Here is a 115,343-nt window from a genome sequence, read left to right as displayed (position 1 = left end):
GCGATGATCATGACAATATTTGGTCGATTATCCTGGGCCCAGATCAAATTATTAGCGGCAAGGAAAACAAACATCAAAAACAACAAACTACCTGTCTTTATCATTTTTCGTTAAAGTCTACTTCAAAATCACTTTCATTGACCCAGCGTGTATTAAAAGTTTCACCTGTCATAAATCGATTGTAAAAATTTCTCAGAATGTCTTGAGAATATTCGTAATTATCGAAAATAGCTCCGTTCCCAAACATTCTTGGGTCTTCCTGTGCTTTCAATTGTTTGAATAATTCATCCTTTAAGGCTTCTTTTACATTTTTATATTCTGGATGCAAAGCCAGGTTATTCAAGCCATAGGGGTCTTTTTTTCTATCGTAAAGCTCCTCTTGGGGTCTTTTACCGAAAGAAAGATTCCAATACTTTAATTCACCTGAAACCCTTCTTTGATTGAGGATCACTGTTTTTGTTGGGCTTCCATCAGTATTGAGGTAACCTGTTTCTGGATTGCCGGCGGGCCATCGATCCGTTTCAAAATTATGGATATAGGTATACTCTTCATTAACTATTCCCTGAATAGGGTATCCCTGATCATCCGGCCTGCCTATATCATGCCTTTCCTTCCCAATCAACACCGCATTTCTGGAAGGGTCGGTTATTCCTCCTTCTTCTGCTTCAAAAATTGGTTGAAGACTTTTCCCAGCAAAAGTAGCCATTCCTGAACTGTCAAAACTTACCTTTCCTACCTCCAGGAAAGTTGGCGAAAAATCTACAAAACTTACAAAATCATCAATTACTCTGCCGGGGTTCTTTATTCCTTCCCCCCATCTTATGGCCAACGGAAGGTGATTTGAATATTCATATCCTTGCCCTTTAACTCTTGGGAAAGGCATGCCATTGTCTGCTGTAACTACAATCAAAGTATTCTCCAGCATCCCTCTCTTTTCCAGAGAAGCCAACATCTTTACCAAATGCTGGTCAAAGTATTCTGTTTCATAGGCATAATCCAATAGGTCGTTTCGAACAGAATCATTGTCCGGCCAAAATGGAGGCACCTTGTCAATCATGTCTGTGGTTTTCCCTCCCAGCACTGCTCCAGACCCGTAAGAATAAGCACGATGCGGCTCAAAAGCGCCATACCAAAAATAGAAAGGTTCCTCTTCTGGTTTCTGATCCAAAAACACTTCAAAATTGGAAGCATAATCAATTGGACTAATATAGGGCGTTGGGGCATCCATTTTCAAATCACTGAATTGCTTACCCGTCAGTTCTCTATCACCTGCATCCCCCGGCGCCCATCCTTTGCCTGTAAACCCAGTGAAATAGCCATTGTCACCCAAAACTTCTACATGTGATAGAAACTTCTCAGGAAAAAAAGGCACATGATTGGCCGCTTCTTCCAATTGCCATGAATTCCTTCCTGTGATGATAATTGACCTGGAAGGAGAGCATTTGGCATTTGGGGTATAGGCTCTGGTAAATAAAAGTCCCTCTTTTGCTACTCTATCGAATCCCGGAGTCTTGATCCAGTCTGTTCCATAAGCACCTGTATGTGGAAAAGACAAATCATCTGCAATTACAAATAATATATTGGGAACTGCTGGAACCTCTTCCTTTTGCTTACAGGAAAACAGACAAACAAAAAAGCAAACCAACAACCCTCCCCAAACACTGTATCTTGCAGACATAAAATTCAAGTTAAATTAATTGGAAGAAACACAACGAAATCCAGTATGCTCCAATCCTGTATCGGCAGAGGATTTCATCTTACCACTTACCCTATAACCTTCACAATAGGATACATTGCACAAGAAAGACCCACCTTTTACTACTCTTTTAGGAACAGTAGGTTCCTGAGGATCATAACTGTCTTTTGGACCCTGAGGATTCACGGAAACTTCATCTGTTATCTTGCTGTAATAATCTTCGCGATACCAGTCATTGGTCCACTCCCAAACATTTCCTGCCATGTCATACAAACCATAAGGATTGGGGTCATAGGATTTTGCTGGTGCCAATCCGGTAAATCCGTCCACACCTTTGTCTGTCACTGGAAAGTCTCCCTGCCAAATATTGGCCATAAAGCCACTTTTTTCTACAGGATCATCTCCCCAAGGGAAAGATTTTTCTTCAAGCCCTCCTCTGGCGGCATATTCCCATTCAGCTTCTGTGGGTAATCTTTTTCCTGCCCATTTTGCATAGGCCATGGCATCGTCCCAAGCCACTTGTACTACTGGGTAATTTTCTTTTCCTTCTATGCTACTTCCTGGTCCTTGAGGCATTCTCCAACTAGCTCCAGGTGTCCATTCCCACCACTGTGCAGCATTGTTAAGTGGAATGGGTTGATTAGGAGAATGAAAGGTAAGAGAGGCAGCAACCAGGACATCGTCCGGTGGTTTGGGTGTTCCGGGAGGCAATTGTTTTTTAATTTCTTCCCAATCTGGTTTTTTCTCTGCTATGGTTACATATCCGGTAGCTTCTACAAAGGCAGCAAACTGTGCATTGGTAACTTCTGTTTCATCTATCCAAAAACCATCTACCCTGGCTTTGTGAGCGGGTAGCTCATCTGCTCTACCACGGTCGTCAGTCGATCCTCTGGTAAATTCACCACCTTCGATCCAAACCATCCCATCATGTGAAATGGGGGCGTCTCGCTCTTCTATAGCTCCTGAACCAGCATTAGCAGATGGGTTAAACCTATCTGGAATAGTACCATGGCAATTTTCTATTTCTCCATCTTCTACTTCTTCTTCATTTTTGGAAGAAGAACAAGAAAATAGCGTAAAGGCCGAAAGGCCAATAAGAGTCAAAAATTTTAATCGATTGATCATTTTTAGGTAATTAAATTAAATCAACTTACAATTTAAAGAAGATACGTGCAAACACCTATAGTTCTACCTATTTTTTGATGAACGCACAAATTATCATCTTGGATACACTTACCATGTCCCGTCCAGGTAGGCTAATCTACGCTTGACTTCCTCATTTACTACTTTTAACTCCAAAGAATTAGAAGAAAACCCTTCGCCATATGGGCTGTGGTCTTTAAAGTAAACCAATGTATTCAAGCCTATCAAACTCGCTACAGGGTCGGTGGATTCATTGAGCCATTGGATTAGTGCTGGTATCGGGTTTCTTATTCCTATCCTCCCAGAAAGTTCAATGGCCTTTAATTGTACAATAGATGAGGCTTCATTTTTCAAGTCTGGAAGCCGGGTATAATCCACGCCCATTTTTTTACCAAAGGTACAAGCGACAGTATAGCCCCAGTACCTTTCCAGCTCATCTCCACTTTTGATGCTTTCAATAACTTTATCATTGACTTCATCCCAGTCCCTGGTGGCCCAATCAGCAATAGCTATTAAATCCTTTATTTTATCGTGATGCTTTTCCCCATATTCCACCGGATTTTCCAAGGCCTTATTAACCAAAATATTTTCGGGAAGAAATCCCAGGTCATTCTTTTCAAGCATCCACTCATTGAGTCGTTTTCGCAGGTCTTTTAAAACCATCTTTTGATTTGCTGCCAGGTTTTTTATTTCGAAGGGATCTTCCTCTAAATTATACAGCCTTTCTACAGGCTTTTCTCTAAAAAACGCTGCTTCTTGTGGATTCAATTCCCCTTCATTGTAAAGCGTTCTCCATGAGGCAAAAGCCAGCATCTTATAACGGTAATTGTTTTGCATGCCATCTGGATAATAGGGTTGGTAGCTACGGATATACTTCCATTTTCCTTTCCTGACAGCTCTCACCATTTCATACTTTTCATCAAATCGATCCGCATGTCCATACGTTTCATCTCTTTTTTCAAGCGTTGCTTTCTTCAGCCCTAAGCCCAGGAATGGACGACCATCCATTTGCTCAGGTACTTCCAATCCTGCGAGATGCAAAACCGTAGGAGCAAAGTCAATAAAGCTCACAAATGCCTGTGGTTTTTCTTGATTATCATAGGGAACAAGTTCTTTGAAATTTTCCGGGATTCGGACTACCAAAGGAACATTAAGACCTGTCTCGTTCAAATAGCCTTTACTACCCGGCAACACGCCACCGTGATCTCCAAAATAGAAGATAAAAGTATTTTCAAGTTCCCCAGCTTCCGCTAATTCTTCCACCTTCTTTCCTACCCATTCATCTATCTCTCTTATTTTATCTCTGTGATAAGCGACAGTATACCTAAACAAAGGGGTGTCTGGAAATTGGGGGAATAAAAATACTTGTGCAGGATCATCCTGGACCTTGTGCTCCATCATCACATCGTTTGTAAAGTGCAACCTGCTTTCATGCGTTTCATGGAAAGTTTCCTGATGGAAAAATGGTTGATTTTTATCTGGTCTTTTTTGCCAGGTAGCCTTTAATGAAGAGTTGTCCCAAACATTGTCATTCTCAACCGCATTGTAGTCCTTCTTCGCATTGTTTGTGGTATAATAACCTGCCTTCCTTAGGTAGGCAGGAAACATCTCAAGCCCCTCAGGCATCGGAGCAATCTTGATTTTCCGGTGCAGGTACATACCTGTTCTGGTAGTAAGTGTACCTGTGATAAGCGTACTTCTGGCCACTGAACATACCGGTGCATTGGAAAAGGCATTGGGATAAAGCAGGCCGGAAAGCAGCATTTTCTCAATATTTGGTGTTTCTACCCCATTGGGGTCAAAAAGCTTCATAAAGTGCTTTGAGTTGTCCTCAGAAATAAGAAAGACAATGTTTGGAGTGGGCCGTTTCGGTTCCTCTATTTCATTGGCTTTCACGCTTTCGCTATCCATAAATGCCATGGACAATACCAAACCTAGGAATAACCGAAATCTGTTTATTGACAAAAATTTTATTACAACCATTTTGAATTATTAAGAGATTCTTATACTGTGGTGAAAAGGTGTGAAACCTGTAAGAAACGCAGTAGGTGATTCCATTTTAGGCAATGCTCCTCTAATGGCTACCCATTTGTGCTTGTACAAACCTGGCCCAAAATTTATGGAGGAACCATTCCCTGTATACTTACCCATACCCTCTTTTAAGAACACAGCATCCTCCATGCCTTCGTGGGGAACCGTTCCGGAAAATGTACCTCCTTGTCTGAATATCAATTCCAGGGCAACCGGAACATTGTCTGTCCCAGTAATAGCAATGTCAATTAAAAATCCATCCCCTTCCTCCTGGATGGTGACCGTATTAGTCAATTCCTGAATTTCAGATTGTTCACGTTGATTTCTGGGCATATTTGACCAAACCCCATCGCCAGGAATATTCTCTTTTGGGAAAGGCTGATAGTAAGGGCCAGTCAATTTACTAGTAAGAATATATTTACCATTCTCCACTTTATAAGAGTCGGCAGAGAACTGTCCCTTCCCAAAAAAGGCACTTGCAAACCTCATGCCTTGAAGCATTAGCTCCTTCTTGTGAAAAGTAAAGAAAACAGAGCTACCTGAAAGAATTGAGGCATCATAAGCACCTCTCCTCACCCTCATTAAATTGGAGTTGCTAAATTCTTTTGCATAATTTATAGGCAATGCTTTTGTTGGTGGCAATTCCTTCCAAAGAGAGGGGTCTTCCAGGAAATAGTATAGAAAACCTGTGGCCTTTTTAAAAGAAGTTTCCTCAATCAACCGACAGGCTGCTGCAAACTGACCGTCCCCGGTTTTCAAAGCCATATAACGATAAGGATAATAATAATTCTGCAAGAAGCCAATGATAGAATTATCCTGTCTTCCTGAAGCTTCTGTTACAATCTCTCCATTGGGATGAATGTAAAACAGGTTCATTTTCAGGTTTTTATACACATAATCTAAAAGCTCTGGTTTATCAAATCCTCTGGCAATGCTTATCAATACCCTATCACTTAAAGAGGAATAAATATAGCTGCTTTTCTCCTGAAATTGTCCATCTTGGTCCAGGTCTATCTGCTCAGCAAGCCATTCTTCAGCCCTTAAACGGTACCCTGGATCTGGGTTGATTTTATATAATTCTGTCAGTCCCGAGCTAACTACCCAACGGTGATTGGGCGTATGAATGCCTCCAACTTTTAAGGCCTCCCCAGCATTTATTAGAAATTGCTTAAGTGGTATCAATACACTTTGCTTTTCTACAACTTCAGCCTTGTCCAGAAGTCGCCATACAGGTGCTAGCCACTTCACTATAAAACCTGTATCAGGCGTGGAGTGAAAATTGGTAGACACCAAGTCAATTGTTCCATCCTCATGCTGCAATGTCAAAAAATAATCGCAGGATAAAGCCAATTTTTTTCGCAATTCCTGATCATTGTAAAAGGCTGATTCCGGGCTAACCAAGGCAGTAATTCCCGCCCTAAGAAAGGATGTGATAGAATGGGCAGTAGCCATCTCATGGCCATCTAGGATGGCGCCATAGTAAGGAGCGCTTTGGTCATCAACATATCTTTTCAAGATACTTCGGACTCCCGCATCATTGTTTGAAATCATCTGAAGTAACCAATCAGGTTTGCTGATTTCGGAATTTTGAGAAGGGGATTTAAATGGATTTATAGACAAAGAGGCAAATGGAGCCAAAAGTGTTAATGTTCCATTTTTTCTAATGAAAGCTCTACGCTTCATAAATATTCGTGGATTTTGGTTGATTTCGGGAAACAATAAAGCCTAAATATACAATTTTTTTAACACAGGAAAAGGGCTGGAAACTTTCTTTTTAGCGTTTGAGCGAATACTATAAATAGGCATTAACCAACTTATTGAACAATGTAATCTAGCCAAAAATTGTCTTTTGCTGCATTTCTCCTAATGTGGAACATGTCGGTTCATTCCAATCTCGGAACCCAGCTCTATTGGAATAATTTAGAAAACTTAAGCATCCTATCCTTAATCCTTATTAGAGAATTAACAATCCACAGGCTCTGAGTTCATCTCTCATTGTGCTAGTAAAAAACGGATCAAAATTCCCGCAATCCTCCTCAAAGCTTTTCCTAAAGTGCCCATAAGTTATTGGACTCCCTGAATTTGCCATTTTATCAATAGTCCCAAGTAGCCAATCAGCCACCTTTTGCGCTAGTGTAAAGTCAATAATGGCTGATGTTGTGTGAAAAGTAAGTAAAACCCTGGTGAAGGACTTCTTTTTTTTACGGATGAGTTTTTCTGAAACGATTGGCTTATTGCCTAACCAAACCATTTTTGCCCCATCCTTTACAAGGCTACTGTCCACCTTGTCCAGGCAAGCCACTATGTATTCAGGGCCAATGGTTGGCCCGGGAATATTAAAGTCAAACCAATCCTGCAAAGGAAAATCGAAACCTATCCCATGCATATAATTAAACAAGGACTTCTTCAATCCATAGCTAAATTTGGAATGGTCTATTCCAGTCTTGTCCTTGAATGCAATGTCATTATTGGCAAAAGAGACTGGGTTTTGTTTTGGAATAATATGGTACTTCTCTGGTTCCAAACCAATAGGACTGTGGGCCGTCAAGGCAAATTGATGCCAAAAACCAGACCTCAATACACCTTCTTCAAAAAGTTGCCTCACCATTTCCAGGCTGTCGATAGTCTCCTGAACGGTCTGGGTGGGATAGCCATACATTAAATAAGCATGCACCATGATACCCGCTTCGGTGAAATTTCTTGTTACCTGAGCCACCTGCTCCACTGTTACCCCTTTATCAATCAATTTTAACAGCCGGTCTGAGGCCACTTCCAAACCTCCTGAGATGGCAATACACCCCGATGCACTTAATAGCAGGCATAAATCAAGCGAAAAACTCTTTTCGAACCGAATATTTGTCCACCAGGTTAGGGTCAGTTTTCGTTTAATAATCTCCAATGCCACCGCCCGCATCAGCGCTGGTGGTGCAGCTTCATCCACAAAATGAAACCCGCTTTCACCGGTTTCTTCCACCAACTGCTCCATGCGGTCAACCAGTATCTTTGCTGTCAGTGGTTCGTATAATTTAATATAGTCAAGAGATATATCGCAAAAAGTACACTTGCCCCAATAGCAACCATGTGCCATGGTGAGCTTATTCCACCTGCCATCGCTCCACAAGCTATGCATGGGATTGGCAATCTCTATAACAGAGATATAATGGTCTAATGGTAAATCACTGTAATCAGGAGTACCCAATTCACTTTGCTTGTAATCACTTTCGGCTGATTTATTGTTGTAGATTACTTCATTGCCATCATAATAAAAAGTACGCTTTAACTTAATATCTGCCAGTAAAGGGTATTCCTTATTTTCTATCAGCCTCAAAAGTATTTCTATTGGTTTTTCACCGTCATCCAAACAAATGAAATCAATAAAGTCAAATACCCTGGAATCAGTAATGGTTCTTAATTCGGTATTTGGAAAACCTCCTCCCATTACAATTTTCACCGATGGGTAGTGCTGTTTTATAAATTGTCCACAGCGAAAAGCACTGTATAGATTGCCAGGGAAAGGAACAGAGATGCCAACCAATTTGGGCTGTACCTCTTTCATTTTGTCTTCCAGAATCTTGATACTAACTTGATCGATATAAGTAAGCTCCGTATTTAATTTTTCATGGAGACCATCAAAATTATTTGCACTTTGACCCAAAGACTCTGCATAGCGGCTAAATCCAAATTTTTGATCAACACACTCTACGATAAAGTCTGACAAATCCTCTAAATATAGGGTAGCGAGGTGCTTGGCTCTATCTTGCATCCCCATATTGCCAAAGGCATAATCAAGGTCATCCAACTGCTCAAACCTGGATGCTTTTGGAAGAAAGTTGTCGGTACAAATTTTCCTTGCTAATGTGGCGTTATTTCCCTGAAGGAAAAGAATCACTGCATCTATGGATTGAATGTAGGTTTCTTTAAGGGCAAAGATCCTATGGGCATTTTCAGAGTCTATTTTGTTATTTTGATTGGCAAGTGTAAAGATTTCATCCAATCCTTTTTTACAAAAAACAGCCTTAATCACATCTATTCCCAGGTCCATCTGGTAACTGCTAATCCCTTTGGTATTCAAAAATCCTTTAAGATAAGCGGTACCCGGATAAGGTGTATTTAATTGTGTAAATGGAGGGGTAATTAAAAGCAAATCTTTCAATGGGTCTGTTTTTTAGCAAATACAAAAGTAAGTGAAAACAATTTACTCCTCTATATTTATAGAAATAAAGGTAGCAATTCCAAACCGAAAGCCCCCTGAGCTGTATTTTCTATTCTCGAAACCTGCTCCCATTTCTAGCCTAAAAACGCGAAATAAATTATCCAGTGAGTAACCCAATTCCCAATAATGAGGAGAACTGTCCGTTTTTAGGTAATTAAAAAAGATATTCTCCCTAATTCCTGAAAACCTCAAGCCTGGCAATTGGGTAAACAGAAACTTTCTAAACTGGTAATGAAACAATCCTCCAATATACATATCAGAAGTACTATAGATATAATAATCTAAAAACCTATAATTACTGGCTGCTCCCATATTGCTAAAGATCGTTCGGTTTCCGCCAAAGTGCTTGAAATCCATAAAATAGGCTTTGTCATTGGCTAAAAAAGTACCCGCATTTAAGTTAAAGGCTAATTTCCCACTCACTCCAAAGGGAATAGCATGCTTTAAGCCCAATTCAACTTGCTGAAAATCGGCCACCTCTGCACCTTTATAAATGATAGGAAAAGCTTGCTTGTAGTTCAGGAAAATTAATGGGCTTGAATCCATTATTGGGGTTTTACGCCCATTTCTTATCTGGTACTTTAGGCCCGGTCGCCAATCAATGTTCAAATCAAATAACACCCCATTATTAGCGAGAAAACTGGCCTCTTCATCACCATTTAGATTTGGCCGATTGGCGGTGTATTCTTTTTTCTTGGTATAGAAAAAACTGTAATCACTGTGATTGGTCAACGGACTTCTCTCCTCAATACTGAAACTTGTCCTATAAGTAAACTTGTCTCCCATCCTATGTGCCCAGTAGAATTTTGCAAAAGTTTTCTCATACAATTTCATGTAATTCTCCCTTAAGAAAAGAGAATAAAAAGCATTTACTTGTTCACTAATAGGTTCTTCAGCGTTGTACTGGTAAATGTATTTGCCTCCATCTACCCCCCAGCTATAGCCTTCTCTACCTTTGGTTACAGACCTACGAAAACCCAATGTCATGAAGGCTTTTTCACTGGCAAAACCATACCTAAAGGCTGGCCTGATATTCCAGGATTTCACATGATTGGTGACACTATCTGCTAGTTTGGTTACTTTCTCTTTGCGGTAAAACCCTGAAAAACCGACTTTAAAGCCCTCCACAGTATTAAAGGACATCTTTGTCCAATTGGTATGAAATCCTGCTGACCTCCCCTTACCAAAATTATACCTCCCTCCAGTTAGAAAATCAAAAGCCTTAAATTTCCTTTTGGCTTTTTGGGCAATGCTATCTACTTCACTGTTTTTTGCTGCTTCCACCAGTGCCAAACTATCATCTCTCACATAACCCAGGATTTCCTTAGTGGTCAAAGGTGCTGGTCGTATACTGTCCCAATAAGCACTGTTTCTTTTGGTAGCCAGAGAATCTATGATGTGTGACCTGACGGAAATTATATCCTTGTCTTCTCGTTCTTTTGCAGCTTCTTTTTCATAGGCCGCTAGCAGTTTTCGATACTGTTTTCTACTGAGTTGATCCGCCTCCTCCAATTGCTCGATTGGTGATTCCTTGGTAGATATATTTCTAATTTGCTCAGGGATCTCAGTGATTTTCTCGTCCAGGATTTCGGTTTCGAATACAAGGTCTGGATTGAGTTTTAAGTCATAGTCTCTGGTGGATGCCAGGTATTGAAATTCACCAGCAAAACCAAAAAATTTTCCACCAAAATCATAGGTATGGGTAATAGGCATCCAAACGTTTTCCATTACCGGCGCATATTGCTGCTTGACGCGTATGTCAAAACCCAATAGGGAAGTTTTAAGATCCAGACTATGGATGGCCCACAAATCCTCTATGATATAGATATAACCATCAAAAACCCTTTCCCCTTTTGAACGGGGAATAACCCTGATTTTATTGACAAGCACTTCATTCTCAAGAAATGTACCTTCTAAGCGAAACTTGTAATAGGCAAAGGCTGATCTAGCCAAGGGCGAGATAATTTCATTTACTTTGTCATCATAGAAACTGGCTCCAATATAGGGAGCTGGCGAAGTTTGGTTATTGTCTCCACTGGAACGAATGCTAATTACGGTCTCTTTGATTTCATTTGGTTGTTCGAATTCGATTTTGGAAACCGATTCCGAGGTGTAGGCCTCATTTAAGCCGATGCCTTCCTCAGCCAGCTTCTTTTTAAGAAAAAATGGGGCATCTGTAAGTTCGCCCGTACCTTTGATATACACCATCATGCTATAGGCTTCTACCTGAAGCTTGTGGTACTTGGCTTTTGCAATGGCTTTCCGGATAACTGTTAGGGCAGGGTCCTCGGCACCTTCCGTCACTTCTACTTCACTAAGCCCATAAGTTTGCATTTCCAAACTTATATTGACTTCTACCCAGTCATCCTTAACTTCAATGGCTTGTAGTTGAGCGGTATAACCTAAATACTGAAAAAGAATATCATAATTCCCATTTGGTAGCTTCCATTCAAAATATCCATTTTGATTGGTGGGTATGCCATCATTTAAATTCCTGGCAAATACCGTAGCAAAAGCCAAGGGCTGTCCATCCTCACTAGAGACGAATCCTTTTATCCCTTGTGCATTTGAAGGCACTCCTGCAATGGCTAAACCCAGTATCACCAAAGCTACTCTAAAAACATATATTGACCCCTTTATCATTCCATCATTGCTTTCCGAAACAACCCAAATTAGGCAGAAACCATTCAAAACCTGCAGCAATTACAAGTATACCAGATTAAATAAAATTATAATCTAAGCAAGTTTTAGCCCAGCTTAATAGGGCATCAATAAACTTAGCATTTATTCATCAATTTAACCCACGCTATCATAAATAGATGAATTGGTTAACAACAATTAATGGGTTAGGGCATCAACTATTGCGCTTCATAGGCCCATTTAACCTGGTCCCATACTTCAGGTCCCTCATTCTTTAGTTTTGGTCCGGGTGTACTTCGCCCATTTTTGATTAGACTGATCATTTCATTTTTCAATAAGGAGGCCACCTCAGGAAAATCATTTATCAAGTTGATCTGTTCGCCAGGATCTTTAGAAAGATCAAAAAGTTGCATAGTAGGTAAACCGGCAAGTTCTTTGGCAGATCGAGGAGCCGTCCAACCTCCTGAACCAGGCCATGCAATTAGTTTCCAGTTGTTTTTTCTAATGGCAAATCTACCTTCAATGGAATGGTGAATTACCGAAGGTCTTACCTCTGCCTCAATGGCACCATTGAGCACCTTCAAAAAACTAAAGCTATCCTCTCCTGCATTTTCAGGCATTTCCTGATCCAAAATAGCTGCGACGGTGGCCATAAAATCGGTTGTACAGATAATTTGGTCCGTGGTTTTCCCTCCTGTAATTTTAGCTGGCCATTGAACAATAAAAGGAACACGGTGTCCACCTTCATAAATGTCCGCTTTATGCCCTCTAAAACCATCACTAGGATCATGCCCAACCTTGGCCAATTCAGCAAAATTAGCTTTGGGAGAACAGCCATTGTCTGAAGTAAAAATCAAAAGGGTATTGTCCAAAATTCCTTTTCTTTCTAGTTCAGCAACAATCTTACCCACCACATCGTCTACCTGCAATACAAAATCACCATACATATTGGTATTGCTTTTACCCATAAACTCGGTTGTAGGTAATATTGGGGTATGTGGTGCTGGAAGGGGGAAATATAGAAAAAAAGGTTTCTCTTTATTCGCGTTTTCATCAATAAAATTAACGGCCTTTTGCGTCAGATTAGATAAAACCTGAACATGTTCAAAATCGGCTCCTGTAGGGCCTTTTCTCCAGAAGCCCTTGTCATCTACATTCACTGTCATTTTTTCAGGTAAGGCAGTAACCTTGTCATTTTCAATATAGACATAAGGAGGAATATCCAGAGAACTGCTAAATCCATAAGCATAGGTAAAACCTACTTGATTTGGGCCATTCTTGATTGGTTGGGAGTAATCAACCTCCAGAATGGTATTCAGGTTGTCAATGTTTTCATATTCTTGCGTAAAAGCCCAATCCCAGCCCAAATGCCACTTTCCTATAAAGCCTGTATGGTATCCAGCACCTTGTAGCAGCTTGCCTACAGTAAAACGTTCTGTATCTATCAAAGGCGCCGAAAACCCTCCCAACACACTGCTTTTAAGTGTAGACCTCCAATTGTACCTACCCGTTAGTATCCCGTAGCGTGTAGGGGTACAAACAGCTGAACTGGTATGCGCGTCTGTAAACTTTATTCCGTTGTTTGCCATCCTATCGATATGAATGGTTTCAAGTTTGCCCTCAGGATTATAACAAGAAGCATCCCCTATCCCCATATCATCGGCCAGAATATAAACAATATTTGGGGCTGGATTTCCCTGTGCAAGGCCAATCCCAACGTTAAATAACAAGTAAAATGCTGAAAGAAAATAGGTTCTCATATTGGGTTCTTTGTTAATTTTTTTAGCTAAGTGAAACAAGGTTTTGGTCGAATTAAATTGCTTTAGGTCCTTCACCTTTTCAACCTTTTCTTGAGGCAAATGGGAATTTAATCCAAAACAGCCAATACACAATGCGTCAGGACTGGCAATTTATCCAAAATTGTTCGAGATATTGAAAATTCATTTAGAAATTACAACGGTAAAGCGATAGGTTGTGGAGTAATTTAGTGATCGGTGATAAGTGATGGGGTGAGTGAGTACTGAATCGCATTTATGTTAGGATTTTCATAGATCACAGATCACAACATCACTAAATCACAAAACACGATCATTGTTGTGAATTGCCTTAATGTTGGTATTTTCATAGGATCATCGCAGATGAGGGGTGATCGGGTGATAGGTGATGGGTTGTGGAGTAATTTAGTGATCCGTGATAGGTGATGGGGTGAGCGAGTTCTGAATCGCATTTATGTTAGGATTTTCATAAATCACAGATCACAACATCACTAAATCACAAAACACAGATCATTGTTGTGAATTGCCTTAATGTTGGTATTTTCATAGGATCATCGCAGATGAGGGGTGATTTGGTGATAGGTGATGGGTTGTGGAGTAATTTAGTGATCGGTGATAAGTGATGGGGTGAGCGAGTTCTGAATCGCATTTATGTTAGGATTTTCATAAATCACAGATCACAACATCACTAAATCACAATACACAGATCATTGTTGTGAATTGCCTTAATGTTGGTATTTTCATAGGATCATCGCAGATGAGGGGTGATTTGGTGATAGGTGATGGGGTGTGGAGTAATTTAGTGATCGGTGATAAGTGATGGGGTGAGCGAGTTCTGAATCGCATTTATGTTAGGATTTTCATAGATCACAGATCGCAACATCACTAAATCATATATCACAACATCACTAAATCACAGATCACTTCATCACTAAATCCCAGATAATAGTTGTGAATTGCTTTCAAATTGGTATCTTCATATGATAATCACAGCAGTGAGGGTTTCGCCACGCTTCCAGAAGTAGTTGTGAATTGCTTTCAAATTGGTATCTTCATATGATAATCACAGCGTTGACTGAGAAGTTAAACCCACCATCTGTGTTGTGAATTGCTTTCAAATTGGTATCTTCATATGATAATCACAGCTAATTTGTCCCTTACTGTAATCAAATACCAGTTGTGAATTGCTTTCAAATTGGTATCTTCATATGATAATCACAGCCCCCGCTACAATGTGGTGCCTCAGACAGGTGTTGTGAATTGCTTTCAAATTGGTATCTTCATATGATAATCACAGCCTTTTGGTGCGATTATAAAATCATCAAACCGTTGTGAATTGCTTTCAAATTGGTATCTTCATATGATAATCACAGCACTTTGTAGGTGAGGAAGATGTCTTTGATGGTTGTGAATTGCTTTCAAATTGGTATCTTCATATGATAATCACAGCTAAATGGAAAGCCCCCCAAACGAACAATAGTTGTGAATTGCTTTCAAATTGGTATCTTCATATGATAATCACAGCTAAAATCCATGTCTAATTGGTTTTGGTGGAGTTGTGAATTGCTTTCAAATTGGTATCTTCATATGATAATCACAGCAACTTCCGTGATCTCCTGGGTTTGCTCATAGTTGTGAATTGCTTTCAAATTGGTATCTTCATATGATAATCACAGCGAGTGGACAGAAGCCGACCAGTCTTTCCTAGTTGTGAATTGCTTTCAAATTGGTATCTTCATATGATAATCACAGCTTGGGGGATTTGGTAGCATCTTTGTTCTGAGTTGTGAATTGCTTTCAAATTGGTATCTTCATATGATAATCACAGCCTATGCCTGTGTCGTCTGCCAGTGCTTGTAGTTGTGAATTGCTTTCAAATTGGTATCTTCATATGATAATCACAGCAGCATCATGGGTAAGGCTGGGAGTTACCTAGTTGTGAATTGCTTTCAAATTGGTATCTTCATATGATAATCACAGCTTGCCATTGAAGTTTCTCCACTGCACGGAGGTTGTGAATTGCTTTCAAATTGGTATCTTCATATGATAATCACAGCCAGTGCTATGGCTTGGTAATACTCCTCATAGTTGTGAATTGCTTTCAAATTGGTATCTTCATATGATAATCACAGCTAAAGTGGGTAAATTGTGCCACGGTTAATTGTTGTGAATTGCTTTCAAATTGGTATCTTCATATGATAATCACAGCATTCTGCAATAAAACAACTTCCATGTCAGGGTTGTGAATTGCTTTCAAATTGGTATCTTCATATGATAATCACAGCTCTATACTCCGGGTCCTTTGGCTACATTCAGTTGTGAATTGCTTTCAAATTGGTATCTTCATATGATAATCACAGCATACCCCACGATAAATGGCTGGTATGCTGTCTTTTATATGGATATTTAGAATTAAAAAATCAACAGGTTTATACCAACCAAAACCAAAAGTATTACAGCTTTTAACAACCTGTAAGATTTCTTCAAAACAACTCCAACTGTTGAGGTGGAGCCTCCTTTTCCTGTTGCTTGGCAGCATAAAAAACTTCCATCATCCCAAACTGCTTGTCGGTAATGGACATGATACCTACTTTGCCCCTTGGAGGAAGGTTTTTTTTCGTTCGTTTGGTATGCACTTCTGCATTCTCCCGACTTGCGCAAAAGCGCATGTAAATGGAAAACTGAAACATGGAAAACCCATCGTCCAGAAGTTGCTTTCTGAATTTGGTGGCTACTTTCCTGTCCTTTCGCGTCTCCGTGGGTAGGTCAAAAAACACTAAGACCCACAAACTTCGGTACTGATTAAGGCGTGAATAAAATTTTTCATCCATATTCCGGATAAATGATTTTTCGACTGGTCCCGGCAAAGCAATCAAACAAAGAAGAGGTAGTACGGGAAGCAGCCACCATCAAGGGACTTTTTTGTCCATCAATCATAACATCCAAGGCTGGAATGTTAAGTAATTCGTTTTTTAATTCGGTAGTCAATACGTCATATTCATCATAAGTTTCCACTATATGGGAAACCACCAAATCCACAAAGGGGCGGTACGGTTCCATGATATCGTCAGCCAGACAATAGGCATTGTATTTGTTCCGGTGCCATATACCAAGTCCGGGTAACATACCGGAGGACACCAATGCCCTCGCAATAACTGCTCTAAGAATGGCATAGCCATAATTCAATAAGTTATTGGGAGGAATACCCACCTGACCCCTATTAAAATCAGAGATATCAAATAGTTTTTGCCAGTAAATGGCAGCTGCCTGGGCCTCATAATTCCCCGAATCTCCAGAGGTAACATTTTTATACAGGTATTCCATACGTTTGGATTCCTTTCTTTTCTCCTTCAGTAAATTATATTGATTTTTAATTTTAGCTGTAATTGTCTGCTGCCAAAGATTTTTTTTTAGAGGTAAGGAAGCTCCTAGTTGATACCTGACTCGTTCTGTTTGTTCTGAATGTCCCTGAAGTGGTAATAGCAATCCTTCGGGTAGATGCTGAGCATTGCAGGACACCACTCCAACCTTCCGATCGGTAAGTTTCGCCAAAAGACCATTGGTAATCGTTATTTGTTGGTTTTCCAGCACAACCATTCCGATATCTTCTATGGGTACCATCCGGTCAACTTTATCTGACTCCGGGAAGCTTATTTTCAGTTGTTCATTTTGGGTACTGAGGTAAGCCGGATTTCCAAAAAAGAGTGTGCGTTTTATCATCTATTCTTTGTTTTGGTTAGAAAAAAATTTACTGACAGCCATTAAAAATATTCAAGTTATGATCTCATCCTAAATCCTTATTTATCAACCATTCCTTATCATCTCCATTAAATTCGAAACATGGTTCCAACTGTCAAAAAAAATCAGATAGTAATCCCTACCGAATAAAGATAATTTATCAGAGTACTCATAGGTATTACTGCTAGACCATTTCCAATCCGAAGGTTCTACAAAGCCATACTTTAAAGGGTTGAGATGTATATAGATGAATATTTCCTGCCACTGTCGCTCAGTTTGAATTGGCGTTCTTTTGAACTTATTCACAAAAAGACTACCTCGTCTTTCAATTCGTTTGTTAAAAGCCTTGGAGTATGAATTGAAAATATCACTAAAGGCTTTGGTAACAGGGTTCTTGGAGGCATGGCCAATTTTGTTTTGAAAATGACCTTTCAGACCTAGCAGGTCTTCACGAATACCAACCAGAAAATGAAAATGATTCGGCATAAGGCAGTATGCATAGGTATTTACTACCTCTCTAAGATATCTGGCATATTGATTAAAAAAAATCCAGTAGTTTTCCCCCTCCCGAAAATTATTTTTGGTTCCATTGGCATGGTAGTAGATATGGTATGATTGGCCGATTTCCATTTTTAATATTCTCCAACTTGAATAATTTTTCCTAAATGATTTAAACGTACTTTAATAATTCCCTGAAAATGTTTAAGGCTCTTTAACTGTTTAAATGCTTTATCTTTGAGCTCCTTTGAATCATTGAGAGTTGTCTCTAAGTGATGGCGGAATACATAATCCCTTACTGCAGAATTTCCATAAACTACTTTTGAAAACTTTTGTACCCTAAACAGATTCGGACTGACCAAATGATAGGTTTTTTCATCAAAGAGATCGACATCCGAAGGTGAAAAATCTATCGAAGGAAATACAAAAAATTCATTCTGCTTTAATGTGTACAAAAACTTCCAACCTTCAGGATGATTCTTATTCACAATCGGGAAACCTTGATTTTTCCGTACAACAGCTTCAAAAAATGACGTAACCTCTTCCTGGAGATTTCCATCTTGATCTTCATAAAAGGCTACATGATGATTATTTCCGTTACTCACAAAGTCTACTGGAATATCTTTCCCCTCCTTATCTAAAATAAGATGACCTAAATGATCTTTCTTGCTGTGAAGTGACTCCACATTACTAACACCAGAAATTTTCACCCTTTTTATGGGGATCCCTTTTTCTTTATTAAGCCAAATGGGGTTTTCATCAATATTTGAAAATGCCAATTTTGAATTACCATCAAATTCCTTCAAACGATTTTCTAAAATTCTTTTTATTTTCGAATCAATTATTTTTTCCACCTTTAGATCTGGCCCGATAACTTTCCTTATGGTATAATTATTATTCAAGGTTACCGTTTTAATCTTATCTGGAAGCTTAATATTTTTTTCTAAATTCAAATAAATTGGTGTTTTATTTAGAGAATTTTTTCCTGTGAATGCCTTTTTGGAATCATTATTATTTTCAGCCAGTCTTTTTAACAGGGCATCTCTCTCCTTTTTCTTAGCAACAGTTCTTATTTTCTGTTCGTCAAAACCTCCTCCGACTTTTTCAACTTTGGTGGCATAGAAATTCGACATTCCATATACGGTCTCTTTATGAAGTTGTCCTCTTGGAGTAGAAACAATTTGTTCATTGAATCCCTTCCGTTTTTTGGTTTTATTTTTATTAATCGTAACCACTTTATTCTTGGCTTTATAGGAAACCAAAATCCTGGAAAGATGCTTTTTAGCTTCAAATCTTATATTTTCAATTGGAGAAATGAAACGAATTTTGCCATTTTCTCTCCTTAAGTATTTATGTTCAATAGCATAGATTTCGGAACCTTTTTTATCTTCTTTAGCTCTAGCATTGAGGTTATTCAGATATTGAATATACACCGGCTTGGTTAGGGCTACTGTTAGTGCATCCATGGCATGATGACGATGGTCATTTCGCTTGCTCCAATCTTTGATTTTCTTCAATCTTTCGCCATTCTTTCCTTCAATGGTATAGGTCAATCCAAGTTTATCGTACTTTTCCCAGTTTAACTCTTTTAAAATATCAACAAGGCCCCAATCCTCCCTAAGCTTATCAGTAATTATTCCAGTAGTGACCGTAACTTTCCTGGCAACATCGAATAAAATTTCTTTGGCTTTTTTACTGATATACCTTGTTTCCTGGAGTTGTCTAGCAATGAAATCTTCCGGGATTTTATCATTAGCCATCAATAGTTTTTGGATTTTGGCTTTGCTTATTTTTCCATTAAATCCATTCACCCTTTCCTGGTATTGCTCAAATTCCTTAGGTGAAATTGTATCCTGCAAAAAACTAAAAGCTGTGACATTAGCTTTATCAATATTTAGCTGTCTTTCACAAATGGTTTTGTTCGAGAATGAATCATCAAAAAGCCTGGCTTTCGGAATTATATGTTCAATATCATATTCTTTGGAAAAAAGTTTACTCGCCTCAATAACCTTTCCTGTATAGATAGAAATTCCACCCGTCTCCAACCACAATTTATATCGAATCAAATCATTTTTGGTAACTCTTGGCAAACCAAACTCTTTCTTTAATATATTACGAAATTTATCATGATCTCTAGTAGCTGAAGCAATACGTGAGGTCATTGTCTTTCGTTGTTCTGCATTCGCTTTTAATTCGCGAGCCATTTCTATTCTGATTTCATCTGGCCGACCTAGACTAGGATCTTCCATTATAGCATTGACCACATTAACCATTTGATTTAGAATTTTTTCCACAACCGGGTTCCGAAGAGAATTCTTTTTAAGTAATTCAAGTCCAGATTTTAATTTCCTATTATCGTTATCCTCTTTTGTCAATGAAGAGGAATGGTTATAACCTGCATAGGTACACGCTTTATCAAAAATTAAACCCGATTGAAGATGGGGTAAAATTTTCTTAATTGCTTTGCTACTTAAAGAGGCATGTTCATCTTGCAAGCTAATTCCTAATAGAAACTTGGTGTGCTCTTCTTTGAATCCAAATTTTTTGATCAGACATTTTTTTAGCTTTTCGTCATTTTCAGAGCTATACAATAAATGCCATAATTGAATATATGGTTGCTTTTCATATTCGCTTCCTTCTATTTCATGATTTAACCGAAGTAGTTGGGTGTCTATTCCAACTCTCAAGAAAGCCTCAGAGAATTGATCGAGTACATCATCTGCTTTCATTTCTGCAAAATCAATTGACTCTCCATCCTCTAACTCTATTATCTTAGCAAATGCTTCAAAAGTAGCGTGATTGGTTCGATTCCCCTCAAGCTTTTGAAAGTTAAGTTCCCACTCCTTCGGTTTCAAGTTCATCAACTTTAAAGCTTCCGCAACGGACATTTCCCTCTTAAACTCCAGTTCCTCAAATAATAAAATTTTATTTTCAAGGGCTATGTCAAGTTTTTCATTCGGGTTATCTTTTTTGATTAAAACAAGGTTATTCAAATTTTGCCAAATTCTAAATTCCTGAAAAACAGGATGTGACTTAGGAACAACTTTATGATTTTCCTCAAATTCACAATAACTAATTAAATGTTTTTGAGACTTTAACCTCCTTTGGTAAAAAATTGAAATATCTCTGATGGTTTTCTTCAGATCATCCGTAAGCTGGGAATGAAACCGTGACTGAAAACCCCATATTTTTTCAAATTCATCAAGATAATCCTGACGGTAAAATACTTGCCCTTTTAACCTTGTATGTGGATTATTTTGAATTTGTTGATAAAGAAATTGGCCAATAGTCAGATTTTTAAAATACAATTCTTTGCTTCTATCGCTTATAGCACCTAAATACCCGCTGGAATTGCTCATTTGAGCATTAATTTGGGCAAGAACTAACGCTACCTCAGGAAGGTCAATTTGAGAAGTAACCGCTGTTGATCGCAATTGGTATACTTTTAATTTTCTTTCAACTCTTTTACCAGGGCTCTCAACCAATTCAATCCCATTCTTATTGAAAAATTGTTTAGTTGGGGTAGCAGGTTTTCCCATCCATTGTTCAATAAAGGATGCATTTAAAATATCCGGGTAGAACCTCCCCTGACTTTCCACTATTATTTTAAATTCTTTCTGTAAGTCTGAGAGGTAAAAGTCTGGAATGTTATTTCTTCCTCCTTTTAAAGCTTTATAAACCCATTGCCCTGGAGTTAATTCATTTTCATAAAGCTCTTTAGCAATGCCCATACTGTCTATGGAGCTACCTTCATCTTCCTCTCCTTTTGCTTTTCGGTTGCTTTTGTATCCCCGTTTCTTATTGATTTGTAAAAGCACTTTTAAAAATTCATCTAACTCAATTCTTTCTTGTACTGCTTTTGCCCGAAGTTTCAAGGTAGAAAACGTGCAAGATGGACCATCCTCGGCATGCAAAAAGTTTAAAGATACCAATCCCTCTTTTTTAAAAACCTCAAGCAATGCATTTCTTCTTTGCTTAAATCGCTGAAGGTTTCTTCTTGCGCCTCTTTTTTGAGTTCTTCCTGCATTTGGACTTATTGATTGGCCAGCTTTGAAATCACTTTCTGGATTTTTTGATTCTGAAACTTTTCCTGTTGCTCTATCTCTTTTTTCAAAATTATCATAAGAAATAATCCTAACACCCATATCACTAATATGACTCCCAGTAATCTCTTTGTCCGGCTCCTGGATAAATGCCCATCCAATAGAGGTAGTCCCTAAATCCAATCCTAAAATTTTTTTCATGTTTTTTAAAAACTTAACTTTTAACAGTTATATTGCATTACCAAATTGAAGCAATTCACAATAAGGATTATTCCGTTGTGAAAACATTTATAAGGGCCCCAGTAGATTTTTCTGCTGGGGTCGTTATTTTAGTTTTTAGTTCACCGTTGAAAGTACTTTATTTTTCTAATGATTAAAAATTTAGTATTAAATTTTACATAAAATATTAGTTGTAAATTTATTAATAGGCTAATCCCTTATTTTATTGGTACATATTCTTCCAATTTCAAGATTATAAACTGTAGCTTTTGTCTGGGCCTGGCTTAAAATACCATTAAAGCTTCCACCCTCATCTACAAGCCTTTACCCCTCATGGCCATTCCGTCGGGCATTTTTTTTATCGTTTCTAAAATTCGTACATTAACTGTGTAATTCCTGACTTCTAAACCCAATATACCATGCTTCGAATAGCTTCCTTCTTTTTTAGCTTGGCCATCCTGTTATGTGCGGACCTACAGACCCTGGCTCAATCCGATCCATTGGACCAAGCCATTTCGCAGCACCGAAAAGGTAAACTCATCATCAAGGCCAAGCCAGGGGATAAAGTCATTGTAAAGCAGCTTTCCCATGAATTCTGGTTTGGAGCAGCCATTGCCAATGGCCTGGGTTCCGGGAACATGTCCCCTGAAGACCTCAGCCAATACAAGACCTATTTCTTGAAAAACTTTAACAGTGCTGTTACAGAAAATGCGCTGAAATGGGCCAGTATGGAAAGAGAAAAAGGAAAAGTCAACCACCAAACCGTGGAAGGAATTCTGCAGTGGACGGATGATAACCATATTCCTCTCCGGGGACATAATTTATTCTGGGGCATAGAAAAATTTGTACAGCCCTGGATAATGGAATTGAGCGATACCGAATTGGAGGCCACGATTCGGGACCGAGCCATTTCTATTGCCAAACGCTATAAAGGCCGTTTTGTAGAATACGACCTAAACAACGAAATGATCCATGGCAATTATTATGCAGATCGTTTGGGTCCGGACATAACCGCTAAAATGGCCAAATGGGTATTGGAAGGTGATCCTGATGCAAAACTTTATCTCAATGATTATGATATCCTAACCGGAAATCGACTGGCAGACTATCTTGCCCAAATCAGAGAATTGCTGGCACAAGATGTGCCTATTGCTGGTATTGGCGTGCAGGGTCATTTGCACGCCAGCACCTTTGATAGAAAGGAACTGAAACGCAGCCTGGACTCGCTGGCCCAGTTTGGTCTTCCCATTCGTATCACCGAATTCAACATGCCGGGCCAACGTTCAAAATTTCTCAAAGACACTCAATTGAAAATGAGCCAGGAAGAGGAACAACAAAATACCATAGAATTGGTGGATTACTATAGCATCTGTTTTGCCCATCCAGCTGTGGAAGGAATATTGATGTGGGGATTTTGGGAAGGAGCCAATTGGATACCGGCCTCCTCCCTGTACACCCGCGACTGGCAACCCAAACCTGCTGCTAATGCTTACCAAAAGTTAATTTATAGCACATGGTGGACGGAATTAGAAGGAATTGTTGATAGTGAAGGCCAATTTTCTACAGCTGCATTTTATGGGAACTACCAGATAATCGTTGATGGGAAAACAATAGCTATTTCACATAGCAAAGCAAATGGAGAAACCACAGTTGATTTCTCCAAGCCCTAATTCATTTAAGGATAGTCATTCCCTATCAAACTCTCCAAGACGGATTGTTGCCAATTTTTGAGCGTGTTTTCCAGGTCTCCGGCAATTTCTGGTTGATCGGATAGTATGTTATTTTCCTCTGCAGGATCTAAATTAATATCAAACAATTCCTTTCTTGTTTCCCCATTTTTCCCATCGTGAATAACCAATTTATATTGGTTGCCCAGCAATGCCCTGGCACCGGAAAAATCCTGTTCCTGGATGTCTGGATGATGAAAGTTTTTGAAATTTCTGGTGGGAATACCATTCGCCAATTTCACCAGTGGCGTTGTTCCTTTTTGCAATTCGGGATCTATATAATCCACCAAACCTTCACCGTTATTTCTTGGCCTTCCATTCCAAAAAGCTATGGGTTCTGGTCTGCTGTCCATATTTCCTTCCAACATAGGCAAAAGACTAATGCCATCAATTGGTCGATTGGGCAGTGGTTGACCTGTGATTTCGCAAAGAGTAGGAAACACATCACTGGAAACGCCATGCATCTCCGTTATAAAAGAGGTTTTGATCTTATCCGGCCATTCTAAAACGGAAGGAACCCGAACGCCACCTTCATATACCAAAGCTTTCTGCCCTCTGAAGGGAACAGTAGCATTTCCTTCTTGAGGCGTACCGTTGTCACCAAAATACCATAACAAGGTATTGTCCCGAACGCCTTCCTCTTCAAGATAGTCTCTCAATTGACCAATGGACCTGTCCATGGCCGTGATTTCAGCAAACCTTTCTCTCAACACATCTCTTTGTAGGCGTTGTACCTGCTTACCTGTCTCATTGGAAGTCAACCTTACCATGCGGTTGCCAAAATCTTCAGGCAAACTATCATATAAGGCCAGGTCTTCTGGTTTTGCACTGTAAGGCTCATGGGGGGAACCATACCAAATAACGATGAAAAATGGCTGGTCTTTTTCCTTTGATCTTTCAATGAAATCAATGGCCTCAGCAATCAATATTTCAGAGCTTTCTCCCTTAAAGATCACGGGTTCAGCACCATTTCTGGAAAGATGCGGATTCATTTCAAAAAAATTGTCGTGAGACAAGTACTCATCAAATCCGAAATTTCGTGGATTTGTGGGGGAAGCTTCTTTAACTGGACCTAGGTGCCATTTGCCTAAATGGGAGGTAACATAACCCGCATCTTTCATGATCTCAGCGATACTAATTTCCTCAGGTCTAATGGAAAAACCAGGTGTAAAGGTACCGTATCTATTGGGATGCCTTCCGGTGATAATACTCCCTCGGGTAGGAGAACAAACTGGAGAAGCTGAATAAAAGCGGTCCATGCGTACTCCATTCTCTGCCATTTCATCTAAAACAGGCGTATGAAGAAATGGATGACCATTGTAGCCTGTTTCATCCCAGCCATGGTCGTCTCCTAAGAGAAGGACGACATTGGGAAGAGATTCTTCTACCAACCTTATATTCTTTGGGTTACATGATACCAAAAACCCAAAAGTAAGCATCATTATACCGTAACTTTTAACACTGAAATTCTTTAGTTTATCCATAGTTACACTTGATTTTATTGTACTTCCTTTTCCGGCAAATCATTGTTTCTGATGGCCACTAACTTCTTTTCGACCTCCCCCTTGAGTTGGGCAACAATATCCTGGTAAGCAGGGAAATCGGCGAGATTATTGTATTGTTTGGGATCATGTTCCATATCGAATAACTCAATGCCATCGCTTCCATCTTCATTGTAAAGTGTAAAGGCCCATTTGTCATTTCTCAAAAGAAAGGCATGCTTTCCTCTCCATCTATTGACTGAAAAAGCCATGTCTCTGGTTTTTATGGTTGGGTCCTCCAAAGTAGGTACAAAACTAATCCCTTGAATGGCATCTTCTACCTTCACTCCTGCCAATTCGGCAATTGTTGGATACAGGTCAATTAATTCCACAAAACTATCAGAAACCTGGGCTTTCTTACCCGGTATTTTCACGATCAAAGGAACCCTCACGGACTCTTCTTTTAAACTCACTTTCATCCAAAAATCATGTTCACCCAAATGGAATCCATGATCGGAAGTGAAGATTACGATGGTATTGTCTTCAAGCCCTTCTTCCTTTAAAGTCTCCAAAATCTTGCCCACCTGGGCATCCATATAGCTGACAGAAGCATAATAAGCCGCTATGGCTTTTTTCTGCTGTTCTTCCGTCATTTTTGCATTGAGCGTGGTGACATAATTAATACCACGGGCAGGAATATCATCCCAATCACCTTTTACTTTTGGTGGAAGGACGACTTGCTCATAAGGAAACCTGTCGAAATAAGGTTTTGGAGCAACAAATGGCACATGAGGTCTAACCAAGCCAACGGCCAAGAAGAATGGCTTGTCTTTGTGGGCTCGAATCATGGCAGAAGCTTTTTCTGCTGTTTTACCATCGGAATGTACCAAATCATCCCCGTCTGCCTTCACGATAGTCATCACATTCCCTCCTTTTCTTGGTAATAAACCAAAGGGATTGTTTTGCACCAATTCCGCTTCCCCATCTGCTGTCCATTCCGGGCCCTGACTGTTATACCTTTCGTTCCAGGAATCTTCATCATCAGTACCATTGGAACCTTTCTCGATGTCTATAGGAACTCCCATATGGAAAATCTTACTTACCCTTGCAGTAAACCATCCATTCTCCTTGAACAACTGAGGCCACATCTTCTTATCAGGCCCAATATTCTCCCTCCCACTGATATAGCCAAAGGTGCCGGTAGCATGGGGATAATACCCTGACATCATCGACGCCCTGGACGGACCACAAACTGGATACTGACAATAAGCGCGAGTAAATCTGGTCCCTTCATTGGCCAATTGGTCAATATTAGGCGTATAACCAGCTGCATTTTCATAAGATGAAACTGCTGTGGTCGTAAGGTCATCAGAAATAATAAAAAGAATATTGGGTTTCTTTGATTGCTGAGCGAAAGTTGACATTGGAACCAAAACACCAATAAAACAGCTGCCAACTACTAGGATAAGTTTATTTAGGGTATTCATAATTTCAATTTATTTTTTTAGTGGGCCATCAAGAGGTTGGCTTTTTCCCGTTCTAAGTCACTTTTTATCTCTTCTTCAGTTAATTTAAAAGGTTCCTCCAACTTTTTAACCAGATCCGGTCTCTTTTCGGCCAGGTCATTGGATTCTGAAATGTCTTCACTTAGGTTGAACAACTTCCAGGGTTCTTGGTTAGTCTCTCTAAAAATTTTATAATCCCCCCAGATCAAAGCCTCTTGTCCCTTGTATTTAAAAAACATTGAGGCATGGGGAGAATGAGTCGTCTCACCTTTAAAAACAGGTAAGGGGTTTTTTCCATCATAATACCTGTCTTGTGGCAACTCAGCCTCTGCGAGGTCTGCAGCCGCAAGCAACAGGTCCAAAGACCATAGCCGGGTGTTGATGGTAGAATTGGCTTTGACTTTTCCTGGCCATCTAACCAATGCAGGTACTCGGATTCCACCTTCCCATAGGGTCACTCCTGCTCCATTCAAAGGTGCGTTGGATTGTATGTCTAAGTAAGGGTAAAAAGCACCATTATCCGAATAGAAAAACACAAAGGTATTGTCCGCTATTCCAAGTTCTTCCAGTGAATTCATCACTCTACCTACGGCCATGTCTATGGCAGTGACAATGGCATTGAATCTTTTTTTAGGGTCTTTCTCATCGGGTTTTAGGCCATAAGGTTTAAAAGCATAATCAGGCGCTTTCCATATGTTCTCTTCCCCGGGTTCAATATTTCTATCTCCAGGATGATGCGGCGCATCAAATGGAAGGTAAACCATCCATGGTTTCTTTTCGTCCGTTTTCTCATTAATAAAATCAATGGCAGCATTGGCAAATAGATCCGTACTGTATTCACCATGTCTGTTGATGGAGGTAGTGTTGTGGTAAAGGTCATGTCTTCCCGCATATACATGAGAAAAATGATCTACATTTCCGGACGCAATTCCCAAAAATTCATCAAAACCTCTTTCAGTTGGCCTTGAGCCTGGAGCAAAGCCAATGTTCCATTTCCCAAAGGCCCCAGTTGCATAACCATGAGGACTGCTTTTTAATACTCTTGGAATAATGATTTCTGTTTGAGGAAGCCCTATTCCATAATTTCCAGCCAAACCACCAAGTTGGTAATCCAATTTGTTTCTTTGAGGTATTCTTCCAGTAAGCAAACTAGCTCTAGAGGCTGTACATGTAGGAGAACCGGTATAGAAATCAGTCAAAATAGCCCCTTGCTTGGCCAATTTATTCAAGTTAGGTGTCAATATTGGTGACGCCTCATTCATGAAACTAAAATCCCCATAGCCTACATTGTCAACGGTAATGATCAAAATATTAGGAGGTGCCTGGGTGTTGTTTTTTTGCCTTCCAAAGGAGGGAATAACAATGAGGTTAGCACAAATAATAAGGAGCGCAATTCCTTTGAAGGATTTCAAGAATTTTGTCATGGGATTGTTCGATGATTAAAATAAGGCTTGGTCTTGATGATACAATTAGAATGAGTGATGAAAACAAAACTGGTCTGATCTCAAATTGGTTGAAACCTCAATATTTCATTAAAGATTCTAGCTGATTGATTATAACTTTCTGTCGTACTGATAGCTTCTATCATTTCGATATTAATCAAATTTCATTTATTCCACAAGCCTATTTTATTTAAGGCCATTGATTGATTCCATGGCAGGGAATAATGTGTATCCATATTGTAAATGACCAACCCAGTTATTATCAATAGCCAAACTTTTAACAGTTTGCTTTACTCAGTATTTTTTTAAAACCCCCTTTATCCAACAAAAAATTCTTCATGCATTTCCTTTCCAAAAACATCTCTATGTTTGAAACTGATTTTTGGTTCACCTGATTCCCTGTCTACGTGAATAGACAAAAAGCCTCCTATCAAATTAAGGTATTGGTGCTCTGGGCGAACGTCTCCTTTATCCCAACCCTGCACATGGTAATCACTCACCGGGCCTGATCCGAACTCCATCAGTCCCGTTTCAGCATCTTTAGAAACGTATTGCCAGTGCCTGTCTCCATTTACTACAAACATGTTTTTCTGGCTGGAAAGATAACCTCTCAACCAATCTCCTTCATTGCTAAAGTTACTGTTGGAATGGTTGTCTTTCTTTTTCTCTCTATCCGGACCGACTATAGGGGTAGCCGTAAAAAGAAGTTTGAAGGTGGCATCTGATTGATCCACAGATTTGGTAAACCAATCTATTTGCTCCTTGCCCCAAATACTTTTTTCACTGCCATCCTCCATGTCATTTGGTGACCTGTATTCTCTGCCTTCCACCATCCAAAATTGCAGGTCTTTTCCCCATCGAACTGTTCTATAGGGTTTATCTTCGATTGGAACATTTTCATACCAAAGCTTAACACCATCCTGAAAAGTTAAATCTCCATAGGGTCCTTTCCCGAGATAGGCATCGTCCTTCAACACATCGTGATCGTCCTTGATCATGTAAATAGGGACTTTCTTGAAAAAATCTCTCAAGGATGGCCAGCCGTTCATCGCATGCCATTTATGACGTGCCTTTTCAAAGTTTTTCGCCAAAGGTCCTGGTTTGTCATAATAGATATAATCACCTGTATGTACAAAAAAGTCAGGATTAAGCTTGGCCATACTGTCATAAGTATGAAAACCCCTTTTTTTGTCATCAAAACTCCAGAAATACTGACAGGTAGAAGTGGTTAATAGCACTGGAACTTTGTCATTCTTCCCTGGGGCAGTGGAAAAAGTACCATTCTCATATTTTACTTCACTTGATGCTGAATTTTTTGCTTCCAATTCAATTTGATAAGCATGACCAGGTTTGAGGCCCTTAATCGGGATTTGAGCTATAAAATCATTCTCTGCGGTGGCATTCTTCCAGTCAGAAGTGAAAACAATACGCCCTCTTTTATCTTTCACTATTGCCCTTACCATTCCCTCAGCTCCAGCGACAGCCCCATCCATTTTATTTACCTCCTGATTTTCATCAAAATCAATAGGATGCCTGAACACTTTTTCAATTCGTTCATGCCTAACAGGGTTTGGTTCTGCCTGAGCGCAAAGTCTTGTCCAAAGCATCGATGTCTTGGTATCCACTTCAGCAATCTTAAATCCATTGGTAAAATAGGGCCCTTCGGAATCCATTTTAATGGTAAAAGAATTGGCTTTTAAGGAAATCTTGGGAACTATTGAAAAAGACACCAGCCCTGCAATGACCTTTTTAAAAAACTTTCTCCTGTTATTTAAGTTCATCTTATTTTTTATTTGATTAATGGGTTTGGATGTCCTTAGACTGCATACTACAAATCCAATGGCACAACCTGAACTAAATTTAGCTTAAATTCTTAAAAAGGAAAATAGCCCCCGAAGTAAATCGGTAGGCTATTTAATTTTTTAATTTTTAATAACCAGGGTTTTGTTTGAACTCTGCAGGATTACTCGCTCTATCTATCTGGGTCTGAGGTATGGGTCTTACCAGGTGCATTTCCTTAATGTTGGGACTTGCATCCAGGTTGTATTCTTTAACCCTTTCCAATAAGGTACCAGTTCTTTTTAAATCGTACCAGCGATGCTTCTCTCCTACCAATTCTCTGGCCCTTTCTTCCAAAATAAAATCCAGGTCAATATCAGCTGCATCCACCTGCATCTGGGCTTCCTTTCCAGGGATTGCAGCACGTGACCTCAATACATTCATATAAGTAGCTGCTGCATTCGCATCTCCTTGGCGCCAAGCCGCCTCACTGGCGATCAAGTACATTTCAGCAAGCCTCACAACTGGAAAATCCCGACGTCCTGCTGTTTCATTCGTACTCGGACGTAAGGGGTCCAGAAATTTTAACAAGGATGGATAATTTCTGCGCTGATTGGTGCCAATTTCCTGATAAGCATTTACATCACCGATCCAATTCCCTTTGTAATCAATAATCCAGTAAGGAGCAGCTTGTTTCACTTCATCTGCAACAGGTTCCATTACAATATGTATCGCTGTATCACCAGGATTTACCTGATGTCCATTTATCTCACCGGGAATGTTTGCATACCAAACGGTTTTAAAAGAACCATTCCAACGTGCATCTACATCCCTATCATAAAGGCTAAACAAATAATTTGTCGGTAAAAACCGCTGAAAAGGCCGGCCATTTTCTGTATCTCTCACCATTGCGGGGTTGAAAGTATAGTCAAATATAAAATACAAGTGACCTGAATTCCCTGGGCCATTTAAGATAGGGTCATCGGTAAACTGTACTGTCCAAATAAATTCCTTATTGGTGTCATTGTTGATGTCCCAAAGGTCAGCATAGGGTGTAATCAACTCAAAATCATAGTTATTAATTACATTAGCGGCCAGATCTTCTGCCGCTTCCCAATTGCCCAATGTCAATTGGACCCTGGCAAGTATTGCCTCTGCAGCCCCTTTAAATGCCCGCCCAGCATCTGGTGAACTTGTAGGTAAATTGGCTACTGCAAATTCAAGGTCAGGGAGAATCCCATTATTATAAATAGTAGTCGCTGGTGTTTTGTTTACTTCTGTCTCCACTCCTTTGGTTTCATCAAGTGAAAAGTGAACATCGCCCCACTGCTGCACCAAATGAAAATAATAGAGTGCACGAAGAAATCTTGCTTCAGCCTCAACTTCTTTTCTACGGGTTTCCGAAATACCGATAACATCAGGGATTTTACTGACCACAGTATTGCATTGGTTTACGCCTACGTACAAAGCATTCCATATATTGGTTACCGTAGAATTGGTCCCAAGAAAGTTAGAAGAATAATTGTTAATATCAGGATTATTGGCAATTCCACCAAAACCATTGGTAAAGATATCGGTTCCTGTTACGGTCAGGAAAAAGCCATTTTGTTGGCCGTAAAAATCCCTGAGCGTGGTATAAGATGCCTTGAGGCCATCCTCAATTCCTCTTTCAGTCACATAATAGCCATCAGACGTGGCCAAACTCACAGGGTCTTCCGTTAAAATTTCGCTACATGCACTTAATAAAAGGCCCAGTACGAAACAAATAATTATATTATAGCATTTCATGTTTTCGACAGGTTAAAATTTCAAATTAATTCCAAAAATATAAGAAGCCGTAGTAAGAGGGCTTCCTCCACCTACACTTCCATTGGAAGTTTCCGGATCCACTGTAGAATATGGAGAGAAGATAAATGCATTGTTAACAGTAGAGTAGATTCTGGCAGAGGTTAAACCTAACTTCTGAATCAGGCCTGCGTTAATATTATAACCCAAAGCTATGTTTCTGATTTTCACATAGGATCCATCAAAATAGCGTACCGCATCTGAATACAAAGGAGCCTCTCCTGCATTGGGTTTTGGAATTGAGTTGGAAGGATTGTCTTCCGTCCAGTAATCCATGGTGATGGCATTGTACCTGCCTTGCCAATTGTTTCCTCCAAGGTTATGGTAACCACTGTTGAGCATTTGCCCCATACGCGCATGAACCAATACCGATAAGTCAAAACCTTTAAAGCTAATTCTATTGGTCAATCCTCCTGACCAACTTGGGACGGTTGATCCCAAAACTTTTCTGTCATCCGAATTGATATTTCCATCAGGCTGCTTGTTAAGTTCGCCATCAGCTCCTCTACCATTCACATCATTGATACGGATATCACCTGGCTGCTGCCCCTTGTCTGCTGCAAGGTCAGCCTCATTTGTTTGCCAAATCCCACCTTGTTCAAAGCTGTAGAAAACATTTATGGGTTCACCTATAAACCAGCTGTTACCCACATCATCGCTTTCTCCATCAAACAGCTCTGTGATTTGCTCTTTATTGGAAAATACATTCATGTTAACATCCCACTTTAAACCTGCTGGTCGGTTGATAATATTGGCATTTACAGACAGCTCCCAACCAGAATTTCTAGTACTGCCTATGTTTTGAAGTACAGAATTGTAACCTGAAGTTATGGGCAATAACCTGTTCAGCAGTAAATTGCTGGTATTGGTAATATAGTATTCTAAGCTACCGTTGATTCGGTCCTGGAAAAGGCCATAATCAACCCCCAAATTGAGGGTTTTAGAAATCTCCCACTTTAAATCGGGGTTGGGAATAAGGTTATTTGCATAACCAAAAGCAGCAGTAGATCCAAACAGATAAGTTGTCCTTTCCAATCCTCCTAGTGTCTGGTAAGCAGAAATGGCGGTATTGCCCACTTCACCATATCCCCCTCTAACCTTTAAAAAGGAAATTTTAGAGTCCTGCATTACTTCTTCCTCAGACAAAATGTATCCAGCTGAAAAGGCTGGGAAAAATGCCCATTTATTGCCTTCTGCTAATCTTGAGGAACCATCTGCCCTACCCGTAAGTGTAAAAAGAAATTTATCATCGAATCGATAATTGGCCCTTCCCATATAGGAGGTAAGTCCCCATTCACCTAAAGAACTACCTATACCTGTGATAGTAGAAGAGCTACCTAAGTCATAAAACAATGACTTTTCAATAGGTATGTCCTGCCCCGAAAGGGAGGAAGTTTCAAACCTACTAGATTGCACTGAAAACAGCCCCACAAGGTTAAGGGCATGTTTCCCAAAGATTTTATCATAAGAAAGGATGTTTTCCTGCGTATAGGCAAAATCCATTTGGTTGTTGATGGACCCTTGGTTAATATTTCCATCCAACATCCCACCATATGTGCCTCTTCTTGATAAGTTAAAGTCAGGTCCATAATTTACCCTGAGTTTCAAATTTTCATTGAATTGGTATTCGGCATAAAGATTGGCAAAAATTCTGTGTCCTCTTGTCTCATCAATGTACTGATAAGGTTGATAGTTTAGCAAAGGGTTGGCAAGCAAGCCTTCACGTGGATTGGGAAAGGCCAGAAAATTACCATCACTGTCATTAGGCCCCACCAAAGGTGAGTAACCGATAGCATTGGAAAATGGGGCGCTTGCCATTTGATTTCTTTCACTTAAACTAACAGTAGCACTTACTCCCAATTTAAGTTTGTCAGTAAGCTTAGACTCAAGGTTTACCCGAATAGCTGTTCTTTCAAAATCAGTTCCAGGGATGTATCCGTCTTCTTTAAAAAAAGAACCAGAAACATAATAATTGATCTTATCGGTTCCTCCACTGACAGAAACCTGGTGGTCTTGCTGGCTACCAGTCTGCAATGCCAAATCGAGCCAATTTGTAAATCTACCGGCTTGAAGGTTTTCTATTTCCAGAGGCGCAAGAAAATTACTGTCGAAGGAGGAGTCCTCTCCATCGTGCCCTCTGGAAATCCTGGAATAAGCAGCAAAAGCATTTCCATCCATAAGGTTAAGGTTTTCAATAGGCTGCTTCACCCCATAATAGCCATCATAGCTAATTACCGCTTTACCTGTTTTACCCCTTTTGGTTGTAATTAAAACAACACCATTGGCCCCTCTGGAACCATAAATGGCTACCGAACTGGCATCTTTTAAAACCTCCATTGATTCTATATCATTGGGGTTAAAATCATTGATGTTTGCATTGGTAGGGATTCCATCAATGACATAAAGTGGCTCATTGCTGGCGTTGATGGAACGGTTTCCACGGATCCTGATTTGAACAGGCGATCCGGGAGAGCCATTTGCTCTAACGATATCAACACCTGCTAATCTGCCCTGTGACTGCTCCAGGAAATTGCCTGCTGGGGTTTCCTTAAGGTCTTTGCTTGTAACAGAAGATATGGCTCCTGTCAGGTCACTTTTACGCTGGGTACCATAGCCCACAACAACAACCTCTTCCAGAGAAGAGGTGTCTTCCTGCAAAGTAATATTTAAAACGGTTTGGTTGCCTACTGTAACTTCAGCAGACTGAAAGCCAATGAAGGAGACCCTAATGACTTGTTCTGGAATAGCATCAATATTGAATTTCCCATCAATATCCGTCACCGTACCGATAGTGGTCCCCACAACAATAACTGTGGCGCCGGGGATGGGTAAATTATTCTGATCTACAACGATTCCATTAATTGGAACAGGAAGCGAATTTTCGAAATTGATGGTCTCAATTTCAAAAGGAGGATTGACAGCAGCTTTTACTGTATGTGCATTTACCTGCATTTGATTGCTTAGTGCCAACACAGAAAATACCAGCAGCCAAACCAGCTGATAGTTAGTAAACTTTTTTCTCATGGGTTTATTGATTAAGGTTATTGTATTTACGCTTTGGTTGCTATAAACTAAATAATGTGCATTTTCTGAAAAGGAAAATACTGTAGACCTGAATGTGAGATTTCACTTCAGGATGCAATATTTAGTTGGACATCCAAATTTTTTAGCTCTACAATATATAAAAATTAGGATAATTGTTTTTTCTATAAGAATACAAACGGTAAAAAAAATTGTTAAACCCGGATTGGAAGGTATCGGAAAAAATATGAGGTAATGATGCTAACCTAAGAGATTTTGGCGGTATTGTTGCAGAAAAAAAGCAACAATACCGCCAAAACCATTTATAAAATATTTCTCAAATTCATGGATTAAAGCCCATGGCTATTGATTCTATATATGTTCCTAAAAAGAGTTAGATGGAATTATGCAATACTATTTCCTGACATTTCTTGGCCTATCCTCAATTTTTAAATGGAAAAAAACAATCCCCACCTAGAAACTTGTAATTGGCCCCTCGTGAATCTGGGTCAAATATTTAAGGATTAAAAGGGAGAAATCATCCGATTTAAGCTCATTTAAACCGGATGATTGCATTTATGGGAGGATTTTCTATGGGGTTAATTCACTCTTCTTAATCGTTTTTTCAAAAATTGAATGCCCCTCTTCACTTACTAGTCGGAACACTACAGCCGGATCTTTTTTGGATGGTAGATAAGTAAACTCACCAAATGCAAATTTCCCGTCGATTCCATACAATTGGGTATCCCAAGATGGATCTTTTGCAGGAGGTCCTACTCTTGCTCCCAAACTTGCAGCTTCAAATTCAAAAAATCCAAAATTAGATTTCCTTGGGATAGTAAATCCACGAGCACCATGTCTGTCTCCTGAAATTAAAAGCACTCCACTGATTTTATTTTCTTCTATAAACCTAAAAATCTCTTCTCTACCTTCCGGATCATTTACACCCCAAGAGTCTTTTCCATTGGACACATAATCACTCCACATTGAGCCACAGGAAAGAATAATAAATGGTCCTTTACAATCCAGTAATTGATCCTTCAGCCAATCCATTTGACTTCTGCCTAAAAAGGATCCTTTTTCCCCAGTTCTGTAGAACCTGTTGTCCGTCATGATTATATCAAAGGGACCTATTCTGTCTCTTGTAAAAATCCCTTCTTTGGTGGGTCCCTCTCCGTAGGAAGCATTGACCCAGGAATGCTGGAAAACGTCCCTTACTCCTTCACGGTCTAATTCTGTAAAACCTTGAGGTATACCAGCCTTATCATTGCCAAAATAATCATGGTCATCCCAATTCGCATAAACTGGCGTTTTTGAGGCAAAGTTTTTCCATGCTGGCAAAAAGTCCCTCAACAAATAATCCGCTCTGTGTAGCCCTAAATGATCATCCCGATCCTGAACTGCAATGTCGCCCAATAATAGCATGGCTTGATTTCCCCTGTCCTGAATTTGTTCTAATAAGGTATGGTTTCCCAAACCCCAACGATGAGGACATGACCCGAATGCTATTTTCACTTCTTCATTCTGGTTGTCTTCTGCCAATGTCATAATGGATTGATCAACGGTTGGCGAAATGGTTATGCCGTTTACAATGATTTTGTAAGCATAATTTGTAGAAGGTTCCAAATCATCGATTTTTACAACTGCTGATAACTCTGTTTTTTCTTCGGTAAATACCGGGCCATAGATTAAATTTCCATCTTCCTTTTGTATCCACACTTCTACTTTTGCCGGTTCTAAAGTCCTTACCCAAACCGAAGCTCCATTGGATTTAACTTGGCCAAGCATTGGCCCGGCAAGAATTCCACGTTCCTCTTGAATAACCAGGTCTTTAAATGAGGGAGATTTCATTAAATCAGCATAGGAAGCATTTTTATTGGCCGATAAAATTTGAAAAGCTGATTCGTAAAGTTTTTTTTCAATTTCTGGAGTGGTGCCCCAATATTTCAAAATCTCCCGGCTATCTGTACTCTTGTTCATTGGGTGACCTTGTTCACCAAAATCCTGAGCACTGATCTGGAAAGTCAACCCAAACAGGAAAACCACCAAACAATAATTGAATGTTTTTGGCGGGTAATTTACATCCCGATATTGATTGGATAAATAATATTTTACGTTCATACCTTGATCTAATATTTAATAATTTTTTTATTCCCATTGCAATTTCACAGATTAAAAAGGAGGCATTCCTTGTCATTCCTAAACATCAACTTTCAAATAGTTCTTGATTCACTATATTTCCTTTTACATCATAATGCCTGAAATCGATTTTGGGCACAGCGCCGTTGCGGAATACTTTGATCCCTAAAAAACCACCATTTACTCTCAAAAACTGATGTTCGGTTCGTTTATCATCCTGAGACCATCCTCCAGACTGGGCATCTGATACAGGCCCTGCACCAAATTCCCTCAATCCCGTTTCATTATCTATGGAATAATATTGCCAATGTCTGTCGCCATTGACTACAAAAACACCTTTTTCACCAGACAAAAACTGTCTTAACCAATTGCCTTCTTCTTCAAACAGTTTATTGGCATGATTGTCTCTTTTTTTCTCCCTGTCCGGCCCTACTACAGGTGTAGGAGAAAACAATATTTTGAAAGTGGCATCAGAAGCCTCCATGGTTTCGGTAAACCATTTCTTCTGCTCTTCCCCCCAAATGGTTCTAGGGCTTCCCGCTTGTAGTTCTTTAGGACTTCGGAACTCTCTTCCTTCCACGAGCCAAATCTGTAAATCTTTTCCCCACCTAATGGTTCGGTAGGGCTTGTCTTTTAAGGGTACATTTTCCCGCCAAACTTTCAAGCCCTGTTCTACAGTAAAGGCTCCCAATGGACTGGAATCCGGATAAACATCGTCTTTTAAAAGGTCATGATCATCCTTCAACATATAGATCGGGACTTGTTGATAGAATTCCTTAATAGAGGCCCAGCCATCCATAGCATGCCACTTGTGTCTGGCTTTTTCTATATCGGTAGCCAATGGACCTATTCTGTCATAATACACATAATCTCCAGTATGCACGAAAAAATCTGGTTTCAACTTTCGCATGGCATCATAGGTTTTGAAACCGCGTTTTTCATCGTCGTAATTCCAGAAATACTGACAGGTGGAAGTGGTTAAATTTACAGGTGAAACGTGCGCTGCATCGTAAGCGGTTTTAAATTCACCTTTTACCATTGTTTTATTGCTACTTTCCGACGTTATCCCCTCCAATTGAAAATGGTATTTTGTACCTGGCTTAAGTTTTGTAAGCGGAATTTGTACCGTAAAGTCATCCGAAGGTTCAGCCATTTCCCAATTAGAAACACCCTTTTCTCCATTAGCTTTATAGCTAACTCTAACCTTCCCTTTTGCCCCTTCCACTGCTCCGTCCATGCTTTTAACCGGTTGGTTTTCATCAAAATCCACCGGATAGAAATTGTTTGCTTTAGGTTTTGTTTTGGCTTTTTGATGAACAATGGGATGGGGTTTTTCGCTGGAGCACAGGCGCGTCCATACAAAGGCTTCTGTTTGGGAAACTTCCGTCACTTTGAAGCCATTGGGAAAATAAATTTTATTTAGTCTTGCCGGTACAATTTTGGATGGTTCAAAATGATTCTTTGAAACCAAAGGCTTTACTTTTCCTATAAAAAAGGTAAAAAGCATGACGCCAAATTTCCCAAAAAAAGACCTCCTTTTATTTTGCTTTATTTTCATTGTACCATTTTATTAATATCATTTTAAAATGATTGTTTAACCCGAAATATGCAATAGAAAATCTATTACGTGCTGAAATCGCTTCAAACAGCCTGATTTTATTGCGATTACATCACTTCCCATAAACACGGGAAATCCTATTACATAATCCGGGTTTAAATAAATCCATAGCTTTCATTTTATTCAAATTCCCTGGTATAAATAAAACCCTGATTAAGCAAACCATGGTTGGTGCTTAATCAGGGGGGATATTTGAAATCTTAATAGCCAGGGTTTTGACCTAAATCAGCTTCAATATTTTTTTCAATTTCATTGAATGGTATGGGCCACAAGTTGTTGTGGCTTTGGTACAATTCTCCTACCCATGGATTATGTGCTTTGGTCCATTCCACCAATTTCCCTAATCGGGTAAGGGTTAACAAGCGAAAGGATTCATAATGCAATTCTCTTAATCGCTCATCCAACAAATAATTGATGTCCACATCAGCAGCATTTACCTCAGGCGCCTGCGCTCTATTTCTGATGGTATTGATGTCTTCAGCAGCTTTCTCTTGATTGTTCATGCCCAAATAAGCCTCCGCCCTTAGGAGGTAGGTTTCTGCCAACCGGATGACATACCTGTCTCTGAAAGTTCTCTGAGCGGAATTGGTAAGTGAGCCAGGAACGGTCTGATCGTTATGGTAAAGCTCTGTAGGATGTTGTCCGACGACAGATGCTTTGGCAAATACAGGGAAGAAATTTCTGGTCGTATCATTAACCGAACTTAGGGCTATTGGAACGTTGTCTTTGAAAACCCATTTGCCGTTGTGATCTGAACTTGGGTTATTGACAATAAAATCTCGAACAATGTTGAATTCGGAATTCCTCATGTCCTGATCATAACCACTTTTCTGCCAGATATTGTCGTACATATACCTGGAAGGACTCATAAATCCAGAGCCTCTTCCATAATAAAAGGTGTTTGGATAAGGTATTAAAGGATGGACAGACCCATCATTATTGGCTATTTTTGCTTGCCATAATCTTGGTACTACTGTTCTTTCCAATTGAAATCCATTATTTCCCCCAGGAACATTAAATTCATACTGTAAAACCCAAATGGCCTCGGTATTTCCGGTAGATCGGTTTTGATTGCCTTGTCTGAACAAATCCCAATAAACGTCCCCTCCCAGTGTGGGGTGATCCACCATAGAACCAAACCTTTCGGTCATAAGGGCGGTTCGGGGATGATCAATTACTTCTGAGGCAGCATTTACTGCTTCCTGGTATTTGCCCAAGGAAATATACACTTCAGAAAGCATATGGAAGGCAACTAATTTATTGATCCTGGAATCATCCACCTCATCCACATCTGGAAGCTCTTCAGCAGCCATCTTTAGATCTGCAGCACTTTGTTGGTATACTTCTTCCCTACTGGAACGGACAAAATCTCTTCTTGGCGAGGTAACTTCTTCCAATACAATCGGCACATCTCCATATAAATTGGCAAGCATTTTATACATATACCCTCTAAAAAAGGCGGCTTCAGCCTGAACCTGTTTTTTCTGGGCATCAGTCAATTGACTTTGAGGAGCTTCTGATCTGCCAATGATCACATTTACATCATAAATAATCTGATACGCAGGTTTCCACAAAGCACCATAAACGAGGTTGGTATTGGTGGGAAGAAGTAAAGAACCTCCCCAATCAGGCCGAACCCCAAAATTCTTGTGGGCATAAACCATATCTGTTCCATCCCAACTTATTGCGGGGAATTTGTTTTGGTTATCACTGGTGAAAAATTCATTACGCGTTTGTGCATACAAGTTCAAAACTGCAGCTTCGTAATCTTTTTGCGTCACATAGGCAATTTCCGGAGAAAGAAAATCCTTAGGGATTTCTTCTAGAAAGCTGTCTTCATTACATCCCAGTGTCACCAGGAGCATTACTATTGTCAAGAAATTATTTTTTATCGTTTTCATGGTGTTGCAATTTACTAGGCGGTTTTTCATTAAAATCCCAGATTAAGTCCTACAGAGTAACCCTTAAGCACAGGTCTTCCAGTACGGTTAATATTCTGTCCCGTTTCAGGATCCCATCCTGGCCATTTGGTGAGGGTATACAAGTTTTTTCCACTCACAAAAACCTTTAAATTCTGGATTTTAACTCTATCCAATAATTCTCGAGGGAAATTATAGGCTAAGGAAACATCCTGAAGCCTTACAAAACTTCTGGCCAGGTACCTTGTCCCTGAGATACCGCTTGATACATTAATATTGGGGCGTTCATAAGTTGCATCTGGATTTTCTGGTGTCCAATAATCCAACCCTAGTGGAAAATCATTGTTGAAATGGTTTTCCTGGTTAATAATTTGCCAACTATTGATATTGTCCTGACCCAAGTACCTGGAGTTTCCACCCTGGATGGAATTGATAAAGAGTCTCAATGTCCAATTTTTATAAGCGACGGTATTGGCGATACTAAAGCGGAAAGAAGGTTCGGTATAACCTATGATGCTCCTGTCTGAAGGATCTATGTTTCCATCATCATTGATATCCACTACCCTATAGGCGCCTAAGTCAGAATAAACAGGTATCTCATCATTGACCTGATAAATGCCATTGATTGAATAATCGAAAATAGCATCTAAAGGATAGCCAATGAACAAGCCTTCCGAAACCAAATCGTCTTCGATCCCATCTCCATCGAGATCAAAGCCCAATAATTCTTTCAATTCATTCCGGTTTCGGGAAAATATAAAAGAACTTTTCCAGGAAACATCCTTGTTTCTGATATTGTCAGTGGTAATGGCTAAATCCAGCCCCTGGTTATGGATTCGACCAAGATTGTCAGGAAAGGTTTCAAACCGGCTTATCCCCGGAATGTCTACCTGATACAATAAATCAGTGGTTTCATTGTTGTAATAATCAATGGATCCTGTGATCCTGTTTCCCAAAATGGCGAAATCCAGACCTAAGTTGATGCCTGTTGTGGTCTCCCACTTAAGGTTGGGACTTGCCAATTTATCTATCGCTTGGGTATATAAAGGTGTTCCATCTGCTTTTATATAATTAAATCCTCCTGATACTGTGGCCAATGTTTGGTATCGACCCACGGTGCGGTTACCATTGGACCCATAAGAAACCCTTACTTTTAAATTGTTCAGCCAATTAAAATTATCGGCTATGAAAGTTTCTTCACTGGCCACCCAGGCAAATGATAGAGATGGAAATATGCCAAATTTATTGGTTGTCCCAAAACCGGAGAAGCCATCTCTTCTTACCGTCCCTGTTAACAAGTAGCGATGGTCATACCCATAAAACAGGCGGGCCATTTGGTACAAACTGCTTTCATCCCAGGCGCCGGAACTTGTTTTCTGCTGGTCAGCACTCCCAGATTGAAGGTTGTTATAGCCTAAAGCAGTATTGGCGTAAATAAAGGACGTGGCCTGTGTATATTCTGATTCCCGGCTTTCTGCACCATACAGTAGGGTTAAGAATACATTATGGACATCATTAAAGGTGTTTTTATAAGTAAGAATATGGTCACTGGACCAATTGTAATTTATTTGATGCCTTTTTTCACCACCGCCTTGAAAATTACTGGCATATTCTCTAAAGTAATTGTTTTGATCAGTAGTATAGTTGTTAAGGTAATTGGCTTTATAACTCAGCCCTTCCAAAAATGGAAAGTCAATTTGGGCATAAAAATTACCAAAGAAGTTAAGCCTTTTATCCACAAAGTCAGACTCCAATTGAACCATTGGGTTGATGGTATTACCACCTGTGATCTGTATCAGTTCTCCGTTTTCATCTCTAACAGTTGCAAATGGGGATAAATAGCGATTCCCCAATCCTGGTGTCGGTCCCATATAATCGCTTTTGGCGAAGGAGGATTGCAGGCCAAAAGCCAACCAATCAGTAACATTTGTTTCCAGGTTTATTCTTGCATTGATCCTTTTGTAACCTTCATTGACCAAATGTCCGGTTTGATCAGTATGGCCCAATGAAATAAAATAATTCGAATATTCAGATGAGTTGGCCAGAGATAAATTATGGTTTTGAATATAGGGGTTGTCATTGGTCATTAGGCCATACCAATTGTCTGAACGCCCCTGGTTATAAGCGATAATCTCATCACTTGTTTTAAAATTGGAAGAGGGTTCCCAGTTTGGATTAGTTTCCAAATAGCCAGAAGCTTCAGTCCTGCTGTTGTACAAATCGGACTCCTCAGTCTTTCTTAAATAATCTGCAGCCGTCCCTGTTCTAAACTCTTTGATGGGTTGTTGAAGCGTAAAGCTATTGGAATAGGAAATAGTAGGTTTTCCCAAATCCAAGCCTTTCTTAGTTGTTAGGATAATTACGCCATTGGAAGCCTGGGAACCATAAATGGCTGCGGCACTGGCATCTTTAAGTACATCAATCGACTTGATATCATTTGGATTTAAATCATTGATATTCCCTCTATAAATGACACCATCAATCACCACCAGTGGACTTTGTTCACCTGAAAGAGAAGTTCGTCCTCGAATCTGAATATCAGGCTCCCCTCCAGCCTGATTAACCTGTCCTACGTTCAAACCTGCTACAGAACCTTGAAGTGATTGCATGATGGAAACGTTTGGCGATTCCTGGAAAGCTTCAATATCTGCTCTAACTACCGATCCTGTGAGGTCAGATTTTTTTTGGACTCCATAGCCTACGACTACAACTTCCTCAAGTGAGGCCGTATCTTCCTTCAATACTACATTTAAAACCGACTGATTTCCTATGGTTAATTCCACAGGTAGGAAGCCAATAAATGAAATCCGAATAATTTCACCGGTAGTAGCCGTAATATTGAATTTTCCATCAATATCGGTAACAGTACCCGTATTGGTACCCACAATTATAACTGTCGCTCCAGGTATAGGGGCATTGTTTTGATCAACTACAGTCCCACTAATATTAGCTGGATTGGCCAATGTGAAATTTTCAGTATTATCAATTGCATTCAGTTTGATTGGTGAAAGGGCAGGGTGTGCACTTACTTGAAAATGGGTGCACAGTGCCAATACAGATAATGCCACCAGCCAAACCAGCTGGTAAGGAGTAAAATTTTTTCTCATGGGTTTATTGTTTTGGGTTATTGAATAATTGATGGATCAGCTTGCAAAAAACCACTCAACTAAATTTTGCAGTTTAGAACCAGGTACATAAATAACAAACTATTGTAGCAATTATAATTTGCTATTTAGTTATTATTTTTCTAGACAATGTATAAAAATTATGATAATTGTCCTATTTAAAAAATTACAAGTGGTTAAAAAATCATTAAACAGAGAGAATTTCATTAAGATCATTCGAGAAGAAATTTTCTAAATCCAATTGATCTTAAAAAAATACAGTGGCGAATTTTTGAAGCATCGCTATAGTTTATGATATTTGAAGGGGCTAAACTTTAACCCATCATGCCCAAAAACACAAATTTTAGGACAACTGGGAATCTGACAGTTATTGCCTTTTCTTCCTAAAAAAATTAAGACAATTGTGTTGATGCTCATCAAAGTGAGCCCAATGCAATTGACGGAAAAAAGAAGGGAAGGTTAAAAGAATATAGCCTATTTATTAGTTGATGACATTGATACCTATTTTTTTGAGTGTGGCAAGATTTTTTAAGTTATACTTCATTGGTCAGGCTATTTTCGACTGAATTTTATAAATTCCTGATTAAAATTCTCAAAGGTTCGGTCCCCTTCATAAATGGTTACTCTGAATTTGAACTTGGCTTCTTCTCCTGGTTGTAATGTTAAGGTACGCTTTTCAGGTTGTTCTAAATGGCGACCTTTCTGAAAATCAAACTGTCCAATGGGGTTTGCTGCAAAACATCCATAACCTCTTGCATGCCAATAAGTGGGATAATTTGTGCTTTCGGGATGGTGATAAATGGCAATCCCTATTCTTTTGCCATCCTTTTCTCCTTCTAGTCTTACCCAGCTTGAACGTTTTCCCCAGATGTTTTTTTCTGTTCGATCTCCTTCTGCATTTAAGTATTCACCTGTGTTTTTAATTTCGGATTGGTTGGACTTTTCTGCCAGCCAATCTGCTACCCGGATAGCAAACATCCCCTCTTTGGTATCTTCAAAAGTTACCGGTAGGCTCAAAGCCTTCAAAACAATGTCAAAATTAAAAATGTACCTGTCTTTTATAAAAGAAAATTCCATTTTACGGGTTTCAGAAAGTAGCGCTTTGTGGTCCTTACCTATCCAATGGCTTAAGGTGGTCAAATACCCTTTATTTTTCCCCTCCTTTATTTCCAACACTTCCATATGTTTGATTTGAGGGGGGATATCATGGATATTCCAAAAACTGTTGCCATTGACCTCTTCGTTACTTCCATAGGTGAAGTAAAGTCCGGTATGGTGGGGATGGTCTTTGCTCTCTCCTTGCCTTTCCTCAATTGGGAAACCTCTCGTTACCACTGCACCTGAAGGTGATAAAATTGGGAAAAGATAGGGTTTTAGTAAATTTTCTCCAATTTTATAACTGGTAACCAATTTGTCGTCCAGAAATAGATCGATTTGGTCTTCGGTTTGTACAAAGCTCACTTGTTGAGAGAATCCCCTTTGTATTGTCAGGGTGCAAACCAACATCATTACTAAAAGAAAATTTTTAGGATTCATTATTTGTATTTTTAGGTATTGAAATTTACTGCCGTCCGAGTAATTTAAGAAAACAGAATTAAAGTACCTCTAATGGGTGGATAAAGTTTTTATTTAAGGGTTCCGAAAACCACCCCTAAAAGGGTCAAAAGAGACGCTTTCGAATGCTATTCACCATCTAGCTGTATTTTGCAATTATACTTTTTTATCCTCAAACGGTACTGGCTAGGCGTTTGTATCTGCTACTTATTATATTAATAGGAAGAGTTTTCAATTACTTCGGCTCCGCTCAGTCACCTATATGGAAATTGGAAATGTCCTTTACATAAAAAAGCAATACCCGTATAGGTATTGCTTTTTAGAAATTAGTTTTAAAGACAGGTAAGCTACTATTCCAATGCACCTTCATTGGCCTGTAGTGACCAACCCGGGTTTTGGTAAATAACAGAATTCGAAGGATCTCCACTAGGGGAGGTGATGATAAAATGCTGGATAGCAATTGGCTCCAGGTAATGAGCGGTAGCCCATTTATAACCATCTTTCACCAAATTGGTACCTCCAAGCATGATCCTGTAAGGCAATAGGTAATCACTTTCATCAGGATTAGAAACATTTGGAGTGGCTGAATCATTGGAGCCGGCTGGGATTAATAAAGTCTCATTGGTATCCTCATCCACATACCAGCTTTTCATTGGTCCCCAAAGTTTGAACCCTTTTATTATGTAAGGATCTGTTTTAAGTTGGTCCAAAGCTCTCCAGCGTTTAAGGTCAAAGAACCTCATGCCCTCTGCAATCAATTCATTCCTTCTTTCTCTTCTAATATTGTACAAAATAGGATCTGCAAGCATTTCTCCGGCAGAATAAGTGCCCATATCCCCTTCAGCTTCCTTGCTAATAATGGTATTGGCTATCGTAAGGTTAAAGTCCGGACTAACGCCAGCCCTCACCCTTAATGCTTCCCAATAAGCAGCTGCTTTTGCATCAATGCTTCCATTGGCAAGGTAAGAGGCTTCAATATAGTTCAGGTAGGCTTCCGCTGCTCTGAACACCATAGATCCTACGGTCCCTGCTTCACCTACTGTTTGAGAAGGCAAATAGCTAAAGCCTTTCTTAATGCCGTATCCAGTAACGTATTTGGTTTCCAGATTACCCATGATCTCTGGTTGAGTGATAAGGACTGGTGATCCATCTGCATTGGTTTGGCCTATTAACCTGACTTCACCTTCATCCTTCATAAATAACTGAAGCCTGTTGTCTCTATCTGCCTTTACATCAGCAATATAATCATCTCCATGGTATCCTGAACCTGCAGCATAGATTGGTAGTCCATTGGCCATCAAGAAGCTTTCAACAAGACCTTTGGTATAACCTGTATTCCCTCCGTTGGAATTGATATAAGCATTGATATTGTGGCGTATACCCAAGGTATGGTCGTATTGTCTCCAAAGTAATACTTCATCATACTGACTCATGTCCAAGTCCCCAAACATTTTATGGTAAGGATTTTCTGAGGAATCATAGCCATCATCTAGGGTATTGGTGGTCAATGAAACCTGATCAGCAACCAACTCAGCCGCTTCCATGGCCTCATTGAGAAAGTAATCTATTTCCTGATCGATGTCTAAATTAAATCCTGGGTTATCGCCTTCACCAGGCCATCCCGGTCCCCCAGGTACATGTGCAGTACCTTTGTGGTAAAGCAGCCAGGTGGCCTCATGTAGTGCAACTCTAGATTTGAAATTCAATGCTGCCATTTGATTGATCCTGTTTTTTCCACCCGGAGGGCTAACCAATAATAGGTTGATGGCAGAATCAAGATCAGAAATAATAAACCTGGCCACTTCATTTCTAGGTTTTCGTTTGGAAACTTCAGTTAAGGTTCCCATATCATCAGGAAGTGTAGTTTTAACTATTGGAAAATCCCCTAAACTCTGAACCTTATTAAAATATTCGTAGGCCCTCAGAAAATAACCTTCTCCTATATAATGCTCCACATTTGAAGTATTTCCAGAAATCCCATCTTCTTTCCAGCGAGGGACAACAGTTTCCAGAAAATAATTCATGTCTCTAATTTGTCCAAAATTCCATGAGCCGCCAGTTTGACTCACCCTACGCTCTCCGGGTATCCACAAATTACTGGCATTGGTAGTGGCTTGGTTGTCTGTATGGTTGTCATAGCCAAAGGTACCTACATTCCATCCGGAATGCGTAGGAAAAGCATAATTAGCAATAGTATAAGCTGATAGATCAGCTTCAGAATGAAGGTAAGCTTCAGGGGTTACTACGGATAAAGGTTCTCTTTCCAGAAACTCATTACAAGACATATTCAACAATGGCAATACCATTGCAAAGGCTATATATAATTTTGATTTTATATGTATTCTCATCACAAATTCTCTTTAAAAGTTAACATTTAAACCCAATGAATAAACAGTTGAGAAAGGATAGGTCTTTCCGTCATTCCAACCGGATAAGCCCACAGATTCCGGATCAAATATTTTGGACAGCTTAGAGAAGGTCAAAAGATTTTCTCCTGAGATGTAAAAGCGAGCATTGCCCACACCAATTCTGGAAACAATTTCAGATGGTATGCTATAACCAAATTGCAAGTTTTTCAGCCTCATATAGGCCGCACTTTGTAAAAACCTGGTTTGGGTCTGGTTATTTTTACCATTATCAAAAACAGGCCTTGGGAAGTAAGAATCAAGGTTCACGTTGGCCAGTCCGGCTTGTACCATTGGTGAATTCTCATCTCGGTAAAAATCCATATGCTCCATAAATCCAGCTGCCTGCCACATGTTTTGACCTCCGGTTCCCCAGAAATATGGTCCATTAGGCATCCAGTCTCTTTTGGCCACTCCTTGGATAAAAATTCTAAAATCCCAATTTCTATATTGTCCGGATAAGTCAAGGCTGTACCTGAATCGAGGCGTGGAGTTACCTATTATTTTTCGGTCACCGGAATCTTCAAGGGTATTGCTACCTCCGTTAACAGTTCCATCACCATTTACATCTTTGTACATGATGTCTCCGGCCATCCAGTTGGTTCCCATTTGGTTTTGATTGGTCGTTTCTAAATGCTGATCCATTTCGGCCTGATCTTTTGCTATGCCCACTGTCTCATAACCCCAGATATTGCCACTTAACTCACCTTCGTACCATTGGCTAAGGTTATAGGTATCATTGGGATATTTTGTTACTTTCATCTGATCATCTGAAAGCACTCCTCTTACACTGTAATTAAAATCTCCAATATTGTCTCTCCAAGTTGATTCTAACTCAAATCCCCAAGATTTTAAATCTGCATTGTTTATGAGTGGAACACTTGTACCTAAAATTACCGGCAATTCCTGAGCAGGTCCAACCATATCTAAAGTCAACCGGTTGAAGTAATCAAAATTCACCGTCAGCCTATTGTCAAACATTCCCATATCCAAACCTATATTGTAACTTCTTACCCTTTCCCAGGTCATAAACCTACTGATAAGTCCAGGAGCATTGGCTGTATTTGGCTTAACCCCATTCACTAACCAACTTCCGGAATTGACAGAAAAAGGTTGGGTAAGGTAAAAAGGGTACCAGCTTGATGTATTCTGGTTACCCAGCTCTCCATATGATCCCCTTATCTTAAACATTTGGATTTTGTCATCCCATGTCCAAAAATCTTCTCTGGCAATATTGTACCCCATAGAAGCAGAGTTGAATAGGTTCCATCTCAAATCCTGGATAAACCTCGAAGAACCGTCATACCTTGAATTGAATTCAAAGAGGTATTTTTCTTTATAGTTATAGTTCAATCGTCCAAAGAAACCTGCGGTAGCCCAATGATTAAGGGCACCTGCATTTTGGAAATTGTCTGTAGCTGTATTGATAGAGATTACTGTAGGCGTAATTAAACCGGTCCTACTGGCACTGATATTTCTGTATTTATTCAATTCAGAATTGAATCCAGCCATTACCTTGAAATTATGTCCTTCACCTACATTGAAGCTGTAATCTGAATAAATATTGCTTGTGAAAAAGTCTTCTTTTTGATTGAATTGACTTACAGCAGTATGGCCGGCTGCACTCCAGTAAACAGGTGCGGGATAGGCTTCTCCATCCACATCGTAAGCAAAAGCAGGCAGCACATTGTTGTCATTATTGGTATTGATCAACCTATAATTAACACTGGCAATTATGTTCCAGTTTTCTTTTGGTGTATAGGTCAATTGCCCTTGCATGTAATAAAAATCCTTCAGATTATTTACCCTACCTCCTGTTCTCATCTGATTGATTTCAGAAGGGTAAGAATAATATCCATTGGGATCTTTTACCGGAACTGTAGGCCATCTCCTTGCTACATTATGGTAAAAAAGATCGTTTAAATGCGTGGCTTTTGTAAAGTATTCCCTCACAAACCTGTTGTTGTATAAAAAGCTAACCTTGTCATTGATTTTTAGGTCAACTTTAGCAGTGATGCCATACCTATTAAAATTATCATCAGCGTGTCGGGTAAGCCCTCCTTGGTCCAGATAATTTGCAGATACATAGTATTTTGCATTTTCGCTACCTCCATTGACACTTACATTGTGCTCCTGGCTAAATGTCAGTGACTTGTATTGTTCTGCAAACCAATCGGTATTACCATTTGATGTAGAGTAATATTGCCAACGTTCACCATTATTATCAGGAATGGTAGAAGCCTCAAGGGTTCCCTCTTGATAGCTTACAATTCTTTCTATTGTTTCATCACTAAATATAGGGCTTCGACCAGCGTGATAGGCAGCCTCATTATAGTACAATGCAAAAGTATGAGAATCCATCATGTCCGGTAAACCTCTAGGTTGGCCAAAACGGAAATTGTTGTTATAATTCACCTTTGCTTTTCCTTCTTTACCACTTTTGGTGGTTACCAGAATCACACCAAATGCCGCTCTTGAACCATATACAGATGCCGCAGCAGCATCTTTCAAAACAGTTATACTTTCTACATCTTGCGGATTAAGCGCATTCAAATCCCCATCCATTCCATCAATCAATACCAATGGAGAAGAACTTGATCCCTGTCCAATCGTTCCTGCTCCCCTAATATTGAAGTTCAAAGACTGATTCAATTCACCTCCCAGGCCACCTGTTTGCAAGTTCAGGCCGGGAATAACCCCTTGAAGCATTTGGCCCACATTTTGAACAGGTCTTTCAGCGATCACCCCTGCGTCAATGGTTGTTACTGCACCGGTCAGGTTTGCCTTCTTTTGCTCCCCAAAACCAACCACGACAATTTCCTCAAGGGAAGAGATGTCTTCAACTAGTGTTACATTAATTACACTTCTTGTGCCCACCTCTATACTTTGAGATTGGTACCCTATAAATGAAAATACAATAGTTGCCCCTTCAGGAACACTCAATGTGTATTTTCCCTCCAAGTCCGTCGCTGTTCCTATTGAGGTTCCTGGAATGGATACCGTAACACCAGGTATGGGCATTCCACCCTCATCTACCACTGTTCCACTAATAGCTATAGCGAAATTATCAGCAGGTGTATTTGTTGAAGCAATGGAAAAGTGCTTAACCTTCGGCTTCTTAATTACGTAAATATTTTCATTGACCCTTTTAAAATCATAAGCCACCATGCCAGATAGTTGCTCTAAAACCTTTTTTAGGTCAGTAGCTATATTTAATGTGACTTTTGTTTTGTCCACTGTTACAGCTTGGTTGTAGGCAAAGACAAAATCCGTTTGTTGCTCAAGCCGACTTAACACATCCACCAACTTCAGATCACTTACCTGAAGTTGAATTTGATAGTCTTCTAATCCCTGGCTAGTAGAAGGTTCAGCGATCAAGGTCTGAAGACCTAGCAGCATGGGAAGAAAGAGCTTTAATGTTTGTTTTGAAATACGCACAATTATCCTCAGTAAATAATTTTTCATACTTTTGTAAGGTTAAATTAATAAATGTAGGTTTTACCCGTTTTCGGGTTTTACCTTTTGATTTAATTCCGGAGCTGTTCCAGCAGTTCCGGTTTTATTTGGTTTTAAAACGGTTGTATTACATAGGCACTTTCAGTTAATTGATACATCCTTTATACTCTATAATGATTTTCCTATCATTCACTTTTTTCCATTTGAAATCAACAATGTTTTTCAACCCATATAGAATTGAATAGAGGTTGTCATTGGAATAAGACGCACGCACGGGACACAAATCAATTCCTCCGCCCTTGATTTCAAAATCTACATGATACATTTCTCCTACAGCTTTTACTACTTGATCAAATGGGAGCATATCAAAAAACATCTGTTCTGCTCTCCAGGCCAAAAACTTATCGACATCAATGTTTTCAATGTGAATTTCTTTATTTCCCTTATTTATTGTGGCTTTTTGATTAGGTTCAATAGCGGTGAAATTTGGAGTTCCTGGTAAATCTTCTGCTACCTCGACTTTACCTGTAGCAACAGCAACTTCCACATGGTCTTTATAAACTGCTGAAATATTGAAGGAGGTGCCCAAAACGCGGGTAATAACACCATTGCTGTAAACTTCGAAAGGTCTTTGTTTATTCTTTATAACTTCAAAAAATCCTTCCCCTTCAAAATGAACTTCTCTAGTACCTTCCTCAAAACGTAAAGGAAATCGAACCTTTGAATTGGTATTCATATAAATCACTGATCCATCAGGAAGAGTAACCGTTCTCTTTTGGGTTTCACTAGTGACTTTTTCAACCCATTCTGTTTTGTATGATTTTTCATTTACCGAGGAAATCAACAAATAGGTAAGTGAGCAGCCGAGGGTTAAAATAGCAGCCCATTTCAATACAGTATTTAGTTTAAAAGAAACCTTAACTTCCTTTTTATTGCTATCTATTTTTTCCTTTATTCTTAATTTAAGCTCTTTTTCCTGGTCTGTAGAAAGTGACCAATCAATTTTTCTTTTTTGAAGAAGATCGAATACATGCTTTATTTGATCCACTTCATCAGGACTTGCCTCCCCTTTTGATTGCTTCTTTAATAATCTAATAAAATTTTTCTTGTCCATTGATTTCATACTTGTCATTTATAAGTAACATGAAACCCAGTCTACACCTAGTTAAAGTAAAATTTATTTTATGCAAATAGAACTTTTGATAAATCATTAATCAAACTAATCAATTATTTTAAAATTATTATTTTATGAATTTGTGGTTTTTAAAAATTTATTGTAAAAATATGATTTAAAAATAGGTGAAAACAGACAAATATTTCGCCAATATTATTTTTAATTATTTTTAATGCTTTATTAAGATGTGCCTCAACAGTTCTTTTGGAAATACCCAATTTCTCTGCTATTTCTTTATTGGACAATTGTCTCTCTCTGCTTAAAACGAATACTTCACGGCACTTCATAGGCAAAGTCGTTACAATCATTTCCAATTTTAGCGCCATCTCTTTTTCTTCCAAAAGTAGATCTACTCCCAAATTATCTGGCAAATGATTAAAAAATTCTTCAAAATCAGTGGTTTGTTTAAGGTTTCTTACAGCATTTAAGGCTTGAAACTTCACAGCCTTAAACAAATAATTGTCCAATTTTTCTATTTCATTAAGCTGAGCTCTTTCCCATAACTTAACAAAGACTTCCTGAACGATATCTTCACAAACTGTCTGATCTTCAAATATTTTGAATGCATAGCAATAGAGTCTCTTCCAATACTTCTCATAGATAGCATTGAAAGCCTCTTCTTTACCGAGGTAAAGGCGTCGACTAAGTTCCTTATCTGACAAATTCAATTCGCTTTATAGGCTATTTTAACCGTTAAATAAAGCTATTTTTTATTTATCAAAAAAATGTATAAAGATTGATAAATTCAATAAAAAATATTATGATGTATTAAAATCCGAAATAGTCAAAATACAACCTATTCCAGGATGAAATCACTTCACAACCGAATTTAAAAACTTCAAATCACCTAATAAGTAAAATTTCCTTTACGCAAGAAAAACTTCAAATCTATCGCAGGGTAATTAAAATCATTATTCTATTATAGATACCGGTACAATCCCAAACTTATCGGCATGTTTCATGGCGGTTACAATGTCATTCACCAAGGGAAATTCTATTCCCAGGTCAAACAATTGCTTGAAAACGACGGGATCATCTGTACCAAAAAAATTGATGCCAATGCCTTTTTCATGGAGGCTTTTGGCATATTTTTTAAAGTCTGGAGTTATTGGACCTTTTAGCTGAATAAAATCTGCACCCATGGCAATGGTCCCTTCCACATAGTCCAATCCACCAGATTGTCTTTCCATATTGCAGATCAAAATTTTATCTGAGACTGACCTTGCCCCATTTGCTGCCTCCTCCTGTACGGCCATTACTGCCTGATGGGTTTTTCCCATTTCCAGAATAACTTCAGCCACTTTTTTACCCAGCTCATATCCACCTTTCAAATGAACATTTAACCAAATATTAGCCGGCATCATCTCTAAAACTTCTCTTAAAACAGGCACCTTTGTCCCGGCGAAGGCCTCATCTTTCCAACTTCCAGCATCCAGGCTTCTTAGCGCTTTTGAATCCATCAAAGCAACTTCCCCACTTCCATTGGTGGTCCTGTCCACAGTACCATCGTGCATGATGATGAGCGCAGAATCCTTGCTAAACTGAACGTCAAATTCTATCATTTGAGCCCCAGATAAAATGGACTGTTCAAAGGCAGGAATGGTGTTTTCAGGGTGACTGGTCATGGCACCCCTGTGTGCACAAAATCCTTTACTAGGCATTTCTATGCTTTGAGCCATGGTGTCTTGAAGCAGGGTTCCATTCACCAACAATAATAAAATGAAAAAGGCTGAAATGGCTTTTCCACGAACTACATTAATAGAAATCCTATTGTTAATCGAATTTTGTATGGGCATGTTTTCTTCTGATGAATTTAATCAAATTTCTTGTTTGCGATGAATTAACAAGGTAATTCCCTTTTATGAAAATTTCAAACCATTAGTCCCAGGAATGACCCTCCAAATCAAATTGATAACAAGGACTTGATAATTATTTAAACCTGGATGCTAAACTTTGGGAAAAAGTATGGTTTTGAAGTTAAATTGAATCGGGATTTTGTCAGTATTGTGGCATAAAAAAAATCAATACCGCCAAAATTGTGGTGTACTAGTGTAAATTTTGGGAGTGAATTAAATAAGCACCTACCTATCCAAACCTATTTCCAAACCCCTCAACTCTGCCAATCCTTTAAGTCGTCCTATTGCGGAATAACCAGGGTTGGTTTGCTTACCAAGGTCATCTAAAAGCTGATGGCCATGGTCAGGTCGGTAAAAAATGGGGGTATTTCGGTTTTTATTCAACTTAATTAGCTGTTGCATAATGGCTACCATGTCTACATCGCCATTTAAATGATCGGCTTCGTAAAAATCGCCTCTACTGTTCTTTTTCACATTTCTAAGGTGGGCAAAGTGAACCCTATCACCAATCTTGGCTAAAATATCAGGTAGATCGTTGTGTGCTCCTGCACCTAGAGACCCAGTACAAAAACAAATGCCATTGAAAGATTCCGGCACTTTGTCCAAAATATACAGTAAGTCCTCGTCATTTGATGCAATCCGGGGTAAACCTAATATTGGAAATGGGGGATCATCAGGATGAATGGTCATCGTTATTCCTTCTTCTTCACAGGTCTGCTGTATGGACTTTAGAAAGTATACAAGGTTGTCTCTAAGTCCATTTTTTCCAATTTCCTTATAAATAGCAATACTATTCATAAGGTCTTCTCGAGTCATGCTCTTTTCAGTAGGCACGCCCATAAGGATGATGTCAGAAAGGGCATTTTTCCTTTCCTCAGTCATTTCAAGCCACCTCTGTTTCGCTAATTCAACTACTTCATTGCTGTAATAGGAGAAAGCATTCTTTCTTTGCAATATATACTTGTCAAAACTGGCCAGATCTGCCCAATTAAAAAAAAGGGCTTTGGCCCCGTTTTGTAAGCCATAAGAAAGATCAGTCCTGGTCCAATCCAAAACCGGCATGAAATTATAACATACCAGCTTAAGGCCAGCTTTCGAGAGATTTTTTAAAGTTGCTTTATAATTATCAAGGTATTTTTCATTTGCATCGCTCCTGGTTTTAATGGCTTCATGAACAGGAACAGACTCTACTATTGTCCACTTTAATCCTGCAGCTTCTATCAAGGCCTTCCTTTCTAAAATCTCTTCCAGTGGCCATACTTCTCCATGAGGAATATAATGTAAGGCAGAAACTACATCTGTAGCTCCTGCCTGTAAAATATCCTGAAGACTTACTGAATCATTGGGGCCAAACCAACGCCAGCTTTGAATTAACGACATAAACTTTATTAATGCGAATAATTAAATAACATTAGAAGAACCATAAGGGAATCTTTGGGGACGTGACAACATCGCATTGGCCTCATCGTCATTTTTGAACTTTTCTCTAACGGGATCCCAATATAATTTCCGGGGAAGTTTCATCGCAATATGAGAAACCAAACAAGCACTACAAGAACGATGCGCCACTTCAACTGGTGCGATGGTTTGCTCTCTGGAGATAATACAGTCCAGCCAGTTCTTGTGCTGTTCTTCACTATCATAAAGGTGAATTTCGTCAGGCCCTATTACAGAACTTAAGATTTTTTGATCACTGGCCTTAAAAGCATCACTTGCTTTCCCACCAGGCACAGGATCACTGGCTGTTACACCTACATTACCCCGCGCAACGAAAATCCAGCCTTCAGTCCCTTCAAAACGCACACCATTGGGATAATTACCACTTACTTCCATGATAACATCATTGTCATATTTGGCTTTTACTTTAAAGTCGCCATGAACAGACCATAGGCCTTCGGTAGGAAAGGAAGCAGTCGCTTCAACTTCTATTGGACCAGAATATTCCTTACCCATGGCCCAATGTGCAATGTCTAAATGGTGTGCACCCCATCCTGTGATCATCCCTGCTCCAAACTGCTCACATCTCAACCAACCAGGCCTGGATGTAATATCATCCTGAGAATGCACCCTGTCTAAGGTATAAGGAACCCAAGGAGTAGAGCCTAACCACATTTCATAATTGAGGTTCTTAGGAATCGGCATCTCTGTAGCCGTTCCACCCGCAGGATCTCCTGGCAAACCAATAAATATCCTTTCAACTTTCCCAATTCGTCCATTACGCACCAACTCACAAGCCCTCTTGAACTGTGGCCAGGGATTTTGTGAACGTTGCTGACTACCCATTTGAAAAATAGCTCCTGTCCTATGGATAGTATCACTCAACATTCTTCCTTCCTCTATTGTCAAAGAGGTAGGTTTTTGAAGGTATACATCTTTACCTGCCAGTGCAGCTTCCATTGCTGGTTGTGCATGCCAGTGGTCAGGCGTACTTACAATAACCGCATCTAAATCCTTTCGAGCTATCATTTCTCGAAAATCGTCATATACTTTTACATCCACATAGTTGGATTTACCGGTTTTTTTCTGATAAACATCCTCAATCCACTTTTTGCCTTGTGCTCCACGATTACTATCAACATCTGCCACAGCAATCACTCTAGCGATATCGTTTTTCAGGGTTTCGGGCAAATCGTGGGTCATGGCTATTCTTCCAAAACCTACCTGACCTATATTGATCTTATTACTAGGGGCATTTTTCCCTAAAACAGAAGCAGGAACAATGGTAGGAAAACCAGTTACGGCCAAAGAAGCAGCTATTGCCCCCTTACCCGTTGATTTTATAAATTTCCTTCTGGATGCATTGGTGTTTTTGGTGTTTTTCATAGAAGCACTCTTTAAAATTGTTCTATTGTCTATTGTTTATTATTGAAAGCCTAATGCTTATTTAAAATCTACAGGGCTATCCCAGGCATTGGCGTATGCTTCTGAGTAATCTTTTTTAGAAATGCGACTGGCAATATAATTCATGCCTTGGTAAATATGCTTTAGGAAAGTTGGGTCTTCATAATCTTTCTTATTGTGCCCTAATGCTGTAATCCAAGCTACTCCTCCATCGAAATCCTGGTGCCAAACGGCTGGATAATACCTGTGAAATGGAGCCGTTTTCTCCATTACCATCTCATGCTGCTCTCCATTTAAGGAAGTCAAATCATGCGCCATTAAAACCTTAGCCCCTGGATAAAGCTCCTTCATCAAGTAGCATTCATCTTCTTTAACCCATATATTAGGTATTCCCTCCATTGAAGGGTGACTTTTATCAATTTTATTAATGGCTAGTTTCTGGTATTTAGGATGCCCTACAAAAGTGCCTCCAATAAGCATCTTAAACCATTCCCAGTTTCTCTCTGTACCCATTACGGAGTGCAGCCCCACTAGCCCACCACCTGCTTGAATGTATCTTCTGAAAGCCAACCTTTGTTCATTGTTTGTAAATACCTCATTATTGGTACTTGGAAATACCATCAAATCTATAGATTGAAGATTGACATCGGTAAAATAGTTGGGGTCATCTGTTACCGTTATTTTAAATTTATATTCAATAGCCAATTTCTCTAAACTTGCAACTGCAAAAGGGACATTGTCATGGACAAAACCCTTTCCATTTTTGGTAAATACCAAGACATTCTTGTTTTTCAAATGATTCTTTGGTGTCTTAGCTTCAGCTAAGACAATGCCTGAAACCAATAAAATAGCCAATAAGACAAAGATTTGGAGCTGTTTTAATGGTATAGAAATTATTGTACTATTATTCATTTTTGTATAGTTGGTTTTATACTAATAATTAAAATTTATTAATTGTTATGATTGGTTTATGCGCAAATTGCATCCATGCAGCCTCTGCTTCTTCTGGACTAATCTTCTTCGAAGATACTAAAAAACGATAATTGAGTTGGTACGATTTACCAGGTTCTAATTTCCAATCCCTATTTTTAGTTGGGGCAAAATTAGCGTACATATCTCCCCTATCGTACATGTCTTCTGGCCAAATCCTTAAGGGTTCAGGATGATTGAAGTTTGCGGGATAGGACATCATAACGACAGCACCATAATCTTCATCCAATTCCCCTTGAACGATACACCATCTTGCCAAACTACCATCTGCTGTTTTCCTGTCCAAGCCTTCTGATGTAATCACTTCACTATTGTTGCGGTTCCACTTTTCAGTCGCCCTCCAACCTAAACTTCCATACCTGTACTCCTCCAAAACAACAGGCTCATCAGGTGTTGTATTCAATACAATACTGATATCGGCCAGGTAATAATCATTGTCCTTTTCCAGCGCAAAGATCCGAGTACCTTGCACTTCAGTCATGGCTATCTCCGGAACTTTTCTATCCTTCAAAACTACATGTTCATGTAGTGCTTTGTAATCGGCAAAGACCGGACCTGAGGTTCTATTAATAAAATTAGCAAACCTTACAGTTCCTTGCTTCTCCATTAAATTCCAAAAATCTATAAGCTCATTTTTGTAGGTTGCCCTAGTCCATGGATTCCAAAGTCCATAATGGTGGTAATGGTCGCTAGGTTGAATCCTGGTTAAAGACTTACCACCAGGAGTCCACATAGGATGGACAAAACCACCTCGCGCATAAGCACTGTCGATGCCTTCTGGAGGATAAGCAATACCTTGATTGTATTGCCACAAATTTTCTCCGTTTTTCTTGATGACTAAGCTGTTTTCAGTAGCTTCAAAAGCTAAAAAATCATTGTGATTCTCTTTTTTGGCCTTTCTGTGAAGTTCAAACAAATGGGACGACTGATACTTATTGGATTGTGGCACGATCATCCAATATATATTTCTGCCATTTAAATTATCTACCTGAAAAGGGACATGAATGGGCTTTCCTGAGGTGACGTCCATCAAAACCAATAAAGAGTCCGGCAAATGGGTAATGGAATTAAGGTCTAATGATACAGGATATCCAAATTTAGAAGTAACCACCTCATCAAATGATATTTCGGCAATTTTTTGACCCATTCCTAAAAATGGCATCCCAAAGCCCATAAAAAAACAAAGGATTTTACTAAATTTCATTAGGAGTTATATTGAATATTATTTTAAACCTCTCTTTCCGTAAACATATCAATATATTTATTTCAATACAACCGATTTCATAAAATTTTATCTCTCTTTTAATTGGAAATATTCTAAAAAAAACCATTTTTAAAGCTAAATTTCTTTTGACCCACACAATAATATTAACATTATTGGCATATAAGCGATTAAATTCATGTATAATATTTTAAATTTAACTTATCCATAAAATATAATCTCTTTTTAGCTGCTTAAATCCTTACCTACGGAATAATGCACATAGATTTCTATCTATTGAAATCGGTTGCATTAATCTATAATTTTAAGTATAATTAAGTTTATATATGGCAAAGCAATTATTAAATGAATAAAGAAATTACGATTTACGATATCGCCAAAGCAGTAGGTTTGTCTCCTACCACTGTAAGTAGGGCGCTGAGTAATCACCCTAGAGTAAAAGAAATTACCAGAGAAAAAATCCTTAATACTGCAAAAAATATGGGGTACCAATCCAATATTTTTGCTTCTAGTCTAAGAAAAAAAAGGTCCAAAAGTATTGGTGTAATTATCCCCAAATTAAACAGTCCATTTCAGTCTTCTGTCTTGGCTGGAATGGAGGAAATCGCCACTCAGGCAGGTTACAATCTAATAATCAGTCAATCTACTGAATCCTTGGAAAAAGAGGTAACCAATGCCAACACCATGTTTAACAGTCGGGTGGATGGTCTTCTGGTATCAAAAGCAGGCACAACGGACAATATTGAACATTTTGCACCTTTTTTCAAGAAGCAAATCCCTGTCCTTTTCTTTGACAGGGTACCGGAAGACAATAATTGCACTGGCGTAGTAATTAATAATACCCAGGCGGTTTATGATGCAACCAGCCATTTAATCAAAGAAGGTTGCAAACGAATAGTCCATGTTTTAGGAAACCTTAAAATAAACGTTTATTCAGATCGTTTGAAAGGTTATAAGTATGCGCTTTTGGATCATGGCTTGGTATTTAAAGAAGAAAATGTGATCACCAATGATCTTGGGGAAGAATCAGGAGACCGGATTGTGGAAAAAATATTAAAATTAAAACCCCGTCCGGATGGAATACTCGTTTCCAACGATGCCTGTGCAGCAAGTTGTTTGATGGCTTTAAAAAAGAAAAAAATAAAAGTACCTGAGGACATGGCTATCGTAGGATTTAACAATGACCTGATTTCCAGAATGGTGGAACCTAACCTCAGTACTATAAATTATCCAAGTTACCATATGGGCGAAGTGGCCATGAAAAACCTAATCAACCATCTCGATGATGAACACCAGGAAATTCTTCAAAAAACAAACACAATTACGCTAAGGCATGAATTGATTATACGGGGGTCTTCCAAAAGATAAAACACTTCTCTTCTCTATTCCTAAATATTAATATACTTGTCCGAGTTTGGTAGTCATTTAATGGCACAAAGTACTAATCATTGCTTAGCTCATATTTCAAGGTCTTGCCCTTTTCTGTGGCCGGAATTCCCTCTGTCATCCACAAGGGTGCCGGCTTCCCTTTAAGGTAATGGTCAAAAAACTGAGACAATCGAATACTCAAATCTTTTTTATTCTTCCGCTCTTTCAGATTATGGTCTTCCCCATTATAAACCAATAACCAGGAAGGAACATCGTTTCTCTTTAAGGCCATGAAAAACTCAATCCCCTGGTACCAGGGGACCGCGCCATCTTTATCATTGTGCATGATCAGGGTAGGTGTAACTACTCTGTCAGTATAGAACAATGGTGAATTTTCAATATAATACAATGGTTTTTCCCAAAGTGTTCCACCAATCCGCGATTGGGTTTGTTCGTATTGAAACATTCGACTCATGCCGGTACCCCAACGGATACCACCGTAGGCAGATGTCATATTGACTACAGGTGCGCCTGCTCCTGCGGCTTTAAACATGTTGGTTTGGGTAATGACGTAGGCCACCTGATACCCTCCCCAGCTTTGGCCTTGAATCCCAATATTGTCTTTGTCTACAATTCCTTTCGCAATCATCGCTTGAACACCAGGAACAATGCAATCAAACGCACTTGGTCCAGGTAATCCAATTTTATACTTTATGTCTGGCACAAATACCAAATACCCATTGCTTACAAAATAGGGAATATTGATTATTGATGCAGATGGCACTGGGGAATAATAATGATGCAATGCATCCGACCTTCTTTCATAAAAATAAACCATCATTGGGTATTTCTTGTTCGGATCGAAATTTTCGGGCTTAAAAAGAAGCCCATTCATTTTGTCCCCATCGTTGGAAAGAAAATCTACCAGCTCTACATCTCCCCAGTTAATTTCTTCTTGTTGCTTATTAACATGACTCATTTGATGCTCATTGTGAAAATCTGCATTAGAATAATAAACATCCGGGCTTGCTTTAAAAGTAGATTTCTGATAAATGTACCGTTTATTATTTTCGGCTATTTTTAGGCCATAATAATTCGCTTCTCCATAAACCAGCGTTTTTGGCAGCTTGTCTCCCTTCCAATCTCCACGAAAGAACCCACTGCTCTTGATTTCATTTTCAAATCCACTAAGCATCATTTCATCATTCAAATCGAAATAATCCTTTTCAGAATCCAAGTTTAATAAGCGATAAGTCATTTCACTTTCACCACCTTTACCCCTGGTCAGGTTCTTTGCTTCATCAAGCTTAAAGGGATCAACTTTCCAAACATCATATTTTCCGTAGACAAGGAAAAATTCATCATCTGCAGACCAACCGGGACTACCATAACTTCCCGCTAAAGATGGACTATCATGCAATTCATTGTGGAAGGCCTCATTAATTTCTGAAGTCAGTTCTATCTTTGTTTTACTTTCGAGATGAATGGCCTGCCATGAGCTATCTGGAGCATTGTACCAATACACGAATTTTCCAGCTGGAGAAATCCGGGGATTCCCTATCACATTTTCTGCCAGTAGCTCTATCTCGCCTGTTTTCAAATTCACCCGGCTAAGGTCCTCTCCTATCTGTATATTCCAGCTATAAGCCCTCTGATAGGGACTATTGTCACGGACAATTGCCCAATCTCCTTTTTTAAACCTGTTGAAATGAATATCACTGCTGAAGTTATCACCTAATGCGTAAATTTCACCAGTACTAACATGATAAACAGCTACTTTACTTTCCTTCTCTTTATCTTCCAGGTTTTTTAGTTGCATGGGTTGAATCTCTTTGTCTTGCCAGCCCCAGATATCAAGGTTTACCCTTTCATCTTCTAAGATACTGGAGTCAGAAGCATAGGGATAGGTTTTCGGCTGTGGATTCCAGCCGAAAAACAAATATTTATCGGAATCTGAAAATGAAGGAGGAAAATGCTCGCTAATCCTGTGGTCAATTTGATCGGGAATACTATCATAATGCTTAAAATTCCCATCAACATCCAACAAATACAATTGGAAATCTTTGATGTCTTCTTTAACAGCTGAAGTGCTTCCCAAAACAGCAAATTGGGTTCCATTGGAAGAGAAAACTGGAGACTTATAAACTGTCAAGCTATCAATCAACTGATTTTCATCCCCTGATTCTAAATCCAGTAGCGTTATAATTTTATAATCTCCCTTTAAATCTTCCTTTTTACTAACCATGTACACTTTACTACCGTTATCTGAAAAACCGTAATCCAATACCATTTCATAGGTGTAAGATTTATCGTCAATAAAATTTTTAATAGTTAGGTCAAAAGGTTCATCCTTACCCTTTATAGATTTGGTTTCAATGTTGCTTGTATCTTCCACAGCTTTAGACGGTACTTGATAAGCATACCAATTTTTTACCTTTTTTGGCATTTTGTACCCTCCAACTCCTGGCGTTTTAAAGATTTCGCCGCTTTTTAAATTAACCAGCAGTAGACTGTCTTCAGGGAAGTTTTCCTTTTCTACTTTTTGGAGTTTAAGTTGCCTGATGCTGTCTTTTTCCGTTTTGATCAATCCTATCATCCATCGACTATTTTCAGAAAATACCACTTTGCTTGCTCTTGGGATAATTATTTCCTTAGTAGTAGCTGTTAATTCAGTCAATTGAACCCTGCCATCACCATCTTGAAGGGCAATTTCCACCGCCACCCATTTACCATTTTTGGAGATTTGCTTATTTGCAATGCTTTCCCAATGGTCATAATCCTGATGGGTTAGAGAGGGTTTTATTTGTTGAGCTCCCAAATTGAAGGTCATAAACAGAAAAAGTACAATCGGATAGAATCTCAATTTTTGAAATTGTTAAGTGAAAACTAATAAGTTCCTAAGATAATCTTTTCCATATTCCTTTCAATAGAAAAAATGAACTTTCAAACTCCTGCTTGAAACAAAGAAACAAAAATGATCGGAGGTCGTCCCGATAAGTTATTTATTGGGAAAAATCTTCAAAACCTCTGGTTGGAGTAGGCTAATCATAACGTTTTCGCAAAAAAATTCACAGTAGAGATCATCCTACGGTTAAATGTCAAAGCTTTTAAAAAATAGCTACTGGAAAAACCATTTATCAACCATAACCAACTTCTTTTTTAGCTAAGGGTTATTTTAAAAGCTTAAATGAACATGAATTTAGCAATTATGGCATTTTCTTATTCCTAAAAACAAAAATAGTCTTTAAATTCTTTGACAATTTAATAATTTAAGCAGATCTTTATTTTGGAATCAACAATTAACTTATTGAAAAATGGACAAAATTTTAGATATTGACAATGTAGACCTAAAAATCATATCTCTCCTCAACAAAGATGCTAAAACCCCCTATACAGAGATCGCCAAAAAGGTTTTCGTTTCTTCGGGAACTGTTCATGTTAGAATGAGGAAATTAGAAGATCTCGGAGTAGTTAAAAGTGCTACATTAAACATTGACTTTTCAAAACTAGGATATGACATTTCTGCCTTTCTTGGTATTTATTTAGAAAAAAGCTCCCTTTACGATACTGTAATTGAAAAACTCAAAGATATATCTGAAGTAATAAATGCCTATTATACCACTGGCAACTATAGCATTTTTGCAAAAATAATCTGTAAGGACACCAATCATTTAAGGGAGGTTTTGAACAAAATTCAATTGGTAGAAGGTATTGATAGAACAGAAACGCTCATCGTATTAGAGGAAAGTATCAACAGACCCATTCATCTCGCTACTGACAAGAAGTAGGTGAAATTTAATTATTAAGACTAAATCTAAATAAAAAATATATTTAGGTTTTTGTATATTGTATATGTTTTTTTCAATATTTACTATTTTAACTGATGGTAATTTTTTAATATTATTCTACTGACTATCAATAATTTAGGTGACCATTTAAGCATTATTTGATATTATTTCCTTTCTTATAGAACAATAAAAAATAGATTAATGTTATATATTTGTGGATCAAAATATAATTAGTCTAAATAACTCTTTTTTATGAGCAAGGACAATGAAATCTTAGAAGAATTAACATCCAGAGAGTATGAACACGGATGGTCAGTAGATTACGAAGCTGATGAAGCTCCAATTGGCCTCAATGAAAACATCATTCGATGGATCTCTTCAAAAAAAGAAGAGCCAAAATGGCTTTTGGATTGGCGTCTCAAAGCTTTTGAACAATGGAGGAAAATGGATGAGCCTACTTGGGCCAATGTTCATTACCCTAAAATAGACCTTCAGTCATTGAGGTATTATTCAGCTCCAAAACAAAAAAGCAAGTCCAAAAAAATTAGCGATATAGATCCTGAGCTTTTGAAAATATACGAGAGGTTAGGTATCTCTTTAAATGAGCAAAAAAGACTTCAGGGTGTTGCAGTAGATGTGGTGTTGGATTCTGTTTCTGTGGGAACTACTTTCAAAGATACACTTTCAAAGCTAGGGGTAATATTTTGTTCCTTTAGTGAGGCTGTGACAGAACATCCGGATTTGGTGAAAAAATACCTTGGGTCTGTTGTACCAGCCACCGACAATTACTATGCAGCACTTAATGCTGCCGTATTTTCAGATGGTTCATTTTGTTATATACCGAAGGGCGTTCGTTGCCCTATGGAGCTTTCAACCTATTTCAGGATCAATGCTGCCAACACAGGGCAGTTTGAAAGAACCCTTATTGTAGCAGAAGACCAATCTTATGTATCTTATTTAGAGGGCTGTACGGCACCTCAGAGGGACGAGAATCAACTCCATGCAGCGGTTGTAGAGATTTATGCAGCAAAAAATGCTGAAGTAAAATACTCTACAGTTCAAAACTGGTACCCTGGTGATAAAAATGGTAAAGGTGGGATCTATAATTTTGTAACAAAAAGAGGTATTTGTGCTGGTGACAATTCTAAAATTTCCTGGACACAAGTTGAAACTGGATCTGCTGTCACATGGAAATACCCATCCTGTATTCTTAAAGGTGACAATTCTATAGGTGAGTTTTATTCTGTTGCGGTAACGAATAACTACCAACAGGCTGACACAGGTACAAAAATGATTCATATCGGGAAAAACACCCGTTCAAGAATCGTTTCTAAAGGTATTTCAGCTGGGAAATCACAGAATTCATATAGGGGTCAGGTTCAGGTAATGAAAAGGGCTACCAATTCCAGAAATTTCTCACAATGTGACTCCCTCCTAATGGGTGATCAATGTGGTGCGCATACATTCCCATATATAGATATTCAAAATCCTACTGCTAAGGTAGAACATGAAGCAACTACATCTAAAATTGGAGAAGATCAGATTTTCTATTGCAACCAGCGAGGAATTAGCTCAGAGGATGCGGTAGCACTTATTGTTAATGGGTATGCCAAAGAAGTGTTGAATCAGCTCCCTATGGAATTTGCTGTAGAAGCCCAAAAACTTTTGGCCCTTACTTTAGAAGGAAGCGTAGGTTAAAAAATTAAAAAAATGTTATCAATAAAAAATTTACATGCTGCAATTGAAGGCAGCCCGATATTGAATGGTATAAACCTTGAGATCAAAGCAGGGGAAGTGCATGCCATAATGGGACCCAATGGTTCTGGAAAATCAACTTTAGCTTCAGTCTTGGCTGGACGAGAGGAATATGAAGTAACAGAAGGATCGGTTACTTTTAAAAACAAAAACATTCTGGAACTTAGTCCAGAGGATAGGGCACGAGAGGGAATCTTTCTTGCCTTTCAATATCCAGTGGAAATCCCGGGTGTTAGTTCTACAAATTTCCTAAGAACTGCTGTTAACCAAGTAAGGGAGTACAGAGGCCAAACCCCATTAGATGCGGTGAAATTCCTTTCCCTTATGAAGGAGAAAATGAAGTTGGTGGAAATAGATCAAAAGCTTTTGAGTAGGGCTTTGAATGAGGGATTTTCCGGTGGGGAGAAGAAGAAAAACGAAATATTCCAAATGGCCATGTTGGAACCAACACTTTCCATTTTGGATGAAACAGATTCAGGCTTAGATATCGATGCGCTTAAAGTTGTGGCCAACGGAGTAAATCAACTCAAAACGAAAGACAATGCCACCATAGTCGTGACCCATTACCAACGTTTGTTGGATTATATTGTCCCTGATTTTGTTCATGTCCTTTACAAAGGTAAAATAGTAAAATCTGGTACAAAAGAATTGGCACTAGAACTTGAAGCCAAAGGTTACGACTGGATCAAGGATGAATTATCAGGAGCAACGGTTTAATTTTAATCCTAGATTTTAATTTCTAATGACAGTATCAACAAAAAAAGACCATCAACTGGTTGAGTTATTCCTTTCAGCCCAGGCGAATTTAGACAAATCCAGCCTGTTTAATGAATTGAAGTCTGCTGCGAAATCATCACTGGACGAAACCGGCTTTCCTACCTTAAAGGAGGAAGAGTATAAATTCACCAATATTAACAAACGAATTCTTGACAAGATAAAAAAACACGCCTCTCCCAGTACCATCAACAATATTGGAGATGTACTGAAAGGCAATCAGTTGTTTAATTCCCTTAAAGGGTATAAACTTGTCAGAAACAATGGCGTTTTTGAACCCGAGTTATCATCCACTAGTGATGGAGCATTTATAGTTAAACCATTTTCTGTCCTTAATGCAGAAGAGGTCAAGGAAATTGGATCGATTGAAACTGTAAGCAAAGATGCCTTTACAGCTTTAAATTCTTATTCTTTTGAATCGGGTATTCGGGTAGAAATTCCAGAGGGTGCAATATTAGAACAGCCAATTCTATTGGTAGATGTTGTAAGCGCTGATGCAAATGGTGAGTGCGTTCATCCTAGAGCCTATTTCCATGCAGGGAAAAATAGCCAGGCTACCGTTATAGAAGTAACTATATTTGTTAATGAGGCATCCGTCTTCCTTAATGAAGTTGAAGAATGGAACATTGAAAGCAATGCACACATTCGTCATTATAAACTTCAGAATGGACACAATGCTGAATTAGGAGTAAGCAATACAAGTAGCAATATAGCGCGTGATGCCACCTTCAGCACTGTACTTTTAAGCCTAGGAGGAGAGATGTTAAGGAACAACCTTAGTTTCAACATCAATGATAGTAATTGTGTAGCCAATATGTATGGTCTTTATATGCTGAATGGGAAAACCCATGTAGACAATCATACCAATGTTGATCACAAGAAACCTCATTCTGAATCAAATGAGCTTTATAAAGGAATTTTAACTGACCATACAAGAGGTGTTTTTAATGGCAAAATTTTCGTAAGAAAGGATGCACAAAAGACAAATGCCTTTCAGCAAAACAACAATATCTTACTGTCAGAGGATGCCATTTTAAATACGAAGCCTCAACTTGAGATATGGGCGGATGATGTGAAATGCTCTCATGGCTGTACTACTGGGCAACTTGACGAAGAAGCACTCTTTTATCTCCGGGCAAGGGGTATAGGAAAAGAAAGTGCCAAATCCTTATTGCTTTATGCATTTGCAGGTGAAGTACTTGAACATATCAACAACGAAGCCTTTAAAAAATACTGTGAAGAAATAGTACATGAGCGACTTGGAGCCATTAAATAGTATTTATTCGGGAATTATAGCTGAAAATAAAATCAGAGCGCTTTTCCCTATACTTCATCAGGAAGTAAATGGAAAACCTTTGGTTTATTTTGACAATGCAGCGACCACTCAAAAACCAATTCAAGTAATTGAAGCCTTGGAGAAATATTATGAGGTGGATAATTCCAATATTCACAGGGGGGCACATACTTTAGCTTCAAGAGCTACTGACTATTTTGAGCAAACCCGAAAGCTTGTCAAAGCGTTTATAAATGCGCCCTCATCGGAGGAAGTAATTTTCACTAAAGGGACCACCGAAAGCATAAATTTGGTGGCTTCTACCTTTGGTAGAAAATTCATAAAGGAGGGTGATGAAATTGTTATTTCTACCTTAGAGCATCACTCCAATATTGTTCCTTGGCAGATGTTGTGTGAAGAGAAGGGTGCAATTTTAAAAATTATACCTATTCATGACAATGGGGAACTAGATTTAGAAGCCTTCAAAAATCTTTTGTCCTATAAAACCAAATTGGTAGCCGTCGTTCATGCCTCCAATGCATTAGGAACAATCAATCCTGTCAAGGAAATGATAGCACATGCTCATGAATTTGGAGCGAAATTTCTTTTAGATGGTGCGCAGAGCACTGCTCATTTAGAGGTAGATGTTCAGGACTTAAATTGCGATTTTCTCGCATTTTCGGCTCATAAAATTTACGGTCCAACAGGAGTAGGTGTCTTATATGGAAAACGGGAACTTCTAGAAGCGATGCCACCTTATCAAGGAGGGGGTGAAATGATAAAGGAGGTTACTTTTGCAAAAACCACTTACAATGACATCCCGTATAAATTTGAGGCCGGAACCCCTAATATTGGGGATGTGATAGCTTTTGGTGAAGCCATCAAATTCATCAATAAGTTAGGCAAAGCAGCTATTAGGGAGCATGAAACCCAACTATTGATTCATGCAAACGAGAGGTGTGCCAAAATAAAAGGTTTTATTCCAATTGGTACTGCCAGAGAAAAAGTAAGTGTTTTAAGCTTTGGCATAAATAATATTCACCCATTTGATGTTGGAATGATGTTGGATGCCTCCGGTATCGCAGTTAGAACCGGACACCATTGCACCCAACCACTTATGGAGCGGTTTAAGATTGAGGGAACTGTCAGGGCTTCCTTTGCTGTTTACAATACCACAGAAGAAGTTGACAGGCTTGTTGAGAGCTTGACTAAAATCTCAAAAAGGAAAAATTAATGGCAGGAATCAACAGTATTCAGGAAGAAATTATTAGTGAGTTTGAAATTCTGGGTGATGACAAGGAGTCAACCATCTACTATATCATGGAGCTTGGTGATCAACTACCTGAATTTCCTGAAGAAGAAAAGAAAGAAGACAATATCATTAAAGGATGTCAATCTAAAGTATGGTTAACAACAACCTTTGAAGATGGGAAAGTTTATTTTCAAGCAGACTCAAATACAGACATTACCAAAGGGCTAATCAGTTTGCTTATCAGGGTGCTCTCAGGGAAAACCGCCGGTGAAATAATAAATGCAGATCTTTATTTTATAGAGAAGATTGGTATGGGCAATATTATAGGTTCGCAGCGGTCAAACGGACTTTCAGCAATGATAAAACAAATGAAGCTATATGCAATAGCGTATAAAGCCAAAATAAATGCATAATTCAGCTATGGAAAAAACAGATCAATCAACAGACGATCAGGAAGAGGTAAAGCGAAAAGTCGTCAATGCGATTAAAGATGTCTATGATCCTGAAATCCCAGTAGATGTATACGAGCTTGGTCTAATTTATGAAATCACTGTTTACCCCGTAAACAATGTATATATACTGATGACCCTTACATCACCAAATTGTCCTGCTGCGGAGTCAATCCCTTCCGAAGTAAAAGAGAGTGTCGCTAAAATAGAAGGTATCAACAATGTTGAAGTTGAACTTACCTTTGACCCTCCCTATTCACAGGACATGATGTCAGAAGTAGCAAAGTTAGAGTTGGGATTTTTATAATAATAACTTATAAACAAAAAAAATATGTATCCAGAAGAATTGATAGCACCAATGCGTGCAGAGCTTACAGAAGTTGGTTTCAAGGAATTCAAAACGGCTCAGGATGTTGAAGATCATCTTAAAGACCATAAAGGAACTACTTTCATCGTTGTAAACTCCGTTTGTGGTTGTGCAGCAGGGGCCGCTCGACCAGGAGTTCGTACTGCCATAGAGAAGGCTTCCAAGAAGCCTGATGTTTTGGCAACGGTATTTGCCGGCAATGATGCGGATGCTGTAGCAAAATTTAGGGAATTGACACTTCCTTACCCTCCCTCCTCTCCAGCCATGGCTTTATTTAAAGATGGTGAATTGGTACACTTTATTGAAAGGCATCATATTGAAGGAAGAAATGCACAAATGATCGGCGATCATTTGGTAGAAGTTTTCGAACACTTCTGTTAAGGAACACCCCTAAGGGGTGTTTTTTTCCTTGCCTGAAAACAATAAAAATCGCTTAAGATAAATTTGGTCAATTCAACTAGAAATATATCTGAATTGGTGAAATAACAGATATATTAATTGCTTTAATTAGGACATTTTTTATTTTTTCCAAATAAAGTTTTAATTTTCATTTATCAATTCAAAAGCATTCGAATTGCATTTTGGGAAAATATTAACCAATTTTTACTAAATTGTATTCAAATCTATTTTAACTGAAGCATTTAGTAATTTATAAAATCATTTAATTATAAACACATGTCGGATATTGCTAAACTATCCTTTAAAGGTAAAGAATACGATCTTCCAGTCACCGAAGGTACAGAAAATGAAATTGCAGTTGATATTGCAAAATTACGTGGGCAATCGGGTTTAATAACCATTGATCCTGGTTTTAAAAACACGGGGTCGACAAAAAGTGCCATTACGTTTTTAGATGGGGAGAAAGGTATTTTAAGGTATAGAGGCTACAATATTGAAGACTTGGCCGAAAATTCTAATTTTTTAGAAGTTTCTTATTTGTTGATAAATGGTGAATTACCTACTACCGACCAATACGACGATTTTTCAAATAGAATCACCAAACATACTCTCGTCCATGAGGACATTAAGAAGATTTTGGACGGGTTCCCTTCAGTAGCGCACCCTATGGGGGTTTTATCCTCCCTGATTTGTTCACTGACTGCTTTTTACCCAAATTCTTTAGATCCCAACAATACGGATGAAGAAATTCAATTGAGCATAGTGAGGCTAATGGCAAAATTGCCAACCTTCGCTGCGTGGGCTTATAAAAACAAAATGGGACATCCTGTAAATTATCCTGACAATAGCTTAGACTACTGTGGTAATTTCATGAAAATGATGTTCTCTGTCCCTTCTGAAAAATATGAAATAGATCCTGTTATTTCAAAAGCATTGGACAAGTTATTGATCCTTCATGCTGACCATGAGCAAAACTGCTCTACTTCTACAGTAAGAATGGTAGGTTCATCTCAAGCCAGCATCTATGCTTCCATTTCAGCTGGAATCAATGCCCTATGGGGACCTTTGCATGGTGGTGCCAATCAGTCAGTAATCGAAATGCTTGAAGCCATTAAAGCTGACGGAGGAGATTCGAAAAAATACCTGGAAAAAGCTAAGGATAAAAATGATCCTTTCAGACTGATGGGCTTTGGTCATAGGGTGTATAAAAACTTTGATCCTCGAGCAAAAATAATTAAAAAAGCAGCGGATGAAGTTTTGGAAAAACTTGGTATAAATGATCCTATATTAGACATTGCCAAAGAATTGGAAAGTGCCGCCCTTAACGACCAGTATTTCGTAGATAGGAAACTTTACCCTAACGTTGATTTCTACTCAGGAATTATTTACAGAGCTTTAGGTATACCTACAGATATGTTTACGGTAATGTTTGCATTGGGAAGACTTCCAGGATGGATTGCTCAATGGAAAGAAATGCGTGAAAATAACGAACCTATTGGTAGACCAAGACAAGTATATGTAGGTGAGACCGAAAGAGATTTTGTAACAATTGACAAAAGATAATAAAAACCATAACTTCAATATAAAAAAAGGGTCTAATGACCCTTTTTTTGATTTAATTCAAAATAAAATTTAGAAAAATCTACAGTTATTTGTGATTTATTCTATTTAACATTTTATTATAGTTGTAAATGAGGTTTAAAATTCATACCTTTGCAACTTATTTAAAAGATACATTTTCTCCTACGCCGTGGGGTTCCTTATTGTTGATCGACACTGGGATATTTTGGAATACCGTGGCTCAGAGAAGTAAGGAACACATTTCATGGAAAAAGAATTAACATTTTCAGACCTTGGGGTTTCGGAAGAAATCTTAAGGGCAGTGGAAGACATGGGCTATACCCAACCCTCCCCTATTCAAACACAAACAATCCCTTTATTATTACAGGGTGTAGATTTAATTGGTCAGGCACAAACAGGAACAGGCAAAACAGCCGCTTTCGGTATACCAATAATTGACCGCATTGACAGCTCTAATAACAAACCTCAAGCACTAATCTTGTGCCCTACCAGAGAACTTGCCGTTCAGGTAGAAGGGGAAATCGTCAAATTAACCAAATACAACAGGAAGATCTCTTCTACGTGTATATACGGTGGTGAGGCTATTGATAGACAAATTAGAAGTTTAAAAAAAGGTGTTCAGATCGTAGTAGGTACTCCTGGTAGGATCATGGATCACATGGACAGGAGAACCCTAGACCTTAGTCAGGTAAGCATCATCGTGTTGGATGAAGCTGACGAAATGTTGGACATGGGATTCCGTGATGACATTGAAAAAATACTGAGCTCAATGCCAAAAGAAAGGCAAACAGTATTCTTTTCAGCCACTATGCCTAAGCCGATTCTGGAACTAACCAGAAAATATCAAACAGATCCGGAAATCATTAAGGTTCTTCGAAAGGAACTTACTGTAGAAAATATTTCGCAGCTCTATTATGAGGTAAGATCAGGATTAAAAACTGATTTGATAAGCAGACTAATTAATCTTCATGAGTATAAGCTTAGTGTTATTTTCTGTAACACTAAAAGGGTGACTGATGAAGTGACTGAAGATTTGACAGCCAAAGGAATACCTGCAGAGGCTTTACATGGCGATTTGTCTCAAGCGCAAAGAACAAAAGTGATGAACAAATTCCGTAAAGGACATTGTTCAGTATTGGTAGCAACTGATGTTGCAGCAAGAGGAATTGATGTAGAAAATGTTCAGGCTGTTTTCAATTATGATCTTCCACTTGATGAAGAAAATTATGTTCACAGAATTGGTCGTACAGGAAGAGCTGGTAAAACAGGAACAGCGATAAGTTTTGTTTCTGGACGAAGAGATTCTGGTAAAATCAAAGATCTTGAAAGGTTTATTAAAACATCTATAGATAGAGCAGCGCCACCATCTGTGGACCAGCTTGTTCAGATGAAAAAAGACCAATTGACCAAAGATATACAAGGACAACTGGCCAAAGAAGAAGACAACACTGTATTTGAGCAGGCAATTGAAAGTCTTCAGGCTGAAGGCATCACCACGGAACAAATTGCACTAAGTTTAGTAAAGATGCAATTGGGTGAGGCAATAGATAAGTTCAAGGAGATGAACTTTACTCCAGACAGAGATCGGGGAGGAAGGGATGACAGAAGGCCTAAAAGAGATCGAAATGATCGCGACAGGGGTGCTAGCCCTAGAGGACGTTCTGGAGAAAGAGGAGACCGCAGTAGCAGAAGAGGCGGCAAAAAAGAAAGAGAACCAAATATGGCTCGTCTTTTCCTGAATTTAGGTAAAAAAGACAGGATTCGCCCTAATGATATTGTTGGTGCTATTGCTGGAGAAACTGGTGTTTCAGGAGGAAGTATAGGTGAAATTGATATTTTTGATAGCTTTTCATTTGTAGACATCCCTAAGAAAGATGTTTCTCATGTAATCAATGTCATGAATACGAATACCATCAAAGGTAAACAAGTAAATTTTGAGATCTCGAAACCTTAAACCCGAAATTTGCAATAGGTTTAATATTGCATAATTCAGGTCAATCGTTAACTCAAAAGTGAATTACGAATAGAAAAGCCATCCATAATAGGATGGCTTTTTGTATGGGTACCTTGAGGGAAATAACAAGATGACCAAATAAAGGCAATTGCATTCAATTCTTTCGGCAAATCAGTGCAAATTCAATACTGCTTTACATTGTCGTATCGCCCTGCCTGTGTCAAGGGAACGAAGACAGGTCCTTCGGCCTTTAAATAGCCTTATTCTATAAGATCACTCCAGTTGGGAAAAGGTGAGGATAAGGAAATATACACTTAAAGTTTTGACTAAAAAACCAAAACAAAAAGGATTAAGTGCTGGCCTGAGCCATGGTCTTTAACCTGGCTGTAATTTTCTCTTCCATCTCCTGATAATAAGGGCAGGTTAATCCATTTGCTAGTGAATCACTAATCACTTCATCTACCAAAGTCTTTTTTTCCCCAGCCACGCCTCTATCTATATCCAGTTGAAAGGAAGTTTTAGCAGTAGCAGGAAAATTCGACAGCATATCTAGCGCAGCTTTTAGGTCTGAATTTTCTATCGGTACCCCAAGCTTTTGCGCCAATTGAATCAATTCTTCCATCAAAAATATCCATTGTTTTTTCAATTCAGGATTGGTCCTTATTTCACCTAAGGTCACATCATGCGCCGCTGACAATGTTCCCAAGCTTGAGATGAATAAAAACTTTTTCCAAAGGTGCGTGTCTATGTCAGACACCAACATTAAAGGAACACCACATTGGTTTAAATACTTAAAAGCCCAATCAAATTTATCTGTAAGGGGTTTACCTACTATAACCTTTCCGGGACCTCCCAAATGCTTGATATGCCCGGGATTTTGAACATTAGAGATCAAGTATATGCAGGCATCAAGAACTTCTGGTTTATCAACCAAAGATCGGACACATTGAGCAGCATTTACCATATTTTGAAGGGGAAGAACCAAAGTATTCTCACCAAAAATGGATTTGTTTTCAATTATTGCATTTTCCATTGATTGTGACTTTGTTGCCAAAATCACAAGATCGTAAGGAACATCCACCTTACCACTAAGCAATAGGTCATCAGGGTTCAAAGCCACTTCCTTTTCTGGTGAGGTAAATATTAGTCCTTTTGATGCTATGTTTTCATAGGTGGTCCCTCGTGAAATAAAATCAAGTTTTATTGAATCATCCTTCCGTTTAGCTAAAATTTTAGCGCCTATAAACCCACCTACCCCTCCTATTCCAAGGATAGCTATCGATTTTTCTCTCATTTTATTATATTTAATTACATTGAAATATTGACATTATTTCCTATTTATGGATTCCAATCTTTAATGTCCAATAACCAGCTATTTATTTTAAAAATCAATAAATTTAAAAAACTAAAGTTAATTTTGTAAACCCACCATAACTTTAAATGCAATAAATATGTATCAGGATTGGCGCTATAATGAATTCCAGCAAACTGGCAAAGATTATTCTTCTCAGGAGGAGGTAGCTGTTTATGACCCGTCCCATGATGATTTCAGGGACCTTGCCAAGGAGATCAAGGAAACAATAGAATGGTTAGGTCCAAACCCAAATTCAATCGTATTGGACATCGGGTGTGGCACAGGTAACTTTAGTATTCATCTGTCTTCAATCTGTGCAAAAGTATATGCGATCGATGTGTCTGAAAACATGTTGAAATTTGCGAAATCTAAAGCCAAATCAGTCAATGCCAGAAATATAACTTTTTCTCATACAGGGTACCTAAATTTTGAACTTCCGGAAAACCATGTGGATGGAGTGATCAGCTCCCTCTCCCTTCATCACCTCCCAGACTATTGGAAAAGTATTACTCTAAATAGAATATTTCAGGTCTTGAAACCTGGAGGGAGGTTCTTTTTATACGATATGGTAATACCTGATCAGCAATCAAGGGAGATAATCAATGGTTTTATTAGTCGACAGGAACAAAGAGGGGGAGATTTCATGAAGGACGACACTATTATCCATTTTAAGGAAGAGTATTCCACATTTGACTGGATCATGAGAAAACTCTTATCAGATGCTGGCTTTATTATTAAAGAGGAGCATTTTAGTGACGGCGTATTTAAAAAATATTTGTGTGAAAAACCCCAATAAAAAACTACATTTCTTACTTACTTTTAAAGCACATAAAATAATAGTCCCCTAAACAGACATTCTATATCACAACGAAAATCCTTTGACAGTAAACTAACAGCCGTCGGTTTAGTTAAGGAGGTATCTTTTTTGATTAGGATGCCTTTTACGGGCCAAATCAGTAGTTTAATTACCAGGCCCTCCTTTAAGTAGCAGACTTTAATTTTTGAAGGTGAAAGGTATTTTAATATTGACGGAAGGATTGTTTTTTGAAGACCCAAATGGCAAATTTATTTTGACGTATTTTTCTAATTAGTTGTGGAAATCATCAATATAGAGGTACGTAATTAAACACGGGAATACCCATAGGAACCCAAGCCGAGAAGTAGACAAAAGAAAGGGTTAATTTCCCTATACAGCTTCCTATTAAATACTAACTTCAATAAATCAGCTGTGATTACTAATAGAGGACTTATGCATTTATATTTTAAGTAAGATTTATAATAGGAAGTCTTATTTTATTTTCGAAAATTATTAAAATAATCGAAAGCAATTCAAGTCACCGCTTACCTGGATCTATTGGTTCAATTAATACATTGATGGCATCATCCAGAAATTGAATTAATAGATGATAGAATTAAAATATAAGCCGATGAAGATTTATTTTTAGTAGCTGGCATAACCTATTGATTTTTTGGAGAACCTGTAAACGGAATGCTTGTGGAGATTACAGCAAGATTGAAAAGCCTGAATACAATGAGATATATTTTAATATAAAGTCGAAATTATTATGAATTTTCGATTTATACCGGATTATATCCCTTTAATAAATACAAATTCGGTATTATTCCACAACTTACTGTATATTCAAGACCAACTATACTGGTTTATTTGCCTCACTACGCCAGGCACTAGTACTCAGATTACAAGAATTATGGGTATATTTAGGCCATGCATCTATTCTTCCGAAATGCCACTTACTTAGCAAGCCTGCTGGCAATTTCCTGTACGAGTTTAAGACCAGTGCAAGACTTGTCTGCTGATGCACTGGAAGGAATCGGGAAATTTAGAGAATTGGATTACAGCTTTTATACAAGTTGTATTGAAGATTGTACTTTTAACAAAATAAGTCAATTTGAAATTGAAAGAGAACTAAATTGCTCTTGTGAACCTTATCAATTAGCAGATGATCAGGTCTACAATATGTATCTGACATTAATCGATTACTGGGAAGGCCTTTATCAGCTTTCATCGATGAATATTAACCAATACAATTTGAACAGACCTACGGCTGTTTTAGGGGCTACTAATTTAATCCAGATTAATGATGAACATTTATTGGCTTTCCAAAAGCTATCAGAAATTAGCTTAAAGGCAGTCACAGGCCAATACAGGAAAAATAAAATAAAATCCTATATGGTAGAGGCAGATATTTATCAACAAATTATCAGCGATAAGCTGACATTTGTGCTAAAGGAAAACCTTTCGGGCTTAATGGCCATACAGGAAGAGAGCTGGTATTCTTATTATAAAACAATGACCTTTGATCCAGCATTAAACACTGTAGATAAGGCTTTGGCTGCGGATAAGTATTACAGGTTGTTAGAAAACAATAAAAGCCGAAGCAATCAAATCAAGGTATTGATTGACGTAATTAGTTTAATTGCTCAAAAGCACCATCAATTGATTGAAGCAGGAACAAAATTAAATAGTGCCAATTTCAAGGAAGAAATTGGCAAAGTATCCAGAGAATTACACACATTACATTATGCTTTTGAGCAACTGAAAAAATGAAAGAAAGATTGGACAGTGAGTTTATAAGCCAATTGGCTGATGAATTTTTAGAGATCGCGAAAAAATTCAATGATTATCGATTTGAAAAAATCAGCCAACAGAAAATTAGCCATGATACCTTTCTGGAAATGGGGAAAAAATCAACTCAATTGATGAAAACAGCCAGGGAGATGAAACTTTTATCCACCCTCATAGTCGGCGAAGAAACTGCAACGGCAATTCTTAAATTAGAAAATATCAATAAGGAGATAAAAAGTAGCATAACTTCTTTGATAGACATTCAAAAAGCATTTGATTTTATAGGTGCCTTAGGGGATTTAGGATTGGCAATTATTGACAAAAACCCAGCTGCAATCAGTGACAACATTGCATTTATCTCTGATCTGGTAAAAGAGAAAACAAGTTAATGATGAAGGATCAAAAAAAGCATAAAACAAAAAACAAGATTAGGGAAAATTTCTCTCCTGTTTGCTTTCAAAATGATCCTGACATTCAAGAGGAATATCTTTTACCTCTTCAAAAGCAAGAGGAATTGCCCAACAAATCAAATAAACTAACGAAGCAGAAAGACAAATCCAATTGAGTTTGAGCCTGATTTGAATTATTTTTAGTATTAATAAGGGTTAAAATACATGTTTGCGCTAACCATCGTCTATATATAGATTAAGTACCAAGCCCTAAAAAAAGCTTCCTTTTATATAAAAAAACAAAAAAGTTTCGCAAAATTTTAATATTTTAGACTTTTATAATAAATAAAAAAATTACCAATGAAAGACATCAATAAATCCACCAAAAACAATTCCAGGAGGAATTTTATAAAAGCCTCCACCACTGCTGTTGCAGGATTTTACATAGTACCTAGACATGTACTTGGAGGGCCAGGTTTTAAAGCCCCCAGTGATAAACTTAGGATAGCCGGAATCGGTGCAGGAGGAAAAGGCGGAAGTGATATTAGAAACTTTTATGAAAGTGGGAATGCAGAAATTGTGGCATTATGTGATGTAGATCCAGTAAGGGCATCTGGTAGCATTGAAGCTTATCCTAAGGCAAAATTTTATGCCGATTTTAGGGAAATGCTAGAAAAAGAAAATAACAATATCGATGCAGTTTCTGTATCAACCCCAGATCATAATCATGCCATCCAGGCACTTATGGCAATGAAAATGGGAAAACATGTTTATGTGCAAAAACCATTGACCCATACCATTCAGGAAGCCCGTATACTTACTCAAGCTGCTGAAAAATACAAACTGGTAACCCAAATGGGGAATCAAGGTTCTTCTGGAGACGGCGTTCGACAAATGCGTGAATGGTATGCTGCAGGATTAATTGGCGAGGCTACCAAGGTTCAATGTTGGACCAACCGTCCAGTATGGCCTCAAGGTGTTCCGTGGCCTGGAGAGTCTGGTAAAAAAGCGCCTAAAAACCTTAACTGGGATCTATGGCTAGGACCTGCTGAGCAAATGGGATATGTTGAAAACCTACACCCTTTCAATTGGAGAGGATGGTGGGAATTCGGTACAGGAGCACTTGGAGATATGGCTTGTCACCTAATGGAACCAGCTTTCCGAACATTGGATTTAGGGTACCCTACAGGAGCAGAATGTAGTGTAGGTTCTGTATATACCGGAGAATTTACTAGAGGATACTTCCCTAAGAGCTGTCCGCCATCTTCACACATTACCCTAGGATTTGATAAGCCAAATGGAGGTAACCTTGAATTTCATTGGATGGATGGTGGTATCCAGCCAAGCAGACCTGAAGAACTTGGACCAAATGAAGAAATGGGAGATGGAGGAAACGGAGTAATTATAGAAGGTACCAGAGGCAAAATGATGTGTTCTACCTATGGTATTAACCCTAAATTATTACCCTCTTCAATTAACGATAGTGTAAACGTTGCGCCAACTTTACCAAGGGTAGAAGGAGCAATTGGTGGCCATTATGCACAATGGGTCAATGCTTGTATTGCAGGACATGGCAGCAAAGAATTCAATGAGTTAAGTTCTCCTTTTTCAATAGCTGGACCGCTGACTGAATCAGTACTGATGGGAAATCTAGCGATTAAGAGCCATGACTACAGGGAAGCGAAATCTGATGGAAAAGGATACAACTATCCAGGCAGAGATATTAAATTGCTGTGGGATGGTGAAAACATGAAAGTAACCAATTTTGAACCTGCGAATCAGTTTGTTTCGAAGGAATACAGAGCAGGTTTTGAACTGCCAAAAATTTAGTATTTAAATTATTTTCATTTTGATAAAGCCCTGAAATTATAAATTTCAGGGCTTTATCTTTTTCTATGAATTTTGAATAGATGAAGGTTAGCACTTATCCAGTTTTTGGGAAGAACTAAGTTTTGTGGTTTAGGATTGTACCTCATTATCTAAATTTGGAACAATTATAGGCAAAGTAAAATAGAAAGTAGCTCCTTCTCCTTTTTGCGATTCTACCCAAACTTTCCCGCCAAAATTGTCAATTATTTTTTTCACAATGGCAAGGCCCATTCCTGTACCTTCATATTTTTCTTTGCTATGTAATCGATTGAATATGGTAAAAATATTTTCATGATTTTCAGGAGCTATTCCAATACCATTATCGATTACTGAAAACAACCAATTGTCTTTTTCTTTTAGCGCTTTAATTTCGATGATTGGGTTTTCACGTTCGCTTCTATATTTTAAAGCATTGCCTATGATGTTATAAAAGACTTGAAATAAAGGCGTCTTATAAGCTATTATCACAGGAAGGCCTTTGTATTTAATAATTGCATTGGTCTCATTTATTCTTTTTTTCTGTAGGACACAAACTTCATCTACCAAATCCATAATTGCCAAGCTTTTTAACTTGTCCTCATGCTTTCCTATTCTAGAAAACTCCAGCAAATCCATAATAATTTGACGCATGCGCTTGGCACCATCTACCGCAAATTCAATGTATTGGTGGGCTTTTTTATCGAGTTTATCTCCATATCTCCGCTCTAGCAAACCCATAAAGTTACTAACCATTCGTAAAGGTTCCTGTAGATCATGTGATGCCACATAAGCGAATTGCTCAAGTTCATTGTTCGACCTTTCTAATTCTTTGGCATGTTGGGCCATTTGGTTATTCAAGGCTTGCAGGGATTCTTCATATTCCTTTCTATAGGTAATGTCTGTAATTGCACCGACTACTCGCGTGACTTTTTTATTTTTATCTCTAATAAAAATGGCTCGGTCCATAACCAATGCATAATGACCCTCTTTACACAATAACCTGTACTCTTCAAACCAATTGGTTAAAAAATCGCTTTGTAAATATTTATTAAAATTGACCCCAACTCTTTCCCGATCATCAGGATGAATTAATGATTTTAAATTCTCCATATCTGGAGTATCACCTTTTATTTCATATCCAAAAAGTGTATTGAACCCTATTCCTCGGAATAATTTTTTGTTTACCAGGTCATAATCCCATATAGCGTCATTGGTTGCTTCGGCAATTTTCTCAAACCGTTCGTTCGATAGTTGAATTTTTTCTAAAGTGTTCTTCTCCTGGGTAATGTCCTTGATAAAAACACTTATACCCTCTGATGAAGGATACACATTAATGTCTAACCATATATTCATATGTTCTGAAAACGTCTCAAAATGAACTTTTGATTGGTTTTCTAAAGCAAAGATAAATTGTTCCTGAGTATAACTGTTTTTCATTCCCGGTACCACCTCCCACAATTCTGAATTTATGGCATTACCCCTGCTCACTCCCATTATTTCTTCTGAACGTTGGTTCCAATATAAAATCCTGAAATTACTATCCAACGCAAAAAAGGCCTCCCCAATACTCTCTAAAATTGTGTTTTTCTCCTCGAATGAATTTTGGAGCGCCAATTGGCTATTGCTACGCTGGATGGCTGAGGACAAGTTAGAAGTTACAGTGAATAAAAATGAAATTTCACTCTCCGTCCAACTCCTTTCTCTTGTACAGTCATTAAACCCTAAAAATCCATAGAATTCACTATTGATCATAATAGGGATAGAAAAAGATGAATGCACCTCACCTGCCTCAAAAATATCTTTTAATTTACTATCGGGTAATTCCTTGGTATGGACATTGAATACATTTCCACAATTTAAAACATCTATTATTTCAGAAAATTCTGCAATAGGAATGTTTTGAAAGGCATCTTTTTCGGTATATGTTTTAATTCCATCTTTACTCCATTCCACTTTTTTACTGAAAAATTCATTCCCATTATTTTCGTAAACTAAATCCTTCTGAAAATAATTGATCTTGTCTAACTCAACCGTCTCACTAGTGAGCACAAAGACATCTTCTATTGCATCTTTCCAATCTTCTACCAAAAGGAATTTTTCGATAACCTTTGAAATCACTTCTAATAATTGGTTGTTTTTTGCCAACTCAATTTCATTGGTTTTTTGCTTGTGAATATCCTGAATGGAACCAAAAATCCGAACGCATTGATTATTGTTAAACTCTGCTTGCGCTATACTCCTGATCCACTTTTGCTTTCCATTTGGAAGGGATAATAGCATCTGATAATCCCATGGTTCACCTTTGTTAATTGCCTGATCAAGTGACTTCTCAACCAGCATTTTATCTTCTCCAGAAAACCTTTTTAAAAGGTCATCTAATTGAGGTAAACTTTCCTTTGGTAGTCCATAAATCTCTTTAGTGGTAGCAGACATGTAGATTTTTGAATTATTTACAAGGTCAATTTCCCAACTTCCCATCCTTGACAGTTTAGAGGCATTGTCAAGCAAGGTCTGTAATTCCACCATCTCTGTAATATCATGACCAAATGAAAAAACCAATCCTTCCTCACCAAATTCATCTGATGAATTCCAGGAAATCCATCGGTATAGGCCGGCTTTAGTACGGTAACGAATGGTTAAATTTTTGGCTTGAATACCCTCCTTAACAGAAAAATTCTGAATCGAAAATTCTTTATCCTCCGGATGGATAAGGTCCTCAAATTTTTTGGTCAACATTTCTTCATCACAATAACCGAACAAATTACAGAAAGAGGGATTAACCTTAACAAAGTAGCCGCTAGGACCAATTATGGTAAGCAGTTCCGGCGCACTTTTAAAGAGCAAACTCATTTCTTCTTCCTGCTGCTTTCTTTTAATTTCACCCGCCAATAATTTACCAATCGGTTCAAAAAACAATTTACAATCTTTAGGTAAAGTGATGTTTTCTTTAGTATACAAGAGCATAACCCCTACCTTAAAATTATTTTGAACCAGCGGAATTCCTAAAATAGATTTTATATGGGTTTGCATCTCTGGGTTGAGACCTTCGTGCCTAGAGGCTTCATAAAAGTCTTTGGATTCTGAATAAACACCTGAATTCATAACATGCTCAGCAAAATCTGCTCCTATTTCAAAAATATCATCTTTCAACCATATTGGGCTTTGATCAGTCCAATAACCATGGAGCAAGTTGATTTCAATTCCTTTTTTACTTAATAACCAAACTTCTCCACCTACAAGATTTGAAAAGGCAGTAATATATTTTAAAACACCATGTAATATTTCCTTGAGTGCTACTTCATTTTTAAATTGATTGGTAATTTCGTGTTGAACCTCCTTTAAGTAGAAATCTTCTTTTTCATCTGATTTATCCCTTAACACACCAATCATTCTCAATGGCCTACCAGAATCGTCTCTAATCATATAACTACTTTCCTCTATATGTAGGAAGTGTCCTGATTTATGCAAAAACCGGTATTCTTTATGCCAGCTATTTTCAGAAGGATTATGCACAAAATCATCCCAAATCTCATCGGTTACTTTTGAATCTGCAGTATGCATAAACGTAACCCATTCCGAAATTTGATTTATTTCTTCACCCTTTTTATAACCAAATATCCTATAAAACCCTTCTCCCCAATGAAATTCATCCAAGTTATAATCCCAATCATAAATAGCATCATTGGTCGCCATGTTCACATAAGTAAAACGCTCATTACTTTTATGTAAATTCTCTAGATATTCAAACTTGGTTAACACCATGGATAAAATTCGCTGACTTTTTTGAATCGCATAAGATTCCAAATCTCTTGGTTTCCTTGAACTTTCAAAAAAATTTATAAGTAATGCATCCAGCTTTCCGTCTGAATTAAAAATAGGTAAGGACCAACAGCTATTTACCTCTATTTTATTGGCAAAATTTACCAATCTGTTCCATCTTTTGTCTTTTTTTATGTCAGCTACAAATACTTCACTGTTCAAAAAGTCAAGAGCATTCCCCTGCTCAATCTCATCGTTTAAATTAAGTTCAAAGTCCTTAAAGTCTAAATCATTAGAATCCAATAAGGAAGGAATAACATAATTTTGCAATTGTCTACCAAAAACTTTAAAAACAGCGATTTTAATCGAAGGGAATAGCGTTTCCAGATTGGAAAGGTAATTGTGCAATAAATCAGTAAGTCTGGCATCCTGATTCATGCTTCCTTCCATTAACTCCTTTTCTATGGCTTCCAATTCCCCATAAAAATGTTCTAATGTAACGTCTTTAATAGCGCCAACTACCCTGTGCGCTTTATCCTTACTATCCCTAAGAATTACTGCTTTTTCCTTAACATAAGCGTATTCACTATTAGATTTTATGAGACGGTATTCGGCTTCCCATTGTTTATCTATACTGTTGTGAATTATATGCTGAACTTTATTCTGATAAATCGCTGTATCATCAGGATGAATACTGTCATAAAAAATACTATAGTTTTTGGAGGGTTCGTCAATTATTATTCCGAAGTTTTTACTAAAACCTTCCCCTAAAAACATATCCCCTGTGACGGGGTCTAAATCCCAAATACTCCCGGCATCGGTTTGCATAACCAACTCAAATCGCTCATTACTTTTTTTCAATTCTTCTTCAAATGCGATTCGCTCAGATATATCTATTCCGTTACATTGAATTTCATTTGGTTGACCATCTGTACCTAAAATGACCACAAAATCCCATAAGGTAGAATAAAACCCTCCGCCATTTCTCAATTTTTGAATTTCTACTTTAAATGCTTTTCCGGGATGTCTTAAGCACTTATTTATTGTTCCTTTTACTTTAGGTCTTTCCTTTTCCAGTATTGTGTTTATCAAATTGATTCCTTTATAGGACTTATTAGGAAACAACCAATCGAATGTTTCCATGTATTTCGTATTGGCATAAGTGATAAATCCTTCAAGGTTCGTTCGAATAACAAAAGTGGTCTGTGATTCATAAAAACCTTTGTACCTGGCTTGGCTTGTTTTTAATTTTTCCTGGACTTTAATTAAATCTGTAATATCAACACTATTAAAGACCAATCCTTCTACTGCAGGATCATCTAACAGGTTGGTCGCTGTGCTTAATAACCAACACCAGGTTCCATCTTTTCTCTTGTACCGAAAAGGGCTACACTTTAATCGATGTTGAGAGGCTATTCCTGCCAATTCATTTACCATTCTTTCCAAATCGTCTGGATGTACCTTATCTATAGCGCTACTACCTATCATTTCGGCTTCTTCATATCCTAAAATTTGAGGATAGTTAGGGCTTACATATATGTATTTTGACTCTATAGATAAAATAGAAGTAAGATCTGATCCTTCTTGAACAAGGGCTTTAAACCTATTTTCACTCTTTGTTATACGCTCGTTAAGTTCTATTTGAGTTGTTACATCTCTGAAATTATCAACAATTCCGTTAATATTCGGATCGTCCAATAAATTGGTCATTGTAGACGCCAGCCACCTCCAGGATCCATCCTTGTGTTTACACCTTGCCGTATGCCCTTCAACGGGCACACCATGAGTAGCCAAGACTTCCTTAAGTTTTTCGGAAACAAGTTCAGCATCATCTGGGTGAATGATTTCTCTTAGCTTAAGTTGGTATCCTTCTTCTTCAGTATATCCTAAAACCTGGGTGATTGATGGTGAAATGTATTTCATCTCCCCATTGGCACTTAAAATTGCAATCGCATCTCCTCCATTTTCTATCAATGCCTTAAATCTTTTTTCATTTTCTTTTAAGGCAATTTCAGCAACTTTCCTTTGTGTAATGTCGACCATTAGTCCCCTATACATCACTTCCTTGCCATCCTCTTTTATTACTTTCACCAAATCACTGATCCATTTTAATTGCCCATTTTTATCCAAAAAGCGATACTCAATAATGAAATCATTGTCAGAAAGTGAATTTTCTGAAATCAATTGCATTACATGCTCCTTATCGGCTTCATAGATATGATCCTCCCAAAAATTCGGTGCTTGCATCCATTCCTCTACAGAATAACCTAAAATGTCTTTTACCTGAGGACTGATGTAGTTTATTTCAAATGTTTTGGGGTGGGATTCCCAAAACACCCCTGGTATGGATTCTATCAGTGAGTTAATTTTTTTATTTGATACGTTTAATGCCTCTTGGCTACTCAATTGGTCTAAATACGTCCCTAAATGATAAACTAAGGTGTTAATTAATCTCCTATCATTTTCCAATTCGCTCCTCTTTTCATTGGAATTGGTGTCTTTTAGTATAAAAATTTCCAGAAATAAAGATCCCCTATCCTGTACTATGTATTCTGATTTTAAAGAAAATTTAGTCAGCTTAAAACCAGAGCTGAAATATTCTTTATTTCCAAAAGTAATTTTAGCATATGTTTTTTTAGTGTTTTGCCATGCTGAGGGAAGGATTTTAACTGCCCTTTGGAAAAAATCATCAATTTGAAACCAGGAATAACTTAATCTGCTAATTTTATAAATACAATCTTGTTCTTTAATTCTATTCTGTAAGGACATTACCGTTTTGCCCAGCTTACTTTCCGCTTCCTTCCTTTTAGTGACATCCAAAATAATAGCGTCCCAAACCACACTACCATCTTCTAATTTATGAGGGCTTCCGGTTCCTTTGTGCCATCTCAAAGAACCATCGGGGTGATGGTACCGGTACTCTCTGTTCCAATAGCTTAATTCTGAAGCAGATTTCATTATTGAATCAATATTCCCTTTGATATCATCTTTATGGAACCTTTCATTTATCAAGTGGCTATTCTCCATTACCTGATCTGGACTAAACCCAAAAATTTGAATGGCTCCATTACTCACTAAACCAAAGGTGATTTTACCATCAGGATATCTTTGGAAACGAAATACCACACCCGGTATGTTATCAGAAATTACACGAAATTGAATTTCGTTATTCTTCCTTATAGAAATATCTGTATGGGTACCAGACATCCTTAAAGGTTTTCCATCCTGGGACCATTTCGTAACCTTACCTCTATCATTGATCCATACCTCATGGCCCTCTTTATGCAATAACCTGCATTCTTTATCGTAATAATCAATTTCCTTATTGAAACAAGCTTGTAAAATACCATCTGAAGAATTTCTATCCTCTGGGTGTAATAATTTATACCAGGTGTCCATGGTAATTGGTGCCAACTCCTCAACCTTGTACCCAACCATGGCAGCAAACTGTTCGTTTACCGTCACTTCATCATTTTCAATGTCCCATTCCCAGGTTCCGACCTGTGTGGCTTCTAAAATAGTGTTTAGCCTGTTGGTTTCAATTTCAAGATGCACCTTTGTAACCTCATGGTCTTTTTGACTTTTTTTCAATTCAAGAAGCTTGGTTACCTGCCATGCAAGAATTTTAAGTCCATTAATAGTCTTTTCATTTAATTCCCTCTGTTTAAAATCAATAGCGCAAAGCATGCCCCATAATTGGCCATGCGAGGTCATTAAAGGCACTCCAGCATAAAAAACTATACCTGGGGAAGAATTTACTAGAGGATTTGTTGAGAACCTGGGGTCCTTTCTGGCGTCAGGTACAAGAAGGATTTCTTGGTCCTTACCAACAATAAATTCAGCTAAAGATGATGTGTCGGGAACATCCTTAGCTTCTATTCCCTGACAAGAATTGATCAACACGTTTTCTTCCTCAACTTTAAAAACAATGCTTATAGGTGCCTCGGTTAAAATGGTAACAAGGCTAGTAATGGAATCTAGTTCTGCATCAATTCCCTTATCAATTAATTTATTATCTCCACTTTTGCTGTTAACATCCATTTTATATATAAAAAACTTTGTATTTCACCCCAGAAAATTGTGGGACTATCTAAAAATAAACAATTAATATGAAATCTATGGTAATTAAGACCTTTTAGGGCTTAAAAAAAACATATCCTTCTTTTTTGCACTCACAATATTTGACCTGAATTGTAAATAGTGTTCAAGATAAGGGCTAGGACATAAAAAAACTAGAACCTCAACCAATTGGCTAAATTGAATTTCAAGCGCATGCCAATGTAATACCGACTGGAGGAAATTCTTAAAAATATTGAAGAATGAGCAAATTCAGCACATATGGTAGAAAAGATAATCGCTTCATTTAAACCACGAAAACTAATAAGCCAAAATTCCTTGACAGGACAACTTTAGATTTAAAGCCATCCAAAATTCGAAAAATTTATTGTCATTTAGTTTTCGTGGATAGAACTGTATTTTACAAATTCACTTTTTTGTTTTCTTGGGAAGAAAGATATATCCCTAAAATTAATGCGAGAGACTTCTTGGCATCTTGCCCTGTAACTACAGGAGTACTATTGTTTCTAATGGCCAGAACCATGTCTTCGATCTGTCCTTGGTGTAATTTATAATCAATGGCCATAGGATCTGAAGCGCCACTTCCACCAATGTCTGTTCCTGGAATTACGGCAGTTTCTTCTCCTTTAATATTCCAGGTTACAATTTTCCCACCTTCAAGGATTATATTCCCATTTTCTCCATAAATCTCTAATCGTTCAGGGTTTCCAGGATACAAGGAAGTTCCCCCAGTAATACTGCCTAATGCGCCATTTTTAAAATTGACTATAGCAGTTGCCAAGTCCTCTCCTTCTATTTTATGTACCATGGTTCTAACTTGGCCATAAACTGCCTCAGCATCTCCCATAATATCCAAAAGCAAGTCTATGGTATGTACGCCTTGATTAATAAGCGCCGCACCACCATCACCGTCTTTTGTTCCTTTCCAGCTGCTGCTACTGTAATAGGAAGGATCCCTGTACCAATTTATGGCTGCAGTACCCATAAGGAGTTTTCCAATTTTACCTGCCATTACTGCCTCTTTTAGTTTAAGGTATCCTGGTTTAAGCCTATTTTGAAATATTACGCCTAATTTCACTCCAGCCTTTTCACAAGCATTTATTAATAAATCAGCTCGCTCGGTACTTACCTCAATGGGTTTTTCCAATAAAATATGTTTCCCCGCATTTGCCGCTTCTATAGCCGGTTCTAAATGGTTACCGCTGTGTGTACAAATGCACACCACATCAATATCCTTTCGGCTTAAAAACTGATCGATTTCATAATCTGCCGGCACATTAAATTTATCCGAAGCCTGCTTGGCACGTGCTTCTGTGGAGCTTAATACCGCAACTAGTTCACTTTCTTCACAAGCATTGATGGCTGCTGCATGCATTCCTGCAATGGCTCCAGTCCCTATAATACCAAACCCTAATGGTTTTTGCTTAGTCATTTTATAATGTCTTTTTAATTGTTAAAATTCTTAGTCATTTGCTCCATTGCCCAATTTGTTCTGGCAGCGGAAATTCCGGTACTTGGACATTCCCATCCTCTTTCTAATAACTCATCCACTATAGATTTAATTAGAAAAAACTGAATGTTTTCTGGCATTTCAAATTGGAAAATCTCATCCTCTTTGCCATCTCTTTTTAAGGTAACAGAAGTTCCCCAAAAGCAAGGAAACCTTATTTCTCCTTGATTCCCAATGATTACAATTTCATCCTTTTGGGAAGATTCACCTGTGGTAAAGCACCAATTCCCAGTACCCAACACACCACTTTCAAAAGAAAAATTACCCAGAACAATGTCTTCGGCAGGGTATTTTCCCGACTGATTGGCAGCCATACCATTTACTTCTTTTATTGGTCCAAAAAGAAAATCAAAATAATCCAATTGGTGAGAGCCTAAATCATAAAAGTATCCTCCCCCTGCAATGGATGGGTCTATCCTCCAATTTTCCACAGTATTTTCTTCTACATCCGGGTGGTTGGCTTTATTAATGACCACGCTTAAATACCTGGGCTCTCCTATTGCACCTTCTGCTAATAAGCTTTTTACTTTCAAAAAATTAGGAAGAGTCCTACGGTAATAAGCCACAAAAAGAGGCACCCCTGCTTCTTCACAAATCTTAATCATCTCTAAACACTCCGCATGATTTCTAGCCATAGGCTTTTCAACGTACACCGGTTTACCTGCATTTGCAGCCTTCCGGGTAAGTTCTAAATGAGAATCAGGTGGCGTCGCAATATAAACAGCATTAACTTCTGGATCATTAATGAGTGCATCTGCATCGTCATACCATTTAGGCACCCCATGCCTTTCAGCATAATCTTTCGCTTTTTCTGCATTTCTGCGCATCACGGCTACTACAGATGAACCTTCAATTTTATTCATTGCGGGAGCGCTTTTTTTCTCGCATACACTTCCGGCACCGATCACACCCCAATTAACCTGACTTGAATTAAATTTTTTCATGCTTTAAATCTTACCTCAATTATTTACTATAATAATCATTACAGTAATCTTCTAAATTAAAATCAAACGAATCAATACGTTATTGTTGACCATTTCAAAATTAAGGTATTTTTGACAAAAGCCGATAGCCGAAAGCTTTTCCTTGATATTTTTTTGGTGAAGATGTTATATTAGTGGAAGAGTGGTGAAACCTTGCCCTGTTGAATTAAAGCGCTCTTGTCTGAACACTTTTTCAATTGTGGTCTACTTAAATTAATGATAAACCCCTGTTCGCTATACTTGGGATGGGTTTTAAGCAGAAAAAGATCTGTTAAACCTCTCCAAAACAAGGCAGCATCACTCTTTTCCGCCTCAGTGCCAAAATAAGGATGTGTAATGACAATAGGTTTTGCTTAAAGATGATTTTAACCCGAACTTGATCCACCAATCCCTGATGCTCCTATTGGCTATTTTGAATAAATCTTGAAAAAAAATACATTTACTAACTGATTATCAATAAGGTATTTGTTTAGTTATAGGAAAGGTTTTAAAATTCAAACCCAAAGCCTGCGAAAGTGCTTCTATTGTTTGTTTCAGGTATTGGTAATTTCAGCACACAATGGCATGGCCACCGCATGCTGAAACCTGAAAGGTTGGACCAACAATACACCCTAATAAAGCGATTGTTTACCTCAATCAAACTGAGGTAAATTGAGGTTTGGATCTATGTTTTCGTTAGAATCTTGCATAGATTTCCAGGAAACAGGATCCCCTTTTTCGGCAGCCATCCTGCCCAAAATTGCGGTATAGGTAGAGGTCGCACCTGAGGCTGATTCATTAAGGAATTTACCTGAATTGATACTACCTATAAAACTTTTAACTTTGTTTTCATTGGAATCATGTAATGCAGAGGTAAAAACCCCAGCAGCCCGTTGACTTCGGTCTTGGTTGGCACTTTCATGTCTTATCACCCCTGAATCCCAGGTATTCTCGCCATCTATAAATACACCTCCACTGTAATGTGCTGTTGCTATTCCTTTACTACCAATAAAACGAGCACAAACATCACCGAAAGTGGGTCCCAATTGAGTGGAATGAAAACTCACCCTGATATTGTCTGGATATTTATAGATCACTTGATAATTGTTCCAGGCATCTCCAAAAGCATTGTTATGATCTCTACCTCCTGATCCCATTGCGGTCAAAGGTTTTCTATTTAAAGCCCAACTGCAGACATCCAGCATATGGATTCCTTGATCCAAAAGAATACCACCAGACAAAGACCTAAAGTGAAACTGATTTCGAATCATTGCTTCCGATTTAGACATATTGTCTATGGGTTTTAACGGGAGACCGGATGCCAGGTAATACAATTGTGCGTTCACTACATCCCCAATAGCTCCTTCCTGAACCCTCTTAACCATTTCCTGGTAAGCAGTAGCATGTCGGATTTGGAAACCCACAACCATGCTTAATTTTCCATTAATGGTACTGCCAGCTTTTTCTATTCTTTTTACACCTGCTACATCTATCGCTACAGGTTTTTCACAATAAATATGCTTTCCTGCTGCAATGGCAGCTTCTACAAATTCAGGATGGGTATAGGCTGGTGAAGAGATTAATACCGCTTCCACATCCTTATTGTTGAGAAGCTCCATATAAGCTTTAGATCCCTGATAAATGTTTTTTGGATCAATTTTCCCAAATCCCTTATCCTTATTTAGCCCATCCAGTTTTTCTTTGGCTACTTTAAGCTGGTCATCAAACAGATCAGCCATTGCCATGATATTAACATTGGTATGTTTTGACATCGCAGTAATTACAGATGTCCCTCTATTTCCACAACCGATTATGCCAAGCTGAATAGCAGAATTGGCTTTTGTGCCAAACACTGTACTTGGTTTCAAAATTGTAATCGCAGACACTGCTGCCGCGCCTTTGATAAAAGACCTTCTTTCTATTTTTGTCATTTGGTGGTTTGTTTATCTATTTTCTATGTATAAATACCGATTGGGTTTTGGATTAACTTATAATATCATGGACGACATGCCCACTTACATCTGTAAGCCTAAATCTCCTCCCTTGGTGTTTGAAAATTAATTTTTCATGGTCCACCCCTAGCAAGTGGAGCATTGTCGCCTGAAAATCATGCACATGAACCGGATCCTTAACTATATTGTAACCAAATTCGCATGTTTCTCCATGGGTGTACCCTTTTTTCACACCACCACCGGCCATCCACATGGTAAAACATCTTGGATGATGGTCCCTTCCGTAATTGTCAAGTGTTAATTTACCCTGCGAGTAATTGGTCCGGCCAAATTCACCTCCCCAAACTACCAGGGTATCTTCCAGCAAGCCCCTTTGTTTTAAATCCATCACCAAAGCAGCACCTGCCTGATCCACACTTTTACTCATGATTTTAATGTCACGGGGTAAATTTCCATGCTGATCCCAACCTTGGTGGTAGAGTTGGATAAACTTGACATCTTTCTCAGCCAATCTTCTAGCCAAAAGGCAGTTGGCAGCAAAGGTTCCAGGTTTTCTGGAATCAGGACCGTACATGTCATATATATAGTCAGGCTCTTTAGAAATATCCATGGTGTCGGGCACAGAAGATTGCATTCTGTAGGCCATCTCATATTGAGAAATCCTGGAATTAATTTCCGGATCCATTACCTTGTCATACTTTATATCATGAAGATCTTTCAGTGCATCTAACATTCTTCTTCGACTCTTAGCGCTTAACCCATTGGGATTATTCAGATAAAGCACAGGGTCTTTTCCAGATCTAAACTGGACCCCCTGATGCAATGAAGGTAAAAACCCACTCCCCCATAATTTAGCATATAAGGGTTGTCCTCCAGCCTTGCCTCTCGAAAGTAAAACACAAAATTCAGGAAGGTTCTTATTGTCACTGCCTAAACCATAACTTATCCAGGAACCCATCGAAGGTCTACCACTTAATTGTGATCCTGTTTGAAAAAAGGTAATGGCAGGGTCATGGTTTATTGCTTCGGTGTGCATGGATTTAACAAAACACAATTCATCTACAATTTTAGCGGTGTGCGGCATCAATTCACTTACCCAGGCGGCGCTTTGCCCATATTGGGCAAAATCAAAAACTGAGCCGGCAAGAGGGAAGGAATTTTGACTTGAAGTCATACCCGTTAAGCGTTGTCCTGCCCTGATTGATGCCGGTAACTCCTGACCAAAGCGCTCATTAAGCAATGGTTTATAATCAAACAGTTCCATTTGGGAAGGTCCCCCACTTTGAAAAAGGTAGATCACCCTCTTGGCTTTTGGAACCAAAGGAAGCCTACCGAGGCCAGCTTGTTTACTACCTCCTATATTGGCCAGGAGATTTCCTGGGTCCAATAAAGAAGACAAGGCCACACTTCCTAAGCCCAGGCTGGTCTTCGTTAAAAACTGACGGCGATCCATTTTTGGATCATGTAATAAACTCATTTTCTTAATTTATTATTCCTAAATCCCATGCACTTCCAGCACAGCAAATACTCGTTTTAAAATCAGCCTATCTTTTGTAGATGGCCTCATCATAATTCATTAAAGTGGAATTGACAAGCGTAAAGGCTGCCAATTTCTCCTTTGGCAAGCTTTCATCTCTTACATATTCCCCAACCTGAAGCAAACTATCTGCCTCATGTGGGACATTCTGAAATTCAGTGAGCTCATTTTGGTACAATTCTTCTAAAATCATCAATTCATTAGGCTCAGGATTCCTACTCGTTATTGCTCTGAAACCATATTTTAACTGATCCGAAGTTTTTTCTCCACCAACTTTTAACATCTTTTCTGCGAGAACCCTGGAGGCTTCTATGTACTGAGGGTCATTCATAAGCACCAGCGCCTGCAGTGGGGTATTGGTATTTTGTCTTTTGATGATACAAACATATTTATCTGAAGCATCAAAATTAATCATCGCCGGAGGAGGTGCACTTCGTTTCCATATGGTATAAAGACTTCTTCTGTACAAATTGTCTCCTGTATCTTCAATGTATTCATTTGCATATTCAGCAGTTAACTCCCTCCAAAGTCCCTTGGGTTGGTAAGGCTTCACACTTTCCCCTCCGATTTTTGGTACCAATATGCCACTTGAGGCCAAAGCCTGATCCCTAACCATTTCCGCAGGAAGACGAGATGCATTGGCTCTTGATAACCATATATTTGAGGGATCTTTTTCCCTTGCGTCATTCTTCAAGGTAGAGGATTGCTGATAGGTAGCTGAGCTTACCATCATTTTTAGCAGCTGCTTAAGGTCCCATCCTGATTCCACGAAATTTACGGCTAGCCAATCCAGTAATTCGGGATGAGAGGGAAATTCACCCTGGTTTCCAAAATCATCGGGTGTTGCCACTATTCCTTTACCAAATAGCATCTGCCAGTATTGGTTGACCACTACTCTGGCCGTTAAAGGATTTTCTTTATGCAGTAGCCATTTAGCCAATCCCAACCTATTTTTAGGAAGCTCTTCAGGAAAAGCAAACAATACGGCTGGAGTCTGAGGAAAAACCTGCTCAGTAGGTGCATCATAAACCCCTCTGTCTAGAATAAAAGTCCCTCTTTCTTCACTTCTTTCCCGCATAACCATGACTTCAGGCTTGGCACTAACTAATGCATTTTCCTTTTTCCGGAGTTGATGCAGGGAATTCACCTGATTTTTGTATTGTTGATTTACCACAGAAAAATAATAGTCCTGTAAGGCAGCATTGTTTCCCTCCTTTAAATTGTTCAATATTGGGTCTGGGATCCCTGCCAACATTTGGGTTTCGATAGCGGTTAGTTTTCGGTCAAAAACCCGGATTTCATCTACAAGAGAATGGTCTAATGTTTCTGCAAAATTGGTCCCTCGTTTTCCTATCTGTAAATTCCCAGGGTGACCAATGCCTCGTTTTTCTTTGCCATAGGCCAATATGCTTTGCTTCAAATGATCGGTAACAACCTTATGTCCGAGTGGCTTCCCATTCATATAAATTTCCAAACCAGCAGCTTTACTCGATCCATCATAAGTCATGGCAAGATGTACCCATTCCCCAACTGGTACAATCTCTTCAGTATGAATTTCTATGGCATTTGCTGGCCAAGTATGGCTCATCAATCCTGCCAATCTTCCATCTTCTCTGATTAACAATTCATAACCTCTAAAACCATTTGCAAAACCACCTGTTTTGGAAAAAATTGGCCCATTTAAACTGTCCTCCATTGCTTTGTACCACAAACTGATGGAAAAAGGATCACTCCGCTCAAAATATGCGATATCAGAACCCAAGTCAACATAACTGTCTCCAACCAATTGAATCCCCTTACCAAACTTCCCATCCACAGTCAATATCTCCTTGTCCTTTTGAATAACCACCATGTCTGCTGGCTTGGTCTTATTGGCTAAGTTTTTAAATTTATTATCCATTGGTTTATCAAGTGGATAATGACCGATTTGACCTTTTAATGCAAATTGGGAGGTTGATTTAGAATTGAGACTAGCCAACCAGCTTTCAAAGGATTTAGAAGCCTGATTTTTAACACTATCAATAGTTGTTTCTTTTTCCCGAATTTCTTCATTGATATAGGCGATTTTTTTCTCCACCTCTTCATCGTCTTTCAGGATCAAGGTAGGGCTTGCATCACCTACATAAGGCACTTGACCCGTTTCATTGATATTGTTAAAAAATGCATATAACTGGAAATATTCCTTTTGAGAAATAGGGTCATATTTGTGGTCATGGCATCTAGCACACTCTGTAGACAATCCTAAAAATGCTTTACCAAGGGTATTGGTACGGTCAGCGACATATTCTACACGATACTCCTCAGGAATAATCCCTCCTTCCTGGCTCTGTGGATGGTTGCGGTTAAATCCTGTTGCGAGAATTTGGTCATAGGTCGGGTTTGGCAATAGGTCTCCGGCCAATTGCCAGAGAATGAAATCATCATAGGACAAGTTTTCATTGAATGCTTTTATTACCCAATCTCTCCAAGGCCACATATTTCTCATACCGTCATCCTGGTAGCCGTTTGAATCTGCATACCTGGCCAGGTCCAACCATTTAGAGGCCAACCTTTCGCCATAATGTGGGGATTCCAAATATTTATCCACCAACTTTAGGTAAGCTTCATTGGAGTTATCGTTTATAAAACCCTCCACATCATCCATAGAGGGCGGCAAACCAGTTAGATCAAAAGAAAGTCTTCTAATCAGGGTTTCTTTGCTAGCCTTTTCTGATGGTTCCAATCCTTTTGTAAGCATTTTAGCATAGACAAAATGATCTATTTCATTTTCAGCCCATGACAAGGCTTTATCATCCAGGGTGGGAGTATTTATTTTTTGAGGGGGAATAAAGGACCAGTGAGGTTTGTATTTGGCACCCTGTTCGATCCATCGGGTAATTAGTGCAATCTCCGTTTCAGAAAGTTTTAAGTTGGATTCAGCAGGTGGCATTTTTAGGTCTGCTTCCTCTGAAACTATCCGCTGATAAACTCCACTCTTCATAGGATTTCCAGGCACTAAAGCATAATGGTCCTTATTCTCACCAATTAAGTCAAGTGCATCAGCTTCCACATCCAATCTTAAATTGGCTTCTCTTTTATTGACATCCGGCCCATGGCAGGCAAAACACCGGTCAGACAAAATGGGTTTGATATGCAAGTTAAAATCCACCATTTCTGGTAATTGTTCTTCCACTTCCTCCGAAAACTCAATGGGCTGATTAAATGGGACAAGCCAAATAACAACCAAAAAAATGGTTAAAAATATAGCTGTTTTTAATATAAGACCTTTGTTCATTTTTGACACGATTGGCAAAATTATTCAATCTAATATACGAATTGCCTTTATATTATTTAATGAAAATGTCATGACCTGAAGTATTTGTGTTTGTAAGGACAATGCACAAAACTTCCGGTCATGACAATTGTTATCCGATAAGCTATTTATCGATCTTAATACTTACCGGGTTTAAATCCGAGCGGTTAATTATTTACCAACCTGGATTTTGTTCTAAATTTTTATTGAAAGAAATTTCATTGTCAGGAATAGGCAATAGGTTGTGTCTATCTTCGTATCCATTTGGAAATTTCACCTCAATCAAACCTCCATCAGCAGCCTTGATATCAACAGGATAAAGGTCCTGGCCAATTTTCCATCGTTTAATATCAGCCCATAAAATTCCTTCTCCAAAAAACTCAACAACGCGCTCATGTCTTAACTTCTCTCTGGCAGCCTCTTGAGAAAGATCAGTTGGCAATGAAGTAATTGTTACATCGGTTCGTTCTGTTCTTATTCTATTGATAATGCCAATGGCTTCAGGTATATTTTGATTGGTCTCAATAAGCGCCTCAGCCTTTGCCAATAACACATCAGCATATCGCAGTACGATAAAATTCAATGGAGAAACCCTGGGGCTAAGTAGGGCTATTCCCTCACCTACATTTTTCCGTAATCCAAATCCTACCCTCTGACCGGTATGATTAGGCACATCTTCAGGATATAACCTACCCTCAAAGGTCGCTCCAGGCCTTAATATTGAGAAATCCAATCTTGGATCCCTTCCCTCAAACTCATTGTTAGGATCAACGGCTGAACCATCGATCATTTCATATTCGTCTATAATATGTTGTGTAGGTGCAGGATCACTCGCTCCTGCGGCAGCCACACCACCTGGAAGGGCCAGCCATGCAAAGAAATTTCCCTGACCTTGTTCACCAGCTATGTACTGAATATCAAATAAAACCTCTTCATTGTTCTCATTGTCCAACTTAAAGAGTCCTTCATAGCTTGGAAATAAATCATACATTCCCAAGGCATCAATTTGCTCGATCATCTGCAAGACCTCGGTGTATTTATTTTGATACAAATAAGCCCTCATTTTCATACCCAAAGCTGCGCCTTTGGTAACCCTACCCAATTCATAGCTTACAGGTTCTGAATTTTGAATCGCTATATCATAATCTGAAATGGCCTGAGCCCATGTCTCTTCCAGGGTATTTCTACTTAGTTCGGTTACTTCCTGAGTATTTAACTTGGTTAATATGATGGGCACACCACCATAAGCATCCGCTAATAATGCATAAGCAATCCCTCTGAGAAAATGTACCTCCCCCAAATAGGTGGCTTTTTTATCTGCAGGAAGATCAACATTTTCTAAATTGGCAATAAAATCATTGGAGAAATTAATGATCCTATAGCACATCGTCCATCGCTCATCTACTAAACCGCCTGTAGTACTTGCTGTAATTGAACCGTTACCAATTTGCTTTTCCAAACCATTCCAGTGTGCCCACTGGTAAGCATAAGGTGTGATGGCATCAAAAGTCGGCCCTGAACCATATACTCCTCTATGTTTCAAAACACTATAGATACCATTTAAAGCCAATTTAACATCATTTTCATTTTGCCAAAATGAAACCGTTGTAATCCTGTCTGTAGGATATACTGCAAGAAATTCCTCACCACAGCTACTAAAAAGAAGCATGCCCAGGACTACATAATTTATTTTAAATATCTTTATCGTTTTCATAATGCTTATAGATTAATATTGACACCAAGGGAAAGAATTTTTGGTAAAGGATAAAAATTATCCCCCGAATCAAACGTGTTTCTTTCGGGGTCAAATCCCTCATAGTCTTTGGATACTAATGAACCTATATTTTGGGCATTCCCATAAACATATAGTTTTTGAAGTCCAAGTCTTTCTGTTAATGCAGAAGAGAAAGTATAACCTAATTGGATATTTCTGAGCTTAACAAATGAAATGTCGCTTACCCAATAAGAGGATGCTTCACTTCTCCATGTATCACTTATTGAAATCCTTGGTACTGTTGTACTTTTATTGTCAACCGTCCAGGCATCTCTCCATTTTTCAGTGATTGTTCCTCCGGAAATTCCCAAAGGTTGGGTCCAGGCATTCTGGGTATAAACATTTGCCCCAGCTATTCCCATGATCACAGTACTTAAATCAAAACCTTTATAATTAACACTTGGTGTAATACCAAAAGTGTATTTAGGGATGGTATTCCCCAAAGCCATTTTATCCTCAAAACCCAGACGACCATCATTGTTAACATCTTCATATTTCAATTCACCTGCTTGTGGAACATATCCATTGGCAGACATGTGTTCTGATGCTTCCTGGTCAGTTTGGTAAATCCCTATGGCTTTATAACCATACAATTCACGGTAGGAAAACCCTTCGCGAATCAGGTACAATTGATCTGGTGAATTTTCTCTGAATTTGGTTACCTGATTTGCGATATAGGTCATGTTGACGCCAATATTGTAACCTACATCATCTCTGTCTTTAGCCAATTTTGAGTAATTGATGTTAAACTCAAAGCCATTGTTGGTCATTTCTCCAACATTTTCAAAGGGAGCACTTACCCCGCCAAGAATTGATGGAATAGGCAATTGGACAATAATATCATTTGTCGTTTTCCTGAAATAATCTGCTTCCACGAAAATCCTATTGTTCAATAAACCAAATTCAATTCCCAAATCTGTGGTTACGGAAGTTTCCCATCCAATGCTCTCATCCACTAGAGCAGTAATGCCCGCTCCAGGCGCAAAACTTCCTGAAAAATTGTAGCTAAGTCCATTGGTTTGATTTACTACAGCTAGGTATGGCCAGTAGGAATTGATATTCTGATTTCCCAGTTGCCCCCAGGATGCGCGTATTTTAAGGTCTGATATTAAATTTTGGCTTTTCATAAAGGCTTCTTCGCCAAGTCTCCAACCTGCTGAAAATGCTGGAAACACACCCCATCGATAGTCTTCTTTAAACCTGGAACTACCATCCGCTCTAAGGTTCATTTCAAAAAGGTACTTGTCTGATAAGGCATAATTTACACGACCAAAATAAGACATCATTCTGAGTTCACTCATGTTTCCATTGGCTTGAAAACCTGCGGTTCCTGCATCTACCTGAATCATCCCCTCTTTTGGTGGGTCTGACCTTCTACCATATACGTCTTTGATTACAGTACTCTCTATTTGAATACCAGCAATGGCAGAGATATTATGAATTTCATTAAAGGTTTTGTTAAAGTTCAAGGTAGAGAATAAGGTGTTATAATTGCTTTGAACATTCTCTCTACTAGCCTCCAAAATGGTAAGGTAATCCAGGTTTTTTCCTTCTACCCCTGTATTGGTATATCCATAAACCAAATTGTTGTGTCGGTCTCTCAAATTACTATTGTACTGTGAAGTAAAATTGGCCTTCAAAGTCAAGTAATCGGTGAAATCAATGTCTGCAAAAACATTCATTTTAAAAAAATTGTTTTCTGTAAGAGAAAGCCCATTGGCTGTTTCTATTAATGGATTTCTATTGCCAACAATTGTATTTCCACTGCTGTTAATTGCCTGAACAGAACCAAATCTACCATCTTCAGTATAAGGCGCTGTAAAAGGATATCCCCCATTGGCGAAAATATACATCATTCGCCCAAGGTTAAATGGTTCTTCAGAAGATTTTTTGATACCATTAATCCGGCCACCGATGGTTATCCAATCTTTTATTTTAGATTCCAGGTTTAAAGTAAGTCCATATCTACTTGAATTGGAATTGAGCATGATCCCGTCCTGATTCAGATAATTCATGGATACATAAAACTTGGTCATCTCCGAGCCACCTTTTACGGATACATTGTGTTCTGTAATAGGGGCCTTTCTAAACACTTCATCAAAGAAATTGGTATTTGGATAAACATAGGGATCATTATTATTTCTAAACTCATTAATAACTGACTCTGGAAACAAAGCGCTACCTCCTTGATTGGCTAAGGCTTGATTCCACATTCCCATGTACTCTGCACTGTTTTCTATAATGTTATAACGTCTTCCCAGGCTTTGCTGTCCAACATAACTTCCAATATTAATACTGGTTCTTTCTCCAAATTTTCCTGATTTTAGTGTAATTAAAACCACACCATTTGCTGCTCTAGACCCATAAATGGCAGAACTTGCAGCATCCTTCAATACCGTCATGCTTTCGATATCATTGGGATTGATCTCATTAATAGAAGCTTCTACACCATCCACAAGTATAAGTGGATTTGAATTGTTTAAAGTACCCCATCCTCTTACACGAATCTGGGCACCATCACTACCTGGTTTTCCTGAGTTTTGACTGATCCAAACACCTGGCACCTGTCCACTCAATGCCTGAGAAGCATTTGTAAGCGGCCTGTTCTGAAGCTCCTCATCAAAATTAACAGAAGAAACGGCACCCGTTAGGTTTTCTCTCTTTTGAGTACCATATCCTACTACCACTACCTCATCAAGAGATGAGGTATCCTCCAGCAAAGTAATGTTTACAATGCTTTGGTCTGAAACCTGAATTCTTTGGGAAACAAAACCTATAAATGAAAATACAAGGGTTGCGCCTTCATCTACATTTAAAGTGTATTTTCCATCTAAATCTGTGGCTGTACCTATGCCTGTACCTGGTACCGAAACTGTAACGCCTGGAATGGGTTCCCCATTTTCATCTACTACAGTGCCCTTAACTTCTGCTCTCAACGAGTTTTCATTCGCATAATTGGGTTTAACTAAATTGGTGTTACCGTACCCGAAAACTGGTGAAAATAGAAATATTATCATAATAAGAAGGCTTGAAAAAGCCCGTCTGGTATAGGGTAAGTAAACCCTACTTCTAACAAGTAATGATTTCTTCATTGATTTGAGGTTTTAAATTAAATTAATCATAGATAATGAAAATAAATAATGACAAAATGTAGGAATAAGTCACTTCATATGTAAGATTTTAATCGTTTAAGAAAATTATAGTTAATTTAAATTATTAGATATATAATTAAAAATTAATATTAACAATAAAATGGATTAAAGTCTACCATTTAAAACAAATAATCACTATAAATTACAATTAAATATTAGAAGTTATTTTTTCATATCGCCAATGCTATGGCTTTGATCCATAAACCTAAAGGGTTCAAAAGTCCTTGTTAAAAGGAAAGACCTCTCTCCTATTAAAAAATCAAAGTGCACTTTCAGTGAAAACGGTGAACTTCTACCTACTTCCTGTTTTCTACCTCACATTCTAGCCACCAAAAAAAACAAGTATTAATACCCACAGATTGAAAACTTGGCAAATGGATGCTTAAACCCTAAATAAGCAATAGACACTCTATTACGTGCTGAAATCTCTTCAAAATGGATCAAAAATCATTAACAATACTTGTTCACTTGCATCACCCATCCCTTTAAAGCTTTCATTTTTGATGGTATACCCGTATATTTTCATTTCTTGAACACAGCTCAAAATAACTTATGAAACCAGCTCATCTATCAATAGCCTTTTTTGCCATTTCATTGCTCACCGGTTTTTATAGTCTGGCACAGGCTACTAAAAGCCATTCTGATATAGTATACCCCACTTCTTTTGTCCATCCGGGAATTTTGCAAAATAAAGCTGATTTGGATTATATGAAATCCCAAATCCAGCAAGGAATAGAACCCTGGAAAACTTCCTTCGAAAATTTAAAGGAAGAATCTGAAAATGATTTTAAAGTTCAGGCTTTTACCCATGTGGTCAGGGGTTCCTACGGACGGCAAGGTCAAGGACATAGAGAACTCTCTGCAAGTGCTAAAGAAGCTTACAGACAGGCATTGCTATGGTACATCACAGAAGAAAATTCACATGCTACAAAAGCCATTGAAATCATCAATGCATGGTCTGGCCAACTATGGGATTTTGATGACAATGATGCAAAGTTGATCGCCGCATTGACGGGTCAGTATTTTCTTAACGCAGCAGAGATATTGCGTTACAGCCAATCCGGCTGGGATCAAAAAAAAATTGAAGAATTTGAGCAAGTAATGCTTACTGTCTTCTATCCGTATATCAAGGATTTCTTCACAGAGGCCAATGGCAATTGGGATGCTGCCATGATCAATACCATGCTAGGTATAGGTATATTCACAGACCGACCAGATATTTTTAGAAGAGCTATGGACAGGTATTTTTGGGGGCCGAATAACGGAGGAATTACCAAATACATCTACCCCAATGGTCAAATTCAGGAAACCACCCGAGACTGGCCACATGTACAATTAGGACTAGGTGAATTTGCAAAAGCTGCTCAAATAGCCTGGACCCAAGGGGTAGATTTCTATACTGTTGCAGACAACCGACTTGCGCTGGGCTTTGAATATACGGCCAAGTTTATGCTTGGTGAGGAGGTACCTGTTTATGGAGTTATTTCACAAAGAGGCCGTGGGGAATTTAGAGATATTTACGAGTCTGTTTACGCCCATTACTCCAAAGTGAAGCAAGTCAATATGCCTTACACCAAAAAGACGCTTGCTTTTACAAGGTCAAGCTCAACCTGGGGGTTTTTAGAAGCGCAAAGGGCACCAGTTCAACAATCACCAATTTCCAAAAATGTCAATGATATTCTAGGAAATGCCAGAGTACAAACTGGTGCAAGTAATAAATTAGCTCAATTAAATGAAGATGAATTTATAAAGGTAAATCCAGGTCAATCCATCCAAAAAGCCATTGAAAAGGGAAGTGAATCTGGAAAAAAGATTTTATTGGCAAAAGGCCAACATGTGCTAAAGGAAACCCTGAGGTTACCTGATAACACTCATTTGGAAGGTTTTGGTTTGTCTACCATTCTATTACTCGACGAAAAGGCAAGTGGCCTAACCATAGGAAACCAAAATCCTGAAACTGAAAACATCACTTTAAAAAATTTTGTAATTGAAGGTAGAACAAGTGCCGAAGCAGAATATGACCCAAACCAAGGCAGAAGATCTCGTGCAAGACAATCAGCTCCTAGAAGAGAAGGCTTGGTTTTAGCCGCTGATTTACCAAACCAAATCCGAAATATTCAACTTGAAAACCTCACAGTAAGAAATTTTACCAAAAATGGGGTTTCGCTGCGAGGAGTTACCAACATTAGTATCATTAATTGTGATTTTAGTGAAAATGGCTCCAACGTAGTACCTGGAAAAGGCCTGCATCATAACCTGCACCTGTTCCGTTCCACCAACATTGCCATTAAAGAGAGTAGGTTTAGCAATTCACCTTGGGGTTCAGGAATTTTGGCCAGTCTATGTGAAAGTATTACCATAGCAAACAATGAAAGCAGTAGGAACAAATTGGATGGCATTCAGATCAATGAATCTCAAGCGATAGCGATTACAGAAAACCTATTGGAGGGAAATGATCGGAACGGATTGTTTTTAGAACAACTAAACAAAGGTAATCGTCAATTAACAATCAATGATAACCTTATCCGCAACAATGGAGCATTGGGTATAAATTACCCGGAAAATTCTGAAGAATTATGGACTTATAATTTGCTGCAACACAATAAATGGAGTAATACAGCCACCGTTCCTAACGACCTTTTCCTTGAGAAATGGAATAAAGTAGCTCAAAACCTTAATTTACCTGATGAAGTAAAAGCGCAGCGTAACAATCCATTACTTGCGGCACGTTATTTACTTAATTATTTTCAGAATAGAACAAGTATAAAACATCCCTCAGACAATGACAATTATTCCGGAAATCCCTCCCAAAAAGACATTATTCATGCTGAAAATGCCTTGAATCATGTAATGGTTGGTCAACCCGCTTACCCCTCTCAATTTGTAGGATGGGATATTAATTGGGAGAGTCAGCCTGTGAAGGACAAAGAATGGGTTTGGCAACTAAACAGAATGGTATTCTGGCAAAGCATGGGCAAGGTTTACAAAGAAAATCACGATGAAAGATATGCCATCGAGTGGAACAAACAAATTATGGATTGGGTGATTAAAAACCCCAGAGACATGGATCACCCATTAGCCTGGAGATCCATTGAAGCTGGTATTCGAGGCAACAGGTGGACCCAGGTATTTAACTATTTTCTTCATTCACCAAATTTCAGTCCCGAAGCTCTGGTATTCTTTTTAAGCAGTGTTTATGACCATAGCGAATTTCTGATGACTAAATACAGCTCTGGGAGCAACTGGGCCCTTATGGAAGCCGAAGGAATGGCTTTTATTGCCATGACTTTCCCTGAATTCAAGGCGTCAGACCAATGGTTGGATGAAGCTATAAAGCGGTTTAACAATGAAATACATGAACAAGTCTATCCTGATGGCCACCAAAGGGAACTGGCTTTTGGTTATCATATGGGGAGTATTAGTTGGTTTTTAAGGACTTATGAACTTGCTCAAATGAATGGAATGGAAAATCGCTTTTCGGAAGATTACCTAAGCTTGATCGAAAAAATGGCAGAAGTACCCATGAAACTTGCATTTCCAGATGGTACTTCGCCTCAGTTTGGAGATGCATGGACAGGTAACCCTGGACAGCATTATGAAAAACTACAAACCTGGGCAGCGCTTTTTGACAGACCTGATTTTCTGTATGTGGGTACTGAAGGAGAAAAAGGCATCAAACCCGAACAGACAGCATTTGCTTTCCCCCAAAGTGGATTGTACTCCATGAGAAGCAGCTGGGATCCTTCTGCCCTTTCTTTGGTATTAAAATGTGGCCCAGATGGTGGTGGACATAGTCAGCCTGACAATGGCACCTTTGCGCTTTATGCAGGCGGAAGAAACCTCACACCAGATTCAGGGAGCTTTATCTATAGTGGCGATCCTGAAGGTAGGGCTTGGTTCAGGCAAAGCAAAGTTCACCAAACCCTCACCCTGAACGGGGAAAACATTGCCTATGCTCCAAAACTACTCCTTTGGCAGCCCGGAGAAAAACATGATATTCTGGTGGTGGAAAATCAGAATTATGAAGGAATGGCGCATAGAAGGGCCGTGATTTTTTATAACAAATCATTATTCATCATTATTGATGAAGCTATAGGGGATGACCAAGGTATTCTTGACCTGAATTTCCAGCTCACTCCCGGAAAGGTGGAATTGGATGAGAAACAGCTTGCTGTTAAAACCTTATTTGATGAGGGCTATAACCTTTCAATCAAAGCGCAGGAGACCGAAGCGCTAAAGCTAAACCCAATGGAAGGTCAGGTATCCTTTATCTATACTAAGAAGGAGCCAAGGCCTGCATTTTCTTTTCAGAAAGATTGGAATGGTAAGGGAAAAGGCATGAGGTTCGTTACAAGTCTTGAACCTTTTAAAGGAACAACCCCTTCTGATGTGGTTGTTAAAATAGCCTCTAAAACTAAAATTGGTAGTAAGAAAGTCACCTTAGAGATAATCAATAATGGAGAAAAAGAAAGCATAAGCTATGAGTTAGAGTAGGTAAACCTTATTAATGCTGTAGCCATTACGTAACGGAAGATCAATGCCTATTTCGGATTAAACTCTATAGTCCTAAACAAAAAAATCCCCCGACCTTTGAAAGTCGGGGGAAATTAGTATAATCTAAAATACCATTGCTACACAATCAATAGATCGAGATTTATAGCGAGTATTGAATTAATATCCCGGATTTTGTGGGAAATCATTTTTAGTTCTATCAATCTGGCTCTGAGGAATAGGTCGAAGTGTATGGTATTCCTGAATATTAGGGCCACCATTTGGATTGTACATTTTAACTCTCTCCAACAGTTTTCCTGTTCTTTTCAAATCAGTCCATCTATGCAATTCTCCAGCCAACTCTCTTCCTCTTTCGTCAAGGATCATGTCAATGTCCAACTCAGAGGCAGTAATCAAAGGAATTTCCTCTCCACCAGGAAATTCAGCTCTTTTCCTAAGCGTATTGAAATAAGTTACTGCTTCATCCAATTTACCTTGCATCATTAAAGCTTCAGCAGCAATAAGGTAAGTTTCTCCCAATCGCATGTACATATAATCCCTTCCATTATTTCTTTCATAAGGATAACGGTGTTTTTGTACGGTAGGAGAAAATACATCATTTCTGTCTTTCACAATAACCAATCGATAAGGTGCATTCGCTATTTCCTCTTCAGAAAATTCTTGTCTAATCGGATCGTTTGTAAACCAAGCTGCGGTATCTCCTATAGAGAATCCTGCAGGCACATTGGCTTCATCATTGTACAGCCAAGCTTCTTTGAAGGTAACGCTATATCTAGAATCGTTTCGGATATGTAATCCTCCATTTCTATAGTCATTTCCAAACAATGTAGTTAGCGTAAAATCAGTTGGCCAGAAACGTGCGATACCAACATGGTACATATCATCCCCAATTAAACCTGGGAGCAACCATTGTCTTGGACCAAGGAATCGTTGAAGTTCATTTCCAGGGTTGTTTACTTCTGTATTGTCACCCCATTGAACAGACCAGATTACCTCTGAATGTCTTTGGTTAAACGGATCGAAAATATCAGCATAGTTATCCAATAGCTGATGTCTTCCTCCTTCAATTACTTTAATCGCAAGTTCTGAAGCCTTTGCCCAGTTACCCATGGTAAGGTATACCTTTGCCAATTGGTTGGTAGCAGCATCATTAGTAGGCCTTCCGTACTGAACTTGTTCCATAGGAAGGTGTTCCATTGCATATTCCAAATCTGCGACAATAGCGGCATAAACCTCTTCTTCAGAAGTTCTGAATGCTTCCAGTTCTACACCTTTCGTTTCTTCCAAAGTCAGGTGTATAGGACCAAAATGCTGAACCAATACAAAATAATAATGCGCACGTAGAAACTTTGCTTCGGCTATCTTTTCCAATTTGGTAGTCTCATTCAGCCCTTCTATTCCATCAGCTCTTGAAATAACAGTATTGGCATAATTGATACCTTTGTAAAAATGTTCCCAAACCAAAACGTCACCAGCAGGTGAAAGCACGGTTGAAGCATTTAAACCTGGTCCATAATTGTCCCATTCGGAGTTATAACTTTGTCCTTCCTTGAACAAATCTGTTCCGAAAAGATTCATCAATAGTCCAGGCTCTCTTCCATAATACCACCTTAAAGGTACATAGGCACCTACCAATGCTTCATCCAATCCCACAGCTGTGGAAAATTGCACATCAGCAACTGTATCTGTAATCATATTTTCTGTCAAGTCTGCACAACTTATGCAAGTACTAAAGACAGCCAATCCAAGTATATATTTTATTGTAGATTTCATCTTTTTGACATTAGTTTTTTAAAATCCAAGTTCAATACCTAACAAATAGGTTCTGTAATTAGGCATATCGTGATCCCTAGCCCCTTCAGGATCCAATCCAGGAAACTGAGTGAAAGTAAAAGGATTTTGAACACCAGTATAGATTCTGGATTTTCTCAAGCCCAATCTATCCAAAACTTTATCTGGTAGACTATATCCCATCGTGATGTTTCTCACTCTGACAAAACTTGCATCAAAATAACCCATAGGAGTAGAATAATCATGACCACGAACCCTAGGCTGAGGATATTCCTCACTTGGATTGTCTGGAGTCCAGTAATCCACATCTCTAGAGTTTAGGTTATAACCCCTTCTAAGGTTTATCATACCTCCAAGGGAAGTCCCTCCTGCCTCACTGAAAATATTGATTCCTTGAGTAGTATAGATAAAAAACGCAAAATCAAAATTGTTATAAGTAATTCTGTTATTTAAACTACCCGTCCAACTTGGAACATCAGAGCCCAAAAGCATTCTGTCATCAGCACCAATTTTACCATCATTGTTAAGATCATTCAATTTCATGTCACCAGGATTGGCACCATATGAATTTGCAAGATCTCGCTCTGACTCCTGCCAGATACCAACGAATTCCCAATCATAATAAACGTTAATTGGCTGTCCGATAAACCATAGGTTACCTGGATCATCCTCTTTGCCGCCATATAACTCTGTAATTTCATTTTTATTGGCATGGAAAACCAAATCTGTAGTCCATCTAAAACCACCTGGTCTTTTGGCTTCCACATTAACTATGGACACATTAAATTCAAACCCTCTGTTTCTGGTTGCACCAACATTTTCCAATGTACTTGCAAAACCTGAAGTTGGAGGCAATTGTCTGTTCATAAGTAGATCAATGGTTCTTTGTTGGTATACCCCAACAGTACCCATCACTCTGCTATTCCAAAGGGAGAAATCAACTCCAATATCAATTTGTCTTGTTCTTTCCCATTTCAGCTCCGAATTTGCCAATTCAGCACTTTGAAAACCGAAAACCGATTGGTCACCAAAAGCATAACCTACTCTTTGCACTCTTCCCTGAGTTTGGTAAGGGCTAATCCCTGTATTTCCTACGTCACCGTAACTGGCACGTAATTTTAATTCATCAAACATTGAGTTATTGGACATAAAATCCTCTTTATCCAACAACCAAGCTAAAGCCATAGATGGAAATAGACCATATTTATTGCCTTCAGCCAATCTAGATGAGCCATCTACCCTACCAGTCATGGTTACAATATATTTATCCTTCATTGAGTAATTCAAACGAAGCATATAGGATTCAAGGGCCCATTCATTCAAATAAGAGCTTCTTGAGGTTGTTTCCTCTGCAGTCCCAATATTATGGTAACGTTGTTGTTCGAAAGGCAATCCCCTTACAGAAACACCTGTACCCAATTCTCTTAGATTCTGCACACTATAAAGACCAGTTGCACGAATTTTATGATCAGTGTTTATGTCTTTTGAATAGTTGACAATGTTTTCATAAAGAATGTTGCTGGTCTTACTATTGGAAACACTAGCAGTAGAAGTTTGCCATTGGTGTGTTCCTCTATCATAATAAGTAAGGTCAGGAGCAAAATTAAACCTGTAGGTCAAACCATCAATTATTTTAGCTTCTGCATAAACATTTGTGATTATCCGGGTTCGGTCTCTTCTATCAATGTATAAATCCCGATCCAATGCCAGGGTTGGAAAACTCTCACCTACAGCAAATTCACTTGAAAGGGCTCCTTCAGCTCTTTCAGGCCAATCCAAAGGACTTCTTAGAATAAGGTCTCTGAAATTACCTCCTTGGTATTCTTCACTGGTTGTCACCTGAGCCGAAACTCCAGCCTTGAAGCGACTGCTTATTTCCTGGTCTAAATTTAATCTACCTACAAAACGAGAAAAATCATTGTTGGAGACAATCGACTTGTGGTCAAGATAGGTTCCGGACAATGCATATTTTGTATCCTCAGTACCACCTCTAACACTTAATTGATGGTTTTGTTGAAAACCTGTTTTAAAGGCTGCTTCTTGCCAATCGGTATCTACGCCATTTTGAATTCCTTCTAACTCCCAATCAAGAAATAAAGCTTCATCTGTTGTATAAGATCCCTGCTGTCTGGCAGCATCTCTTTGCATTTCAGTAAATGTCTCTGCATCCATCAAATCCACTTTATTGGATATGTTTTGGATACCTGCAAAAGCACTGTACTCAATCTGAGTTCCTCCTGAGTATCCTCTTCTTGTAGTAATTAGTATTACTCCATTGGATCCTCTTGAACCATAAATTGCTGTTGCTGAAGCATCTTTTAGTATTTCAATAGATTCAATATCTGATGGATTAATGTCCATTAGATTTCCAGCAATTGGAATACCATCCATAACGATCAATGGATCATTACCTGCAACCAATGATCTTGCACCACGAATTCTTACTGTAGCTCCAGCACCAGGTCTGTAACTATCAGCAACTACATCTACTCCTGCAGCTCTACCCTGAAGTAAACTCTCAAAGGAGTAAGTAGGCTCACTCACAATGTCCTGTCTGCTAATGGAGGCAATAGATCCAGTTATTTCTCTTCTTTCTACTGACCCATAACCTACAACAACAAACTCATCCAATGAAGATTCGTCTTCTGATAAAGTAACGTTTATCTTGGTTTGATTCCCAACGTCAACTTTTACCGACTCATAACCGATAAAGGAAATTACCAAGACTGCACCAGCTGGTGCGTCGATTGAAAAATTCCCATCCAGGTCTGTTGCCGTACCCGTTGTTGTGCCTTCTACTAATATAGTAGCGCCAGGTATAGGATTGCCATTTTCGTCTACGATTGTTCCGGTTACCAATTTTAGAAAAACTGGAGGCGCATTCGTTTTGACAGGTGGATTTTTTTCAGCGACCGTAATTGTGTGATTGATTTGCTTGAATACAAGATTACTTTTTCTTGAAATTTCTTCAAGAATAGTCTCTACATCTGAATTGTTCAAACCAATATTTAAAACCAAATCTTTTTGAAGTGCATTTTCATAGACAAAGTTGAAATCACTTTGTTTTTCAATCTGTTTGAAAATGTCGACCAAAGTTTCTGTTTCCGCAGAAAGGCTTACTTTGGTTTCTTTCATTATTTGGGCATCTGAATTATATGCCCAACCTACCCCTAAACCAAGGTAAAATAGACATCCAATGGAAAATATCCGCATAGTAATCCTCATAAAAAGGATGAGTAAATTTTTTTTCATAATTTGCAATGGTTAAATGTAATTCATTTTTAATGAATTGCTTCTATTATAGTGGCGCTATTGGAAGTAGCGTCACTTTTAGCAATTCCCTTTTTTTACTTTTAAGTGCTTTCCGTTTATCTCATAGGCAATTCCTGTAGCATATTTAATTGATTCCATAATATCTTCTAGTGTCATCCTGGTATAGCTGCCAGTTACCAAACATTTCATGTTTTTATCACTTAATTCGACGGATTCTAATCCATACCATTTGGACAAAGTTATGAAGACTTCATTAATAGGTGTCTGGTTGAAAATTATCTTTCCATTAACCCAAGCAAACTTTAAATCTGGATTAATTTTGACTTTATTCCCTAATCCAGTTGCTGTTCTGTAGGTCAATTGTTCGTTTGCAATCAAGAAATTATCTTCCTTAGGACTTTGATCCGAGGCCTCTATTACTTTGACCTTGCCTTCTTTCACCGCAACTGTTTGCGGTTCCCCTTTATAAGCACTAACGGTGAAGGCTGTTCCTAAAACACTGGTTTCTAGTCCATCTGTAACGACCACAAAAGGGTTTTCGGGATCTTTTACAACTTCAAAATACGCCTCCCCCTCAAGGTATACTTTACGATTGGATGAGAACTGCTTGTTTATCTCTACTTTACTTTCTCCATTTAAAAAAATCACGGACCCATCTGATAAAGTAAGCTTTCTCCTCACTCCTCTGGGATTGACAAATTTTTCAAAACGCTCCTCAACTAGCTTTTCCTCAACGGGTAAATCTGTGGTTTTTAAATTATACATCCCAAATATTCCTAAAAAAACCACCATAAAAGCCGCTGCCCAACCGATCCAGTTAAAATCCATTTCAGAATGGCGTTGAGGCTTAATTTTCGCCTTTAAAATTTTTAAATTTTCTTCTTTCCTGGTGTCCAGGACTGCTTCATTACCAACTTTTAATCCTTCATACCAATTGTTTAAAATTAGTCTTTCCTCTGGACTTAGATTATCTTCTAATTCCTTCTCAATAAGTTGCGATATATGATTTGGGATATTCATAATTAACCTTCTATATATACTAAGTGTCAAAAACAGTAGGGTACTACCTAATAAATTTTTTATTTTTTTTAATTTTAATGGAAAATTCACCTTTTGATAATGTCAAAGACAGGTGAACTGTGGGTAATTCTGAACACAGAAATTAACTGTAAAGATAATTTTTTATCTCTGCCCGAATAAAAAGTAAAGAAAGGTGAATCTTATTGTGTACTGTTTGAGGGGCAATTTGAAGTTGGGCCGCAATTTCTTTGGTGGAAAGTTCTTCGTAACGGCTAAGTTTAAAAGTCTCTTTTTGGCCCTCTGGCAATTTTTCAATGGCCACTTCTATTTTCTCATACAATTCCTCGAATTCCAAAATCCTAGGAACCTCTGATTGAACCAGCACTTCATCAATACCGGTAATATCACAAAGCATTTTTCTTTTATAAATAAGTCGGTAAACTTTGTACTTTACAGCAGTGAGCAAGTAAACTTTTAAGTTTTTTTGAACAGTCAGCGCTTTTCTATTGTTCCAAATGGTCAAAAAGATATCCTGAACCAAATCTTCTGCCTCTGAGAAATCTCCTAATTTAGCATAAGCTTGCCGTACTAAAAGATCCCAATATTTATTGTAAATGGCCTCAAATGCTTTCACATTGCCTTTGGCCATTTCATTTAACAATAATATATCAGTGTTTTTCATTTTATTTAAAGTAGGCTCTCCTTGCTAAACCCTTCCAATTTATAGCAACATTTCCTAGATTCCAATTAACCTTAATGGAACAAGGTAGAAATTTTATGGATTTAATGGTTTTTATTCTAAAATTTTACCGGATTGCCCTTAAGAATAACACCCAAACAATCGAATCAAGAAAATCATCTTATAAATTAGTTATCCAAACCTGAAGGGACCCAAAACCAAAATTCAGAATCCAAAAAACAAAACCAGAAAAAATATCACCTTAGGTTTAATAGCCATTTTGGTCTTTATCTTGTTATTAAAAGGGAAAATGACAATCTCTACTTGATATGAGGTACTCCAAACTGATGGACGAATTGGGGATAATTAATCCTTTAATAAAATTAATACCTCACCAATGGGTAAATCCCTAAATTGGTTCTGTATTTTTGCCTGTTGTAAATTATTGAATAATGAAAGGGCAGTTCAAGCAGCATATGGCAAAAGAAATCAGGGAAATAGGCAAAAAAAACAAAATCGAAAAGGAGCTTGTAATCAAGGTTTCAAAGATGAAACCAGTAATAAAGCCTACAAAGCCTCATCGACACGAAGGATACCATGAATTGATATTTTTAAATAAAGGCTCTGGCCACCATATTGTTGATGACAATAAACATGAAGTGCAACCTCCTGTAGGGTTTTACCTAAACCTAGGCCAGGTCCATTGCTGGGATTTTTCCAAAATCCCCGAAGGTTATGTGGTCATGTTTAAAGAGGAAGCACTCTCCAACTACCCTTCAGCTTTAGACAACCTTTTTCGGCTTCATGACAAATTCAATATCCCCAGACAAGCGTCTACCTTAATGGAGCATCTAGCCGTTTTCTATATGGATTATAAAGCAGATGAACCCTTAGAATTACTTTCTGCCCATCTAAACACTTTAATTTTAAAAACGGTACATCTCCCCTCTCATAAGGACCACATCCACCCAAATTTCATTAGTGAATTTAGTCGGTTAAAAAAATTACTCAATGAAAATTATTTAACGTTGAGAACTTCAGAGGAATATGCCAACCTAATGAACATTAGTAGCCGAAAACTCAATCAAATTTGTCAGGCTGCTGCTGGTTGTAATGCCATTGAAATCATAAAAGAACGCGTATTAATAGCTTCCAAAAACCAACTTACCCACACCAATTTTCCTGTAAATGAAGTGGCCTTTCAATTGAACTTTTCAGATGCTTCGAATTTTATCAAATTCTTTAAATCTCAAACAACTTTAACGCCTATGGAGTATCGTGCTAGGTTATTGTCCTAAAATCACCATTTTTGGTAAGAATATACCACGCAAATGACGGAATTACTCGCTTATTTTGCATTCTAAGCCATAAACATGATGAAAACAGCCCTACTACTCCTTTTAAATTTACTTTTATTTAACTGCCTTTTTGCGCAAACAGGCATTAACGGGATACTTAAAGATGCCAAAGAAAATACGCCTATTGAATATGGAAGCATAGGTCTTTTCTCTCCTGCTGACTCCAGTCTCATTAATGGTAGCGTCACCGCTCCTGATGGTGCTTTTCAATTAAAAGGCATTAAACCGGGAGATTATTATCTAAGTATACAATTTATGGGTTATAAGAATCTTGTCGTAACACCCGTAATTGTTAGTAGAGGAAAGCTCCTTAACTTAGGTACTTTGTATCTTTCCCCAGATGAGCAATTGCTAGAAATGGTGGAAGTTTCCGGTTCTCGGTTTACAGCCATGCACAAGGTAGACCGTCAGGTATTTGAATCCTCTGAATTTCTTTCCGGGAAAGGGGGGAATGCGATTGAT

At 38.5% G+C, this 115,343-nt stretch carries 66 protein-coding genes and 1 CRISPR repeat array (2 of these 67 cut by a window edge); of the genes, 20 read left to right on the top strand and 46 right to left on the bottom strand.

Features of this window, described 5'->3' with window-relative positions; translation table 11 throughout:
* The 12 genes from AC0L7T_RS12630 to cas9 all read right to left on the bottom strand — a co-directional run.
* Positions 1 to 104, bottom strand: partial view of a sulfatase family protein gene (locus AC0L7T_RS12630; protein WP_473343005.1) — the 5' portion only. Its footprint begins 1,345 nt before the window's first position; 104 of the gene's 1,449 nt are visible here — the first part of the coding sequence; the start codon lies at positions 102 to 104; its stop codon lies beyond the left edge, outside the window.
* The gene (locus AC0L7T_RS12625; protein WP_473343003.1) at positions 101 to 1,678 is read right to left on the bottom strand and encodes a sulfatase family protein; all 1,578 of its coding nucleotides are present in this window, start codon (positions 1,676 to 1,678) and stop codon (positions 101 to 103) included. Before AC0L7T_RS12625 ends, AC0L7T_RS12630 begins: the two co-directional genes overlap by 4 nt.
* A gap of 15 nt (positions 1,679 to 1,693) precedes the next feature.
* The gene (locus AC0L7T_RS12620) at positions 1,694 to 2,821 is read right to left on the bottom strand and encodes a formylglycine-generating enzyme family protein (protein ID WP_473343002.1); all 1,128 of its coding nucleotides are present in this window, start codon (positions 2,819 to 2,821) and stop codon (positions 1,694 to 1,696) included.
* 108 nt (positions 2,822 to 2,929) lie between these two features.
* Positions 2,930 to 4,822, bottom strand: a complete 1,893-nt coding sequence (locus AC0L7T_RS12615; RefSeq protein ID WP_473343001.1) for a sulfatase family protein — start codon at positions 4,820 to 4,822, stop codon at positions 2,930 to 2,932.
* A gap of 9 nt (positions 4,823 to 4,831) precedes the next feature.
* Positions 4,832 to 6,553, bottom strand: coding sequence for a hypothetical protein (locus AC0L7T_RS12610; protein ID WP_473343000.1), 1,722 nt, complete (start codon positions 6,551 to 6,553; stop codon positions 4,832 to 4,834).
* Between the two features lie 271 nt (positions 6,554 to 6,824).
* Positions 6,825 to 9,023 carry a B12-binding domain-containing radical SAM protein gene (locus tag AC0L7T_RS12605; RefSeq protein WP_473342999.1) on the bottom strand — a complete coding sequence of 733 codons (2,199 nt, stop codon included), beginning with the start codon at positions 9,021 to 9,023 and terminating at the stop codon, positions 6,825 to 6,827.
* Between the two features lie 42 nt (positions 9,024 to 9,065).
* Complete coding sequence (locus tag AC0L7T_RS12600; protein ID WP_473342998.1) at positions 9,066 to 11,726, bottom strand: DUF5686 and carboxypeptidase regulatory-like domain-containing protein; 2,661 nt, start codon at positions 11,724 to 11,726, stop codon at positions 9,066 to 9,068.
* Positions 11,727 to 11,941: 215 nt separating this feature from the next.
* The gene (locus AC0L7T_RS12595; RefSeq protein WP_473342996.1) at positions 11,942 to 13,483 is read right to left on the bottom strand and encodes a sulfatase family protein; all 1,542 of its coding nucleotides are present in this window, start codon (positions 13,481 to 13,483) and stop codon (positions 11,942 to 11,944) included.
* Positions 13,484 to 14,446: 963 nt separating this feature from the next.
* Positions 14,447 to 15,859: direct repeats of the CRISPR family, unit length 46 nt; unit sequence GTTGTGAATTGCTTTCAAATTGGTATCTTCATATGATAATCACAGC.
* A gap of 122 nt (positions 15,860 to 15,981) precedes the next feature.
* Positions 15,982 to 16,329 (bottom strand): CRISPR-associated endonuclease Cas2, encoded by a 348-nt coding sequence (cas2, locus tag AC0L7T_RS12590; protein WP_473342995.1) that lies wholly within the window; start codon positions 16,327 to 16,329, stop codon positions 15,982 to 15,984.
* Positions 16,322 to 17,218 carry a type II CRISPR-associated endonuclease Cas1 gene (gene cas1, locus AC0L7T_RS12585; RefSeq protein WP_473342994.1) on the bottom strand — a complete coding sequence of 299 codons (897 nt, stop codon included), beginning with the start codon at positions 17,216 to 17,218 and terminating at the stop codon, positions 16,322 to 16,324. Before cas1 ends, cas2 begins: the two co-directional genes overlap by 8 nt.
* An 84-nt stretch (positions 17,219 to 17,302) precedes the next feature.
* A complete protein-coding gene (locus AC0L7T_RS12580; protein ID WP_473342992.1) occupies positions 17,303 to 17,866 on the bottom strand; it encodes a transposase in 564 nt (187 codons plus the stop codon).
* A gap of 2 nt (positions 17,867 to 17,868) precedes the next feature.
* Positions 17,869 to 21,978 (bottom strand): type II CRISPR RNA-guided endonuclease Cas9, encoded by a 4,110-nt coding sequence (cas9, locus tag AC0L7T_RS12575; protein ID WP_473342991.1) that lies wholly within the window; start codon positions 21,976 to 21,978, stop codon positions 17,869 to 17,871.
* Between the two features lie 437 nt (positions 21,979 to 22,415).
* Here cas9 and AC0L7T_RS12570 point away from each other — a divergent pair, with 437 nt between their 5' ends.
* Positions 22,416 to 23,666, top strand: coding sequence for an endo-1,4-beta-xylanase (locus tag AC0L7T_RS12570; RefSeq protein WP_473342990.1), 1,251 nt, complete (start codon positions 22,416 to 22,418; stop codon positions 23,664 to 23,666).
* A gap of 5 nt (positions 23,667 to 23,671) precedes the next feature.
* Here the strand turns inward: AC0L7T_RS12570 and AC0L7T_RS12565 are convergent, their stop codons facing one another.
* The 20 genes from AC0L7T_RS12565 to AC0L7T_RS12470 form a co-directional block, all read right to left on the bottom strand.
* Positions 23,672 to 25,207, bottom strand: a complete 1,536-nt coding sequence (locus AC0L7T_RS12565; RefSeq protein WP_473342989.1) for a sulfatase family protein — start codon at positions 25,205 to 25,207, stop codon at positions 23,672 to 23,674.
* A gap of 14 nt (positions 25,208 to 25,221) precedes the next feature.
* Positions 25,222 to 26,691, bottom strand: coding sequence for a sulfatase (locus tag AC0L7T_RS12560; protein ID WP_473342988.1), 1,470 nt, complete (start codon positions 26,689 to 26,691; stop codon positions 25,222 to 25,224).
* A 17-nt stretch (positions 26,692 to 26,708) separates the two neighbouring features.
* Complete coding sequence (locus tag AC0L7T_RS12555) at positions 26,709 to 28,133, bottom strand: sulfatase-like hydrolase/transferase (RefSeq protein WP_473342987.1); 1,425 nt, start codon at positions 28,131 to 28,133, stop codon at positions 26,709 to 26,711.
* 335 nt (positions 28,134 to 28,468) lie between these two features.
* Positions 28,469 to 29,932 (bottom strand): alkaline phosphatase D family protein, encoded by a 1,464-nt coding sequence (locus AC0L7T_RS12550; protein WP_473342986.1) that lies wholly within the window; start codon positions 29,930 to 29,932, stop codon positions 28,469 to 28,471.
* A 148-nt stretch (positions 29,933 to 30,080) separates the two neighbouring features.
* Positions 30,081 to 31,718 carry a RagB/SusD family nutrient uptake outer membrane protein gene (locus tag AC0L7T_RS12545; RefSeq protein WP_473342985.1) on the bottom strand — a complete coding sequence of 546 codons (1,638 nt, stop codon included), beginning with the start codon at positions 31,716 to 31,718 and terminating at the stop codon, positions 30,081 to 30,083.
* 12 nt (positions 31,719 to 31,730) lie between these two features.
* Entirely contained in the window at positions 31,731 to 34,799 is a 3,069-nt protein-coding gene (locus AC0L7T_RS12540; RefSeq protein WP_473342984.1) for a SusC/RagA family TonB-linked outer membrane protein, read from the bottom strand.
* Positions 34,800 to 35,387: 588 nt separating this feature from the next.
* Positions 35,388 to 36,917, bottom strand: a complete 1,530-nt coding sequence (locus tag AC0L7T_RS12535) for an alkaline phosphatase D family protein (protein WP_473342983.1) — start codon at positions 36,915 to 36,917, stop codon at positions 35,388 to 35,390.
* 85 nt (positions 36,918 to 37,002) lie between these two features.
* A complete protein-coding gene (locus AC0L7T_RS12530; protein WP_473342981.1) occupies positions 37,003 to 38,493 on the bottom strand; it encodes an alkaline phosphatase D family protein in 1,491 nt (496 codons plus the stop codon).
* Positions 38,494 to 38,753: 260 nt separating this feature from the next.
* Positions 38,754 to 40,454: a RagB/SusD family nutrient uptake outer membrane protein gene (locus tag AC0L7T_RS12525; RefSeq protein WP_473342980.1), complete on the bottom strand. Its 1,701-nt coding sequence runs from the start codon at positions 40,452 to 40,454 to the stop codon at positions 38,754 to 38,756.
* Between the two features lie 29 nt (positions 40,455 to 40,483).
* On the bottom strand, positions 40,484 to 43,579 hold the full coding sequence (locus tag AC0L7T_RS12520) for a SusC/RagA family TonB-linked outer membrane protein (RefSeq protein ID WP_473342978.1): 3,096 nt from the start codon (positions 43,577 to 43,579) through the stop codon (positions 40,484 to 40,486).
* Between the two features lie 570 nt (positions 43,580 to 44,149).
* Positions 44,150 to 45,133: a DUF6807 domain-containing protein gene (locus AC0L7T_RS12515; protein ID WP_473342977.1), complete on the bottom strand. Its 984-nt coding sequence runs from the start codon at positions 45,131 to 45,133 to the stop codon at positions 44,150 to 44,152.
* A 368-nt stretch (positions 45,134 to 45,501) separates the two neighbouring features.
* Complete coding sequence (locus tag AC0L7T_RS12510) at positions 45,502 to 47,499, bottom strand: RagB/SusD family nutrient uptake outer membrane protein (protein WP_473342976.1); 1,998 nt, start codon at positions 47,497 to 47,499, stop codon at positions 45,502 to 45,504.
* 12 nt (positions 47,500 to 47,511) lie between these two features.
* Positions 47,512 to 51,021 carry a SusC/RagA family TonB-linked outer membrane protein gene (locus tag AC0L7T_RS12505; protein ID WP_473342975.1) on the bottom strand — a complete coding sequence of 1,170 codons (3,510 nt, stop codon included), beginning with the start codon at positions 51,019 to 51,021 and terminating at the stop codon, positions 47,512 to 47,514.
* A gap of 136 nt (positions 51,022 to 51,157) precedes the next feature.
* Entirely contained in the window at positions 51,158 to 52,126 is a 969-nt protein-coding gene (locus AC0L7T_RS12500; protein ID WP_473342974.1) for a FecR family protein, read from the bottom strand.
* Positions 52,127 to 52,275: 149 nt separating this feature from the next.
* Positions 52,276 to 52,848 (bottom strand): RNA polymerase sigma-70 factor, encoded by a 573-nt coding sequence (locus tag AC0L7T_RS12495; protein ID WP_473342973.1) that lies wholly within the window; start codon positions 52,846 to 52,848, stop codon positions 52,276 to 52,278.
* A 249-nt stretch (positions 52,849 to 53,097) separates the two neighbouring features.
* Positions 53,098 to 53,982, bottom strand: coding sequence for a glycerophosphodiester phosphodiesterase (locus tag AC0L7T_RS12490; RefSeq protein ID WP_473342972.1), 885 nt, complete (start codon positions 53,980 to 53,982; stop codon positions 53,098 to 53,100).
* A gap of 285 nt (positions 53,983 to 54,267) precedes the next feature.
* Positions 54,268 to 55,422: a mannonate dehydratase gene (uxuA, locus tag AC0L7T_RS12485; protein WP_473342971.1), complete on the bottom strand. Its 1,155-nt coding sequence runs from the start codon at positions 55,420 to 55,422 to the stop codon at positions 54,268 to 54,270.
* A gap of 21 nt (positions 55,423 to 55,443) precedes the next feature.
* Positions 55,444 to 56,865: a Gfo/Idh/MocA family protein gene (locus tag AC0L7T_RS12480; RefSeq protein WP_473342970.1), complete on the bottom strand. Its 1,422-nt coding sequence runs from the start codon at positions 56,863 to 56,865 to the stop codon at positions 55,444 to 55,446.
* Positions 56,866 to 56,922: 57 nt separating this feature from the next.
* A complete protein-coding gene (locus tag AC0L7T_RS12475) occupies positions 56,923 to 57,795 on the bottom strand; it encodes a ThuA domain-containing protein (RefSeq protein ID WP_473342969.1) in 873 nt (290 codons plus the stop codon).
* A gap of 28 nt (positions 57,796 to 57,823) precedes the next feature.
* Positions 57,824 to 59,077: a DUF6807 domain-containing protein gene (locus AC0L7T_RS12470; RefSeq protein WP_473342968.1), complete on the bottom strand. Its 1,254-nt coding sequence runs from the start codon at positions 59,075 to 59,077 to the stop codon at positions 57,824 to 57,826.
* A 363-nt stretch (positions 59,078 to 59,440) separates the two neighbouring features.
* Between AC0L7T_RS12470 and AC0L7T_RS12465 the strand changes: the two genes are divergently transcribed.
* Positions 59,441 to 60,463 (top strand): LacI family DNA-binding transcriptional regulator, encoded by a 1,023-nt coding sequence (locus tag AC0L7T_RS12465; protein ID WP_473342967.1) that lies wholly within the window; start codon positions 59,441 to 59,443, stop codon positions 60,461 to 60,463.
* A gap of 73 nt (positions 60,464 to 60,536) precedes the next feature.
* On the opposite strand, the gene AC0L7T_RS12460 is transcribed toward AC0L7T_RS12465, so the two are convergent.
* Positions 60,537 to 63,293, bottom strand: a complete 2,757-nt coding sequence (locus AC0L7T_RS12460) for a S9 family peptidase (protein WP_473342966.1) — start codon at positions 63,291 to 63,293, stop codon at positions 60,537 to 60,539.
* 484 nt (positions 63,294 to 63,777) lie between these two features.
* Here AC0L7T_RS12460 and AC0L7T_RS12455 point away from each other — a divergent pair, with 484 nt between their 5' ends.
* From AC0L7T_RS12455 to AC0L7T_RS12410, 10 genes are all read left to right on the top strand, one after another.
* Entirely contained in the window at positions 63,778 to 64,251 is a 474-nt protein-coding gene (locus AC0L7T_RS12455; protein WP_020891309.1) for an Lrp/AsnC ligand binding domain-containing protein, read from the top strand.
* 252 nt (positions 64,252 to 64,503) lie between these two features.
* The gene (gene sufB, locus AC0L7T_RS12450) at positions 64,504 to 65,949 is read left to right on the top strand and encodes a Fe-S cluster assembly protein SufB (RefSeq protein WP_473342965.1); all 1,446 of its coding nucleotides are present in this window, start codon (positions 64,504 to 64,506) and stop codon (positions 65,947 to 65,949) included.
* A 12-nt stretch (positions 65,950 to 65,961) separates the two neighbouring features.
* A complete protein-coding gene (gene sufC / locus AC0L7T_RS12445; RefSeq protein ID WP_473342964.1) occupies positions 65,962 to 66,723 on the top strand; it encodes a Fe-S cluster assembly ATPase SufC in 762 nt (253 codons plus the stop codon).
* 25 nt (positions 66,724 to 66,748) lie between these two features.
* Complete coding sequence (sufD, locus tag AC0L7T_RS12440; RefSeq protein ID WP_473342963.1) at positions 66,749 to 68,056, top strand: Fe-S cluster assembly protein SufD; 1,308 nt, start codon at positions 66,749 to 66,751, stop codon at positions 68,054 to 68,056.
* Positions 68,031 to 69,287: a SufS family cysteine desulfurase gene (locus AC0L7T_RS12435; RefSeq protein ID WP_473342962.1), complete on the top strand. Its 1,257-nt coding sequence runs from the start codon at positions 68,031 to 68,033 to the stop codon at positions 69,285 to 69,287. The genes sufD and AC0L7T_RS12435 overlap by 26 nt, the downstream gene beginning before the upstream one ends.
* Positions 69,287 to 69,718 (top strand): SufE family protein, encoded by a 432-nt coding sequence (locus tag AC0L7T_RS12430; protein WP_473342961.1) that lies wholly within the window; start codon positions 69,287 to 69,289, stop codon positions 69,716 to 69,718. Before AC0L7T_RS12435 ends, AC0L7T_RS12430 begins: the two co-directional genes overlap by 1 nt.
* Positions 69,711 to 70,061, top strand: coding sequence for a DUF59 domain-containing protein (locus AC0L7T_RS12425; RefSeq protein ID WP_473342960.1), 351 nt, complete (start codon positions 69,711 to 69,713; stop codon positions 70,059 to 70,061). Before AC0L7T_RS12430 ends, AC0L7T_RS12425 begins: the two co-directional genes overlap by 8 nt.
* A gap of 24 nt (positions 70,062 to 70,085) precedes the next feature.
* Positions 70,086 to 70,502: a BrxA/BrxB family bacilliredoxin gene (locus tag AC0L7T_RS12420; RefSeq protein WP_473342959.1), complete on the top strand. Its 417-nt coding sequence runs from the start codon at positions 70,086 to 70,088 to the stop codon at positions 70,500 to 70,502.
* 294 nt (positions 70,503 to 70,796) lie between these two features.
* Entirely contained in the window at positions 70,797 to 72,083 is a 1,287-nt protein-coding gene (locus tag AC0L7T_RS12415; RefSeq protein ID WP_473342958.1) for a citrate synthase, read from the top strand.
* Positions 72,084 to 72,345: 262 nt separating this feature from the next.
* Positions 72,346 to 74,055, top strand: a complete 1,710-nt coding sequence (locus tag AC0L7T_RS12410; RefSeq protein WP_473342957.1) for a DEAD/DEAH box helicase — start codon at positions 72,346 to 72,348, stop codon at positions 74,053 to 74,055.
* A gap of 349 nt (positions 74,056 to 74,404) precedes the next feature.
* Here AC0L7T_RS12410 and AC0L7T_RS12405 read toward each other — a convergent pair whose 3' ends face one another.
* Positions 74,405 to 75,349, bottom strand: a complete 945-nt coding sequence (locus AC0L7T_RS12405; RefSeq protein ID WP_473342956.1) for a ketopantoate reductase family protein — start codon at positions 75,347 to 75,349, stop codon at positions 74,405 to 74,407.
* A 157-nt stretch (positions 75,350 to 75,506) separates the two neighbouring features.
* On the opposite strand from AC0L7T_RS12405, the gene AC0L7T_RS12400 reads away from it, so the two are divergent.
* From AC0L7T_RS12400 to AC0L7T_RS12380, 5 genes are all read left to right on the top strand, one after another.
* Entirely contained in the window at positions 75,507 to 76,205 is a 699-nt protein-coding gene (locus AC0L7T_RS12400; protein WP_473342955.1) for a class I SAM-dependent methyltransferase, read from the top strand.
* A 930-nt stretch (positions 76,206 to 77,135) separates the two neighbouring features.
* Complete coding sequence (locus AC0L7T_RS12395) at positions 77,136 to 77,978, top strand: hypothetical protein (protein ID WP_473342954.1); 843 nt, start codon at positions 77,136 to 77,138, stop codon at positions 77,976 to 77,978.
* Positions 77,975 to 78,385 carry a hypothetical protein gene (locus tag AC0L7T_RS12390; RefSeq protein WP_473342953.1) on the top strand — a complete coding sequence of 137 codons (411 nt, stop codon included), beginning with the start codon at positions 77,975 to 77,977 and terminating at the stop codon, positions 78,383 to 78,385. The genes AC0L7T_RS12395 and AC0L7T_RS12390 overlap by 4 nt, the downstream gene beginning before the upstream one ends.
* Positions 78,385 to 78,561, top strand: coding sequence for a hypothetical protein (locus AC0L7T_RS12385; protein WP_473342952.1), 177 nt, complete (start codon positions 78,385 to 78,387; stop codon positions 78,559 to 78,561). The genes AC0L7T_RS12390 and AC0L7T_RS12385 overlap by 1 nt, the downstream gene beginning before the upstream one ends.
* A gap of 184 nt (positions 78,562 to 78,745) precedes the next feature.
* Positions 78,746 to 80,215 carry a Gfo/Idh/MocA family protein gene (locus tag AC0L7T_RS12380; protein ID WP_473342951.1) on the top strand — a complete coding sequence of 490 codons (1,470 nt, stop codon included), beginning with the start codon at positions 78,746 to 78,748 and terminating at the stop codon, positions 80,213 to 80,215.
* 129 nt (positions 80,216 to 80,344) lie between these two features.
* Here AC0L7T_RS12380 and AC0L7T_RS12375 read toward each other — a convergent pair whose 3' ends face one another.
* The 8 genes from AC0L7T_RS12375 to AC0L7T_RS12340 all read right to left on the bottom strand — a co-directional run bounded on the left by AC0L7T_RS12375 (position 80,345) and on the right by AC0L7T_RS12340 (position 102,188).
* Complete coding sequence (locus AC0L7T_RS12375) at positions 80,345 to 88,033, bottom strand: PAS domain-containing protein (RefSeq protein WP_473342950.1); 7,689 nt, start codon at positions 88,031 to 88,033, stop codon at positions 80,345 to 80,347.
* Between the two features lie 436 nt (positions 88,034 to 88,469).
* Positions 88,470 to 89,501: a Gfo/Idh/MocA family protein gene (locus AC0L7T_RS12370; RefSeq protein WP_473342949.1), complete on the bottom strand. Its 1,032-nt coding sequence runs from the start codon at positions 89,499 to 89,501 to the stop codon at positions 88,470 to 88,472.
* Positions 89,502 to 89,515: 14 nt separating this feature from the next.
* Positions 89,516 to 90,523, bottom strand: a complete 1,008-nt coding sequence (locus AC0L7T_RS12365) for a Gfo/Idh/MocA family protein (protein ID WP_473342948.1) — start codon at positions 90,521 to 90,523, stop codon at positions 89,516 to 89,518.
* Between the two features lie 671 nt (positions 90,524 to 91,194).
* Positions 91,195 to 92,472 carry a Gfo/Idh/MocA family protein gene (locus tag AC0L7T_RS12360; RefSeq protein ID WP_473342947.1) on the bottom strand — a complete coding sequence of 426 codons (1,278 nt, stop codon included), beginning with the start codon at positions 92,470 to 92,472 and terminating at the stop codon, positions 91,195 to 91,197.
* A gap of 52 nt (positions 92,473 to 92,524) precedes the next feature.
* Positions 92,525 to 93,970 carry a DUF1501 domain-containing protein gene (locus AC0L7T_RS12355; protein WP_473342946.1) on the bottom strand — a complete coding sequence of 482 codons (1,446 nt, stop codon included), beginning with the start codon at positions 93,968 to 93,970 and terminating at the stop codon, positions 92,525 to 92,527.
* 67 nt (positions 93,971 to 94,037) lie between these two features.
* Positions 94,038 to 97,304: a DUF1553 domain-containing protein gene (locus AC0L7T_RS12350; protein ID WP_473342945.1), complete on the bottom strand. Its 3,267-nt coding sequence runs from the start codon at positions 97,302 to 97,304 to the stop codon at positions 94,038 to 94,040.
* A 193-nt stretch (positions 97,305 to 97,497) separates the two neighbouring features.
* Positions 97,498 to 99,036: a RagB/SusD family nutrient uptake outer membrane protein gene (locus tag AC0L7T_RS12345; RefSeq protein WP_473342944.1), complete on the bottom strand. Its 1,539-nt coding sequence runs from the start codon at positions 99,034 to 99,036 to the stop codon at positions 97,498 to 97,500.
* A gap of 5 nt (positions 99,037 to 99,041) precedes the next feature.
* Positions 99,042 to 102,188, bottom strand: a complete 3,147-nt coding sequence (locus AC0L7T_RS12340) for a SusC/RagA family TonB-linked outer membrane protein (RefSeq protein WP_473342943.1) — start codon at positions 102,186 to 102,188, stop codon at positions 99,042 to 99,044.
* Between the two features lie 612 nt (positions 102,189 to 102,800).
* On the opposite strand from AC0L7T_RS12340, the gene AC0L7T_RS12335 reads away from it, so the two are divergent.
* Positions 102,801 to 106,742: a heparinase II/III family protein gene (locus AC0L7T_RS12335; protein ID WP_473342942.1), complete on the top strand. Its 3,942-nt coding sequence runs from the start codon at positions 102,801 to 102,803 to the stop codon at positions 106,740 to 106,742.
* 177 nt (positions 106,743 to 106,919) lie between these two features.
* Here AC0L7T_RS12335 and AC0L7T_RS12330 read toward each other — a convergent pair whose 3' ends face one another.
* The 4 genes from AC0L7T_RS12330 to AC0L7T_RS12315 all read right to left on the bottom strand — a co-directional run bounded on the left by AC0L7T_RS12330 (position 106,920) and on the right by AC0L7T_RS12315 (position 113,526).
* Entirely contained in the window at positions 106,920 to 108,533 is a 1,614-nt protein-coding gene (locus AC0L7T_RS12330; RefSeq protein ID WP_473342941.1) for a RagB/SusD family nutrient uptake outer membrane protein, read from the bottom strand.
* Positions 108,534 to 108,551: 18 nt separating this feature from the next.
* Positions 108,552 to 111,803: a SusC/RagA family TonB-linked outer membrane protein gene (locus tag AC0L7T_RS12325; RefSeq protein WP_473342940.1), complete on the bottom strand. Its 3,252-nt coding sequence runs from the start codon at positions 111,801 to 111,803 to the stop codon at positions 108,552 to 108,554.
* A gap of 78 nt (positions 111,804 to 111,881) precedes the next feature.
* Positions 111,882 to 112,844, bottom strand: coding sequence for a FecR family protein (locus tag AC0L7T_RS12320; protein WP_473342939.1), 963 nt, complete (start codon positions 112,842 to 112,844; stop codon positions 111,882 to 111,884).
* A 142-nt stretch (positions 112,845 to 112,986) separates the two neighbouring features.
* Positions 112,987 to 113,526: an RNA polymerase sigma factor gene (locus AC0L7T_RS12315; protein ID WP_473342938.1), complete on the bottom strand. Its 540-nt coding sequence runs from the start codon at positions 113,524 to 113,526 to the stop codon at positions 112,987 to 112,989.
* A gap of 449 nt (positions 113,527 to 113,975) precedes the next feature.
* Between AC0L7T_RS12315 and AC0L7T_RS12310 the strand changes: the two genes are divergently transcribed.
* Positions 113,976 to 114,821, top strand: a complete 846-nt coding sequence (locus AC0L7T_RS12310; protein ID WP_473342937.1) for a helix-turn-helix domain-containing protein — start codon at positions 113,976 to 113,978, stop codon at positions 114,819 to 114,821.
* Between the two features lie 75 nt (positions 114,822 to 114,896).
* Positions 114,897 to 115,343: the 5' end (the start) of a TonB-dependent receptor gene (locus AC0L7T_RS12305; protein ID WP_473342936.1), read on the top strand. Its footprint extends 2,016 nt past the window's final position; the window shows 447 of its 2,463 coding nt (coding positions 1–447); the start codon lies at positions 114,897 to 114,899; its stop codon lies off the right edge, out of view.

The organism is Cyclobacterium sp. 10D3-21 (genome assembly GCF_055809755.1).
This window is presented reverse-complemented; position numbering and strand designations above follow the sequence as displayed.

Excerpts from the sequence above, each read along its gene's own strand:
- AC0L7T_RS12625 (WP_473343003.1), bottom strand. The coding sequence starts at position 1,678 with ATGTCTGCAAGATACAGTGTTTGGGGAGGGTTGTTGGTTTGCTTTTTT.
- AC0L7T_RS12620 (WP_473343002.1), bottom strand. The coding sequence starts at position 2,821 with ATGATCAATCGATTAAAATTTTTGACTCTTATTGGCCTTTCGGCCTTT.
- AC0L7T_RS12615 (WP_473343001.1), bottom strand. The coding sequence starts at position 4,822 with ATGGTTGTAATAAAATTTTTGTCAATAAACAGATTTCGGTTATTCCTA.
- AC0L7T_RS12610 (WP_473343000.1), bottom strand. The coding sequence starts at position 6,553 with ATGAAGCGTAGAGCTTTCATTAGAAAAAATGGAACATTAACACTTTTG.
- AC0L7T_RS12600 (WP_473342998.1), bottom strand. The coding sequence starts at position 11,726 with ATGATAAAGGGGTCAATATATGTTTTTAGAGTAGCTTTGGTGATACTG.
- AC0L7T_RS12595 (WP_473342996.1), bottom strand. The coding sequence starts at position 13,483 with ATGAGAACCTATTTTCTTTCAGCATTTTACTTGTTATTTAACGTTGGG.
- cas2 (WP_473342995.1), bottom strand. The coding sequence starts at position 16,329 with ATGGATGAAAAATTTTATTCACGCCTTAATCAGTACCGAAGTTTGTGG.
- cas1 (WP_473342994.1), bottom strand. The coding sequence starts at position 17,218 with ATGATAAAACGCACACTCTTTTTTGGAAATCCGGCTTACCTCAGTACC.
- AC0L7T_RS12580 (WP_473342992.1), bottom strand. The coding sequence starts at position 17,866 with ATGGAAATCGGCCAATCATACCATATCTACTACCATGCCAATGGAACC.
- cas9 (WP_473342991.1), bottom strand. The coding sequence starts at position 21,978 with ATGAAAAAAATTTTAGGATTGGATTTAGGGACTACCTCTATTGGATGG.
- AC0L7T_RS12570 (WP_473342990.1), top strand. The coding sequence starts at position 22,416 with ATGCTTCGAATAGCTTCCTTCTTTTTTAGCTTGGCCATCCTGTTATGT.
- AC0L7T_RS12565 (WP_473342989.1), bottom strand. The coding sequence starts at position 25,207 with ATGGATAAACTAAAGAATTTCAGTGTTAAAAGTTACGGTATAATGATG.
- AC0L7T_RS12560 (WP_473342988.1), bottom strand. The coding sequence starts at position 26,691 with ATGAATACCCTAAATAAACTTATCCTAGTAGTTGGCAGCTGTTTTATT.
- AC0L7T_RS12555 (WP_473342987.1), bottom strand. The coding sequence starts at position 28,133 with ATGACAAAATTCTTGAAATCCTTCAAAGGAATTGCGCTCCTTATTATT.
- AC0L7T_RS12550 (WP_473342986.1), bottom strand. The coding sequence starts at position 29,932 with ATGAACTTAAATAACAGGAGAAAGTTTTTTAAAAAGGTCATTGCAGGG.
- AC0L7T_RS12545 (WP_473342985.1), bottom strand. The coding sequence starts at position 31,718 with ATGAAATGCTATAATATAATTATTTGTTTCGTACTGGGCCTTTTATTA.
- AC0L7T_RS12540 (WP_473342984.1), bottom strand. The coding sequence starts at position 34,799 with ATGAGAAAAAAGTTTACTAACTATCAGCTGGTTTGGCTGCTGGTATTT.
- AC0L7T_RS12535 (WP_473342983.1), bottom strand. The coding sequence starts at position 36,917 with ATGAACGTAAAATATTATTTATCCAATCAATATCGGGATGTAAATTAC.
- AC0L7T_RS12530 (WP_473342981.1), bottom strand. The coding sequence starts at position 38,493 with ATGAAAATAAAGCAAAATAAAAGGAGGTCTTTTTTTGGGAAATTTGGC.
- AC0L7T_RS12525 (WP_473342980.1), bottom strand. The coding sequence starts at position 40,454 with ATGAAAACGATAAAAAATAATTTCTTGACAATAGTAATGCTCCTGGTG.
- AC0L7T_RS12520 (WP_473342978.1), bottom strand. The coding sequence starts at position 43,579 with ATGAGAAAAAATTTTACTCCTTACCAGCTGGTTTGGCTGGTGGCATTA.
- AC0L7T_RS12515 (WP_473342977.1), bottom strand. The coding sequence starts at position 45,133 with ATGAATCCTAAAAATTTTCTTTTAGTAATGATGTTGGTTTGCACCCTG.
- AC0L7T_RS12510 (WP_473342976.1), bottom strand. The coding sequence starts at position 47,499 with ATGAGAATACATATAAAATCAAAATTATATATAGCCTTTGCAATGGTA.
- AC0L7T_RS12505 (WP_473342975.1), bottom strand. The coding sequence starts at position 51,021 with ATGAAAAATTATTTACTGAGGATAATTGTGCGTATTTCAAAACAAACA.
- AC0L7T_RS12500 (WP_473342974.1), bottom strand. The coding sequence starts at position 52,126 with ATGGACAAGAAAAATTTTATTAGATTATTAAAGAAGCAATCAAAAGGG.
- AC0L7T_RS12490 (WP_473342972.1), bottom strand. The coding sequence starts at position 53,982 with ATGCCCATACAAAATTCGATTAACAATAGGATTTCTATTAATGTAGTT.
- uxuA (WP_473342971.1), bottom strand. The coding sequence starts at position 55,422 with ATGTCGTTAATTCAAAGCTGGCGTTGGTTTGGCCCCAATGATTCAGTA.
- AC0L7T_RS12480 (WP_473342970.1), bottom strand. The coding sequence starts at position 56,865 with ATGAAAAACACCAAAAACACCAATGCATCCAGAAGGAAATTTATAAAA.
- AC0L7T_RS12475 (WP_473342969.1), bottom strand. The coding sequence starts at position 57,795 with ATGAATAATAGTACAATAATTTCTATACCATTAAAACAGCTCCAAATC.
- AC0L7T_RS12470 (WP_473342968.1), bottom strand. The coding sequence starts at position 59,077 with ATGAAATTTAGTAAAATCCTTTGTTTTTTTATGGGCTTTGGGATGCCA.
- AC0L7T_RS12465 (WP_473342967.1), top strand. The coding sequence starts at position 59,441 with ATGAATAAAGAAATTACGATTTACGATATCGCCAAAGCAGTAGGTTTG.
- AC0L7T_RS12460 (WP_473342966.1), bottom strand. The coding sequence starts at position 63,293 with ATGACCTTCAATTTGGGAGCTCAACAAATAAAACCCTCTCTAACCCAT.
- AC0L7T_RS12455 (WP_020891309.1), top strand. The coding sequence starts at position 63,778 with ATGGACAAAATTTTAGATATTGACAATGTAGACCTAAAAATCATATCT.
- sufB (WP_473342965.1), top strand. The coding sequence starts at position 64,504 with ATGAGCAAGGACAATGAAATCTTAGAAGAATTAACATCCAGAGAGTAT.
- sufC (WP_473342964.1), top strand. The coding sequence starts at position 65,962 with ATGTTATCAATAAAAAATTTACATGCTGCAATTGAAGGCAGCCCGATA.
- sufD (WP_473342963.1), top strand. The coding sequence starts at position 66,749 with ATGACAGTATCAACAAAAAAAGACCATCAACTGGTTGAGTTATTCCTT.
- AC0L7T_RS12435 (WP_473342962.1), top strand. The coding sequence starts at position 68,031 with ATGAGCGACTTGGAGCCATTAAATAGTATTTATTCGGGAATTATAGCT.
- AC0L7T_RS12430 (WP_473342961.1), top strand. The coding sequence starts at position 69,287 with ATGGCAGGAATCAACAGTATTCAGGAAGAAATTATTAGTGAGTTTGAA.
- AC0L7T_RS12425 (WP_473342960.1), top strand. The coding sequence starts at position 69,711 with ATGCATAATTCAGCTATGGAAAAAACAGATCAATCAACAGACGATCAG.
- AC0L7T_RS12420 (WP_473342959.1), top strand. The coding sequence starts at position 70,086 with ATGTATCCAGAAGAATTGATAGCACCAATGCGTGCAGAGCTTACAGAA.
- AC0L7T_RS12415 (WP_473342958.1), top strand. The coding sequence starts at position 70,797 with ATGTCGGATATTGCTAAACTATCCTTTAAAGGTAAAGAATACGATCTT.
- AC0L7T_RS12410 (WP_473342957.1), top strand. The coding sequence starts at position 72,346 with ATGGAAAAAGAATTAACATTTTCAGACCTTGGGGTTTCGGAAGAAATC.
- AC0L7T_RS12405 (WP_473342956.1), bottom strand. The coding sequence starts at position 75,349 with ATGAGAGAAAAATCGATAGCTATCCTTGGAATAGGAGGGGTAGGTGGG.
- AC0L7T_RS12400 (WP_473342955.1), top strand. The coding sequence starts at position 75,507 with ATGTATCAGGATTGGCGCTATAATGAATTCCAGCAAACTGGCAAAGAT.
- AC0L7T_RS12395 (WP_473342954.1), top strand. The coding sequence starts at position 77,136 with ATGCATCTATTCTTCCGAAATGCCACTTACTTAGCAAGCCTGCTGGCA.
- AC0L7T_RS12390 (WP_473342953.1), top strand. The coding sequence starts at position 77,975 with ATGAAAGAAAGATTGGACAGTGAGTTTATAAGCCAATTGGCTGATGAA.
- AC0L7T_RS12385 (WP_473342952.1), top strand. The coding sequence starts at position 78,385 with ATGATGAAGGATCAAAAAAAGCATAAAACAAAAAACAAGATTAGGGAA.
- AC0L7T_RS12380 (WP_473342951.1), top strand. The coding sequence starts at position 78,746 with ATGAAAGACATCAATAAATCCACCAAAAACAATTCCAGGAGGAATTTT.
- AC0L7T_RS12375 (WP_473342950.1), bottom strand. The coding sequence starts at position 88,033 with ATGGATGTTAACAGCAAAAGTGGAGATAATAAATTAATTGATAAGGGA.
- AC0L7T_RS12370 (WP_473342949.1), bottom strand. The coding sequence starts at position 89,501 with ATGACTAAGCAAAAACCATTAGGGTTTGGTATTATAGGGACTGGAGCC.
- AC0L7T_RS12365 (WP_473342948.1), bottom strand. The coding sequence starts at position 90,523 with ATGAAAAAATTTAATTCAAGTCAGGTTAATTGGGGTGTGATCGGTGCC.
- AC0L7T_RS12360 (WP_473342947.1), bottom strand. The coding sequence starts at position 92,472 with ATGACAAAAATAGAAAGAAGGTCTTTTATCAAAGGCGCGGCAGCAGTG.
- AC0L7T_RS12355 (WP_473342946.1), bottom strand. The coding sequence starts at position 93,970 with ATGAGTTTATTACATGATCCAAAAATGGATCGCCGTCAGTTTTTAACG.
- AC0L7T_RS12350 (WP_473342945.1), bottom strand. The coding sequence starts at position 97,304 with ATGAACAAAGGTCTTATATTAAAAACAGCTATATTTTTAACCATTTTT.
- AC0L7T_RS12345 (WP_473342944.1), bottom strand. The coding sequence starts at position 99,036 with ATGAAAACGATAAAGATATTTAAAATAAATTATGTAGTCCTGGGCATG.
- AC0L7T_RS12340 (WP_473342943.1), bottom strand. The coding sequence starts at position 102,188 with ATGAAGAAATCATTACTTGTTAGAAGTAGGGTTTACTTACCCTATACC.
- AC0L7T_RS12335 (WP_473342942.1), top strand. The coding sequence starts at position 102,801 with ATGAAACCAGCTCATCTATCAATAGCCTTTTTTGCCATTTCATTGCTC.
- AC0L7T_RS12330 (WP_473342941.1), bottom strand. The coding sequence starts at position 108,533 with ATGAAATCTACAATAAAATATATACTTGGATTGGCTGTCTTTAGTACT.
- AC0L7T_RS12325 (WP_473342940.1), bottom strand. The coding sequence starts at position 111,803 with ATGAAAAAAAATTTACTCATCCTTTTTATGAGGATTACTATGCGGATA.
- AC0L7T_RS12320 (WP_473342939.1), bottom strand. The coding sequence starts at position 112,844 with ATGAATATCCCAAATCATATATCGCAACTTATTGAGAAGGAATTAGAA.
- AC0L7T_RS12315 (WP_473342938.1), bottom strand. The coding sequence starts at position 113,526 with ATGAAAAACACTGATATATTATTGTTAAATGAAATGGCCAAAGGCAAT.
- AC0L7T_RS12310 (WP_473342937.1), top strand. The coding sequence starts at position 113,976 with ATGAAAGGGCAGTTCAAGCAGCATATGGCAAAAGAAATCAGGGAAATA.